The sequence below is a fragment of the Maribacter confluentis genome (assembly GCF_030505015.1).
Lineage (GTDB): Bacteria > Bacteroidota > Bacteroidia > Flavobacteriales > Flavobacteriaceae > Maribacter > Maribacter sedimenticola.
Map to the genome: position 1 here is coordinate 2,076,176 of NZ_JAUKUC010000001.1, position 115,343 is coordinate 2,191,518.

The window sequence follows — 115,343 nt, forward strand, 5'->3', positions numbered from 1 at the left end:
GACAAAGGCTTGTCCATCATCTATGAAAACAAAACAAAAGGTATTTACAAAAGGATTAACGTTAGCCATGATGGTAAAACCCTGCTTGGCGGTATTATGGTAGGCGATGCCGAAGATTACAGTATACTTCATCAAATGTACCTCAATAATATGCCCCTTCCCGATAATGCGGAAGAACTTATCGTAGGCTCTAGGGGAGAGGGCGGTTCTGCATTTGGAAGCGCAATGGATTTGCCCGATACCGCGGTAATCTGTTCCTGTGAGGCAGTGACGAAAGGTGCGGTATGTAGATCGGTACTTGAAGACGGACTTGAATCCGTAAAGGATGTGGCCAAGGCCACAAAAGCGACTACAGGTTGCGGAGGATGCAAACCTATGGTAACCGACCTTATTAAGGAAAGCCTCAAAACCTTGGGCAAAACAGTTAAAGAGCGTATCTGTGAACATTTTAATTATTCTAGACAGGAACTGTATGACCTTATCAAATTAAAAGGCATTACAGATTATGATCGCTTATTGGACGAAGTAGGTAACGGTAACGGTTGTGAGGTCTGTAAACCAGCTGTAGCCTCTATTTTTGCAAGTCTATATAATGAAACGGCCAACAGGCAAGAGTCCATTCAGGATAGCAATGACCGGTTTCTTGCCAATATTCAAAGAAATGGTACGTACTCCGTAGTCCCAAGGGTCGCCGGTGGTGAAATAACCCCTAAACAACTTATGGCTATAGGCCGTATTGCACAAAAATATGACCTGTATACCAAAATTACCGGTGGGCAACGTATAGATATGTTCGGGGCCCAATTGCACGAACTGCCCTTGATCTGGGAAGAACTTATTAAAGAAGGTTTTGAAACCGGACAAGCATACGGCAAATCGTTACGTACCGTAAAAAGCTGTGTGGGCTCTACATGGTGCCGGTACGGTATGGATGAAAGTGTAAGCTTTGCCATTGAGATAGAAAATAGATATAAGGGCATACGCTCCCCACATAAGTTTAAAGGTGGCGTATCTGGATGTATTCGCGAATGTGCCGAGGCACGGGGGAAAGATTTTGGCTTTATAGCCGTTGAAGGGGGGTGGAACGTGTATGTTGGCGGTAATGGTGGTGCAAATCCAAAACATGCCCTACTACTGGCTGAAAAAGTAGACAAGGAAACTGCCATTAAATATGTAGATCGCTTTATTATGTTCTATATAAAAACGGCACAACCCCTACAAAGGACCGCACCATGGTTGGAAAAATTGGAAGGTGGCATTACCTACTTGCAAAATGTAGTCATTAATGATTCCTTAGGTATTGTCAAAGAGTTGGACGATGCCATGCAAGCACTGGTAGATTCTTACGTGTGTGAATGGAAGGAAGCCGTAGAAACTCCTGAAATTAGGGAACGATACACCCATTTTGTCAATTCTGATGATACGGACAATACTATAGAGTTTGTAGCACTTAGAGACCAGAAGATGCCTAAGGAATGGGTGTAAAATAATGCAAGGCTAAAAATATGAAGTACTAAGTATAAAATGCTGGTATTTGGTTAACGTAAAATACAGGTCTAAGGTAAAGTGACCTAAATAACATATAAAATTATGATAGCTCAACTTAATGTTTACGAAACAGTTTCCCCAAATGAAGTAAAGGTTTGGTTCAAAGCTGCTCCTATTTCCAAATTTCCCAAAAATGGAGGCGCATGCATCAAATACAAGGACAAACAGATAGCGGTCTTTAATTTTACCCGTGAAGGTTCTTGGTATGCGTGTCAAAACCTATGTCCCCATAAGGTGGAAATGGTCCTCTCCAGAGGGATGATCGGAGAAGAGCATATGGAACCAAAGGTTGCTTGTCCATTGCACAAGAATACGTTCTCCTTGAAGACCGGAGAGAATTTAAACGGCAGTTTGGACGCTATTGCCACCTACCCGGTAAAAACTGAAAATGGCTTTGTGTATGTTGGCTTTTCTGAATAGCTTTGAGGAAACACAAAATATATGGCGACCACCAATAAATTAGAACTTGCCTTTCAGCTTTTTGACACCGCCAATGAACAAGATCCCAATACAGAAGTTTTTAAAGGCACTACTTACCCAAAAGAAGTACTTTATGGCCAAAGGATGACCAAACGCTTAAATGAATTTAATCCTAACGCATCTGAAGCGTTGCGCCTAACGGCCCGCTGCCAACATATTTGCAGGTGGGAAATTCCAAGAGAATCCTATGAAATGAACCGTGAAGGTTATTTAAGATGGAGGCAAGAGTTAAAAAAATTCCATGCCAATAAAGCGGCAACCCTATTAGATGAAGTGGGGTATGACCAAGAAACCATAGATAAGGTACGGTTTCTTCTGGAAAAAAAGCAACTAAAGAAAAATGAGGAAACCCAATGTTTGGAAGATGTAATATGCCTGGTATTCCTGGAATATTATTTTGAACCGTTCGCCTTAAAACATCCTGAGGACAAAACCATAGATATTCTACAGAAGACATGGCGTAAAATGTCCGCAAAGGGACATGAGGCGGCATTGGCCCTGCCTTTATCATCATATTCCACCAATTTGATTACCAAGGCCTTGAGCGCCTAATACTAAATTTAGTTTTATGGCCAATGCAGGACACGAGATACCATTAGACACTGCTACATTTTTACGCATAAGAAAATGGTACCTCTTAGCTTTTGCCGCAATTGCATTGACAATTATAATCGCCCAAATATTAATTCAGTTGCACCTAAAGGCACAATCAGGGGATTCTGAAGTTATCAATGTTGCCGGTAGACAACGTGCTTTTAGCCAAAAACTGGTCAAGGAGGTCTTGCTATTGGACAGGGCTACAGATATTGATGACAAACGAATGCTGTTGGCCGAAATTGATAAGACCCTAACCGTTTGGAAAACTTCACATTCCGGACTTCATTTAGGTGACAAATCCTTTAATCTACCCTATGAGGACGATGAAAAGGTACAGGAACTTTTTTCCATGCTAGACCCGCACCACACTAAAATGGTAAAGGCCCTGCAAGAAATTCTAGACCGATACGATTTACATGGGGACAATACCCAATTGTTTAAATCCAATGTGGAAATTTTACTGAACAATGAGCGGACTTTTTTGAATTTAATGGATCAAATTGTCAACGAATACGACTATAGAAGCAATGCGCAATTACAGAAATTAAAACAAAAGGAATATTGGTTGCTTGCTTTTTCGCTCTTGATTCTGCTGTTGGAAATCTATTTTATTTTTAGACCGCTGTCCATCCAGATTAAAAAGACCATTGGGCACCTTGTTGGCAGCCAAGAAGAATCCAAAAATCAACTTGCTAAAATTCAAAGTCTATATGATGAAAAGGAGCGTTCGCTAAAGGAATTGCAAGAACTTAATTTTGTTATAGACAATGCGGCCCTGTTTGCAAGTATACGCAAAGATGGCAGCGTAGTGTTCATCAGTAAAAAATTCCTGGCATTGCTTGGCCATACCCGCTCTACCCTCAACAAGCCATTTTCAGAGATTCTTACCATAGATGAAGGCCAACAAGCCTATCTTAAAGAGGTGCTGAAAGTAAACCGAAAAAACATAATCCGTAAGGAAGAGCTACAGGTGCGTACCGTTAACGGATCTACGGTATGGTTAGACATGTCCATTGTACCAATGCACCACTCGTCATTAGAGCAGGACATTTTGATCTTATGTTCGGATATTACGGAACGTAAGGAAAACCAGTTAAAGGTAGCCGAACTGACCAAGCAAAATTTTGAGGAGCGCATACAACAGAAAAAAGCGCAGGCCAGCCAAATTGTAGAAGGGCAGGAAGAGGAACGCAAGCGTATTGCCAAGGATATTCATGATGGTATAGGACAAATGTTGACTGCCCTAAAGTTCAATATTGAATCCATAGACTTGGAAAACAAGGAAAAAACAGGGGAGAAAATCGCATATTTAAAGGCACTAGCATCAGACCTTATTAAAGGGGTTAGAACGGCTACTTTTAACCTTACACCGCCTGAGCTAAGCGATCATGGCATATTTCCGGCCCTTCATAAAATGACTGCCGAATTATCCAAGCTTACGGGTAAGAATATCCTCTTTAAGAACAAGACCGATAGTAATATCCGGTTTGATTCATTGGCAGAGACCAATATTTACAGGGTAACCCAAGAAGCGGTCAACAATGCCATAAAATATGCCGATGCCAATTACATTTTGGTTACCTTGAACTATACCCACCCCGTTCTAAGCGTTGTTATCGATGATGATGGTAACGGCTTTGATGATAGTATCCTTGGCCAATTGCCCAAAAATAACAGTGAAGGGGGTATGGGCCTTTTCTTTATGAAAGAACGTATTGACTATATCAATGGCCGACTCTTTATCAATTCCGAGCCGGGAAAAGGCACAAGGGTCACTATAAACTACAAAACGGAATAATATATTACACATGGAACGCAATGAACTTTACCCGGTTTTCTTAAAAGTATCCAACCTACATATCCTTATCGTAGGCGGTGGTAATGTGGCCTTGGAGAAATTGACTTTTTTGTTAAAATCCAGCCCAAATGCACAAGTGGAAATGGTATCGCCCATGTTCAGGGAAGAAACCATTGCCTTGGCCAATACGTATAGTATTAAAATGCATGTTGTTCCCTACGACCCTTCCTATTTAAAGGGGAAGCATATTGCCATTGCCACAACGGACAATGTGCCTGTAAACGAACAGGTTTATCATGATTGTCGAGAACGGCAAATACTGGTAAACGTAGCGGACAATCCGCCGTTTTGCGATTTTTATATGGGTGGCATCGTAACCAAGGGCAATGTAAAAGTGGCTATTTCCACCAATGGCAAATCTCCGACAACGGCAAAAAGATTGCGCCAATTTTTTGAAGATGTTATCCCGGAAAATATAGACGACCTTGTTAAGAACCTCAATGAATTCAGAAAAACGATCAAAGGTGATTTTGAAGAAAAAGTGGAGACCTTGAACGAGTTTACCAAAGGATTGGTGAATAAGAAAAAGGACTGATTAACAATTAATGTTTATGACACTTTAACGCTTAAGGATTTCTTTAGAATAGCAACTTAGATTTAAACCATGAAAATCCTAATCGTAGAAGACGAAAAAGCCCTGCTGCAATCTATCGCCAGTTATTTGGAGAAAGATGGGAATGTATGTGAGACCGCATCTACCTATGAAGATGCTCTTTATAAAATTGACCTTTACGAATACGACTTGTTAGTTTTAGATATTAATTTGATAAATGGCAGTGGTTTAGACATTCTCCATTTATTAAGGAAAAATAAAAAAGAAACCGCTACCATTATAATTTCTGCGAATAACTCCTTAGATGACAAGTTAAAAGGGCTCGATTTAGGGGCAGATGATTATCTGACCAAGCCTTTTCATTTGGCCGAATTGAACTCAAGAATTAAAGCAGTACTACGAAGAGGAAAATTTGGAGGCACAGAACGGTTAGAGTTTAATGAAATCTTAATTGATACAAGATCACGAACCTCTTATATTAATGATATAGCAATGTCGCTTACTCGTAAAGAATATGATTTACTATTGTTTTTCATCACCAATAAAGGAAGGGTTCTTTCTAAAGAAATTATTGCAGAACATTTATGGGGTGATCATAGTGATATGGTCGATAATTACGACTTTATCTACGTTCATATCAACAACTTACGCAAAAAACTAACCGAAGCTGGTGCAAAATATATTAAAACCACCTATGGTAGTGGTTATAAGTTTATAGATGATTAAGTAATGGCCGAACCGACGAAGAAGATAAAATTACTGCGAAAGACCTCTAAAACATTTCTATGGATCAGTCTTGTTTTAATGGCGTTCAGTACTATCGGACTTTATTTTTATGTTCGAAATCTTTTGCAGTCAGAAGTAGAAGAAGAATTACGCTCTACCGAAGCGCGCATTGAAAGATCAATTTCTGGGAACAATCCCATCTATCAACTACCGCCCATGGTTGAAGTGGAAACCGTTTCTAATCTAGGTGCTGAACATTTGAAGGATACGTTGATTTTTGACCCTTCTCAAAATGAAATAGAAGAGTTTCGTGAGCTAATCACCTTTTCTAAAATTAATGACCAAAATTACCGCATAACCGTACGTGCACTTATTGTAGAATCGGAAGATATTTTAATTGCCGTGGTAATTTCGTATCTCATTGTCATTTTGTTCGTGTTCATTTTCCTTTTCTATTTGAATAAATCAAGAACTGAAAAATTATGGAATCCATTTTTTAAGAATTTGGAACAGATGAAGCTTTTTTCATTGACTTCTGAAACTCCGATATCATTAATGGACAGCGATATTTTAGAATTTTCTGAACTCAATACAGAAATAACTATGTTGACCGATAAAGTTCGCGCAGATTATAAAAACCTGAAACAATTTACAGAAGATGTTTCTCATGAACTTCAAACTCCTTTGGCGATAATCCAGGCTAAAGTAGACACCCTTATAAATGGTGAAGAGCTAAATAATTTACAATTTGAACAATTATCATCCATTCAAAATGATATTCAACGCCTAAAACAATTAAATAAAAAGCTTGGCCTTATTTCCAAAATTGAAAATGACCAATTCACCAATATAAGTCCGTGTAACTTAAACCACATTCTAAAAGATAGAATTGACAATCTATCTGAATTGTATCCGTCAGAAATACTATTTGAAAGTAATGAAGATGTTGTTCTTTTAATGGATGCCCATCTTGCAGAGGTTCTTTGCGACAACTTACTTTCAAATGCCGTAAAATACAGCTTACCTAATACGCCAATAGTGATAATTCTAGAAAAAAATTCACTCTCTGTTCGGAACAAAGGCATACGCACCATTTTAAAACCAAACCAATTGTTTCAACGATTTTACAAAGAGTCAGATGAAGTAAAGTCTACCGGACTAGGGTTGGCCATTGTAAAAAAGATATGTGACTTATATGGCTTTCAACCCTCCTATTGGTATACCAATAACGAACATCATTTTACCATTTCATTACCAAAACAATAGAGTTCTTAAAACTATCTTTAGATTCTGAACCTATAATTGCACTCAAAAGTTAATTTTATGCATAAGACTTTAATCGTTATACTGTTTTTTTCCTCCTTTACCAACTCATTTTCTCAAAGTTCAGTAAATGTTACCGGCCAATTACGTGATGCAAATACTTTAGAAATTTTAGCATTCGCTAATGTTACGGTCCAAAACGCTACCGATAATTCTATGGTAACCGGTGCAATAACCGATGATAATGGACGTTTTGAAATTTTAGGCCTGTCCACAGGAAAATACACCTTACTATTTTCATTTATAGGATATGAAACGGTAGAAAAACCGCTTATCGCTGGCGGATTAAACAGTGTCTTCGACCTAGGACAAATAGCATTACAACCAAGCGCGGAACAATTGAATGAAGTACAGGTGGTTGGGCAAGAAGCTACTACCAATAGCGACCTTAATAAAAAATCATTTAATCTCGATAATACAATTGCCCAAGCAGGTGGTTCTGTACTAGATGCCATGAAAACGATGCCTGGGGTTACGTTTGATCAAGATGGAAAAGTAGTTTTACGTGGTAGTGATAAAGTTGTGGTACTCATTGATGGCAAACAAAGTAGCTTAACGGGTTTTGGCAATCAAAAAGGTTTGGCTAACATTCCAGCGTCCAACATTGAGAAAATTGAAATAATCAACAATCCATCGGCAAAATATGATGCTAATGGTTTTGCCGGAATCGTCAATATTATCTATAAAAAAGAAACTCAAAAGGGATTTAATGGTGATGTAGGCCTTTCTTTTGGACTTGGTGCACTGGGCAAAAGAAGACCAGACACCCCTACTGATTTAGGTAGTTTTTCAGTTAATCCCAAATTAATTCCTAGTCTAAATATTAATTATAGCAAAGGGAAACTCAATTACTTTCTACAGTCAGAATTTATAGTTCAAGAAGCTTTACCCAACAATGAATTTACTACTAGAAATTATGATGATGGTCGCAATATTGTTTCTCAAGTACCAGAGAACAGAAAGCAATTTCGTTCTATCATCAATGGCGGAATTGACTATAACCTAGATGACAACAATAGCTTTACGTTCTCTGGTTTATATGATAGAGAACGTCATATCGATACTTCTCAAGTTGCTTTTATAGATTTGAATTCCAATACTAGAAATCGATTTTATAATTGGCAAGAAGAAGAGGTTACCCGTTACATTAATGCTGCGGTTAATTATCGACATTCATTTGAACAACCCGGTCATACCTTAAGTGCCAATGCTCAATATACCCAAGGCCTAGAAGATGAAACCTATTCATTAAACGATAGTTCGGCCGTTCGTGTGGGGAGAGACAAAACCAATATAAAAGCCATAGAAAATACCACTAGTTTATCTTCAGATTATGTAAAACCGCTGAGTAATGGTAGACTAGAACTTGGCGCAAAACTTCGCATTCGAAGACTACCTGTAGATTATACGATTACCCCAGGTAATGAATCTATTATTTATCCTGGACTTGGCTCCTTTTCCGATTGGGGAGAAAATTTATATGCGGGTTATGTCAATTACCTAATAGAGAAAGAATTCTATGATATTGAAGCGGGCTTAAGAGCGGAACAGACTGATGTTTTTTATGACTTAGACCCAGCGAACACCTACTATCCAAACAATGATAAGTACGGCTATTTCGAGCTTTTCCCTAGTGCTCGTTTTACCTATAAACTAAACGAGCATAATAAAATATCAGCATTTTACAATCGTCGTATCGATAGACCAGGTGAACCAGAATTACGTGTGTTTCCTAAATATGATGATCCAGAATTACTGAAAGTTGGTAACCCTTATTTACGCCCTCAATTTACAGATGCCTTTGAAGTGGCACACAAATATTCATGGAATTCCGGCTCGTTATTTTCAGCTGTGTACCACCGAATTATACAGGATCAATACATGCGTATATTCAGTATCGATGATTCGAACCCTAATTACGATATCGTAAACAAAATCTATCAAAATACAGGCAGGGCCACTAATACGGGATTGGAGTTGTTGGTTAGTCAAGACCTCACCCAAAATTGGAGCCTTTCAAGTACGGTAAACTGGTACTCAAATGCTATTGACCAATATGAAGGCACCGTGCTTTTCCCTTTTGTACGGCCTTTTGCTATTGAAGCCTCTACCGCAAATGCATGGAATGCCAAACTTACTACAGAACTAGGTTTACCCAATGAATTTACTTTTCAATTGACCGGTGTTTATTATTCGGATAAAAACATTCCTCAAGGAAAAGAATTGGCGCGTTCTTCTGTAGATATTGGTGTCAAGAAAAACCTATGGAACAAAAAAGCAGAGCTTACCTTTTCTGCTACCGATATGTTCAACCGTTTTGGTATACGGCAAGAAGTTAAAAATGAAGGATTCAATGCAATCTATCATAATTATTTTGAGACCCAGTTGTTTAGATTAGGCTTTACATATAAAATTTAGTTAAAACCCTATGAAGTCCTTAAACAAAGTTGCCCAGATTACTTTTTTGTTTTGATTTATGAAAATCATTCCACTACGTGGGTTGAAACCTTAGGAGATTTCATTGCGCCAACCTTAGATTTAGGATACACGGTGGGTTTACTTATCACCTTTGTTTTTTTCGGTATGGTATTAGTCATTCAATTGACCCGAAAAAAATACGCGCCGATTTGGTTTTGGCTTATTATTATAGCCACTACGACCTTGGACACCGAAATATCTGACTTTATTGACCGAAGCTTACATCCTGGGTATACCTGGGTAGTATTTTTGTATTTACCAATCTTCTAATATCACTTTATTTGTGGCACAAAAAATATAATAATCTAGAAGTTTACCCCATAGCCGAAAGAAGTAAAGAAACTTATTATTGGATTGCAATATTATTCTCCAATAGCTTTGGGACCGCTTTGGGAGATTACTTAACTGACGTTATTGGCTTAAGTTACTTAAACGGTGCTTTAATTACGGCTGGTATTATTATTCTGGTTATAATGCTGCATTTCTTTACCAAAATCAACCAGATTGTATTGTTCTGGATGGCCTTTATTTTTACACGACCTTTCGGGACAACCTTAGGCGATTTCTTGACCAAACTACTAGAAAAAGGAGGGCTCGATTTAGGAACGCATCAAGCTTCAATTGTTTCTATGCTACTAATGGGTGCCTTTGTTTTTATATCACACAGAAACTTGAAAATAAACCCATCCAAGGTTGAATGAACTTTAAATTCTCTTAAGAATCGTCACCTACATTTAGGGTAAAATTACCCTAATTACAATTTATATGTGGACTCTTCTGTTTCCAAAACGCTTTACACTTTTAAAAGCTTTTGTGTTTCTATTTATTTGTATGTCGTTTTTAGTACGACTTTCCTTTTTTATTTTCGGTTTTTCTGAGGTAGATACCGGAACTGGCACTATAGTTAGAACGTTCGGTACTGGATTATTTTATGATATAGGAACACTTTCTATATTCATTATTCCTTTCTTAATATATCTATTAATTTTTCCGAAGAAATGGTATGGTTCTTTGGTTGATAGAATAATCACTTGGTTTGGATTTTTCTTAGCCGTACTTATCATCTATTTCTCCTTTTTTGGGGAGTTCACTTTTTGGGAGGAATTTCAACGCCGCTTCAATTTTATTGCGGTAGATTATTTAATCTACACCTACGAGGTTGTTAAAAATATTAATGAGTCTTATCCACTTCCTTTACTTTTAGGCTCTTTACTTTCGTTAGTAGCACTTACACTTCTTGTTTTATACAAAAGAAAGTTTTTTCAAAAGACATTTCAAAATGAAACCACCTTTAAACAACGGTTATTAGCTACCCTACCATGGGTTACTATATGCCTAGTATTCAGCTTTTTCATAAACAATGATCAGGCAGAATGGTCTAAGAACAGATATAACAATGAACTATCAAAAGATGGTATTTATTCCTTTTTTGCCGCCTTTCGCAACAATGAACTCCCCTATTCTGAATTCTATTCCACAATACCTGAAAAAGATGCTTTTACTGCTGTTAAAAAGCAATACCTACCTTATGGAGATACCTTCGTTGATGCAACTAAAAATGAGATATACAGAACAATTCATTCGACCGACACTACAGGAACTGTACAAAAACCTAATATAATTTTCATCTGTATAGAAAGTTTAAGCGGTAAATATTTAAGCAGTTTAGGTGGAGATCAGAACATCACTCCGGTTTTAGATGCGCTTGCCAATCAAAGTCTTTTCTTTGCCAATTTGTATGCAACGGGTACACGCACCGTTCGAGGAATGGAGGCCATTACATTATCAATACCGCCTACCCCAGGGCGTAGTATTGTTAAAAGAAAAAATAACACTGGTCTTTTTACTATTGGTGAAGTATTCAAAAAACAGGGCTATGAACGTAATTTCTTTTATGGTGGTGACGGTTATTTTGACAATATGAATACCTTTTTTGGTGGAAATGGATTCAATATTATTGATCGCGGTAGGGGTTTTTTACTAGATGCCAATATCAGTGTAAAACGTACGAACATAGAAGATGAGGAAGTGACATTCGAAAATGCCTGGGGCGTTTGTGATGAAGATATCTATAACAAAGTATTAAAGGAAGCAGATTTGGCCCATCAAAGCAGTAAGCCCTTTTTCAATTTTGTAATGACCACTTCGAATCATAAACCCTTTACCTACCCCGAAGGTAAAATAGATATTCCTTCAGGTACAGGAAGAAATGGTGCAGTAAAATATACGGATTATGCCATTGGAGCGTTTATAAAGGAGGCTAAAACTAAACCTTGGTTTAAAAATACAGTCTTTGTAATCATGAGTGATCATTGTGCTAGTAGTGCAGGTAAATGGGAATTAGATGTGGCAAACTACCGCATACCGGCCTTTATTTATAATTTACCTGAGCAACAGAATGCTAAAATCAATACACTTTGTTCACAGATAGATGTTTTCCCTACTTTATTCTCTACCTTAGGATGGACATATGAAAGTAACCTTTTTGGCATGGATATTTTGAAAATGAAACCAGAAAATGAACGTGCTTTTATAGGAAATTATAGAAAACTAGGCTATTTAAAAGACAGTAAGGTATTGGTGCTTGGTGATGGGGAAACCATTAATTTTTACCAAAGGAATGTATTGGATAATAGTTTAAAACAAACCCCAATGAACGAGTCTTTTAAAAAGATAGCTGTTGCTAATTATCAAGTAGCCGATGAGCTTTACCATAATGGCGGACTACAATTAAAATCGCTAAATCAATGATTCACATTCATTTTATAGTAAATCCGATTGCAGGCCATGGCAATGCTCCATTGACCCATGAAGAACTGCAGTCTTATTTTATAAAAGGTGTACATGATTTGACCATAAAGGTAACCGAATATAAAGCACACGCTACAGCATTAACTAAAGCATCAATTGTAGAAAAGGCCGATATTATTGTCGCCTGCGGTGGTGATGGTACCATCAACGAAGTTGCAACCTGCTTAATAGGTACAGACATCGCTTTGGGTATTGTACCCATGGGTTCTGGTAACGGATTGGCTTCTAATTTAAAGATTCCAAAAAACAGGCGAAAAGCGTTAGAAATTATCAGAAATAGGCATGCCGAACATATAGATGTTGGTAATATAAACGGGCGCTATTTCTTTAGCAATACAGGCGTAGGTTTTGATGCTAGTTTAATCAAAAACTATGAGTCTTCTGAAAAAAGAACGCTTTTAGGGTATATCAGTGCCTGTGCAATTACCTTTAAAAACATTAAAAAAAATACACCACTTTCTATTGGAATAGATGGGGAAGCACCTTTGCTGAATCCGTTTATCATTCTTATTTCCAATTCTAACGAAATGGGCTATAAGCTCAGTCTAACCCCGAAGGCATCACTACAAGACGGATTATTAGATGTGCTCATCGTCAAGAAAATTGGGCGCTTAAAAATGTTATGGTTAGGATTCTTAATTCTGATTAGAAAAGTACATTGGTTAAAAGAATCAAGAAGCTTTCAGACGAAAAAGATTAGCCTAAAATGTGAACAATCAGATTTCTTTGACACCCAGGTTGATGGTGAACATAACCGAATTGACGATAACCACCTTACTATTTCCTTAATGGAAAAATCATTGCGTGTGCTTACAGCAAAATAATTAACGTAATAACACTACAAACAACTCAACTTTAAATTCTCTTAAGAATCGCATTGTATTTTTTTTGAAAATTCAAATACAATACGATATGCTTTCTAATTTCGAGCCTAAAATACTGTTCCTTAGAATTGTTTTTTTATTCACAATTGTAATGGCTCCAGTTGTTTATGGCCAAAATAAAACGGTACAAACTTCAGGAGACGTATTATTATTCGCCATGCCTGCATCTGCACTTACAAGTAGCTTAATCGCCGGTGATTATAATGGTACTTGGCAGTTTACCAAAGGTTTTGCCCTAAACCAAGTGGTAACTATTGGGCTTAAATATGCAACCAATAAAAAAAGACCTTACAACAATGGAAATCGCGCTTTCCCTTCCGGGCATACCTCAACCACATTTCAGAGTGCTGCTTTTATTCAAAAAAGATATGGCTGGAGTTATGGGTTACCGGCATATATTCTCGCAGGCTATACCGGCTATAGTCGTATCAAAGCACAAAAACATGATGGCTGGGATGTCTTGGCAGGTGCCGTTGTAGGTATTGGTAGCGCTTATATTTTTACCACTCCGTACCAACAGGAACATATGCAGTTAACGTTTGCTAATGATAACGATAGTTGCTCGCTTGGTTTTATCTATAAATTTTAAGTTATAATTGCCCATACACCATGTAGGTTTCGATACTTTTGCATCCCATTATTGGGCTTTTAATATGTCAGAACCGCAATCAAGATATTATAAGAAATCGACCAACTATCTGTTGATAGCCGGTATCATCTTTATAGCTGTAAATCTTCGACCAGCATTGGCAAGTGTTGGCCCATTAATTGAAGAAATTCGTGATAGCACCGGCTTATCGAATACCTCTTTAGGTCTACTAACAACACTACCCCTAATTGCTTTCGGTGTTATCTCTAGTCTTACGCCTTTATTTACCAAACGTTTTGGTATTGGCGGTACCTTATTGGGCGCCATGATTTTGCTGACAATAGGTATTGCATTACGCTATGTCTCATCAACACCTGCCCTTTATATAGGCACCTTTTTATTAGGTATAGCCATCGCCTTGGGAAATGTGCTCCTCCCTACTTTAACCAAGCGAAATTTTAGTGAAAACTCTGGCATTATCACCAGTATGTATTCAAGTATTATGTCTTTAGGTGCAGCTATGGCTGCTGGGATAAGCGTTCCATTATCAGATGGTCTTAATTTAGGATGGAGAGGTTCTTTATTGGTTTGGAGTTTGCTATCTCTTATTGCCGTTTTTGTTTGGATGCCACAAGTAGGCAGGTTGCCTAAAAGCGCTGCTACCAGAAATTTTTCTGCAGCCATGCGAAAAATGATTAAATCAAAACTAGCTTGGAAAGTTGCCTTATATATGGGTTTGCAATCTATGGTGTTCTATATCATTTTGGCATGGTTACCTGTACTATTACAAAGTAGGGGATGTGATGCCGCCTTTGCCGGATGGATGTTATCCCTGTCTCAAGCTACCGGAATTATTGGTTCTATAATTATCCCTTATTTAGCTGGAAAACAAAAAAATCAGCGTGGAATTGTACTGATTTTAATACTGCTAGAAATGATAAGCATTGCCGGATTATTATTTCCTCAATTTGGCTTGGTTGCTTTGTGGATTTCTATATTAGGGTTGGTTTTAGGGGGTACTTTCGGGCTAGCGCTATTATTCTTGGTACTGCGATCTCGTGATACGGAAAGCGCCACCGAACTATCTGGAATGGCACAATCAATAGGTTATTTGGTAGCTGCCACCGGACCTTTATTATTTGGTGGAATTTTCGACTTGACAGGAAATTGGGATTATGCCCTTATCTTCCTTTTTATTGTTGCAGCCCTTAAACTTTACATGGGCCTCGGAGCTGGTAAAGCAGAAAAGGTCTGATATAGTTAAACTATAACAAACCTTTTCTATTCATCTTATTCATAAACTTTTCTAAAGTTTAATTATCTATACCGGCATGGTCTTTATCATGACTACAACTATAATGCGCAATTTCCGCAGCATAGGCAGAAGCATCCGCAGCCTCTTGTGCATCACGCATTAAACGCTGTGCCTTTCTTATATGAAATTGTAAGTTGCCCAAATTATTGGCCTTTGCGGCACTCTTGGCATTTTCAAAAGCCTCTGCGGCATAGTCCCGTGCATCTATTGCATGACTTTCCGCATCGATCGTGTAGCTCATTGCCTCGTCCAGACCGCAACTTTCCGAGTCGTACTGTGCGTCAGAAGCCAATATTACGGCTTCATCGGCAGCGGTTACCGCCTGGCCCAATAACAACAAGACCGTTTTACTATGGGTTTTTGCGGTGCCATAACGCGCATCAAATGCTGCTATTTCCGCGGAAGTCTTTAGGGAGTCCGACAATTTACCAAACTGTACCATATACTTCTGTACATCGGAAATCTCACTTTTAAAAACTTCACATTGTGCTTGGGAAAAAAAGGCCATACCCATGAACAGGGCTGTAGCCAAGTAGGTTTTGTTATGCTTCATATTTGGGGAAACTTTATTTTAACTATGCTACTAACTGTTAAATTTCGCAAAAAGTATATTTTTTGGATGTACTGCACTAAAAAGATTCAATACTGCCTTATAATGCTAATTGCTTATTTTAGTGTTTCACAACCAAACACCACGTATATGAATTTGTACCGCAAGAATCCCGGAACAGTAAAATTGGTCCTGTTGCTTTCTCTAAGCCTTATGTTCTTTACGACCTCTTTTCTTTGGGCGCAAAGCAATATGCCCGATGATTCCTATACCATTATTACAGAAGCCTCCAAAGTTGGCCCGGAGAATCCCAGAAGAGGCCTTAGTCTGTTAAGAGGGTTAAAACAACATTTTTATGATAAAGGCAGTTATGAAAATATCGATGATTTCTCTGTTTACTATTCCATTGTGGCTGCAGAGGCTGGAATTCATGCAAACGAAAAAAAATTCTCCACGATATATAGGTTGTTCGGTGAGATAGGCGACCAAGTTAAGCCGTTAATGTCCATGGATGACCAATATGCTGCTTATTATTACTTTTCCAAAGTGATGATCTTAATCTATAAGGCCCAGGAAAACAACACCGTAATAGTAGGAAATGCGAAGTATAGGGGCGAGATAAAAGCGTTGATTGAAGAAGTAAAACGATTTAACTTTAAGGAAAAAATTACCCAAAACTTAGTGACTAGCCACCTAGAACAGTATCTATAACCACCATTTACAGTTAACATCATAGATTCTTTATTGATCATGTACGCACTACACAACCTATGACCCAACATCAAATTACCTCTATTCTTAAAGCCTTTGACCTTACCGGTGATCAGTTTCAGTACACTCCTTTAACCGCGGGACTAATCAATGATACCTTTTTAGTAACGGATGTGGAAAACCGTCAATTCATCCTTCAGAAAATAAATGAAAACGTATTTAAGAACGTTGATGTCCTAATGCGCAATATTGGTCTTGCCCTGCCCCATTTATCTGCTCCGGACTATGCCACGATTACTTTTATAAACAATAATAACGGGGAAAATTATATTAAACATAATGGTGCTTTTTGGCGGATGATGACCTTTATCCCCAATAGTACCACCTATAACACTACTACCCATACCACCATTGCTTTTGAAGCGGGGCGTATCATAGGAAAATTTCACAGCCTATTGGCCCCTGTCCCCAAAAATTTGTTCAAGGACACTTTACCTAAATTCCACAACCTTGACCATAGGGCCAAAGCGTTTAAACAAGCCCTTGATGCCGCTGAACCCGGCAAAGTGGCTATAGCCAAATATGCCATTCAGCAAGCAACTATTTTTTTAAAGGAGCTAAATAATCTCAACGACCAGGAGTTACCTGTGCGTATCTGTCATAACGACACCAAATTGAACAACATTCTTTTTTCAAAAACTTCGGACAAGGCGCTGTGCCTTATTGACCTGGATACCTTAATGAAAGGCTATTTTTATTATGACTTTGGTGATGCTATAAGAACGGTGGTCAATACCGCTCCAGAAGATGAGAAAGAACATGACAACATCGTTTTCAATGAAAATTTGTTCACCGCATTTATAGACGGACTGGCAACCCAACCACATTTGTTGACCAACGCGGAAAAGGAAAGTTTAGCGCTTGGAGCGGTTTTTATGCCCTTTTTACATGGCTTACGCGCATTGACCGATTATCTGAACAACAATATATATTATAAAGTAACCTATGAAAACCAAAATCTGGACCGCTGCCTAAGCTTGTTCAACTTTGCGGAAAAAGCATTACAGCACAAAAACATAATGACCGACTATATTCTTAATAAACTATAATACACGCAGATTACGTTTTGTTTTTATGTCGCTTATCATACCAAACATATCCGCCAAAGGCTAGTAAACTGACCAAAGACCCCCATAGCAAACCCATTTTAAGGTCATCTGTACTTTTGCCGAATATGGCAATGAACAGGGTTAAGGGAGCTATCCCCACCATGGTTGCGCCTATAAATTTCCAATAGCCCATACGCAACAGTCCGCCCACAAAGCTAATGGCGTCATTGGACAAAAACGGATTAAAGCGGGTAATGATAACGGCCCAAAATCCGTAGTCCTCTAAAAAAGATTCCACCTTATCCTCAGATTTTTTGCCAATAATCTTGGTTACGATACTGTCCCCAAAATAATTCCCTATAAAATATCCTACGGATGACGCCGCAAATACCGAAGCAAAAATAATGACACTCCCCCAAATTGGACCGTAGGCCAATATAGATACCACCATGAGCAGAATGGATGGGATTACCAAAAGGAACATTTGCACAATCATGGCCAAAACCAATATAATGGGTCCAAACCAACCAAAGCCGGCAACCCAATTCTTGATCCGTTCCTCATCATCACTGGTTAGTACCCGCCAAGCTTCATCTAAAAATTCCTGTACGGAAGGAACCAAAAAATATGCGGCTATAATTGCCACCAACAGAGCAATGGAACTATAGAGGGGCAACCTGCTCTTTTTGTTAGGGGAATCGTCCGACATCGTTAGGGCAATAATTTTAATTCGGTGATGGTACCTATACCGTCCTTTTTACCTTCGCTCGCAATATAGAGTGTTCCATCCGGATCAAAGGTTATTCCTTCTGGTTGTGGAAATATTCGTTTATCAAATTTATAGGCATGTTGTGCGGTACCCTGCTTGTCCAAAATCAATAATTTAGGCTTGGAGCCTTCCAACACATACATTTCCCCGGTTTGTGGATGTATGGCCATATCAGAAGGCCTAAAGGTTTTGTACAGTTTTTTTTCCCTAAAATTCTTTAACACCTCATCGCCCATATCAATAGTATAAATAGGCTTTGGGTCAAGGGTATTCGTCCTTAAAGAAAAGGCATAAATACTTTTTACCCTATCCGAAGCGGCATCCCTATCCTTTGGAATAATAAGCAACCGGTTGTTTTGGGCATCATACTCTAAACTTTCCATATTATTTTCAATATCAAAACCGGTATCAAAAGAAGTAACGGTTCTATCATGGTCTTGAAAATTCTTAACGATCGTTATGGTTCCGTTACTTTCCAACAAATAGGCATCCTTATCATGTACGGCCAATCCTTCATAATCACCGGCATGGCCAAATTTAATTTCTTGGGTTACCTTTTGCCGTTGAAGATCGTATAGAAAAATAATTCCGTCCTCATCTTGAACAGCGGCTATGGTGTTATCCCTTAACCATGCAATTCCAGAAACTTCACGCAACTCAATTGGCAGTTCCCAACGCCCTGCAATTTCATATGTTACTTTTTTGGCACTATCATACGGTAACCAATCCCTAAAGTTCATAAATAGAAACCCTATACTGATGATCAATGCCGCCACGGTCCAGAATTGTATTCTTGCCATGCTGAAAGTGTTCGTGTTTGTTTTCATTGTTCCCATACTTTTAAAGGGTTATTAACCGGCAATCCAAAAGGAATATGAACCGGATACAAACCTTATATTAGTTGAACAAATTTGCCCAAACCTTTGTTTTTTCGCTCAAAACAATATCATATCCTTCAATTCCTTTTTGAAAGCACTTATAAAAATAAGCTCCAAAACTGGAAAGAAACAGGAATTTGCTTGTGTTTAACAACTTTAGGAGAACCTTAACGCTTAAGGAAAGGTAAGCGTAAACTCATGCCTGTCCGTAAAGGAATAGGTCAACGCAACATCATACTTATCTGCAATGGCCTTGGCAATGGAAAGTCCCAATCCTGTAGAGCGACTATCTGCAGAAGCTTTACGAAAGCGTTCAAAGAGACCGCCGGACTGCAATGCGGAATTCTCCCCATAGTTCTGAATACGGATTTGGTTCTCCACAATCTCAATATGTATGGGTTTTCCACCTTGCCCATGTACAATGGCATTTTTAATAAGATTGGTCATGAGCACCACGGCCAGGTCTGGGTTCATGGCATAGGTCAGTTCTTGATAGGCGTCTACCTTAAGTTCAATGTCTTTATGGGTTGCAAAATCCGTAAAATCCTGCACCATCTTTTTCACCAGATCCGTAAAATCTATTCGTTCCGCATCAACATATTGCTTGTTGTCAATTTTGGAAAGCAGCAATAAGGATTTGTTCAAACGGGTCAACCTTGTCAAATTATCCAAAACACTTCCCACTTCCTGAGATTGTGCTATGCTCATTCCGTTCTTTTCCAACAGGAGCTCCAATTTATTGATTGCAATGGCCAAAGGTGTCTGTAGTTCATGGGCCGCATTTTCTATAAACTCCTTTTGGGCCAAATAACTATCCCTAGATTTTTCGGTAAGTCGCTCCACACTTTTGTTGAGCAGGTTAAACTCATCTATGGTCGTAGGTTCTGCGGTAATAGGGTCGTCTTTTTCAATACGGAAGGTTTTTAACCTGCCGATCAATCTATAAAAAGGCTTCCATATCCTTTTCATCACAATATTGTTCAGTACCAAAATACTAAGGATCAGCGCCAAATACAGTCCAACCAAATAAATAAAAAGGTTTTCTATCTGGTCATCTTCCTCTACCATTGAGGTAATCAACTTTAGTTTATAATAGGAACCATCCTGTTCAAAAACGCTTTCAAGAATACGCACGGGTTCATAATCTTCCTCGTTCTGCATGTACATCAAGGTATCTCTATAGCTGTCCTTGAACTTGGTTTCCTTATGGACTTGCGTCTTTTTAATGGTATAATTATTGACCCCGAATTCCGTATCGTTTAATAACTCTGGGTTATCATTGACCGCCTGTATGATAATTTCCTTTTGATTTTCCAATCCGTCGTCCAGGCTGTCATAGACCTCATCGATCATGGCCACATAGAAAATTACGGCCCAGACCGAAATCAATACGACCAGCAGGATCGCAAAATATTTTGTGGTATGGTTTAACAGTTTCATAGGCGAATCAGCACTTAAAAATAAGCATTACATTGGCGAATGGTAGATATGGTCTGCCGCTAGACGACCTGTAATTTATATCCTACCCCGTATACTGCCTCAATTTCTATCGTTGCCTGTGCATCTGCCAATTTTTTGCGTACGTTTTTTATTTGGGAATAGATAAAGTCAAAACTATCGGCTTGGTCTATATGGTCTCCCCAAACGTGTTCTGCCAGTGCGGTCTTGGTAACCAAACGGGTCTTGTTGGATATCATATAGGTAAGGACATCAAACTCCTTACGGTTAAAAACGACCTCTTTTTCGGCAACAAAAACACTTCTACTTTCCGGGTCTATGCTCACATTGCCGATCTCTATTTGGTTATTGCCCTCAAAATTTCGCCTGCGCACAATGGCCTTTACCCGAGCATGCAGTTCTGCCATATGAAACGGTTTGGGCAGGTAATCGTCCGCCCCTAGGTTCAAGCCTTTTATACGGTCATCCAAAGAATCCTTGGCCGATACAATGATGACCCCATCCTCCTTGCCCAGCGCCTTTAGTTCCTTTAACAGCTCTAACCCATTACCATCTGGCAAGGTAATATCCAATAAAATACAATCATAGTCGTACGCCCCGATCTTGTCATTGGCGGCGGTAAAGTCCGTTGCCGTTTCCACAATATACTGCTCGCGCTCCAACGTTTGGCGCATATTCTCCAGCATTTGAGGTTCGTCCTCAATAATCAGAATCTTCATGGGCTATGGTTTGTTACAACAATATAGCAACAATCTAGAAAGAAATGGGAATAAAGTCCAATAGGAAACCAATGCCTTTGGCCACGAAAAATAGGCATTCCCAATTCCTTCTAGAATTGTACCTTTTATTTGTAGGGAATCTAAAAAATATACAACATGAAAAACAAGCATATACTTACTGGAGCCTTGGCCACATTGGGGATTTTTATTGGCTCTGCACAGGATATTGACACGAATACGGTGCCGGCAAATCTAAAGGATACTTTTGAGCAAAGCTACCCTACGGCCAATGATGTAGAGTGGGAAAAGGAAGGTACTTCCTATAAGGTTGAATTTGAAATCAATGCACAGGACCATGAAATTTGGTATGCCACAGATGGTACAACGACAAAAACGGAGCAAGAACTCACGGAAGCCGATTTACCACAGGCCATACGCACCGCAATTACGAATACCTATGCCGGTTATAAGGTCGATGAGGTAGAAAAGACTACGGAAAATGGTAGCACCACCTATGAAGTGGAATTAAAAAAAGGGTGGATAAATGAAAAGGACGTAGTCTTTAATGCCGATGGAACCGTACTGCGCGAAAAGAATGATTGATGTTTCTTTGATTGGGAAATGTGGAAGAGGCCGGGAACTATGTTTCCGGCTTTTTTAGCACCTATTTTCAATGCCCGATGCTATACAAACTACTTCATAGATTCAGCGATCAATTCATCTAATAGGGAACGTATTTTTGTACTGTTCCAATCTGCCGCACCTGTTTCCTTAACAATGATTTTTCCTTGGGCATCTATGACATAATTGGTGGGCAAACTGTTTTCGTTAAGTACTTCCGGCGCCTGCATTTGCGGAAAATAAATGGGAAGATGGTATTCCTTTCTGGCTACAAAGTCCAATACCTTAGCTGGTTCCTCCTGGGTCAGCAATACAAACGCTACCTTTTCCCCATAATCAGTGTACAATGCCTGAATACCGGGCAATTCCGCAATGCAGGGTGGACACCATGTGGCCCAATAGCTTAAAAAAACCACTTTTCCCTGGCCTATAGCAATGTGTTGGGATGCCCCTTGCATATCCGTAACGGCATAATCAAACGGCGCTATCTTTTGTTGGTCCTCTTGATCCTCAATACTGGGCGACCAAATGGCCACCTTTATTTTGTTGACCGCTACTTGAATAGGCGTTCTGGTCTGGGGAATCAATAACAATACAATGAATACCCCAAATAGAATATCGCTAATTTTAAATTTTCGCTTTTTCATGTAAGGCGTTGGTCGGAATAGGTGTGGATAGTTTACTGAAATTTGTTCGTTTCTTGAACACTTAGGTAAGAATCTTTTGTATACTAGTAGATTTTTATCATAAGCCTATAACTAGCACAATGTTTACATCTTGTGACCTTTAAATGCAACAATAGTGCTATTATTGTTCAAAACCGATTTTATACAGTAGCCTTCCGTGCCTTAAGATAGTTGTTCAACATTAACCCGAACAGGGCTGCCCAAATGATGCGAAAGACCCAAATGTTCAGTTCAAAACCGAAAAATCGTCCAGTGTCGTTCATGGTATAAAAACTATAACCAATTTCCACCAACGCAATTGCCATTCCTATAATAGGTATTATTTTTCTCATCATGTGTTCTTTAATTATGCTATGCAAACTATAGCGCCTACTGCTATTCTGTTTGCTTTTTTAGGATACACATTGTCCATGCCAATGGCAACCCCTTTACTGATCATCAGTATTGTCGTTGGACTTGTTGTACTTGGTAAAAGCTACCTTTTTATCTTCCAGAATCTTATAAAACCGCCGGTGGCTTATCTTAAGGTCCTTGGTGATTTGGGCCACCTTTTTCTTTTTCTTCTTGTACAGTTTGATCTCTTCCGTAACCGCCTTGTTGAAGTAGTGTTTTTCAAGTGCGGCTACTACCTCCAATGCCGTTTTGTTGTTCGTTTCCACATAGTGGTCAATAGCACGCTTTATTTCCTGTAGCCCTTTCATAATTTAAATCTGTAAACAAGTAAGTTACAAAATTATCTATGCATATTTGCTCATAAGCAAGGCATACTTGTCAATGTCTTCCAAGGAATGGTTGCCATAATCGTTGACGACGTTAAACTTTATATTGTTGTTGGCCAAGAATGTAGCTACTCTTTCCAACTCTTCTGGGGAACCTTTAATTTCAATTTTTGCCATGGATAGGTACTCGTGTTTTTACGCTATAAATGTAGTAGTTTTCTTTCAATAATAATGTATGTGGAGCCTACGCCCCATTTTTTGAGCGCCAAAGTTACTGGTTTTTTTGCACTGTCCTAGTCTAATAGTACGGCCGTAAGGTGAATTTTGTCCCTTTAGAAAACACTTATTAGTCTCTAAGCATCTTTTCCTGGAAAACATTACGGCTTTCCGTAACGAATTGTTTAAAAGTAATGGTATTTTTCAAAGGTTAAAAAAGGGGGATGTATTGCTCGTTTCCCTGCTTTTTACAGATGGATTGATTAATTTGGTGGTGAGATTAACCATAAAAATTTGAATGTAAAATAATGCCAGAATGTATTACATGTGGTGAACCCACAAAATTCGACGGAGGACTATGTTACAAATGCTACAAAAAGGAAAATAAAAGTAACGATGTAGCCGAGGAAGAAAAGCCTATTTCCAAAACAAAAAAAATTAAAGCAGACGACTCGAAAAAAATTAAAAAACCAAAAGAAAACCCATGGGTGTCTGGCGTAATTAAAGGCAGAATTGCGGAAACTATTGTTGAACAGCTTTTTCGGTCTTTAGGTTTTCAAGTTTTTAGCTATGGTATGGAAAATTCAATACCTGGAATAACTGATCTTTTAAGAGGGGTAAGAGGAGATGTAGAAAAAAATATTAGACAAATGCCAGATTTTGTCTTCTTTAAAGATAATATGGCACACTTTATTGAAGTAAAATACCGAGCAAATGGAAAATTAAAACTGAGCGATATTGAGAAATATAGCAATTACCCTTTTGAAAATGCATTGTTCGTTTTAATTACAAAAAAGCACATCAAATGTATATCTTATGCTGAATTAAAAAAAGGCAAAGAGATTATTGAGGCAGACCGTAAATATCTCGGCAGTAGAAAAGAGTTTAATACAGACTCTGCTAAAATTATCGAATACTGCAATTACGCAGTAAAATTCTTTGAAAACGTATAATTAGAATATGACCGAACAAAAAGCACAATTAGAACAACAACTCTGGAACATCGCCAACACCCTTCGTGGTAAAATGGATGCCGATGATTTTAGAGACTATATATTAGGTTTCATTTTTTACAAATATCTCAGTAAAAAAATGGCACTCTATGCCAATGAAGTTTTACAACCAGACGGACTCACCTTTCAAGAAATTGAAGGGCATGCCATGGAAGCTGAATACCTTGCTGCCGTAAAAGATGCGGCTTTAGATAAACTAGGTTACTTTTTAGCACCATCTGAATTGTTTAGCGAGCTTGCCCGTAGAGGCAACGCCGGTGGTAAAAGCCAGTTTATTTTAGGGGATCTTGCCAAAGTGCTTAACCATATTGAACAAAGTACCATGGGTACCGAAAGCGAAGACGATTTTGGTAACCTTTTTGAAGATTTAGACCTTACCAGTTCTAAGCTAGGTAAATCCGAAAACGATAAAAACGAGCTCATTGTAAAAGTACTTACGCATTTAGATGAAATAGATTTTGACCTAGAAAATACCGAAAGTGATGTACTGGGCGATGCCTACGAATATCTAATAGGGCAATTTGCCAGTGGTGCCGGTAAAAAGGCAGGTGAATTTTATACGCCACAACAAGTCTCTAGCATATTGGCACAATTGGTTACAGTGGGCAAAGACAAGCTAAAATCTGTGTATGACCCTACGTGTGGCTCTGGTTCTTTATTGCTACGTGTTGCCAAAGCGGTAAAAAACGTAAGTGCTTTTTATGGGCAAGAAATGAACCCTACCACCTACAACCTTTGCCGTATGAACATGATCATGCACGATGTTCATTACAAAAGTTTTGATATTAAGAATGAGGACACCCTAGAACGCCCGCAACATATAGACGAACGTTTTGAGGCTATTATTGCCAACCCGCCCTTTTCTGCCAAATGGAGCGCCAGCCCACTTTTTATGAGCGATGACCGATTTTCTAGCTACGGAAAACTAGCGCCTAGCAGCAAGGCAGATTTTGCCTTTGTACAACACATGGTACACCAGTTAGATGATAACGGTACTATGGCGGTGGTTTTGCCGCATGGGGTTTTGTTTAGAGGTGCCGCAGAAGGTCATATTCGTAAGTACTTGATCAAAGACCGCAATCATTTAGATGCCGTTATTGGCTTACCGGCAAACATATTTTACGGTACCAGTATACCTACCTGTATTTTGGTATTGAAAAAAACACGCACTTCGGCTCCGCTCAGTGACCGAGTGTTGTTTATAGATGCCAGCCAACATTTTGAGAAGGTGAAGACGCAAAATGTATTAAGAGATGTAGACATTGCTAAAATTATTGACACCTATAAAAGGTATACCAGTGGCAATTTTGAAGAAGCCACCACAGAAAAATACAGTTACGTAGCTACCAAAGCAGAAATTGAAGAAAACGACTACAACTTAAATATACCTAGGTATGTAGATACGTTTGAGGAAGAAGAACCGGTAGACTTAGAAGCCGTAAGCAATGAATTGCGAGCGGTTGCTGAGCGTAGCCGAAGCACCGATGCCACTATTAAGCAATTTTGCGATGAACTAGGTATAAACACCCCGTTTTAATGGTTGAACAAGAAACGTCATTGCAAGAAGGTAAGATGAAACAATCTACCCAAACAAAAACGCAACCCCTAATACCAAAACTTCGTTTTAAGGAGTTTGATGGGGATATAAAAGAAACTTTTTTTGGTAAATTATATTCCTTTCACACAACAAATTCACTTTCAAGAGATAAACTAAATTATGAAAATGGAGAAATACGGAATATACACTATGGTGATATACACACCAAGTTTCAATCTCATTTTCATTTAGAAAAAGAGTATGTACCCTTTATAAATTCCAACGTCGATATTTCAAAAATAAAAAATGATTCTTATTCTAAGCTTGGTGATTTAATCATTGCAGATGCATCTGAAGATTACGCCGACATTGGCAAATCAATAGAATTAATAAATTTAAATAACGAAAAATTAGTAGCTGGGCTTCACACCTTTTTAGCAAGACCAGTCACAGACAAAACTGCAATAGGATATATAAGTTATGTATTGAAATCGTGGAAATTGAGAAAACAAATTATGACTATTGCTCAAGGAACGAAAGTACTGAGTTTGTCAACTAATCGCTTTTCACTATTAAAATTAGTTCTCCCTAGCCTCCCTGAACAACATAAAATAGCTTCTTTTTTAAGTGCAGTGGATGAAAAAATACAGCAGCTCACCCAAAAGAAGTCCCTTTTAGAGCAGTACAAAAAAGGGGTAATGCAACAACTGTTTTCTGGGAAATTACGGTTTAAAGATGAAAATGGTGAAAACTTTCCGGATTGGGAGGAGAAACGGTTTTTTGACCTATTTGATGATGTTTTGGATTTCAGAGGTAGAACACCACTAAAAATGGGAATGGAATGGGGTGGTGATATTTTAAGTTTATCAGCTAATAATGTTAAAAATGGTTTTATTGATTTAACTGCTGAAGGTAATTTAGGTTCAGAAGATCTTTATGAGAAATGGATGGGAAAGGTAAATCTTGAAAAAGGAGATATTGTGTTTACAATGGAAGCTCCATTAGGCAAGGCTTTATTAGTTCCTGATAATAAAAAATATATTTTAAGTCAGAGGGTAGTTGCTTTTAAATCTATTAAAAATATTAGTAACGCCTTTTTGATTCAACTTATTTGGAGCAGTAAATTTCAAAACACAATTACGAGATTATCTACCGGCTCTACGGCTAAAGGAATAAATCAGAAGTCACTTAAAAAAGTAAAAGTTGATATTCCATGCATAAAAGAACAACAAAAAATAGCCAATTATTTATCGGTAATAGACACTAAAATAGAAACCGTAAACCAACAGATAGAAAAAACGCAAGAATTTAAAAGAGGGCTGTTGCAGCAGATGTTCGTGTAACCGTCATTGCAAAGAGGCACTAGGCGGCAATCTGCCTGTTGCGTGTTAATAAGAAAGAGATTGCCACGCTACGTTCGCAATGACGAAACAAAAGAGCGCTCACATTTTTAAAAAATACACCTTTAGCGCATACTTTTTTATATTTGCGCACGTTTTAGAGTCATTTTATTGGCGCATGTTTTTAAGTTAAAATCTTATATGCGCACGTAATTTTGAAGTGGCGCATGTTTTTTTGCGCTATCTTAGAGCTTAATCGTATTATTTTTAATACCATGGAAATTAAAATACCAGCTATAAAAACATCTATTTTTCAGGGTAAAACTACACCTGAAAAAGGAAAAATAGTGGGTTACGGTGCTATAATAGAGCGTTTACAGCTACCAATACCGTTTCCAAATACATTCTCTCTTATAACCGAAAAGAGTAAAAAATATAGTGAAGGTGCTTGGAAAATGTATCCCGCCTCATACGCCCCAGAAGAAACCATATACAAACAGCTTGTTTTTGCTATTAAATATGAAGGCATCAACTTGCTATTTTTTAAATCTTTATTCAATACTCTTTCAAAAAAAGATATACAGACCCTATTACACATAGAACCAATGGGGCAATACAGCCGAAAAATATGGTTTCTATACGAGTGGTTGCAACAAGAGGAAATTGAAGTACATGTAGATTTAAAAAAGCGCAAATATATTCCCCTACTAGACGCTAAAATGCAATACGCAGTAGTTGGTAAAAATGCTTCGCGACAAAAAATAATCAACAATCTACCGGGTAACATAGATTATTGTCCGCTAATATTCAAAACAGAAAAATTAAAAAAGCATATAAACGCCAATGTATCCGGTAAAAAAAACACATTTTTAAACACCGTTCATAAAGATGTGTTACAGCGTGCATCATCCTTTTTACTATTAAAAGACTCTAAAGCCTCTTTTTCCATAGAGGGCGAAAACCCGGGTAACAATAGAGCTATGCGTTGGGGCAAGGCTATTGGGCAAGCTGGTCAAAAACCATTAAGCATAGCAGAGTTAAACCGTTTACAGCAACTCATTATAGAAAATAGCAGGTTTATACAAATGGGGCTTAGAAAAGAAGGCGGTTTTGTGGGTGAACATGATAGGGTTACAGGCGAACCCTTGCCAGACCATATTTCTGCAAAGCAAGAAAATCTTAAACAACTTATTGAAGGGTTACTGACCACAAATGCCATTTTGCAAGATGAAACCTATGATGCTGTTTTGGCTGCGGCCACCATTGCATTCGGTTTTGTTTTCATTCACCCCTATGTAGATGGCAACGGGCGTTTGCACCGCTATATAATTCATCATGTATTAGCAAAAAAAGGGTTTGCACAACAAGGGGTGATTTTTCCCGTATCGTCTTCTATCTTGGATCATATTGATGATTATAGAAATGTACTGGAAGCATACTCGCACCCTTTACTAGATTATATAGAATGGAAAGAAACAGAAGACCATAATATTGAGGTAACAAACACTACCATTGACTTTTATAGATACTTTGATGCTACACCGCAAGCGGAATTTTTATACGATTGTGTAGAAGACACCTTAGATAGAGTCATACCAGAAGAGGTAAATTATTTACAAAACTATGATGCCTTTAAACACTATGTAGATAACCATTTTGAAATGCCCGATAAATTGGTTGCCATATTGGTTCGTTTTCTAGAACAGCATAACGGAGTACTATCTAAAAGAGCCCTAAAAAAGGAATTTTCTGAGTTAAAGGATGAAGAAGTAACCGCTATAGAAGCAAATTATAAACGTATCTTTTTGAACACCAAATGACGACACAACCAGAAGCATTGTTAGAGCATAAACTAATTCATTTGATAATTGAAGTATATAAGAAATTGGGTTTATAATTATTCAAAGCCTTTATAATAGTGCGCTTAAAATCAATTTGGTTAAATTTAATTGTTGAGAAAAACATAAATATGTTAATGAATATGTCTATTTGGTACAAAATATGTAGTTTTGCATATACTTTAGAAGAAACTTTTATCGTTAAGTGCTTACAGAGATCAGTACTTAAATATACAGCAATACACCTCCCATGCCTATCGTAGAAGCACACTTGGGAGGTCTTTTCTTTTATAGCTATGAGTAAAAAACCTTATACCAAAACTCCATTAACATTTGCAGACCAACTAGCGCTTCTTAAAAATCGTCAACTAACAATAACTGATGATAAAAAAGCACTTTCATACTTGTCCGAAATAAGTTATTATCGCCTAAGTGCATACTACCTTCCATATCAACAAATAAAAGACACTTTTAATACTGGTACTACTTTTGATCAAATTATAAAAACATATTCTTTTGATCGTGAACTTCGCCTTTTAGTTTTTGATTGCATAGAACGTATAGAAGTTGCGGTGAGAACACAATTCATCTATCATATGGCTACAGCACATGATAATGCACATTGGCAAGATGACAAGGCTCATTTTATAACACCGTATTATAATAGGATAGGAAGATTAGTTGACCCTTTCAATGACTTTCAAAGTATTATTTCAAGGGCAACAAGTGCGCGTAAACCCGAAGTATTTATAAAACATTACACAAACACCTATAATAGCCCTTCTAATCCACCTTCTTGGATGTGTTTTGAATTATTGACAATGGGAGATTTATCACATATTTACCGTGGTTTACGAAATAATGCTGATAAAAAAAGTATAGCAAATTATTTTGAAGTGCACCCTACGGTATTCACATCTTGGTTACATACGTTAACTTATGTTAGAAATATTTGTGCACATCATTCAAGATTATGGAATAAGGACCTAGCCATAGAGCCAGAAAAATTATTAAAACCCGTTGGTCCTTGGTTAGGTACTAGGTACCAAAATAATAAACGGATTTTTTATTTTATTTGCGTGCTTCGCTACTTACTTTTAAGAGCAAACCCTGGTAATAGACTAAAAGAAAAATTAGAATTGTTATTTGCCAAATATCCTGAAGTACCTATACAGTACCTAGGTATCCCTTCTGATGGTAATGGTAATCTTCTTGATTGGAAAAATGAACCGTTATGGAAATAATACTATGACTACACAACCAGAAGCCATTTTAGAACACAACTTGATCAATCAATTAATTGATTTAGAGTACACGCCTGTAAAAATATTAGATGGTAAAGCATTGGTTTCTAATTTAAAAAGTCAGTTAGAAGCTTTCAATAACGATACGTATTCGTCAAAAGAGTTTGATGCCATTCTTAATCATTTGGCAAAAGGCAATGTATTTGAAAAAGCAAAGACGTTACGTGATCGTTTTAGCTTTACTAAGGAAAATGGTGATGTTTGCTATGTTCGCTTCTTCGATTCTGAAAACTGGACAAACAACTTATTCCAAGTCACAAATCAAGTTACATTAGAAGGTTCTTATAAAAACAGGTATGACGTTACCTTATTGGTCAATGGTTTACCTCTTGTTCAAATAGAACTGAAACGCAGAGGTATTGAAATTAAAGAAGCTTTCAATCAAATAAATCGTTATCAATTACATTCATTTTGGAGCAATCATGGCTTGTTTCAATACGTGCAGTTATTCGTAATCAGCAATGGCGGTAACACCAAATATTTGGCAAACAACAAATTACAATCGGTTAAACAGACCTTCTTCTGGTCAGATAACCAAAATAAAAATGTAACCGAGCTTACCGAATTTGCCGCTCAGTTTTTAAACCCAAACCACTTGGGTAAAATGATTGCTAAATATATCGTCATCAACGAAACCCACAAAATAATGATGGTATTACGTCCCTATCAATATTTTGCAACCGAAGCCATTATAAAACAAGTACAGACCTCAACAGATAATGCCTATATATGGCATACCACAGGATCAGGTAAAACATTGACCTCTTTTAAGACAAGCCAAATATTAATGGACTTGCCAGAGGTATACAAAGTAATTTTTGTAGTAGACCGCAAAGATTTAGATTACCAAACTATGAGAGAATTCAATGCCTTTAAAGAAGGTAGCGTAGACTCTACTAACAATACCACTAGTTTAGTAAATCAGTTCTTAGGTAAGTTTAAAGACAAAAAAGGCGTTCGTAAAGATTCTGATTTAATTATCACCACTATTCAAAAACTAAATAATGCCATAACGGGTCATAACAAAACAAAATTAAATGCTCTAAAAAATGAACGGTTTGTATTTATTTTTGATGAGTGTCATCGTAGTCAGTTTGGTGAAACACATGCAAGAATTACAGAATACTTCACCAATAGTCAATTATTTGGTTTTACCGGTACGCCAATTTTTGCAGACAATGCATCTAAAAATGACCTTGGTAAACGCACAACAAAAGACTTGTTTGGTAATTGTCTACACAAATATGTAATAACAGATGCCATAAGAGACCAAAACGTATTAAAATTTGGTATTGAGTACGTAGGCAGGTATAAGAATAAAAGCAAAACTTTTATTGATATTGAAGTTGAGGACATTGATAAAAAAGAGGTGTTAGATTCTGAAAAGCGAATTACCAAAATTGTAGATTACGTAATAGCGCATCATGACCAAAAGACATTTAGTAAAGAGTACTCTGCTTTATTTGCCGTTAGTAGTATTGATAATCTAATTACCTATTATGACCTCTTTCAGAAGAAAAAAGAAGCTGGGGAACATAATTTACGTATTGCAACTATTTTCACTTATGGTGCCAATGAAGCCAATGAAGATGCACAAGATTATCTACCAGGTGATGAATTGGACTTGGCTGCAGAGCCATCTCCTGTTTATACTTCTAGCCATACCAGAGATAAACTAGAAACCTATATTGGCCACTATAACGCCATGTACAACACTAGTTTTACAACCAAGGACCAACAACAATTTGAGAACTATTTTAAGGATATTAGCAAGCGCTTAAAAGAAAGAGAGAAAATTACTTTCAATGATGAAAAAGACCGTTTAGATATTGTTCTCGTGGTCAACATGATGCTTACCGGTTTTGATGCCAAAAAAGTAAATACACTATACGTTGATAAAAATTTAAAACAACATGGATTAATACAAGCGTTTTCCCGAACCAATAGAATATTAGGAGAAGAGAAATCGCAAGGGAACATACTGTGCTTTCGTAACCTTAAAAAAGCGACAGATGATGCCATTACCCTTTTTTCAAACAAAGATGCCATAGAGGTCGTTACTATGCCAGATTACGAGGCTATTGCAGAAAAGTTTGATGAGGCACTAAAGAAATTACGAGAAATAACCCCGACCTACCAAAGTGTAAATGACTTGGTAACAGAAGATGATGAAGCTGCCTTTGTACAGGCATTTAGGCAACTTCTAAGAAACATGAATGTTTTGCAATCGTACACCGATTTTAATTGGGATGATTTCACTATTAGTAAACAAGAATTTGAAGACTATCAAGGTAAATATAGAGACCTCTACGATAAAGTAAAGCGTGATCATCAAAAGCAGAAAACATCTATTCTAGCTGATATTGATTTTGAACTGGAACTTATACATAGTGATCATATCAACGTAGCATACATTATTAAACTTCTTGCCAAATTAAAAAGGGCAACCAAATCTGAAGCTCAAAAACAGAAAAAAGCCATCTTAGATTTATTGGGCGGTGATACCATGCTGCGCAGTAAACGAGAACTTATTGAGAAGTTTATAGAAGAAAACCTGCCTAAAATTGAAGATACGGACAATATACAAGATGAGTTTGAGACCTATTGGCAAGAACAGAAAATACTTGCATTAGCCAAACTATGTAAAGAAGAAAACCTGGACAAGCTTCAATTTAATGCATTAATTAACAGCTATATATACAGCGGAAAAGAACCAATTAGAGATGATGTTTTCAAATGTTTAGATAACAGACCAAGTATTTTAAAAGCACGTGAAATTGGTGAACGCATTCTTTTAAAAATGAAAGAATTTATTGAGGTTTTTGTGAATGGGATGGTGGGGTAAGAACAGTAACAAAATTATTTTATTCATTATCGCCTATATCTTCATTTGTCGTTCTTATCACGTCACTTTTTGTGTCATGAAAAATAGGATGTTCATTTCGTAATAAATCCATAATCACTTGAAATTCATTTGGGTCATTTATTTTTTTTAGTGATGACCATGTTCCATTCTGTGATCTTAGTTGGAGAATTCCATAATTATTATTTAAATCCCAACCTGCTCTATACTGTATGATGTGTATTGCTGCCATTCTTTCAAAATTTAATAGTTTAAAATTTTTAATTCACTTTATCAAACAGACTTAATACTAATTTACTTTTCTCCAAAAAAGAGTTTGACAGAATGAAACCCTGTTCTAGATCTATCATATTTTCCTGTTATAGATGCTGATAATGGGGTAACGTCCCATGACAAACCAGTTGTTTTAGAATTAGTAATATAAAAACCTAATTCAATGGAAGTGGATTTTGGCTTTAATACATTACCAGTGTCATTCATAGATTTTAATGCTTCTGCCGCTTGAACAATAGCATCGCTTAAAGCTTCTGATAAAGAACCTGTAAAACCTTGAAGTTCCTCTGCTTTTGGTTCAAAAATGAATGACATCTTCTTAGTTGCTTTTTTTTCCTTTTTCTTTCCAAATGTAAAAATCAGGATTTTAATACTGCCATCGTTTGTTCTTTTTTGCGTAGTTTCTAAAGTTATCTCGACATTCGTTAAATTGGGTAAATTCGAATCTTCAATAATTGCTTTACTGTTATTTATTGATTTGTTGACCTCTCTAATAACTTCAGTTGGTGTTATTTGCTGTGCGCACACACTTTGTATAATCCCTAATAGTCCTAGTATTAATATTTTATAAAACTTCAACTTTTTCATAATTATATGTTTTTTGATTTCTGCAACACAAAGTAGTTATTATAAGGATAGACAAACATCCCCACTAATGGGTATTTTCACACTAAAACATTGTATATAAGATAATTACAGTGTAATCGACAATCTACATATCAAAGTAATAGCAGTTTTTATATTTCAAAGTTCTTATTAGTAAAACCTTTAAGGAATCGGAAGGAATCGACATAAGCAACCTAAATCACCAACTATCATCTCATGCATACCAAATGTCACCACGACACTTTTCCCCTGAAAACAGTATCTTCGATAGCAATACCTAATGCATTATGCCCAAAAACACTACATCGCAATCTTGGGTTGCTACGTTAATTGAACTGGTGGAAGTCTTTTTTACTAGTTTTCGCCAAAGTAAAAGAGGTAGAACGTGGCACCAACATGTAGTGCCCTATAAAAATGCTTGGGCCGTACGGCGCGAAGGGAACAAACGTATTACCTCCAAGCACAGGCTACAACTCACCGCTATCAACAAAGCCAAGCGATTGGCCCGTAAATACAAGGCAGATGTTATTATCCATAGAGAAGATGGTACCATACGCGACCGTATCAACTATGAGTAATTGGGCATAGAATAAAAGGGAGGTGGGAAGTATTATACAACGCCAAATTTTAAAATTAGTTCTGCTGAGCACAGCCGAAGGACAATGTCTTTATAAAGAGGCCGCTGAAACTCCCTCTGGGTAAAAAATAGATGTGTTTAATAAAATGGCGTTCTGTCCTTATTTTAGGTTGTCCGCTTATTAAAAAACAATGTCCCCTTGTATCAGGTAGTCGGTCAGCAAGGAGCGCATGGCGTTCTGGTCCAAGCCTACCGGTGTTTCGGTACGATAGAGGGTTTTTATGATCTCCTGGTCAAAGGTGTTAAATTGGTCCGCCGGCCCGGAGCACATGACACTGGTTGCCTCGGTATCGCAATATTGGTCCGAGGTATGTCCCAAACCAATTATATGGCCAAACTCATGTTTAAAGAGGCCTTCATCTGGACCACGCATCCATATTCGACCTTTATAAATTTGGTAATTACTATCCGTGTTATAAAGTGCGTAGCCTCCAAAATTTCCATCACTGATCAAGTCGTACATATCGGGCCAAATGGTCACAACAGCGCTAGTTGGACCCATAATCAGATGTACATTGGATTCTTCTGGAGTAGCCACCAGTTCAATTGTAGTGCCATCTGTCATCAATACTCTAAATTCATCCAAATAGTTCTCAACAGTAGCGGCATAATCACTTGGCAAATCTCCTTCAATAAATAATTGTACCGCTCCTTGCCATTTTTCACTGAGGTTGCCACCACTGGCCGTGGGTGATAATTTATACGTTAAATAAATATATTCGTTTACAAAACTTTTTTGAAAATTGGTCAATGGTCCGTCATCCTTGTCCAATATATCTATGGTAACGGTCGCAATTGTCTTATTGCCTTTTATGTCCTTAGCGCTTACATCAAACGATATTGATTGTGTGGTTTCATAATCAAAAATGGGCGTTCTTTTTGTCCAAATCTCACCTGTGTTTGCACTGACGGTCAGTTCAATATCCGATTCCAATGCATATGTAATTTTATCCCCTTCAGGGTCCTGCGCAGTAACGCTTCCAATGGAAGTTAACTCAAAAGGGTTTTCATAAATAGTAAACTGTTGATCTGCCATTATAGGACTAGCATTAACCGGAACAGGCTCTTCAATATCCGTTACTTCATCTTTGGCACAAGAGAACATGAACAAAAGACCCACTACACTAAGAACGTTATACACTTGCTTATTGATTCTCATAAACTGTTTAATTACCATTACTATTTATGCTAACTTTCTAAAACTCATACTTCTTCTCTACCGCATACCTCAACAATTCCCCTGCGCCGCTCAAACCCAATTTGCGGATCATGTTCTTACGGTGGGTGTCTACGGTACTTTTGCCAATAAAGAGTTCGTCCGCAATTTGATGGCTGGTATGGCCTTTGGCAACCAATTGTAAAATTTCGCGCTCACGGGATGAAAGCACACTTTTTGAGCTGTTCCTTTCCGCATCCGGTAAGTGAATCTTTTTATCGTAATAAGTTCTGCCATCGGCAACGGTGCGTATGGCTTCCAATACCACCTCTAAACTACTGTTCTTTAAAATATAGCCTTGCGCCCCGGCCGCCAGCATCTGTTTAACGGCATCATCTTGGTCAAACATCGTAAAGGCCACTACTTTGGTATGGGGCAACTCCTTTAAAATAATTTTGGTGGCCTCTATACCATCTAGTTTAGGCATGCGAATATCACAGAGCACAACCTTGGGCTGCCTTAACCGTACCAACTTCAACAACGCTTCGCCATTATTGGCATGGCCAATAACCGTAATATCATCCTCATATTTTACATAGGATTTAATGCCGTCTATTAGGGCTTGGTGGTCTTCGGCTATAGCTACGGTGATCATATGGGTATATCTATTAAAATGGAAGTGCCCTTACCCAATACACTATCTATGGTGAAATGGCCCTCTAAATGTTCTATACGCTTTTCTATATTGGTCAATCCCATACCGTTTTTGCCCTTTACGGCGTTGGTACGGTCAAAACCTTTGCCATTGTCTTCCACAATGATGTTCAAGGTATCCTCATGTTGGGTCAATTGTATATTTAACCTTGTGGCTTCGGCATGTTTAATGGCATTGGCCACCAATTCCTGTACCGTTCTAAAAAGGCTTAGTTCCAATGAATTTTCAAGTCGGTCACCCATGCCGAAATCCTCCACGGTTACCTGTAACGCATTGGTTTCCGTTATTACCTGGGCCATTTTTTTTATGGCGGGCAATAGACCTTGGTCGCTCATTACACCAGAATTTTTGCTATGGGCCATACCCCTTACTTTTTGATAGGCCTCTTCCAATAAGGTTTCCGCTTGGTGCAATGCCGGATCCTTAAATTTGCCTTTCACGGTATTGAAATGCAGTTTTATCGTTGCCATTAGACTGCCCAAATCATCATGCAGTTCATTGGCCACACGTTGCCGCTCCTTTTCCTGCCCCTCTATCATGGCATCTATACTAACGAGTTCCTGCTGCTTTAAAAGATTGTCTACCCGTTCTTGTTTTAGTTGGGTTTCCTGTTCTGCCAGTTTCCTTTTTTTAGTGGTGTTTTTTTGAACCAGAATGGCAATTCCTGTGCTTAAAACAAGGGCCAATGTGGCCACTATTAGCCAGTTTTGATTGGTTTGCGCTCTTTGTTGTTCTTCAAGTATCTGTTTTTCTTTTTTCTCCGTTTCAAACTTTGTTTGTAAATATGAAACATTGGTTGCGTTTTTTAAAAAATCCAAACTGTCTTTGAGGTTATTCCTTCTTTTTAAATAAAAATTTGCACTGTCTAATTGTGAAAGCTTTTCATAATTATCTGCAATCCAATCATACGCCAATACCCGGTTGTATTCTTTGTTTTTTTTTATAAATGATTTAGTTAAAGGAAGTAGCATCTTATTTGAAAGTCCATAATCTCCTGTTTGATTCATTACAATTGCAAGATTAATACTGGTTGAATAGCTTTGGTCAAAAGCATAGAAAGAGTTATATCTATCATAAATAGATTTTGACTTTAAATGATAAGTCTTTGCACTATCTAGCTCATTTTGATAATAATCATATGCAATACCCAACATTCTATAGTATTTAGCCCGTAACAACTCTAAATTATTCAAAGATTCTAAAGCGCCTTTAAATTCTTTGATATAGGGTTTATTACTTACCGCTGATTTGTACTTGGTTTCTAAAAGTTTGTAATTGGCAACCTCATATTCATCATACAAAACCTCTTTATATAATTCTAAAAAGTTAGGATACTGATCTAAAAGATGTGAGTTTTGAGAAACAATAATGAGTATTCGTTTTAATATTTCGGCACTAATTTCTTTTGAATGAATAGAATATATCAATGCTTTTTGATACATCTCGAAAACAATATCATCTTTACCTAACTCATTATGAAATATTAAATCTCCCTCTGTTAAAAATTTGAGTGCAAGTTGTGTATTATTTGTAAACCCTTGATTTATCTGCTTATTGAAATTAAACGGTATTTCAGATTTCCCAGTTACAAACATATCAAGCTGAATTTGCAATAAAGTTGCTATATCATTTTTCGGTAAATCTGATAAAATAATTTCTGCTCCCTTTACATCATGATTTTTTAATTTCACAAAAAACATCTCTACCTGTTTTTCTGAATTTTCTAAAATAAATATTGACAGTAATGATGATAAAACTATTATCCATTTGGTCATACGTTACTAAAACTATTATTTATTCTTTTACCAATCTAAATTGACAAGGTCTGCCTCCAACTGGTATTAATGGGCTAAAAAAGCTTGTATTACTTTCATCGTCCAACATGGGGTGACTTGCGGCAAGTGTATCTCGTGTATACACATGTCCTTTAACCTCAAAGGAAATTTTATTATCGACAATTTCATCATATTTCCAGACAATGTTTTCGTTGGTTAAATCGACATCATGTTGGTTATTACCATTTGCTCCCATTAAAATTTTAATGATTCTAAAATTATGATATGGCTCTGTTTCAAATTTTACATCCAATATTCCAAAAGAGATAAGGCCAGACATTGGGTAGCTATAGAACTTTACACCATTCACTTTCACACTGTCATTGCTATCATTATATTCAGTACAATCAAATTCTGCATATAACATTATATTAAAACCTAAAGTAGATTCAACATGAATCACTTGGAGATCATCACATAGTGGGTTTACATTTAAGTAGATTTTTCTTTCGGGTTGTAGAGTAGAAGTCTGCTTGTCCATAATTCTTAGTTTTTTGGTTTGGTTAAAATTGAACTAAATTAGGATGGTATAGCATCCCTATAAGTGGGTATTTTGGTCTTCTATGTGTTGTATTGTAATCACAATCCATTGAAAACAGCAATAGAACAAGGCTGTCTAGCAGGGGGGAAGATGAACGACCATTGCTCTAATACACATTAACAATTTAATGTTTTCTGGGGAAATATCACAACAGCATATAAAGTATTCCATTGATTTGCAACCATTTGTGTTACAAAGGGTATTACCCCCCAAAAGAGCCGACTATAAACACAAAAAAAGCCCTATCATTAACTGATAGGGCTTTGTATTATTCGTTTCAACACTTATTCCGCTGCTCCTTCGTAAATGGTGTTAAAGATCAATTTGTACGTACCACGGGGCTGTGCCCTAAACTGGGGCCTGAAGGCAAATAATACTACAGAGCCCTTGCCATATTTTGCCTTTACCATGGCCGGTTTCTTGGCAATATATTTCTTTTCGCCCATGGCCCAACCGCTCATAAGCAGGTCTTTTTCCGCATAATTGGCAATTACCTCAATTTCCGGTGCGGGAGCATCTGCTATTTCTTCGGTACCGCCTTCACCCTTTTTCCTCTGCTTGATAATCTCAAAGGCACGGCTTTTATTGAACGATACCGCAACGGTATCCTGCATACCAAATGCCAAGGGGTGCGAAGTATCAAAACCTGTCTTGATCAGCGATCCCGGTATAAAGAATTGCTTACTGCCGGCGCCTTCCGTAGCATCCTTTAAAGGCAGTCCAAATTGCTCGATCACAAAATTACTGGCCTCATCGAACGCCATAAGGGTACCGCCATTTTTTACATAATTGCTCAGTGCCAAGGAACCTTCAAGACCCAAGCCTCCGGTAAACTTTTCCGGCATGGAGAGTGTCGTATGCCCATGTAACAATGATTTTACACGTTGTGACGGTAATATCAGCACATCATACTTGGATAGGTCCGCCGTTTGTATATCCCGGTCATGTAGGGTGTCCGTCTCAAAGGCATATTCGTCCATTACAAAGCGGGTCCACCCTTCGTCCATATTGGACACCCAAGATTTATACAGTCCCACTTTAGGGGTGTGTATCTTGACCATATCTACCTTAGGTTTTGAGGATAGGGCCGTAAACTCCAACCCGTATGTATTTGCCAATTCATCTGCAGAGGCCGTACCTCCAGAAACAACATAGGAACCTGCCGGATGAGTGGTCTTGCCCAGCTTTAATGCTGCCTTGGTCCTAAATGCCGTTCCTCCTCCTTTTAAAATTTTGTTGGTAGCAATGACCGATGCATTGGAATTGGCGCTCAATAGATATCCAAAATCAGCCCTTTTAGGACCGTCCGGTGCATAATATGGTACCAACCCGTCCACTTTCTCGGTAGCAATATCCATGGCCGTAACAATTCTATCTACAGACACACCCATTTGTAAGGGCAAGGTCCACCCTGCCAAATCATAAGGGGTATCCGGTGGGCCACCGGGATATTGAAAACGGGTAGGGTAATTCTGTTTTTCCAACAGATCCATTAAATAGGGTCTAAATGCCTGTCCGCCATAGATTACATAGGACCCTGCCTCATATTTGGTGCCGTCCACTTCAAAAGGTTTGGTAGCTTTTTCAATCTCTATACCGCCCCGTAACAATACGTTCACCAAATTAACGGACTCAAAAGCATCCCATTGGTCCTTACCGATGACATAGGCATAGGGACCTTCCGTCTTTGCTTTTTCAATGGCCGAAGCTCCCATTTTGTAAATATTATGTAGATAATTGCTCTTGCGGTCCGCAGCCAGGTCCAATGTGGCCCACGTGGCGGTCAACATATAATCTACCGCATCCCTAAAATGCGATTCCCCACCTTTCCATGGGTCGGGATACATGATATCCGTCCCATCAGTAGGTGTACCCCCCGCTACGGTCTTGGGCAATTTCTTTGGGTCATAAAACCGTGGAGTTGGGGTGGTGTGTCCGGTTTCGGTCAAAATACCGATCATGTTATGGTAATAAGGCACGGTACGCCCACCTCCGTTCCAGAACATGGTATAGAAATTATCCGCTATGGCACCTGGCATGTTTTCCAATGAAAAACGCTTGGTCATGGCAGAACCCACCTCACTTACCGCAGCAGTTATGGCCGGGTGGATCTTTGGGTTTACGGGATCTGCATAGGGTGGTAAGGAAATCTTGGTCCACGATGGGGAGGACTGGTGGTGGTTGTATACAATTTGTGGATACCATTCATTGTACAATATCTTGGTTACATTATAGGTTTCCGGCATGGTGTTCATGAACCAATCCCTATTGTTGTCATGACCCATATAATAGTGGTACAAAATGGGTGGACGAGAGGTTTCATAGGCGGTACCAAGATTCTTTTTGTACCAGTCCACCACAATATCCAACCCGTCTGGGTTCATGACCGGCATTAACAATGTAATGACATTTTCCCTGATTTTTTTCATTTCGGTAGACTCCGAAGTGGCCAAGGTATAGGCCAGTTCCGAGGTCATTTGCCCGTGTGCCAACTCGGTAGAATGCATACCACCATCTATCCAGACAATGGCCTTGCCCTCTTCGGACAAACGTAAGGCTTCCTGTTCATCTACCTGTACCCGTGCCAGTTTGGTGCTGATATCCTTCCATTTATCCAACTGTTGGAGATTCTCTTCGCTAGATATAAAAAGAACGTACATTTTTCTGCCCAAAACGGTTGTACCGATCTCTATTTTTTGCACCCTATTGGATGCCGCATCGAGCTGGGATAAATAATCTTCGATCTGAGAATAATCCGCAAGCTTATAATCATCGCCTACGTTAAAACCATATACATCTTTTGGAGCAGGAACATTTTGGGCCATACTCGTAGGTATGCAAGAAATGGCCATTACAAGAGTCAAAAATATAACCTTGTAACTTGAAGTTTTTGAAATCATTTTGAATTGGTTTGTTTGAAATAGAAAATTAAGGAATCCCGAAGAAGAAAGTACATCTTAAGGGACAAGAAAATGTTAAAGGAACTGTTAATTTCGGAGTCCGCAATCATATGGTCTTGATTTTGCTAAATTACCGCATTGTTACTTTCTTAAAAAGAGTATTTTCTTAAAAGGTGTACTCCTGTGGATGGGTGCAAATTATAAAGTACTTATAAAAGCATCATTGTATAAAACACTCCACATCCCCAACTTCTACATACTGTGGATTACTAAAATTATGGTTTGTTACCGTTATACCTTCAATATTTTTGATTACACATTTTTCACCCTTCACTTAAGTAAGGTTAAGCACAATTTATCGAGACCAAAAAATTATAGTTTTTGGTTTTTTCATTTGGCTATGCAAAAAATACTTTTCATAACAGGCGACTCATAATAACATAACATTTTAAACATATTGGGAATTATAAAATTCATGAATTTTATAGCCAAAAATGAGAATTCTATAAATATTTCGATACGTGTTCACATAACTTTAAAAATTGAAGGCCGATTTTTCGAATTAGAAATTTGTCGGTTTTCAATTAAATCAACAATCAAACCTAACTTAAAAATTTTCGTATGAAAAAAATGATTTTTAAAAATCTCTTGTTTTTGAGTTTATTGCTTTGTTTTGGCTTAGCCAGAGCACAAACAGTAAACGGTAACGTTTCGGATGGAACAGGACCATTACCCGGTGCAAATGTTTTAGTGAAAGGCTCAACAAATGGCACACAAACCGACTTTGATGGTAACTATACCTTGAGTGCCGTTGATGAAAATGCAATTTTAGTATTTAGTTATATAGGATTTACAACTGTAGAAATACCCGTTGATGGAAAATCTCAAATTGATGTGGTATTAAGTGAAAATGCTTCTGAATTGGATGAAGTGGTATTAATAGGATATGGTAGCCAAAGAAAATCCGATTTAACGGGTGCCGTAGGTAGCGTAAGTGAAGATGAGCTACAAGAACGTTCGGTGCAATCACTTAACCAAGGACTTGCTGGTAGGGTTGCCGGGGTTCAAGTCAATACTACATCTGGTAGACCAGGTGGTAAGACCAATGTTAGAATTAGGGGCTTTAGTTCAATAAATTCTTCTAACAACCCACTCTATGTTGTTGATGGTGTTCAATTACCACAAGGAAATTTAGATCAGTATAGTTCGGCAATAGATTTTTTAAACCCAAACGACGTAGTATCTATTGAAGTACTTAAAGATGCTTCATCTACTGCAATTTATGGAGCAAGAGGTGCCAATGGTGTTATTCTGGTAACGACCAAAAGAGGTCGTGCAGGTGAGGGCAGAATTTCATATAACGTAGAATACAACGTAAAAGAATTTGGCCCCAATTTAGCCGAAGTTCTAAATGCAAATGAATACCTACAGGTTGAGCAACTTGCTTGGCAAAATAGTGAAAAGTTTGACCCCGAAGGATGGGCAGCAGGTAATTACGCCAACCTAGAACCACGATTGAAAAGACAAGACCCAAACATTGCTCCCCTGTTTGATGGTAATGGTAACCCATTATACAATACCTATTGGCCAAGAGAAGTTCAACAACATAAATTATCGCAAAATCATCAATTAGGGTTTTCTGGCGGTAATGAAAGAACTACTTATGCAATATCCCTAGGTATTAACGACGAGCAGGGACTTCTTAAAAACAGCTATCAAAAAAGATATTCAGGTAGATTTTCAATTGATAATCAAATTAAAAAATGGCTTAAAATTGGCGGGTCTATGAGTTACAACTTTCAAACTGAAAACTTGGCAGATACCAATGATCAAGTTCCACGTAGAATGGTTGAAGATTTTCCTTTTCTTCCTGTTCGTTATCCAGAAGGTCATCCTAGAGAGGGTTTATTTGCAGATAACCGGGACTATCCTTTTGCAGAAGGAACATACAATTCTGTACACCGATTAGATGGTCAAGAATATATTTTGAATACTCAAACAGCTTCTGGAAATGTTTATTCAAATATTAGTTTTACAAAGGACCTTGAGATGAGAACGGTTATTGGGACAAATGTGATCACCCAAGAAAACCCAGAGTTTCGCGATGCTACCTTAGCAGGAAACAGTCAGGCTTTTGCTTCGATAAGTAACAATAAAGAAACCTTCTGGTCAATAGAAAACTATCTAACCTATACTAAAGAAATCAATGAAAATAATTCGTTTACAGGATTATTGGGTATCTCTTGGCAGCAATCGAATTCGCTTTACGTAAATGCAGAATCGAACAACTTCCCTACTGATTATTTTGGGTACAATAATTTACGAGCTGGTTCAGATAACCTGCGAGTAGATTCCAATGCACAACGTGAGGCCTTGAATTCATATTTTGGTCGACTAAATTATAACTTATATGGCAAGTACTTATTTACAGTAACCGGTAGAGCAGATGGGTCTTCAAAATTTGGGGATAACAATAAGTTTTCATTCTTTCCTTCGGCAGCATTGGCATGGAGGGTTTCTGACGAAAACTTTTTAAAGGACAACCAAACTATTTCCAATCTTAAGTTGAGAACAAGTTTCGGGATAACTGGTAACTCTGAAATACCTCCATACTCATCACTTTCTCTTCTCGGTTCTGGCTATCAGACCATATGGGGTGGAAATGTTATTGGAGGAACTGGAATTAACCGATTGGCAAACCCCGATTTGAAATGGGAAAAAACAGCTCAATATGATGTAGGCCTAGAACTTGGTCTTTTCAACAACAGAATTAGTATAGAGACAGATGTCTACTATAGAAAAACTACTGATATGTTACTGGATGCACCTGTTCCCCAATCTAGTGGTTACACCACAATTCGACGTAATGTAGGGTCAATGGAGAATAAAGGTCTTGAAGTTTCTCTCAACACTAAGAATATTGTTACAGAAGACCTTAGCTGGAGTACAAGTTTCAATATTTCAATGAACAGAAACAAAGTACTTTCATTGGCAACACCTTCTGATATTTTTGGTGTAGGAGGACCAGGTATTACCAATGAAACAAACATCATTAGAGTAGGTGAACCGGTAGGGGCTTTCTGGGGCCTTACACGTTTAGGTGTTTGGGGAACAGATGAAGCTGAGGAGGCCGCAAGCTATGTAAGCTATCGTAATAACTTAACGCTTTTACCCGGTGATATCAAATACAAGGATTTTAATGGCGATAAAATTATAAACGATGAGGATAGAACCATAATTGGAAACGGTTATCCTACGGCTTCCGGTAGCCTTATCAACACTGTTAATTATAAAGGGCTAGACTTAACCTTAGACCTTCAATATTCTTGGGGCAACGATGTAATGGACATGAACTTACACTCAAGTGAAGATAGACAGGGTTTAGCCAACAGTTACCGTACCGTATTGAATGCATGGACGCCAGATAATCAAAATACAATGATTGCCCAAGTGAGAGATACACGTGCCGGGTATGTAACAAATGTAGATTCTCATTGGGTCAAAGATGGCTCTTTTCTACGCGGTAGAAACCTAATGTTGGGGTATTCATTTAATGCAAATCTTCTTGAAAAATTGTATTTGAATAAATTAAGGATATATGCTTCTACACAAAATTTCTTTCTCTTGGTAGACGATGAACTTTTAGGTGATCCAGAGGTAACGCCTATTAGAGGCGGTTCAGGTAACAATGTTTTTTCACAGGGTATGAAATGGCATGAATACCCAAGGGCAACAACTTTTGTTTTGGGACTTCAAGTGGGTATATAATCAGTTAAAATAAAAGATAAATATCATGAGAATAAATATAAAAAAACATATAAACAAGATTATTGGTCTTTCAATATTGCTGACAAGTAGTATAGGTTGCTCTGATTTTTTAGACGAACAAGACCCGTCGAATTTAGAACCCGACAGTTTTTATACAACGGCAACCCATGCCGAATCTGCAATTGCGGCTGTATATGCAGATGCAAGGTTTGTTGGTGATGGTGCTGGAATTTTCTCTTCTAATTGGCAATTTTTGATGGCTCCTACCGGTACAACGACTACGGAGACTGCACAAAATTCAGATTTAAACAACCTATATGCATTGTCATACGATGCGAATACGTTACATATTAGAAATTGGTATAGAGGCATTTATAAGGTAATTGCCAATGCCAACCTAGTACTGGACAACGTACCCGATATTGAAATGGAAGAAGCTCAGAAAGCCAGAATACTAGGTGAAGCAAAGTTTCTACGTGCTTGGGCTTATTTTTATGCTGTTAGATTGTGGGGTGATATACCTTTAATTACCCTACCTCAGAATGCCAATTCTGAAGATTTTTTCCCAATACGATCGCCACAATCAGAGGTTTATAATTTAATTGTAACTGATTTATCTGAGGCAGAAAATGCAGGATTACCGTGGACAGATGAAACGGGTAGAGTTTCACAAGCTGCCGTTAAGACATTGTTAGCTAAGGTATATTTGACGATGGCAGGGCAACCATTAAACGAAACTGCACGTTACGCAGATGCTGCATCCAAGGCTAAAGAAGTTATAGATAATGCAGGTCCTATACGTCTATTTGATACCTACGGTGAATTACATGATGAAAGTCAAAATAATATGGGAGAACATATTTTTAGCTTACAGTACAATAATTTAGTCGCTGATAATCCAATGGATAACATGTATCCAAATTTTCAACCTGTAACCTACAGAGGCCCTTCTGGAACAGGAAGTACAATTCCACATATTAGTTTTTATAACTCATATGAAGACAGTGATTTAAGAAAAATGGATCGTGAGGGTTGGTTCTATACAAGTTATTTTACAAATGGTGATGGTGAATTGTTCGACTTAGGAAAACCATATATATTCAAGTATTTTAATAGAACCGCAGACGGAACACAAGGCGTCCCCGGTACGGCTAAGGATAATTTAAACTTAATGATTTTTAGATATGCCGAGGTTCTATTAATTTATGCTGAAGCAAGCAATGAAGTCAATGGGCCAAGTCAAGAAGCTTGGAATGGATTGAACGATATTCGTTCAAGAGCTCAACTTTCAACCCCTGCACTAGCTACGTATAATAAAGACTCGTTTAGAGATGCAATATTGACGGAGCGTTGGCACGAACTTTCGTTTGAAATGAAAACTTGGTTTGATATGGTGCGATTAAGGAAAGTATATAATGTTATTACTGGTGGTTTCGATAATTTCGTAGGACATGTAAACCTAAATTCAAATCAGACGTTACAGGAAAAACATTTACTGTTCCCTTTACCTGAACAAGAAATGATTAATAACCCAAATTTAACACCTCAAAACCCAGGGTATTAATATTTAGAACATGTCCTATAAATAAAATCCAATATTTGTTTAAAGCGGAGCTATGCTCCGCTTTTTTTATAAAAAGTAAAGAAAACTTTCCTCTATGAGATTTCAGCTGTTATTCGTCGAAATTTATTACAATATCAGAAGAAAATAATTTAATTAGAGTTTGTATGTGTTTATCAAAAATATAATCAGTTCTAAAAAATTGGTTTTATTAGGAAAGCAACTATTAAACTAAGATAAGTTTAATAGTTTTTTATGCCCTATCTAAAACTTGATGTTTTTTTATGACTAAAACAAGCAACTTTAGGATTGTAAATTATTGTTTTCATTATATAATTTGAGAGCGTAAACCACTCTATACAAGGTTTTAACAATTTTTTGATCATTAATCTTTATAAAGGCAATTAGATGTAGGAATCTTGTATTGTTGTTTTTTAAAAATCAGGTATGAACAAATGGTCTTAAAACAAATACCTATTATTATATTTTCATTTATTCAGGTGTCTTTGTATGCTCAAAATATAGAAAACATTAATCAATATCTACATAAAATTGAAGAACTTATTGATTTACAAAATTCAAAGGGTCAAGAAAAACTTAGTATTCAAACTTTAATTAATAATAGATTAACGTCATCTGGAGAAAAAAGAATCACAGCTTGCTTCAAATTATATACCTATTACATTTATAAGTCAACAGAAAAAGCAAAACAATTCAATGATGAAGCTTATGAACTTTCTAAAAATATCAATTTTGAAAGCGGTATTTTAAAAGCAACTTCTAACCAAGCATATATCAATTTTATTCAAGGAGAGTTTGATACCACAGAAAAGTTAATATCTAAAATAGAATCGCAGAATCAATTAAAAAATTTTATAGAAATTCTAGCAGATTATGAATCATTAAAATCATATGTTTTTACAGAACGAGGTAATTATGATATGGCGTTAGAAAATGCCCTTAAACTATTAGAGATTGGAGAAAATTCTAATAATGCATATGTTTTAATGAAGGCCTATTCCGCCATTTCACATGTATATCTTAGGTTGGGCAATTACGAAAAGTCACTTAAGAATTGCTTACTGAGTCTTGATTATGTTCTAGAACTCGAAAAAATACAGTATCTATTTCCAAAAATTGATGAAATTGCTAGAATGACCCATAAAATAAACGGCAGTTTAAAGGCCTCAGAAATTTATGATTTCTATTTGCGAATGGAAAAAAAAACACCAGGGCCAGGAGGTTATATTCAAAGCGTAGTTTATATGAATATTGCTGATATTTTAATGGAAGAAAATAAATTTTCAAAAGCGGAGCTTTTTCTAAATAAAGCTCTGGAATTAATTTCTTTTAATAATTACAGATTTAGAAAACCTAGAGTGTTCGTACTAAAAGCCGAACTTGACATGAAAATGCAAGACACAATTACTGCAATTTCAAATTTCAGAAAAGGGTTCCGTGCAGCAAAGGAAATTGACGCATATGATGTCATTAAAAGTGCTAGCAAATCTCTTTCATCTCTTTTAAAAGCTACTGAAGACACTATTCAAGCATCCTATTTCTCAAATATTTACACAACTGTTAGCGATTCTTTATTTTCAATTGAATTAGAACAGCGAATTAAAATATTAGAGGCAACAAGAAAAATCAATGAAATCTCAAAACAAAAAGAATTATTAGTACTCCGCTCTGAGTCTCAGGAAGAACGTTACAAATATACTATTCTAATATTAGCCTTAACTTTTATATCTGGTCTCATTGCTACATTCTCTTATTACAAAATTAAAAAGAAAAATAAATTTTTATTTGACCGCACAAAAGAGCTTGCAGTTGAAAAACTCAATCAAAAGAAATTTGTAATACAACAAAATAATAGCAACCCCAAAATTTTAAAGAATAATAGCAAGGCAAAAGAATGTTACTTAGATGAAGATGTTAAAGATATTATTTTAACAAAGCTAAAAAGGCTTGAAGACGAACTGTTTTTTCTTGATCCAAAATGCCGCTTACATGATTTAGCAGAAGACTTACAGACAAACCAAAAATATTTATCTCAAGTCATAAATCATGAAAAAGAAACCAACTTTAACAACTATATAAACGGGCTCAGAATAACATATTTACTAAATAGGTTCTTAGAAGACGAAGACTTTCGCAATAGTAAACTCAGCTATATTGCTGTAAGTAGTGGATTTAATAATTTAAACACCTTTCATACTGCTTTTAAAAAGCATTTAGGAATTTTACCCTCCAGTTTTATAAAGCAGTTAAACGCAGAAGAAAAATATAATGATAAAGTAACTATCCAGTCAAAATATTCATAATCAATAAAATTAAAACCATGAAAAATTTAGCCTTTGCCATTTTTGCCATTTTATTCGCTTTTCCCCTATTTTCCAACACATCTTGTGAATCATCTACCGAAATAGAAAACAGTTTTATAGGTACATGGGGCTTTGATATTGTAGGTGGTGGCGTTGGCTGGCTTAAAGTGCATGAGCAACAAGGCATTTTAGACGGAGAATTATTATGGATCGGGGGAAGTATACTCCCTGTTGCCGATATCTATTTGGTAGATGAAAATACCTTGATCGTGACCCGTACTTCTGAGCAAAAGCTTAAGGGAACAGATCGTAAGCATATTAAAACTTGGACCCTACGCATTACCAAAATGAACGATACTATTGCAGGTACCATGACGGGTCCAACTTGGGGAGAATCTGGAGAACAAGTCAATTATTTCACAGGAAAACGGATGCCTGCACCAGGTGCTGCCCCCGATTTAAGTTCCGTAAAATACGGTAAACCCATAAAGTTGTTTAATGGAAAGAATATGGCCGGTTGGAAACCTATTGACCCAAAAAGACCTAATGGCTTTAAGGTAGTAAACGGTACCATGCAGAATGTTCCCATACAACCTGAAAATGGCGAGCATATATATTATGGTAACCTACGCACCGAACAAGAATTCGGTGATTTTAACCTAAAGCTCGAGGTAAATGTACCTAAGGGAAATAACAGCGGCGTATACCTAAGGGGGTTATATGAAATACAAGTGGTAGACTCTTATGGTTTGGAGCTTGATAGCCACAATATGGGTGCCGTCTATAGCCGCGTTACCCCAAGTGAAAATGCAGAAAAGCCCGGAGGTGAATGGCAAACGTTGGATATCACCTTGGTAAACCGCCATATCACAGTTATTTTAAACGGGAAAAAAATTGTTGATAATGCCCCTGCGGAAGGTCCAACCGGTGGTGCGATCAGTTCTGATGTTTTTTCGCCAGGCCCAATTTATTTACAGGGCGACCATGGCAATGTTACTTATAGAAATATTGTGTTGACTCCCGTACTATAATCCCAATTTCAGTATACTTTTAGTCGTTCAAAAAACTAACATCGTATACCTGTTATGAGCATTTAACAGATAAGTGCCTTTCAATCAGTAATTTTAATACAACCGAATTTTCTAAAACCAACCAATGAAACTAATACGCGTACACAGGAACCAGTTTTTATTTGGAACCACCTTAGCCCTCACATTACTTTTTCTAGCATGTAAAAGTGAAACAAAACCATCTGTAAAAACCGTTAGCAACGAAACCAACTTAAAAGCCCCTGACGGATTTTCAGTGCATGAAATTGGAAAAGATTTAGGTGCTGTACGGCATTTAACTGTTTCTAAAAACGGAGACATCTATGCCAATAGGTCCGTTTTAAAAGATGATAAAGCAATTGTTTTATTGAAGGATACGGATAAAGACGGTACCATAGATGAACAACAGTACTTTGCAGATGTGCCTGGCACCGGTATTCTTGTAAAAGATAATTACCTCTATGCTTCTTCAAATTCTGCGGTATTTCGCTATCGATTAAACGATAATCAAGAAGTTACTGATCCAGAAAACCCTGAGAAAATAGTAGACGGATTAATAGATATGGGTGCAGACAATGCCAAGCCCTTTGCTATTGACAATAATGACAACCTATACGTAACTATTGGCTCTTGGAACGATGCCTGTAGAGATAACGATGCGAGTGGAGGAATGATGCCGTGTGCCATTTTAGATTCTGCTGGCGGAATCTGGAAGTTTAAGGCTGATGAACTGAATCAGTCCTTTGCAGATGGATCGCGCTACGTAACTGGAATTAAAAATGCGGTCGGTATAACATGGAATTTTAAAACAAACTCATTATTTGCAACCGATCATGGGCGAGGCGGATTACATAATTTTTACCCAGAGCTCTATACCCAAAAACAAGATGGGGAACTTCCGGCGGAAACTTTGTACGAAATAAAGGAAGGGGATAATGCCGGATGGCCTTCCACCTACTTTGACCCAATAAAAAACAAACGCGTACTGGCACCGGAATATGGCGGGGACGGTGATAAAGAGGGAGAAATTGACGCAATTGAACCCTTAATGGCCTTTCCAGCTCACCTAGGCCCCAATGATTTGCTGTTCTATACTGGGAATATGTTCCCGGAAAAATACAGAAACGGCGCCTTTATAGCCTTCCACAACCAATCTCCAGAGCTTAAAATTGGTTTTTTGGTGGCTTTTGTGCCTTTTAAAGACGGTAAACCCAGTGGAAAATGGGAAATATTCTTGGATAATTTTGCAGGATATGACCTAAAAAATCCTGAGGGAGGAACCTTGCTACATAGGCCTTGTGGACTGGCTCAAGGACCAGATGGCGCCCTTTATGTCTGTGACGATTTTGGCGGTAGCATATTTAAAATCACTTATTAAGTATCAACTAAAAAACGAAATCATGAATCAATTTATGAACAAAACGCTAGTATGGATCGTATTGGCAATGGTCCCCAGTTTGGTGGTTGGCCAAGATGCATCCATCGCCAGTACGTTTATATCCACCTTGACCCATTCTCAAAAAGAACAAACCGTATATCATTTCAAGGCCGAAGATCGGGATGATTGGCATTTTTTACCGTGGAGTTCCTATAAACGCCAGGGCATCCCCCTAAAGGAACTGAATAAGGCACAGAAGGATTTGGTGCATCAGCTTTTACAATCTTCGCTTAGCGATACCGGCTATCAACAGACAACGGAAATTATTGCGTTGGAGCATGTATTGGCCGCAAGTTCCGGTGACCCTGTTTATAGGGACCCCGAGCAGTACTATATTGCCATTTATGGAGATCCGGCCCAAGAAGATGTTTGGATGTGGAGTTTTGAAGGCCACCATGTAGCGCTACAATTCACTACCGTTGGTGATACCGTTTCCTATACCCCAAGGTTTTTTGGTTCAAACCCTGGTAGGATTATGGAAGGTGATCGCAAAGGTTTTAGTCCATTGATCAATGAAGAGGATATGGGCCTGCAACTGATACATATGCTTACCGATGAACAACAAAAGGTAGCTATTGTCAGCGACAGGACCTATAATGATATTATTAGCTTTAACGCCCCTGTGGCCAAAAAACCGGATTTAGAAGGTATGTTGGTCCAAGACATGACAGAGAAACAGAAAAAATTATTGATGGATATTATTTACGAATATGCCTCTACCATACCTGCAGATCAGGCCATGCAACGTATGGGCAGTATCCGCAAAGAGGAGCTTGAAAGCCTACGGTTTGCATGGGCCGGTGGCACCGAACTTGGTAAGGCCCATTATTACCGTATTCAGGGAAATACCTTTATGATCGAGTTTGATAATAGTCAAAACAATGCCAACCACATACATACCGTGTGGCGCGATTTTGATGGTGATTTTGGTAGGGATATCCTAAAGGAACATTATAAGAGCCATACGCATTAAACCTCTACTACATTTTAAAAACCCCTTAAATTTATAGGGTTGATGGTATATAAAAGCCTGGATGTAAAACAAAAAAACCCTTCAATTGCTTGAAGGGCTGTCCTCGAAGGAAGTGGTCCCACCTGGGCTCGAACCAGGGACCCCCTGATTATGAGTCAGGTGCTCTAACCAGCTGAGCTATAGGACCCGCGAAATGCGGATGCAATATTACTACTTATTTTTAACTGTCACAAACAAAATAAGCGTTACTCTTTAATTTCTTGGCACAACTCTACCAGCACCCCATTGGCACTCTTGGGATGAACAAAGGCTACCCATTTATTATCCGCACCTTTTTTGGGCTTCTCGTTCAACAATGTAAATCCTTCGTACTTTAATCGTTCCATCTCCGCTTTAATATCATCTACCTCAAAAGCAACATGATGTATACCCTCGCCCTTCTTTTCCAAAAATTTGGCAATTGGTCCGGTAGGATCCGTTGCTGCCAAAAGCTCGATCTTATTAGGTCCGTTTTGAAAGAAAGAGGTCATTACCCCTTCACTGGCAACTTCTTCCTGTTTATAGGGTCCAACGCCCAATAATTTCTCAAAAAGTGCATTGGAATCCTGCAAGTTGTGCACTGCAATTCCCAAATGTTCTATCTTTTTCATGTCTAAATTGCTTCAGAGTGCATTCTATAGGGCTTAAGATACATTTTTCTATGTACTTTTGCAGTATGGAGACGCAAAGACAACGTAAAATAGCTGGGGTCATTCAAAAGGATATTGTCGATATTCTACAGAAGGCCGCCATAGATGGGGGACTACGAAATACGCTTATTTCGGTTTCCAAGGTTTCCGTTACGACAGATTTGTCCATCGCAAAAATTTACCTGAGCATTTTTCCCAATGATAAGGCCGGTGAACTTATGGAAGGCATAAAATCTAACCAGCCTTTAATTAAGCACGAACTATCACAGCGTACCCGAAATCAATTACGCAGGGTTCCAGAACTATTGTTCTACCTTGATGATTCTTTGGACTATATAGAAAATATTGAAAAATCGTTGAAACGCGAGGAAAACCCTATTGAAAACAGGGATTTATTGCCCAAGCGAAAAAAGTCCTGATCGTTTGAATTTTCCCTTATATATCGCCAAACGATATGTGCGTTCCAAAAGTTCACAGAACGCGGTCAACATTATTAATTTTATTACTTTTTTGGTAATCGTTATCGGTTCTGCCGCACTGTTCATTGTACTGTCCGCATTTGCCGGATTAAAAACTTTTAGCCTTTCGTTTACCGAATCCTTTGATCCACAACTAAAAGCCTTACCAATAACGGGAAAGACATTTTCATTGACCCCGGAACAGGAACAAAAATTGCTGGCAATAGATGGCCTGGCACACTATTCCAAAGAACTGGAGGAAAAAGTTTCCTTGGAACATAAAGGGAAGAACCATATTGCGTACATAAAAGGAATAGACAGTAATTATACCAAAGTAACGGGCGTAGATAGTACCTTGTACATTGGTGACTGGACAATTAACGACACCCAAGTGGTATCTGGGTTGGGTATCGCCAATATCCTGGGGGTAACCATAAACCAGTTTAGAAGCCCATTACAGGTTTATGCCTTTAAACCGGGTAAGGGCTCTATTTCTCAACAACGCATTTCATCGCTCTATAACCAACTGCCAATGGTAATTGGTGGGATATATGCGGTGGAGGCAGATCTGGACAATAAATATGTTTTTGCCGATTTACGCCTTACACAGGCCTTATTGGAGAAAGATTCGCTACAGGTATCTGGGGTAAATTTTAAAATGGACGAGGGTATTGACCCCAATACCGTGCGCCCTGCGTTACGTGCCGTTTTAGGCCCTAATGTGGTGTTGAAGGATAGGCAGGAACTTAATAGTACGCTGTATAAAATGCTGAATACCGAAAATGTTGCCACCTACCTTATTTTCACCCTTGTACTGATCATTGCCCTGTTCAATGTAGTGGGTGCCATTATCATGATGATCTTGGACAAACAACAGAATTCTAAAACATTATACAGTCTAGGAACAACGATAAAGGAATTGCGACACATTTATTTTGTCCAGGGAATATTGGTAACCGGTTTTGGAGGTTTGATCGGAGTTTTAATCGGAGTGCTCCTAATATGGTCCCAACTAACCTTTAGCTGGCTTATGATTACACCTTCTCTTGCCTACCCGGTTAAATTTGAGTTTATCAATATCGTCATTGTACTGACTACAATAGTGGTATTGGGCATCATTGCATCCAAGGTGGCGAGTAGTCGCATCAACAAAAAACTAATTGAAAGCTAGGAAAGGGTAAATTCGTGGTCTCCAAATTTTTCCAATACCTCATCAAAGGCCTCAAATACCGAAGCAGAATCGTCACTAGTGACCATTTTCATACGATACTCCTTAAAATTGGGAATTCCTTTGAAATAATTGGTATAATGCCTTCTGGTCTCGAACACACCCAATGTCTCTCCTTTCCAATCAATGGACATCTGTAAATGACGGCGCGCGGCATCTACACGTTCTTCCATGGTTGGCGGGGCCAAATGTGTGCCCGTTTCAAAAAAGTGCTTAATTTCCCTAAATATCCAAGGATATCCAATACTAGCGCGACCGATCATAGCGCCGTCCAGACCAAATTCATCACGCATTTTCATTGCCGCTTCCGGAGAATCCACATCACCATTGCCAAAAACGGGAATATGCATTCTTGGGTTGTTCTTCACCTCTCTAATGGGGTTCCAATCCGCATTGCCCTTATACATCTGCGCACGGGTTCTACCATGTATTGAAATTGCCGCACAACCTACATCTTGTAATCGTTCTGCAACCTCAACGATTTTTATAGAATCATCGTCCCAGCCCAAACGTGTCTTCACAGTAATGGGTAAATTGCTGTGCTCTACCATGGCCTTGGTCAAGGATACCATTAAATCAATATCCTTTAGAATACCTGCACCTGCGCCCCTACTTACTACTTTTTTTACAGGACAACCAAAATTAATGTCTATAATGTCCGGGTTGGATTTTTCAACAATTTCTACGGACTGTAGCATACTCTCCAGATTGGCACCAAAAATTTGAATACCTACCGGACGTTCCTTTTCATAAATATCAAGCTTCATAACGCTCTTTGCCGCATCACGTATCAACCCTTCTGACGATATGAACTCCGTATATACGACATCTGCTCCCTGCTCCTTGCAAAGGGCACGAAACGGGGGGTCGCTTACATCTTCCATAGGAGCTAAAAGCAACGGGAACTCTGGTAATTGTATGTCTCCAATCTTTGGCACGGTACCTTATATTTTAAGGATGCAAAGTTATATAAAATTACGAGATGCACCTTAGAAAGGATTTGACCACTACCCTAATTGCCAGAACCCTACTTGAGCAGCATGCACGCTCAATTTAAAAGAAAGCGTGTAAATTAGTACTCCTAATTACTCATAACCGAGCGTACAACTATTAGAATCCATTTTTATTGGACAATACTCCTATGAATAATTCCTTGCTTGTTGTCCCTATCCCTTTTGAGCCTACCGTTTTTGGCGTTACGTTGAACATGCATTTGATTTTGGAATATTTGGCCTTTTTTATCGCCTTTAGGTATTATATCATCTTACGCAAAAAAAAGGGGGATGCCATTTCTTCGGAAAACAGGCTTTCCATAATAATCGGTGCTGTGTTTGGGGCCTTGCTCCTATCAAGACTGGTAGCCTTTTTAGAAAACCCCAACTTACATTTTGAGCAAGGTCTACTTTTTAACCTGAACAACAAAACCATTATGGGCGGCCTTTTTGGTGGATTGTTGGGGGTAGAACTGGCTAAAAAAATAATTGGAGAAGAACGTTCTTCTGGGGACCTTTTTACCTTGCCTATACTTCTTGGAATTATCATAGGTCGGTTAGGATGTTTTCTGGCCGGTGTAAAAGAGTTTACCTATGGTAAAGAAACTTCTTTTTTTATGGGGATGGATTTGGGTGACGGGGTTACAAGGCACCCTATAGCATTGTATGAAATTCTTTTTTTGTCCGTCCTTCTGATAGTCATCAAAAGACTACAAAAAAACAACGCATTACCTACTAACGGCGACTATTTTAAACTATTTATGGTTAGCTATTTTGTATTTCGTTTTGCCGTGGAATTCTTAAAACCCAACCAGTTTTATATCCTTGGCCTAAGCAGCATTCAAATATTATGTTTAATTTGTTTCCTGTACTACCACAAGTTCATTGTTCAAGGAATTGCTTATGCCCGAAAAAAGTTACACGTATTATGATTTTACTATAAGCCTATGCCCAGAATGTCTTAGAAGGGTAGATGCCAAAATCGTTTTTGAAAACGAGAAGGTATATATGCTTAAACACTGCAAAGAACACGGCAGGTCCAAAGTTTTGATTGCTGATGATATTGAATATTATAAGAACATAAGAAACTATAACAAAGCTTCTGAATACCCAAAAACGTTTAATACCCAAACCCACTTTGGTTGTCCGTATGACTGCGGGCTCTGCCCTGACCATGAACAGCATTCGTGCCTAACGGTCGTTGAACTTACAGATCGTTGTAATTTAACCTGCCCTACGTGTTATGCAGGTTCGTCTCCCACCTATGGCCGTCACAGGACCGTAGAGGAGGTAAAACAAATGCTTGACGTTATCGTGAAAAATGAAGGCGAACCGGATGTAGTTCAATTAAGCGGTGGCGAACCTACAATGCACCCCCATTTCTTTGAAATCATGGACTATGCAAAAACATTGCCCATTCGTCATTTAATGTTGAACACCAACGGAATAAAGATTGCCAAGGATTTTGAATTTGCCAAACGGTTGGCAACCTATACCCCTGACTTTGAGATTTACCTTCAGTTCGATTCCTTGAACGATACTATTTTACAAACCTTGAGGGGTGCAGATTTGGCGAATATAAGGTTACAGGCCCTGGAACATTTAAACCGGTTAAACCTTTCCACTACCTTGGTGGTTACCCTGCAGAAAGGCCTTAACGACCATGAAATGGGCAGCACCATAGACTTCGCCTTAAAACAACAATGTGTTCGGGGGGTCACTTTTCAACCCACACAGATTGCAGGTAGGTTAGAAAATTTTGAAGTGGATGAAAATAGGATAACCCTAACCGAGGTTCGAAGAAAAATTTTAGAACAGTCCCCTTTATTTAGTGCAGACGATCTTATTCCGGTACCCTGTAATCCAGATGCCTTGGTCATGGCCTATGCTTTAAAGCTGGGAAATGAGGTTAGTCCGCTAACACGTTATATTAATCCAGATGATTTGTTGAACGAAGGAAAAAACACCATTATATATGAACAGGACGAACAATTGCACGGAAAAATGATCGAACTGTTCAGTACCGGCAATTCCGTAGAAACAGCATCTGAAAACCTGAAAAGCATTATGTGCTGCCTGCCTGAAATCGATGCCCCAGAACTGGGATATGACAACCTGTTCAGAATTATCATCATGCAATTTATAGATGCCCATAACTTTGACGTTAGGGCCATTAAAAAGTCATGCGTGCACATTGTAAACAAAGATTACAAAATCATTCCTTTTGAAACCATGAACCTATTTTACAGGGATGAAAAGGTGGCGCGTTTAAAAGAACTACAAACAGAAGTGTTATGATATTGGATGTTGGTAACCTTGATGGCATCTTTATACTGATCTTCTTGATCATGTTTGGTCCTGCCCTATTATTCATACTCATTGGAAGTATATTATTTGCCAAAAAGAAGAAAAAGGCCGGCAAGGTTTTTATGATCTTAGCAGGGGTCTATCTGTTGATCAGTATTGGATACTGTGGTATATTGATGTCCTCCTAGATCTTTATAATCGTTTTCCCTCATCAGTATTCTTGCGCTTGTAATTATCACGAATCTTGGTATTGCCAAATTTATATCTAAAACCAAATACAAATAGCCTGTTTTCCCACCTGGTACTGATACTGTTTCGTTGGTCAAGATAATTTCTGGTTGAATTATAATTACCGTTGTTAAATATATCCTCCAAAGCCAGAGATAAACTGGCCGCCTTGTTCCATAATGTCTTTCTAAAGGCAAGCCCCAATTTACTAAAGGACTCAAATTTGGCGTTACCACTAATACGAGGCGTAAAATGGGTAAACGTTAAATCTGCATACAATGATTTATCACTCAACAAGGTAAAACTGTTCGTTGCACGGGTATGGGTGGTCCATATATCATTTTCAACGATGAGACCCGTTCCCGGATCTCTAAAACTATCCTTGTCATAGTAATGACTAATGAGGAAGAACAAGTTCCAATAAGAAGTCAGGTTTTTGGAAATACTGGCATCCAGGCCATAATAATAATTGGTTTCCAGATTAATGTATTGGGTACGTAATATATTGGCGGTATTATCCTGAAACACTTGTTGGGATTGCTCATTTGATTTTTTACTGGCAAACAACACTAGCTTATAGGTTTTGTCATACACATAATCTAACTGGAGATAATCACTATATGCTGGTTTAAGTTCTGGGTTGCCCTCTTCAATGGAATTGGCCGAATAATAAAATTGAAAGGGGTTTATATCCCCATATCTTGGTCTGGTAATGCGTCTAAATGATTTTAGGTAAAAGGCATTTTTATCTATTGTGTATGACACGGACAATGAAGGGAAAACGTTAAAGTATGACCTTGTAGTTGTATTGACCCCAGTATTCAACTCACCTTTAGAATCTGTATATTCCCCTCTAAGACCTACGTTCATTTTCCAATTTTCCCAGTTGTTATTTAGGCTTATATAACCGGCATAAATCTGTTCGTCGTAATTGAAAACCCCAAACTCCGTTGGCTGTACACCCTCTACTGCAGTATCAAACCCTATTTGTTCAATACCTGCTTCAGAATTTATGGTAGCCAGCCTTAAACCTGTCTCTAAAGTTGTGTGGTCGTTAAAAGGGTACGTTAGATCTGTCTGCAAACTGTATAGGTTAATGATCTGGTCAGATGACACTTCTAAGGTGTTTTCTGAAGTATAGACTGATGCGCCCTGAACAATGTCATTCGTTATAACCTGCTCCCTTTTATTATCATAGTGCGTAAAGTGTGCATTGGTGGATAGTGTGGCTCCTTTATCGTTTATTTTATGTACCCAATCTATATAATTAGCATTATTGAACATATCATTGTCCAATGTATTCAATCCTTGCAATTGCGCGGTCAACTCCCCATTAAGGTTCTCAATAGCGGTCTGGGAAGAAAAACGCCTTGCCCTATTGGGGGTAAAGCTACCATTTGAAGTAACGCTAAGGGTGTTTTTTTCATCCAGCTGAATATCTAAAAATATATTAAGGTTATGTTTCTTTTCTTTAGTGACCGATTTTTGCTCAGCGGTCCATTGTTCACTTTCCTGCCCATCTTCAAAAAAATTGGTGATATCCGTATATCGAGCCCAATTGCGGTTATGACTAAAACTATAATTCGTAGAAAAATCTATTTTTCTGCCCTTAAAGAAATGGTCCATACCTATTGTATGTTTTGGCAGGACTCCTTGGGTGTACCTATTAAAAACGGCACCGTTATATCCTGAGACCAAATTCTTTTTCATTTTAATATCAAGCACCAATCCGCCTTCTGCACTGTACTTGGCGGGTGGACTCGTAATTACCTCTATGGATTCTACGTTACTTGCAGAATTGCCCGTCAGTAGATTAATAATATCCTCTTCCGGCAAATTGATCCTTTTGCCATTGATCATGATGTTTACTTTGGAACTACCGTTAATATACAGTTTGTTGTTCATGACCATTACACCGGGAGTACGTTTTAAAACGTCCCAAATATCTCCCTCTGCCAAAGCGGTGTTTTCAATATTAAAAATATGCCGGTCGGCCAAATGTTCAATCTTAGGTTTTTGATGGGTTACCACTACCTCATCCAACAATTGGGCATTGTTCAACCTCAGCGTAAGCATTTTCATGTCTTTGGTCAATTTAAACACAGGGCTTTCAACCGTATTTTCTATGTAACTGGCCGCTATGCTATACTCGCCTTCGGTTACAGATTTAAACATGTAAAACCCCTTATCATCGGTTACGGTACCCTTAATGAAATCACCAGTATTGGTCAATAGAATAATATTGGCCAAGACAACCGGTTGCTCCTCGGAATCCATGACCAAACCGGTAATCGTAAAATCTTGCGAAAAGGCTAGGGATGTTGTAAAAAGTAGTAATAGTGTGGTAATTAAATCCCTCCTCATTTACGTTGGTTCTTACCACTAAAATAGGAAAGTAAATCGGAAATGTCTGACAGAAATGTTAAAAAATTAACAGGAAAAATTACTAAATTCTTAAAATCGAATCTATACTCAATTATCCAGGCGATCACGCTCTATTTTATCGATATCCCTTTGATTATCCTCTAAACGGAAATTACCAAAATTATAGGTGAACCCAAATTTAACATACTGGGTTTCCGGGGTAGACAGAAACCTATTATCCTGGTTGAGGTAAGTGGAAGTAAAATAGGTATTGTACTTGTTTAAAAGATCATTGGCGCTTAGACTTAAAACCATTCTATTTTTGTTAAAGGATTTTCTAAGTCCCAAGGTCAAATTCATTAATTCATCTTGAATATAGGACCCTTGCAAATAGCCCGATAAGTACACAAAGCCCAATTCTCCCTTAAAGGTGCCGTCCTTGGACAGCGTTAGGTAATTGGTCAGGTCTACATAAGCTCCTTGATAATCAAGAGCGAACGAATTTTCATTGCTCTGTACGGCCAAGAATGTTTCGTCCTCATGAAAGAGAGATATGTAACTGTACAAGTACCAATTGTTGCTGATAGACTTTCCATAAGTGAAGTCAATGCCGTAAGAGGTGCTTTTCAACACATTCTGGGTTACGTCCCTTACCACCAAATTGGTATTGTCCTGAAAGGTCAATGTTGAAATGTACCTACCATTATCCCGGTAATAAAAATCAAAAAAGTATTCTTGTTGTAAGGTATAGTTAAGATTAAAATTATGGCTAAAATTTGGGGTCAGGTTAGGATTGCCCTCCTCAAAAGTACGTTCGTTGATATATGTTCTGAACGGGTTTAAATCATCATATCTTGGCCGTTTCAATTTCCTGGAATAGTCCAATGAAATACTATGGTCATCATTTATGGTATGTAACACGAAAATGGAAGGGAAAAACTCCAGGTATTCCAGATCATTAATTGTGGTAACACTTGCAGATACGCCCGTACTTTTAGTTTGCTCTGCACGTAACCCGGATTTAATACTCCATTTCTCCCAATCCTTGGACAGACTAACATAGGCGGAATACACATTTTCATCATACGTGTAATCATCAGACAGATTGGCTATGAACTGGGAGCCATTATTCTGTAAAAAATAATCAAGGGTACTTTTTGAATCTATAAACGATCCCTTGACCCCGGTTTCAAATGAAATACTGCCAAAATAATTGCTATAATCCAATTGTGCGGTTTTTATATCTATTTGCTGGTCCGCAATCGTAAAAAAATTATACTCGCGCACAAACGACCCGTCAGGTAAAAAATAGTCTGAACCCACATCCTGACCACGGTTAAAATAAAAATACGTGTAATGGGCATTTGCGTTTAAACTGCCCTGGTCTTTAAAGGTGTGCTTAAAGGTTAAATCACCCGAAAGGTTAGTTTTTTTCTCGTCCAAATAACTGTTTGTTGTAAATGTGGAATCTATAATACCGGCACCGTTCCTTATTATGGTTTCTTGAAAGTACTCGGCATCCCGCTTGGGCTGTAATTGGGTATTGGTCGTAAGGCTTAAGACATTTCTGTCATCTATCTCATAATCAATGTTCAGTGCGGCAATATGTGCCTGGGTACGTATTATTTGGTCAAAATCAGTGTCCCAAATGGAAAAAACACCTCTCTCATCCTTAAAATTAATGGTATTCAACAAACCCTTATATTCCTTTTTTGGTACATAATTATAATTAGCGTTCACATTCAGTTTATTGGTCTTATAAAAGTGCGATGTGCCAAAATTATACTTTGGAAATACTCCTTGGGTATACCCTGCACTAACATTACCTTTATACCCCAAGGAAACATTTTTACTGGTAATGATGTTCAGCACTGAGCCCCCTTCCGCATCATAACTTGCAGGCGGATTATGAATGACCTCTACCGATTTTATATGCGCCCCTTGATAATTTTCCAAGAGACTACGTACTTCTTCTGATGATAGTTGTACTTTTCTATTGTTAATATATACAGTAGTGGCTTGGTTACGAACCTTTAATTCATCATTGTTCACGATTACACCTGGAGTTTGGCGCAATATATCCCAAGAACTGTTTTGGGACAACGCCGTATTTTCCACGTTAAAAACTATACGGTCTACCTTACGTTCAACGGCTGGTCTATTGCCCACCACCGTAACTTCATTTAACTCTTCTGCACGCTGGGGTATAAGGATAGCACCTATTCTGGTGTCCATAAAAATTTCCAATGCCAAATATTCTGAAGTTTGACCTATATAAGAGGCCTGTAAAAAGTAAAGTCCTTCATTGATATTGTCCATTATGAAAGCTCCATCTTCATCTGCAGATGTTCCCTTGACCATAGTAGAGTCAGAAACTTGTAAAAGAAATACTGAAGCAAAAGGAATGGGTTCTTGGTTTTGATCCTTGATACTACCCTTTAATTCATAAGCTTGTGCAAGAATACTTTGGGTTATACCCATTACAAACAATAAGGTGGTCAATAGTATTTTCAATGCTAACTTGGGGTTATATATCAAATCTAATTAAAAAATTGATGTTTTCAATTACAAATTCTGTAATCCAAAAAGAAACTTAAATACATTAAATAGACCAATACGGCAAAGTTTAGCGCTTTAATTTAGATTATATTTGCAGTCGCTCAATATTAACAGCGATCATACCGTTGTTGTTTTGGCCTTTTTATTATCGTAATCGCTATGAAAAACATTAGAAATTTCTGCATAATTGCCCATATTGACCATGGTAAAAGCACCTTGGCCGATCGTCTTTTGGAGTTTACAGGTTCTGTTACGGACCGTGAAAAGAAAGAGCAATTATTGGATAGTATGGATCTTGAAAGGGAACGTGGTATTACCATTAAGAGCCATGCCATACAAATGGACTATATCTATAAAGGAGAACAATACGTACTGAACCTGATAGATACCCCGGGACATGTGGATTTTTCCTATGAAGTATCCCGCTCCATTGCTGCCTGTGAAGGGGCTTTATTGGTGGTAGATGCGGCACAGAGTATACAAGCACAGACCATTTCTAACCTATATTTGGCGTTGGAGAACGACCTGGAGATCATACCGGTTTTGAACAAGGTAGATTTACCTAGTGCCAACCCAGAGGAAGTTACGGACGATATCGTTGACCTTTTAGGTTGTAAGGCAGAGGAGGTCATACCTGCCAGCGCAAAGACCGGTATAGGTATAGAGGAAATTTTGAGCGCTATTATTGAACGTATTCCCGCACCAAAAGGTAACCCTGACGAAGCACTACAAGCGTTGGTGTTCGATAGTGTTTACAATCCGTTCAGGGGAGTGGAAACATACTTTAGGGTAGTAAACGGTTCTATTAAAAAAGGGCAAAAGATAAAATTCGTAGCTACGGATAAAAGCTACTTTGCCGATGAGGTAGGTACCCTAAAATTAACACAACACCCTAAAAAAGAAATTAAAGCTGGTGACGTAGGTTATTTGATTACCGGTATCAAGGATGCCAGGGAGGTAAAGGTGGGTGATACGATTACGGATTCCGCCAATCCTACAAAAAACCCCATTGGTGGTTTTGAAGATGTAAAACCTATGGTATTTGCAGGTATATACCCAGTGGATACCGAAGATTTTGAAGAATTGAGGTCCTCCATGGAAAAACTACAGCTGAACGATGCCTCTTTGGTATTTACTGCAGAAAGTAGTGCTGCCCTCGGTTTTGGATTTCGTTGCGGATTCTTGGGAATGCTGCACATGGAAATTATACAGGAGCGCTTGGAACGTGAATTTGATATGACCGTTATTACAACGGTACCCAACGTAAGTTATCATGCGTTTACCCGCAAAGACCCTACAGTGCCTTTGATCGTAAACAACCCCAGCGACCTGCCAGACCCTTCTACCATTGATCGTGTAGAGGAGCCTTATATAAAGGCAACCATAATAACAAAGTCTGATTTTGTGGGCAACGTCATGTCCCTTTGTATTGAAAAGCGTGGGCAAATTACCAATCAGACCTATTTGACCACAGAACGGGTGGAACTTAATTTTGATATGCCCTTGGCCGAAATTGTTTTTGATTTCTATGATCGTCTAAAAACGGTTTCCAAAGGATACGCCTCATTTGATTATACCCCTATAGGTATGCGCCAATCTAAATTGGTACGTGTGGATATCCTGTTGAATGCCCAGACCGTGGATGCCCTCTCAGCGCTGATTCATTTCGATAGTGCTACCACTATTGGTAAAAAAATGTGTGAAAAGTTGAAAGAATTGATACCAAGACAGCAATTTGATATTCCTATACAGGCGGCAATTGGGTCTAAAATCATTTCCAGGGAAACCATTAAGGCCCTTCGTAAGGATGTTACCGCCAAATGTTATGGTGGTGATATTTCACGTAAGAGAAAGCTTTTGGAAAAACAGAAAAAAGGTAAAAAACGTATGCGCCAAGTGGGTAATGTAGAAATTCCACAAGAAGCGTTTATGGCCGTCTTAAAACTTAACGATTAAGGCTTTTCTTTGTTATCGTCCTTTTTTTCCGAATCATCTGTAGGGAACATTTTGCCTAAATAGGCCAATTTGTATCCTTTTTGAATATCGGTAAAATCCTTGCTGAAGGCTGTAATAATCTGTATATCTCCCTCTAAATCCTTTAGGAACAATGGAATAATGTCGTTATCCGCTTTGGTAATCTCGATCAAGCCTTCATAGTGTTCCGTATCATGAAGCTCTATCTCATGAATGGCTGGAAATTTTCTGGCCGCCTCGGCAAGTTTTATAAAATCATCTGTATGGGAGAACAATCCTTCCTTAGGGTTTTTCTCGGGATCGTTCATTTCATCTGCATCTACCAGTCTAAAAGAACCATTTTCCCCAAAAGCATCCTGAAATTTATTGATGGCATATTTGTTAATGTCTGAATTTCCAGTCAATGCCATTAAATATCCAATATCGTTCAGTTCAATATTGTCCGTCAAATTATCGGAATATACGTTCGCAGAAAAGGCTTCTAGACCGAGCTTGCTGGCCTTGTCAATATTTGTCTGGTTATTGTCGATCAACACTACATGCCTATCGTTCTTGTGTAAATATTCCCCAATTAACCTTGATGCCTTAGAAGCTCCTAATATCAAAATCCCTTCTGATTTGTTTAAGAACACTCCGACCATCTTGGCAAAGATACGGGCAGTGGTTGCATTTAAAAGCACCGTTCCCAAAACAATCATAAATACCAGAGGGGTAATATACTCGGCACCGGGCTCTCCTCTGGACAAAAGTTTGGAACCGAACAAAGATGCAATACCTGCTGCAACGATACCACGCGGTCCTACCCAACTAATGAACATTTTTTCATTGAACTTTAAGTTAGAGCCTGTGGAACTTAAAAATACACCTAGCGGCCTAATAATCAATACAATACTAAGAAACAAAGCAATGGTCTTCCATGTAAATATTAATTGAAGGTCCGTAATATTTATATTGGCTGATAGTAATATAAAAAGTATGGAAATCAACAGGATGCTCAACGATTCCTTAAAATAAAGCAATTCCTTTATATTGGGCAGTTCCGTATTGCCCATAACCATACCCATGACCACAACGGCCAATAAACCGGATTCATGGGCAAATAAATCTGACATGACAAATACCCCAAGGACAACGGATAGGGTGGCAACGTTTAACAGGTAATGAGGAATAGCATTCTTCTTGATTAAAAAAGTCAACGCATGTGCAAAAGTGAAACCAAACGTAAAACCGAACAACAGGATTTTACCAAATTCTATTAACGCCGTCATAGTATAGGCCTGCCCTTCGCCAACACTTATGAATTCATACACCAGTACCGCGGCCAAAGCGCCTATTGGGTCTATAAGAATACCTTCCCATTTTAATATAGCGGATACATCCTTTTTAAGGGGTATATTCCTTAATATGGGAGTAATTACCGTTGGGCCGGTCACGATAATCAAGGCGGAGAACAAAAAACATAATTGCCATGAAAGGCCAAAAAGAAAATAGGCGGCCAATGCTGCACCAAAAAAAGTTGTTACACTACCCAGTGTTATCAATTTCGTAATTACGGGACCTATGCTTCTAATTTCTGAGCGCTTTAAGGTGAGTCCTCCCTCAAATAATATTATACTTATGGCCAAAGAGACAAAATAATATAGACTTTCTCCAGGAAACAATCCTTTTTCACCATTCCAAATAGGTGCTATGATTTTTGACCCATCTTCCGTATATAGTGTAGATAAAGGCCCTACCAGAAGACCTATAAGAATGAGCGGTAAAATTGCAGGAAGCTTTAAACGCCATGCCACCCATTGTGCAAGTATTCCCAAAATAATGATTCCTGCCAGTTCCAGCATATTCTGTATTTTGGTTAAAAATAACAATTTAACGGTATTAAACACCATAAAGTCTTATCCTAAACCTAGCATTTTTGACGCTTTGAAAAATTGGAGCAATTTTCGTTGCTATTTTAATAGAATCACAGGACATTAAATGATATCCCTCCTTACTTACAAAGCTTTATAATTCACTTTCAATCGGGTTTTTCTCTTAACCTTCAGTTAAGGCCATTTTTTCGAAAACCGAGCGTATTGCAAATTTTCTTACAGAATGTATGTGTAACCAAGAATAGTAGCGTAACCAAGGTGTACCGCACTTGATAATTAAAATTCCCCATATCAAGATTAGAATGTTAACCATAGAAGATAAAGAAGCCAGAAACCGTATTTACTAGGCAATACCCGTGCTTACAGCCGCAATATTTAATTTTCAATATAAAGATAATTATAAGGTATAATCAGCTAATTTTCTGTGGTTTATAATACAATTATTCTACTTAACAATATATTTTGAACGTTAATAAATCCTAAAAAACACCTGCCTCCTATTTAACATTATAATACGCTTTGTCTTACAAATTTCGTAGAAATTACCTGTAGTTAAAAATCATTTTTTAACTTTACTTATGTTCTCCATTACATAATAAAAATTAATATTTATGAATTAATATGTTGGCAGAATCCAAACTATATTTCAATACATTCTTAAATGTTTGAAAAAAAACACTTTTCCATATTTAAAAAACCCCTTTTAGTTGGGTTTTTGGTATTTCTGCTTTCCTTCATTATTATTCAAGCATTTATATATCAAAGGGTTCAGTTAGAACTAAAAAAAGAGCAGCAGAGGGTTCATAATAGGGCGTTGAAATTAAAGGACGACCTTTATCTTGCCATGGGACAAAGTTATTTGACCACCCAAACGCTGTCCTACATCGTTGAAAATTATGGAATACCCAAAAACTTTGATAGTATTTCCAAACTATTGCTCAACAACAATGCCTATGTAGATGCGCTGGAATTGGTTAATGGCGAGGGTACCATAACCCATATTTATCCTTTAGCGGGAAATGAAATTTTAGGGTTCAATATCTTTAAGGATTCCGTAGCCAAAAAAGGGGCCCTGTACAGTAAGGAAAAGAATGACCACTTTACCATTGGACCAATTAGATTAAAACAAGGCGGAGTTGGTTTTGTATCTAGAAAACCGTTATATAAAGGAAATGATTTTGCAGGTTTTGCCGCAGCTATTATACGTTTATCCACTATAGTTGAACTAGTGGAGTCCGCTTCAGAAGACCAAACCGCTTTTTCATACCAACTAGCAAAAATAAACGAAGACCAAACCGAAGAGGTCTTTTATTCTTCTAAAATTATTGCTCTGGACAATGCAGTTAATGTACCTATAACTACCCAACAGGGAGAATGGAAGTTATATGTAATATCTACCAATCCCCATTCCTTTGCTGTTTTTTGGGCCTGGGCAATACTCGGTTTCGTCTTTTCTTTTATCTGTGGAGCTTTTGTTTGGTCTATTACCCGTCAACCTATAAAACTGAACCAAATGGTCCAAGAAAAGGTACTCTTGCTAAAAGAAAACCAGCACAAATATGAAACCTTGGTGGAGCAAGCTTCAGACGGTATTATTGTATCTAACAAAGCGGGAGAAATTTTGGATATCAATGAAACTGGTACCACAATGTTCGGGTATACCAAAAAAGAAATATTAGAAAAAAACTTTAATGATCTGGTATCCCCAGAAGACTTGGCCAAACTACCGCTACGCTATCATAAAATAACAAAGGAAAAGCCCTTTGTATCCGAGCGGAACATGATCCGTAAAGATGGCAGTACCTTTTCTGGCGAAATAAGTTCCAAGGTTTTACCGGACAACACCGTACAAGGCATAGTAAGGGACGTTACGGAAAGGAAAAACCTGGAAAAGATTGCGCAGAACAACCTTAAAATTTTTAGCAAGGCGTTTAACAATAGTACCATTGGTATGACCATTAGGGACGAAAACAAACTTTTTGTAGACGCCAATACGTGCTTTTTAATGTTAACGGGGTATAGCCTAGAGGAAATCAAAGGGAAATCTATATCTGAACTGGGATTGGTCAACACCAGACACTTGAACAGAGAAAATACTGCTACCCATTCCTTGACCAGTGCGGATAAAATCGACAAAATGGAGGTCGACATCATAGATAAATCAGGCAAAACTTTGCATGTACTGGCTTCTGTAGAACCTTTTGAGTTCGAAGGCAGGAACTTATGTCTTTCTACCTTTATAGATCGGACAGAAACTAAAAAAGCACATATAAACCTGCGTCAAAGGGAAAAGGAGTATAGACAATTGACCGAGCGAATATCCGATGCCTTTGTTTCTTTTGATAGGGAATGGAAGTTTAAGAGCATCAATGCAAAAGCGGCAAAAATTGTAGGTATGAATGTCGAAAAAATGATCGGCAAAAATCTGTGGATTACGTATCCTGAATTTAAAGATTCTGACGCTTATGCCGTCTTTACAAGTGCCATGGAAACTCAAGAATACACCCATTTTGTACAATATCATGCCATGCATGATAGTTGGATCGAAAATCATTTGTATCCATCAGAAGATGGACTATCCATATATTTTAGGGATATCACCAAAAAGAAACAAGCAGAACTTGAAAAACAGCAATTAATAGCCTTGGTTGAGAATAGTCCCGGTTTTATTGGATTGGCAACCTTAGAAGGGAAATCTATCTATGTGAACAAGGCTGGTAAACAATTAGTGAGTATTGCCCCCGATGATGATCTTTCCAAAATAAATATTTTAGATTATTTTCCTATAGAATATAGGGATATTGTTGCTTCCAGTCATTTACCCTCTGTTCTTGAAAACGGTATTTGGACCGGTGAGATTGCTTTTAGAAATTTTAAAACCAATGAACCTATACCCTTAGAACTATCCAGTTTTTTAATCCATGATAGCGCCAATAATCCTATAGCAATAGGCTGTATTGCATTTGATCTTACAGAGCATAAAAAAGCACAAATTGAAATACTTGACCTTAAAAGTAAAATGGACACGGCAATACGTATTGCCAAAATAGGGTATTGGGATTGGAACCTTGATACCGGGATCATTGATTGGTCGCCAAGGATGTATGAGATTTATGACGTTACCCCCGGGACCTTAATTACGGCAGATATGGTTGAAAAACTAGTTCACCCAGATGACCTTGACCTCCATAAAAATATCTTGGAGCAGTTAAGCCCAAAAAATGAAGGTAGTTCTTTTACCTACAAAACCATAAATGCTGCCGGAAAAATTAAATATGTGCTGGTAGAGATGGAAGTGGAGGAGGATGAAAACAACAACCCCATACGATATAGGGGAACAGTAATAGATATCACAAAACAGAAAGAATCAGATAATAAGATAATTGACCTACAGGCAAAAATGAACGCCGCCATTAGAATAGGAAAATTTGGGTACTGGAATTGGAATATGGACTGTGATATTGTAGAATGGTCTAAAGAAATGTACAGCATTCATCATATTGAACCCAACACCCCTATGACCGTTGATATGATCAAAGACGTCATATATGAGGATGATAGGTACATTCTAGAAAATAGGTTAAATGTAAAAATGGGTGAAAAAACAGATTCACCAAGTGTTTATAGGGTATTGTTGGAAGATAAAAGGTTTAAGTACGTTTTGGCCTTTTCTGAATTAATTTATGATACAAATGGAAACCCAATACGGTACCATGGTACTGCTATGGACATAACAAATAGTGTCTTGGCTGAAAGAGCATTAAAGGAAAGCCAAGAGAAGTTTGAAAAGGCCTTTCAGACAAACCTAATGGGTATGCTCATCATAGATTCCAACAAAAGGGTTCTAGAGGTAAATTCAACAGTGCTTACACTCTTTAACCTTAATAAAAATGACCTTTTAGGTAAAACTATATTGGAGAGCAGAGCTGTTGTTATGAACGATTATGACGATAATAAAAGAGCAAAATTATGGTCAAAGTTTACAGAAGAGGGTAGATTAAAGAACTATGAGTTTAAAGTAAGCTTGGCCAAAGGTCAACGAATAACCTTGCTTGTCTCCATAGAACCACTTTTTTATAACCACAAGGAAAATTATCTCGTTACACTAATAGACGATACCAAACGTAAAGATGCAGAAGACGCATTGGCCCTGCAAAACGTACAACTAAAGAAAACGAATTCTGAACTGGATAGTTTCGTGTACAGTGCCTCTCATGAACTAAGGGCTCCATTAACTTCCGTTTTAGGGCTTATTGACCTTAGCATGTCCGAAAATATTGATCAAGATTTGATGATCAATCTTCAAATGATGGAAAAATCAATTAAAAGATTGGACGACTTCATAAGGGATATCATTGAATACTCAAGAAACAAACACTTACAGATCAGCAAGGAACCTATATCTTTCCAGCAATTAATTGAAAGTGCCATAGATACTTTTTGGTACCTTGAAAACACGAAAAACATAAAAATTAACGTTAGTGTTAAAGATGAAATCCCATTTGTGTCGGATACAAAGAGAATTTCAATCTTATTGAACAATTTTATTTCTAATGCCATTAAATACCATGACCTATCCAAAAAGCATCCTATGATATGGATAGATATCACCACCTCTAAAAAAGAAGCGGTGATCGTGATCAAGGATAATGGCCTAGGAATGGAAGAAGCACAAATAGAACGTATTTTTGATATGTTCTATAGAATATCATCCCAAATCATGGGTACGGGTATAGGCTTATTTATCGTTAAGGAAATTATGACGAAACTAAACGGTACGATCAATGTTACATCATCCTTGGGAGAAGGATCAACTTTTACTTTAAAATTACCAAATGAATCAAGAACAAACTAATAAAGCACTTTCGGTATTGTTAATTGATGACTCCGATGTCGACAACTTCATCAATAAGGCGATCATTTCAAAAGAAAAATGTGTGGACTCTATAATAATCAAATCTTCTGGAATGGATGCCCTAGCTTATTTGAACAGTGTTGCCGATAATCCAGATACGCATCCGGATGTTATATTTTTAGATATTAGAATGCCTAGAATGAACGGCTTTGAATTCTTGGACGAGTATATAAAACTGCCCGAAGAATTAAAAAAACATCCACAAATATTTATTTTAAGCTCATCATTGGATCCCGTAGATAGTGAAAACGCGGAAAAATATGATTTTATAAAAGGCCATCTATCCAAACCATTGGCACATCATAACCTTACCGAACTTTTACTAAAAGAGGCATAGCAAACATTTTGGACTTATAAACCCGGCCATTTCAATGTCAAATTTAATTTTGGCCCGAATACATAAATGATAATATATTCTTAATAATCCTATCATTTCATGTGCTTTTATTATTTTGCCCTTTATGAAAATTTATCCTGTAGAAACCGGCAACTTTAAATTGGACGGAGGGGCCATGTTCGGAGTTGTTCCCAAGACTATTTGGCAGAAAACAAATCCTGCCGATGCCAATAACCTAATCGATATTGCTGCCCGAAGCCTTTTGATAGAAAATAGCGACCAACTGATTTTGGTAGATACAGGTATGGGAAACAAGCAGTCCGATAAATTTTTTAGCTACTATAACCGTTGGGGAGATTTTACCCTGGACAAGTCATTTAACAACCTTGGTTTTCACAGAGATGATATTACGGATGTCTTTTTGACCCACTTGCATTTTGACCATTGTGGAGGAGCCATACAATGGAACAAAGATAGAACAGGTTATGAGCCCGCCTTTAAAAACGCAAGGTTTTGGTCCAATGAAAAGCATTGGAACTGGGCAACACAGCCAAACCCTAGGGAAAAAGCTTCTTTTTTAACGGAAAACCTTATGCCTTTGCAAGAAAGTGGTCAATTACATTTTATAAAAGAAACGGAAACCGCTTTTTCATCTAATAACTCGTTGGGTTTTGATATTCGCTTTGTCAATGGGCATACGGAAAAACAAATGTTGCCACAATTTACGTATAAGGAAAAAACCTTGGTCTTCATGGCTGATCTTATACCTACCGTAGGACATATTCCATTGCCCTATGTAATGGGTTATGACACCAGGCCGCTATTAACAATGCAAGAAAAAGAACGTTTTTTAAACGAAGCTGCGGATAATCATTATTACCTTTTCTTTGAACACGATGCCCACAACCAACTATGTACTTTAAAACATACCGATAAAGGTATTCGCCTAGACCAGCTTTTTACCTATAATGAAGTATTTGGTCAAAATTAACTGTAAATCTTAAAACTAATTCAATACCCATATATGACAAATACATATTTAAAACCCCTGATAATTACTTCCTTGGTTGCCTTATTAACAAGTTGTGGCAGTACCAGCCCTGCTTCCAGTGGCGGATTAATTCTTACCCCTGTTGAAAACATTGATGCTACACCCTTAAAAATTTCTGATCTAACCGATGATGAAAAGAAAAATTGGGGACACTTAGACCTTGTAGCCGATACCATACCGGGTATGAGCGTCAACAAGGCTTACGATGAAATCATTAAAAGTAGAAAAGGTACCAAGACAATTGTTGCGGTGCTTGATTCTGGAATTGATTTAAACCATGAGGATTTAGATGGTGTTTTATGGACCAATACCAAAGAAAAAGCAGGAAATAATATTGATGATGACGGTAATGGTTACATAGATGATATTCATGGATATAATTTTCTAGGCGAATCTTACAATGAACAATTGGAGTATGTGCGTATGCTCCGCTTAAATATTGGAGACGCCGCAACCTTGTCCAAGGCAAAAACAGAATTGGATAAAAAATATAACGAAGCCCTACAGGGCAAGCAACAATATGAGCAAATCCATCAGGCCGTAAAAAATGCGGATGCTGAGGTCAGGGCATATTTAAAAAAAGATGTCTATACCAAGGAAGACCTTGCGGGTATTGAAGCAAACAGCGAATCAATGCAAAGAAATTTGGCTATCCTAAACCAAATGTTCAGTATTAAGGATTCCATACCAGAGGTATTAAAGGAATTGCAAAATGGTATAAAGCATTATACGGAACAACTTAATTATAATTTAAACAAAGATTTTGACGGTAGAGCCGTCGTTGGTGATGATGCTTATGATATTACAGATACAGATTATGGCAACGGCAACCCACAAAATAGGGTAGATGACGAGAGCCATGGAACGCATGTTGCTGGTATAATCGCTGCAGAACGAAACAACGGCATTGGTGTCAACGGTGTGGCCAACAATGTGGCTATTATGAGTATTAGGGCGGTTCCCAATGGGGATGAATATGATAAGGATATTGCACGTGGAATACGCTATGCGGTAGACAACGGTGCCAGAATCATTAACGGTAGTTTTGGTAAATCATTTTCGCCCAAGGCAGAATGGGTATATGAGGCTATAAAATATGCGGCGAAATACAATGTGCTTTTCGTACATGCGGCAGGTAATGATGGTACTAATTTAGATGATCCAAACAATGGAAATTATCCTAATGACCAAATAAACAACGGTCCAGAAATTGCGGATAACGTATTGACAGTTGGTGCCCTAAATCCAAAATACGGTTCCGAGCTCGTAGCCTCATACTCTAATTATGGCGCTATCAATGTAGATGTTTTTGCTCCGGGCACTGATATCTATTCAACCTATCCCAACAATTCATACGAGTTTTCACCAGGTACCTCAATGGCAGCTCCGGCAGTGGCAGGTATAGCAGCCCTTGTTATATCTCAATATCCGTCATTGACAGCGGCACAGGTAAAACAAATTATATTAGAGTCTGGCCTTCCTATAAAATCAAAAGTAATTTTAGGTGGGGACAATAGTAAAAATGCTTCCCTTAAGGAAATATCAACTTCTGGAAAAATTGCCAATGCCTATAATGCATTGGTAATGGCAGGACAAGTTGCTTCTGGAAAGCTTAAATTATAATACGAATACAACGTTATGATAAAATTACTTTTTACCTTTTTGACCGTTTTTGGTTTCGCTTTTGCAACAGCTCAAAACAAGACCGACTATTGGCAGCAACATGTAGATTATACTATGGATGTCAATATGGACGTAGATACCTTTCAATATACCGGAACCCAAAAATTGGTCTACACCAATAATTCTCCAGATGAATTGAACCGGGTATATTTTCATTTGTATTTCAACGCCTTTCAACCCGGTAGTGAAATGGATATAAGATTACAGACCATTCCAGATCCAGATAGTAGAATGATTACCGAGGAAAAGGTTAGTAGAATATCTACACTTACAGATTCCGAAATAGGATATCTTCATGCCACTTCTTTGACCCAAGATGGCAAACAATTGAACTATTCAGAAGAAGGTACCATATTGGTCGTTAACCTTGCTACTCCTATTGAGCCGGGGAAACAAACTACCTTTAATATGGAATTTAAAGGCCAGGTGCCTTTACAGATCAGAAGGTCAGGTAGAAACAGTGAAGAAAACATTGCCCTATCCATGAGCCAATGGTATCCAAAACTTGCGGAATTCGATTTTGAGGGGTGGCACGCGGACCCATATATTGCAAGGGAATTTCATGGTGTCTGGGGAGATTATGACGTTAAATTGACTTTAGATAAAAATTACACCGTTGGCGGTACCGGTTATCTTCAAAATGCAGATGAGATCGGCCATGGTTATGAATCTCCGGGCACAAAAATAAAAAAGCAAAAAGGGAAAACACTTACTTGGCATTTTAAAGCCCCAATGGTACATGATTTTATGTGGGCTGCCGATCCAGAATATATACATGATGTGCAACAAGTACCTAATGGGCCAACATTACATTTTTTATATAAGGACGATCCAAAATTATTGGAAAACTGGAAAAAACTTCAACCCAAAACGGTTGAGGCTATGGAGTTTTTTAGTAAAAACATAGGTGAGTACCCGTATGACCAATATTCCGTGATTCAAGGCGGTGACGGCGGTATGGAATATGCCATGTCCACATTAATAACCGGTGACCGTAAATTTGGTAGTCTTGTAGGCGTTATGGCACATGAATTGGCCCATTCCTGGTTTCAGCACATTCTTGCCACTAATGAGGCCAAACATGAATGGATGGATGAAGGCTTTACCTCTTTTATCTCTAAACTTTGTATGGGTGAGATAATGGGCCTTGACAAGGAAAATCCTTTTGAGGGCACGTACAAAGGATACAGGAACTTAGCGCTTTCAGGTAAGGAACAACCCCAAAGTACTTATGCTGATCGCTATGCACTTAATTTTGCCTATGGTATTTCTGCTTATAGTAAAGGTTCCATATTTCTGTCCCAATTGGGTTATATCATTGGTCAGGATAAATTAATGGAAACCATTCGTAAATATTATACCGATTTTAAATTTAAACATCCGGTCCCAAATGATTTTAAAAGAGTTGCAGAAAAAATATCCAACATAGAACTGGATTGGTATTTAACAGATTGGACCCAGACAACGAATACTATAGATTATAATATCAAAAATGTAGCGGACAAGGAAAAAAGTACCCAAATTACTTTAGAGAGAATTGGACTTATGCCAATGCCTTTAGATATTCTAGTGGTATATGAGGATAATACGAAAGAAACATTCTATGCTCCTTTAAGAATGATGCGCGGGGAAAAAGACAATCCTTATTCCGGTATTGAACGAACAGTTCTGGAAGATTGGCCTTGGGCATATCCCACTTATACCTTTGCTATTGAGAAACCTATGTCGTCCATAAAAGCCATTGTTATAGATCCTTCTCAGCTCATGGCAGATATTGACCTTGAAAACAACGTTTGGCAAGCAGAATAATAAGCATAGATAATGAACGCCCCTGAATTTAGGGGCGATTCTTTGATTTTAATTTATATAAATGGACCAAACTTTCGGTAAAAAGGAAAAGCTTAAAAGTAAAGTGCTTATCACCAAACTGTTTGATGAGGGCAAGGGTATTTCCAGTTTTCCGTTAAAGTTGATTTATTTGCCCGTTACCAACCACTCCGTTTCCTTTAAAACTGGCGTTACCGTTTCTAAACGAAACTTTAAAAGTGCGGTAGATAGAAATAGGATTAAGCGTTTGCTTAGAGAGGCCTATAGGCGTAATAAAGCGCTGGTTTTTAACAATACGGATGGCAACTATGCGTTTCTATTTTTATACCTTGGTAAGGAAATGCCATCCTTTGAGCAATTAGATCATAAAATGAAGCTCGTTTTAAATAAGTTTAAGCTACAGATCAATGAAAAAAATACTCAGTAAAAAAATACTTGTTCCCATTATTGCTGTTGCCTTTCTTTTTATAGGTAGTAGTTATAAAAGTGATTTTTTTGAAATAGCTAAGCAAATAGAAATTTTTACCACACTGTTCAAAGAATTGAACATGAACTATGTAGATGAGACCAACCCTGCAGAATTAATGGATACCGCCATCAAAAATATGCTGGAAGAGTTGGACCCCTATACCAAATTCCTAAATGAACAGGATGTTGAAACGTATCGAATAAACAATGCGGGGGAATATTCCGGTATTGGTGCCTTGGTACGTACCTACAAGGATAAATTGTTGATCATAGAGCCACATGAAGGTTATCCTGCTGATAAAGCCGGTTTAAAGGCCGGTGACGAGATAATACAGATCGGAGATATCAAAGTGGCGGATTTTGAAGATAACGCAAGTGAGCTTTTAAAAGGGGCTAACGGGTCTTCTATTGACGTTACATATAAAAGACAAGGAGCTTTAAAAACGACCACCATTACACGAGAAGGAATAGAAGTAGATGCCGTTCCCTTCTTTAAACTTATCAATGATGAGACCGGTTATATTGTCCTATCAAAATTTAATGCAAAAGCAAGTGAACAGACCAAGGCCGCTTTGTTGGATTTAAAGGAAAAAGGGGCAAAAAAAATTATTTTGGACCTAAGGGACAATCCAGGCGGTTTGCTTTCAGAAGCTATAAACGTAACCAATTTATTTGTTCCTAAAGGGGAACTGGTCGTGACCACAAAATCCAAGGTCAAAAAATTCAACAGGGAGTACCATACCAAAAACCAACCTGTTGACGAAAACATACCATTGGTGGTTTTGGTAAACGGCAGTAGTGCATCTGCAAGCGAAATTGTATCTGGAAGTCTCCAAGATTTGGATAGGGCCGTGGTTATGGGTGCACGTAGTTTTGGAAAAGGTTTGGTACAGCGCCCGTTGAAATTAACATACGGCACACAACTTAAGGTTACCATTTCTAGATATTATACCGCATCCGGTCGTTGCATACAGGCTCTTGATTACTGGAATAGGGATGAAGGAGGAAACGCCGTAAGAAATACCCAATTCAATGATTTCTTTACCAGAAACGGTAGAAAGGTACAAGACGGTGGTGGTATATTACCCGATATTGAAATAGCTACGGTCAAAACCAATGACCTTACCTTGGCCCTGCTTCAAAACAATGTCATCTTTGACTATGCCACTGATTTTCATTATAAAAACGATTTTGATCAGGTTACCGATTTTAAATTTACCGATGCTGATTTCAATGCGTTCAAGAATTATGTTAAACAAAGTAATTTCTCATTTGAGACCAAAGCCGAAATAACCATTAAAAAGGCACTCTCCGGTAATGAAAACGATTTTTTAGGTACTGATGTCAAGGATAGTTACAAGACACTACTGGCCAATATTGAAAAGGGGAAAATCAACGCATTGGATAAATACCAAAGCGAAATTCAAAAAAACCTGGAAGACGAAATCGTTAAGCGCTATTTTTATAGGGATGGATTATATCAATATTACCTTAAAAACGATGATGCCATATTGGCCGCTACGGAATTATTGCAAAATACGGGCAAATACAATAATGTACTAAAGTAATTTTGTATAGTTTTTAATAGCTACAGGATTTCATATCGGGAATCACATAGTAGTCTTTAAAATTTTTTGCCTTAGGATCCATACATCCTTTTAAATTCTTTATTTTAATATTTTTAAAATCTATAGGTTGACCTTCACTTTGCAATGCGATCAAACCTTCTTTTAATGTTTTACCATCTTGTTTTAGACTAGGATTAAACCCTTTTACCACACCACCACCTATTTGGGGTTTGGTATATTGCAATACCGTTTTTCCATTAATGATATGTGTAATTAACGAATCATGCAGCACGATCAATTCTGCTGTAACCCATTGATCCCCATAGTACGTATCAGAGGTAGAGTTTATACAGTGCCTAGGGTCTATTTTACCTTCATACACCACATCTGTACCCGGAGAACACATATTACCTGTAGGACGCTCTTTGCCCTCTTCTATACCCGCCAAAAACTGCATTTCTACGGAAATTGGCCAGTCTTGCTCCTTTAGCATTGTTCTTGGGTCTTGGGAGTGGAACATAATGCCACTGTTTAAAAGGGTATAGTCCGGAGCACCTGGGTGTAATTCTCCCACAAATCTATATTGCATTGTTAAATGAAAATCTGAAAAAGGTCTGTCATAATATAAATGTGAAAAACGATCGTTAAACTCCCCTTCATATTGATCGTAACGCACTTTTATCATTCCATCTTCTGCACGAAAAGTATCCCCATAATTATCCCCTACCTCGTAGTGGTGAATTTTTGTGGTCCATCCTTTTAAATTTTCTCCATTAAACATGTTTTCCCAATCATCTTGGGTTTGTTGAGATTTTATAACTCCACAGCCAATTAATAACAATAACGCTGTAATAATTAAGCTGGTCCTTAAAATTTGTTTTTTCATCTTTAAATATCTTACATCTATTGGTAACGTACACCATTCTGATAAATTAAATGAAAACCTTGAATAGGTTACATCTAAATAACATTTATGTCTGTATATAATAATCTTAATTGCTCACTAAAAGTACTGGATTTTAATGGAAAAAATTAACGTTCATATTTTATAGCTACTTTTAATATGGACAAACTAAAACATCTAGCCATCAACCTTACAAATTATGCAAAACAAAATAGTAGTACTAACCTGTTTCTTATGCTGTCTTTTTAACCAAGCTCAAGAAACGAAAAAAGATACACCTCCAAAACCAATACCCGAAGCCAAATCTTTTGTTACAACGCACAAAGGAAATTTTGGAGGGGAAACCCTTGAGTACACCGCTACCGCAAAAGAGACTTTTCTAACAAATAAAGATGGAGATTCCATAGCCACATTTTGGTCTGTTGCCTACACCAAAACCAATATGGGAGATGTTACTAAAAGACCTGTAACTTTTGTTTTTAATGGCGGCCCGGGTTCTGCTTCAATGTGGTTACATATGGGGTTTTTTGGGCCTAAAATTGTCCAAGTAGATTCTGATGCAAAAAATGATGATGGGGCCGCACCGTATAATTTAATCCATAATGAACATGGGTTATTGGATATTACGGATTTGGTTTTTATTGACCCCGTAGGAACCGGCTATAGTAGATTGGTTGGAAAAGGGGAAGGCAAAGATTTCTACGGACTTAAAGAGGATGTAGATTCTTTCGCTCAATTTATCCGAAAATGGGTTACTGAAAACAAACGTTGGTTTTCACCTAAATATTTAGCAGGTGAAAGTTATGGAACAACCAGGGCCGCTGCTTTAGGAAAAGCCTTAGAGGGATCCGGTCAGAATATGGCGCTGAACGGAATGATCTTAATCTCACAGGCTTTAGATTATGCCGGCTCTACATCAGTACCCAATAACATTACTTCATTTATCACCTATTTACCCAGTATGGCTGCTACGGCATGGTTCCACAAAAAAGCCGGTCAAGACAAATCATTGCAAAGTTTCATTAACGAAAGTCGTGAATACACTTATAACTCCTATATTTCTGCATTACATAAAGGCAATTTACTTTCTAATGAAGAAAAAAACGCCATCGCTGAAAAACTGGCCTATTTTACGGGGTTGAACAAAACCTACATTCTTCGCTCCAACCTTAGAATTCTTATGGGCCGTTTTCAAAAACAATTATTATTGGATAAAGGTTTGGCAATTGGTCGTCTTGACGGTCGTTTTATGGGCAATGAGGAAGATAAAGTTTCTGAAAAACCTCATTTGGGTGATGCTGCCAGTTATCAAATTAGCGCTGCGTATACCGCTAGTATCAATCATTATTTTGCATCAGAATTAAACATAGAAATGACTAGACCGTACATTACTTCGGGTGGGGGTTCCAATTGGAGGTGGAGAACTGTTCCAGACAGCCAATATTGGGAACCTATGCCTGTTAATACGGCACCGGATTTAGGGGAAACCATGCGCAGAAACACGGCTATGAAAGTTCTGGTAGCAAGTGGGTATTATGATTTAATTACTCCTTTTTTTGATGCTGAATACACTTTTGCCAGAAATGGAATAGTTGGTGAACGTGTACAAATGACCTATTATGAAGCCGGACATATGATGTACACTCACCAGCCTGACTTGATTCAATTAAGTAAAGATATTCGCGAATTTATAACCACAAATTAGAAACAATATACTATGAAGGTTCATTCCTATAATCAATTATTTGTTGTTCTTACCGTTTGCATGCTATTGGGTTGCAACAAAGAGGCCGATAAAAAAACTGATCATAAATATACCACATGGTCATCTTATTTAGGAGATCCTGGTAGAAGCCATTTTACTACCCTTGACCAAATAACACCTAACAATGTTTCACAATTAGAAATAGCTTGGCGATATAACGCTCCAGACTGGGGACAAATGCAAATGAATCCTTTAGTTGCTGATAGTATAGTATATGGGGTAACCGCGGCATTGCGGGTTGTTGCCCTACATGCAGAAAACGGGGAAGAAATATGGCAATTTGGAGACTCTCTCCAAGTTTGGCATTCTACCAGTAGAGGGGTTTCTTATTGGCAAAAAGGCGATGACAAAAGAATTCTTTGTACGCGAGGTGCTGATCTTTATGCCCTTAATGCACTCACTGGAACACCAATACCATCTTTTGGTACTAACGGAAAAATAGATATGCGGACTGGAATGCCAGAAACAGCTAAAGAAAAGTTTGTTATTTCTAATACCCCCGGTACTGTTTTCAAAGATATAATTGTAATGCCATTAAGAATATCTGAAGGTTCTGATGCAGCCCCGGGCGATGTTATGGCATTTAATGTAATTACCGGTGAGCAAGAATGGGTTTTTCATACCATACCCCACCCAGGGGAATTTGGTTATGAAACTTGGGACGATCCCAATGCTTATAAAAACCCTATGGTTGGTGCCGCCAATAATTGGGCTGGTATGGCCCTAGATGAAGAGGAAGAAATTATTTATGTACCCACAGGTTCTGCTGCTCCTGATTTTTATGGGGGTGATAGATTGGGCAGTAATCTCTTTGCTAATTCATTAGTAGCATTAAATGTAAATACGGGTGAATACCTTTGGCACTATCAATTTACACATCATGATATTTGGGACCGAGATCTCCCGGCCCCACCAAATTTATTAATCGTGGAACAAAAGGGACAAAAAATAAAAGCCATAGCACAAGTAACCAAACAGGGATATGTTTTTGTCTTTAATAGATTAACAGGTGAGCCCTTATTCGATATTGAGGAAATTACGGTTACGCCATCCACATTAAAAGGTGAAGTTGCCTGGCCAACACAACCTATACCAACATTGCCTAAACCTTTTGCACGACAATCTAGCGAGCTAACCCAAGAGGATATTAGTCCTTATGCAGAAAATAGAGAGGAACTTTTAGCATTTTTTAAGTCTGCACAAAAAGAAATATATAGCCCACCCAATCTTCAACCTACTTTATTACTGCCAGGATATGACGGGGCGGCAGAATGGGGCGGCGCTGGAGTTGATCCAGAAGATGGTATTTTATATGTAAACTCTAATGAAATGGCATGGAATTTAACGATGACGGTAAATGAAACAAAAACCAATACCATGCCTTTGGGTGAACGCATTTATAGTAGTAAGTGTGCTACATGTCACCAGATAGATAGAAAAGGTTTGGTTGCTAGTGGTTTTCCTTCTTTAGTTGATATTCATCTTAAGAAAAGTAAAGATGAAATATTGACTATAATTACTCAAGGAAAGGGGATGATGACCGGTTTTCCAACTTTATCAGATTCAGAAAAAGATGCCTTGATCCTATTTCTATTCAATGAAGAGCAAACTTCTTCCAATAATGCAAAAAAGGAAATAACCAACACTACAGAAGAAAACCCTTATCTGCATGGTGGCTACCACAAGTTTTTAGATAGTAATGGTCTACCAGGTATTTCGCCACCATGGGGAACGCTTAACGCTATAGATTTAAATTCAGGTGAATTTTTATGGTCCATACCCTTTGGTGAAACAGTATCACTGAAAGAAAAAGGTTACCCTACTACAGGTACTGAAAACTATGGCGGACCCATAATTACCCAAAACGGACTATTACTTATTGCAGCTACAAAAGACGGTTACTTTAGGGCTTATAATAAATTAACGGGGAAATTGCTATGGGAATATGAACTTCCGGCAGCTTCTTTTGCTACGCCAAGTACGTATGAATACAAGGGCAAACAATATATTGTTCTGGCATGTGGCGGTGAAAAATTAGGAACAGAAAAGGGAAATCAGATTATTGCATTTGCCTTGCCTAACCCTTAATCTCTGCAGCTTTTGTTAATTCAATAACATTTTTATCCTTTTCTTTAAGTAGCCTTTTGGTACGTAAATAACGATTAACATTGTATTCGTCATAGTTAGGAGAATTCTTGTCCACACTACTAATTCTTACCATATCCGATGAATGTATAAATTGGTTGTCCCCGATCCACATTCCTACATGAACTACTTTTTCTGCAGTTGAATCTGTTGCCTTTTTTCCAAAAAACAATAAATCACCTTTTCTTAATGCATCAAAATTTGATAAAGAATCTATGGGACTTCCCGTATGTACTTGTTGAGATGCATCCCTAGGAATAACCATTCCGTTTAAATAATATACCGTTTTGGTAAAACCACTGCAATCTACTCCTTTAGTAGATGTACCTCCCCATAAATAAGGGACCCCCATTAGTGTTTTGGAAGTTTCTACCAGGGCTTCTTCCCCTACATTTAAATTTTGTAACCAAACATTATATTCCTCGGCTTCGGACATAGGTACAAAAGCCGTTCTGCCATCAGGAAATTGAACTTTGTAATTCCCCGAATCCATTTCCAATAATCTAAGTAAACTACCGGCAACCAAATCAGATATCCGGTTTGTTCCGTTAACCGTATCTATAGCATGTGCATAAGTGTTGGTAACTATGATCTTATTACTATTGGTCCATTGGTTTAAATCAGCTTCATTCATTAGAACGATACCACCGGCATCTACCCAGGCCAAATACTGGTCTGGTGTCTGTACCAAATACCAACTTCCTTCTTTTTTTAAAACCTTTACCGTTGTACCCATAATTGCTTGGGTGGCAAGCTCTGCTGAATGTTTGGGACTACTCCTTAAATTAGCTGCAGAAATATTGACCACGGCATGGTTGTAACCCTCTAAATCTATAGAAGGCAAACGTATTACCTCATCCTTAAAATCTATTCCTTTGGATTGGAGGATAGACCTTAAAGAATCTATTGCCTGTGGTTGGTTGCTCTCCCCTTTTAAAACTATCGTTTGTGAACCATCCAAAACATCAATATCAAAAAGAGCGGTTCTTTTATCAGGTGCCACATATTTTTTAAGAACAGCAATCTCCTGTTCAATCATTTCCTTTTCATTACCTGTATTACAGGACATTTGTACAGTAATCAAAATCAGTATAAATGCTTTAAGAAATTGTATTTTCTTCATACCCATTATATTTTGGTAGTATTTCCCTCGTGAATTTATGTAATTTTATCGCAAATGAAGAAACTTAAGGTTATAGAACTTTTTGCCGGTGTAGGCGGTTTTAGATTAGGACTGGAAGCGACCGGTAAATTTGAGGTAGTGTGGAGCAATCAATGGGAACCGAGTACCAAGACACAGCATGCGTCCTTGGTCTATGAAGCTAGATTCGGTAAAAAAAATCATAGTAATACAGATATATCAGAGGTACCAACACATAAAATTCCAGATGCGGATATTTTGGTAGGCGGTTTTCCTTGTCAGGATTATTCCGTTGCGACCACATTACAGAATTCCAAAGGTCTAATAGGTAAAAAAGGTGTGTTATGGTGGAGCATCCATAAAATATTATCGGAGAAAAAGAATCCCCCAAAATATCTTTTTCTTGAAAATGTAGATCGTTTATTAAAATCGCCATCTACACAACGTGGAAGAGATTTTGCCATAATGCTAAAAAGTCTGGATGATCTAGGTTACGCCGTGGAATGGAGAGTTATCAACGCTGCAGATTATGGAATGCCCCAAAGGCGAAGGCGTATTTTCTTTTTAGGATATCATAAATCTACATTGCGTTATAAAACGCTCAAAAAAGCGAGCGCATGGGATTGGATATTTAAATCTAGTACCATTGTAAATGCTTTTCCTATTACAAGTACTACCTCTAAAATAGATTCCTTTGAAATTACGGATGACCTTGTTTCACTTTCAGAAAATTTTAATACAGGAGAAAAATTATCGCCCTTTAAAAATACTGGTTACTTTGTAAACGGAACAGTTTATACGACAAAGACAACTCCTACCTATGAAGGTAAACGAACAGTATTGGGCGATGTTCTAGATGAAGAACCCGTAGCGGAAGAATTCTATATACCTAAAAATGATTATGCAAAATGGGAATACCTGAAAGGTGCAAAAAAAGAAGTGCGTACCGCCAAATCTGGTTTTATATATAACTATAGCGAAGGTAGTATGGTTTTTCCCGATGCATTGTCCAATGCATCACGCACAATAATTACGGGTGAAGGAGGTAAAAGTCCGTCTAGATTTAAACATGTAATACAGACCAATAATGGTTTGCGTAGATTAACTCCAAAAGAAATTGAGCGTTTAAACATGTTTCCTGAAAACCATACTGCACTAGATGGTATATCCAATACCAAACGTGTGTTTTTCATGGGAAATGCCTTGGTAGTTGGTGTGGTCGAAAAAATTGGAGAATCACTTATAGAAAAAATTCATTTATCGTGAAAAGTACTTTTACATCTGATTTGAACAAAGAAAGAAAACTTTCAGTTCTATTGGATGTGTACTATACTAAATATTTGACCCAATACAACACTAAACGTATAGTTGATTATAAACAACAATTGGCCGGTATAGATGTTATCTTTACCCATAAAAAAACCAAGGCTGTCTATTATATAGATGAAAAAGCCCAGTTAGATTACGTTAATGATGACCTGCCTACATTTGCTTTTGAATTGTCTTATTTCAAAAATAATTACCATAAAGAAGGATGGCTTTTTGATACAAGAAAAAAGACGGATTTTTATGCCTTGGTCACTGCAATATATGAGGATGAACCTTCTATTTACACAACATGTAAAATAACATTGGTAAATCGTAAAAAACTTTGCTCCTTACTAGAAGCACGGAAAATTACCAAGACTTCTTTAGCATCCTATTTTAAAAATAGCAACGTAACTCAGGGTAAACTAATAATTAATGAACTTGACCACCGTACGGAAGGTTACCTTTATTTTTCTACGAACACCAAAGTTGAAAAACCAATAAACCTTATTCTAAGATTAGACTTTCTTATTGAAAATGGTTTGGCAAAACGATTGGTGTAAGCCTTTAATATATCTTAACATATTGTTAATCAGTATTTAAAATTTGTAATTCTCCTAAATTATGATATCTTATAAGGTATGGTAAAAGTAGAAAAGTCAGAAAACACGGAATTTTTAGAGAAATCTATACAACATTTAGAAGCCACAGGTTTTGAAAATATCAAGGCAGATATAGAGGGCTATGAAACTCCTAAATCATATTCGAGAAAAGGAAAAGATGATAATATTACACCTGATATCGTAGCTGTTAAAAATGGTAGAAAATATTATTTTGATATTAGTCTAAAATCGCACAGTACAAGATTATTAAAATCTAAATGGCTTTTTTTGGATACATTAAGTAGAATGAATTCCAATAGATTCAGAATAATAACTACCAGGGGGCATTACAAGTTTACGGATACAATGCTTGAAGATATTAACCTAAGTAATAAAACACCCATTAAAATTTAATAATAAAATTTATATCAACTAAAATGCCGCAATGTTGCGGTATTTTTTTTTTAATTCATAATCATTTTAATATGAGGTATACCATCTTCTAAATATTCCTCACCTACCTTTTTAAATCCTAAAGAAGAATAGAATTTTATCAGATAGGTCTGCGCAGATAATTGAATGGTATCTATATTAAAATGTTCCTGTACCCCCTTTATAGAACTTTCCATTATTTCCTTTCCATAACCAAAACGTCTATATCGTTTATCTACAGCTACCCTGCCAATACTAGCTTCCTTAAAATAATCTCCAGGTCCAAATATTCTAGTATAGGCCACTATAATGTTGTCCCGAATACCAATAACATGAAGTGCTTTTTTATCTTTATCATCCAAATCTTGATATACACAGTTTTGTTCCACTACAAATATCTCACTCCTTAATTTCAAAAGTTCATAAAGTTCAGATGTGTTCAGTTCATTGAACTTTTTAATGTGGATATGAAGCATATATAGGACTACTAACGGGTTGTGTTTATATCTTTAGATATTAACTATTTATATTTCAGTTATTTATATAATAACAAACAAGGTTATGAACATAATAATTTCTATACCGGTATCTTTTCAACCCTACGTTCATGTCTACCCCCACTAAAAGAAGTAGATAAAAAAGTCCTCACCATTTCCAAAGCTTGGGGCAAGGAAATATAGCGGGCCGGTAAACTTAATATATTGGCATCGTTATGTTCCCTGGCCAATTGGGTAATCTCTTTGTTCCAACATAGGGCAGCTCTTACATTTTGCTGTTTATTTGCTGTCATACAGGCCCCATTGCCGCTTCCACAAATAATGATTCCCATATCTACATTACCTTTTTCCACATCATAGGCTACAGGATGTGCATGATCAGGGTAATCCACACTGTCCGTACCGTCCGTACCGTGGTTAATAACTTCAATCTGCATTGATTTCAATAAACCAATTATAGCTAATTTGTATTCCGTTCCCGCGTGGTCATTACCAATAGCTACTTTCATAAGCGTATTCATTATAGGTTAATAAGTTCATAGATAATATCCTCGGGGGAAAGATAAAACCTTGCTAAAGGTACGATAATCAGCTATTGACAACAAAATTTAAGTACTACACAACATTTATTGCTAACTTAAATTTAATCGTTGTTAATTACTTCGTTATAAGCAAGATTAGTACATGCATAAATTGTTTAAAAAAAAATGCTCAAAAACTTGCATTTAAGATTTGATAGCTGCTTACACTTTAATTATAAATAAGACGAAATAAATTTTTAGAAAGTGTTAGTGGATTTTCACCAAAAATAAGCTTCACGTTAACATAAAATTTACATTTAGTTATTAAAAAATTCATGTTAATAGTAGTTATAAACGTTTACTCATAACTTCCCAAAATTCTGATTTCCAATTATATTTAAAATGGATAGCATGTCAACAACTTTTGGTATGTCATAAAATCAAGAAAATTATAGATAAGTTATACCAGTTATGAACAAGCTATAATAACCATTTATATTTAATTTAATTTAAAAGAAAAACTGTCTATTATATTATAATTGTTGATAACAGTAAAGTTCTTTATCCTTTCAATAAGAGTTGGTTTATTGGTAGTGGATTATAATTCGTAATTTTCCAACAAATAAAAAGATGAATGTCGAAAAGAAATAAGAAGGCGAAGAACCATAGGACCAATGAAATTACCAAAGGTATTTTTACTGTTCTTGAAAATGAACCGAACAAAAGCTTTAATTACAAGCAAATAGCTGCAAAGATAAATGTTACCGATGCCCAAGATAGAAATACCCTTATAAAAAGATTAACCCAATTAAAGGAAAAAAAGCGTATTCAAGAGGTTGATCGTGGGCAATATAAAGTATTGGAAAATTCAAAAAGTGTACATGAAGGTACCGTAGATGTTACCGGAAAGGGTAATGCATATATTATTGTAGAAGGTATGGACGATGATATTTTCATACCTGCTCATAAATTAAACAAAGCCTTTCATAAGGATAAGGTTGAAGTATATATCTATCCTAAAAAGAAAAGTAAAAAACTTGAAGGAGAGGTTGTTAAGATTTTAGAACGTTTTAAAACAACCTTTGTTGGTATAGTGGATATGCAAAAGACCTTTGCTTTTGTAAGACCTTCTGATTTTAGAATGTATACGGATATATTTGTATCCAAAGATAAATTGGGTGGTGCCAGTGATGGTGAGAAAGTATTAGTTGAAATTACGGATTGGCCAGATGATGTAGATTCACCTTTTGGTAAGGTAACGGAAGTTTTAGGTGTACCTGGAGAACATGATACTGAAATTCATTCCATACTTGCAGAATATGGTCTTCCCTATTCTTTTCCTCCAGAAGTTCAGCATTTTGCAAATCAACTGGATACTTCCATTAAAAGAGAGGAAATTTTAAAACGTAAGGATTTAAGGGATGTTTTGACATTTACGATTGATCCCAAGGATGCCAAGGATTTTGATGATGCCCTTTCCTTTAAAAAATTGGAAAATGGTAATTTTGAAATAGGAATACATATAGCAGATGTGTCCCATTATCTTGAAAAAGATACCATACTGGATGAAGAAGCATATAATAGGGCTACCTCTGTATATTTAGTAGACCGTGTTGTTCCTATGTTACCTGAAGTATTATCCAATAATGCGTGCTCGCTGCGGCCAAATGAAGAAAAGTATACTTTTTCGGCAATTTTTGAATTGGATGATAAGGCTGTTTTAAGAAATCAGTGGTTTGGTAGAACGGTAATCAATTCCAATGAACGTTTTGCTTATGAAGAGGCACAGTATATAATAGAAAATGGAAATGGTGCCATTCCAAAAGAGGTTTCTATAAGGGAAAATGGTGCCTACAAAGTTTCTGATGAGGTTGTAGAGGCTACATTGACCATGAACCGTTTAGCTAAAATAATGCGTGAAAAACGTATGGATAAAGGGGCTCTGTCTTTTGATAAGGTAGAAGTTCGTTTTAATCTAGACGAAAATAGCAATCCGGTAGGGGTATATTTCAAGGAATCTAAAGATGCCAACAAACTAATAGAAGAGTTTATGCTCTTGGCCAATAGAAAAGTGGCAGAATTTATAGGTAAGCAAAAACCTAAAAAGACTTTTGTATATAGGGTTCATGATGATCCGGATCCGGATAAATTAATGGCTCTAAACGGTATTGTATCTAAATTTGGTCATAAACTGGATTTTAAGGATAAAAAATCCATTAGTTCTTCATTAAATCAACTTTTACAGGATGTAAAGGGTAAAAAGGAACAAAATATGGTAGATACCTTGACTATACGTAGTATGAGCAAAGCTATATATACCATAGATAATATTGGTCATTATGGTTTGGCTTTTGATTATTATACCCATTTTACTTCACCAATACGTAGGTATCCAGATGTTATGGTGCATAGATTGTTACAACATTATCTAGATGGTGGTAAATCTGTTAAGGATGAGGAATATCAAAAGAAATGTAAACATTCTTCAGATATGGAATACTTAGCTTCTAGTGCAGAGCGAGATTCTATAAAGTACATGCAGATCAAATTTATGCAAGATCATAAGGATGAAGAATTTAGGGGCGTCATCAGTGGTGTTACCGAATGGGGTATCTATGTGGAAATCATTGCAAATAAATGTGAGGGCATGATAAGAATCAGGGACATAAAAGGAGATTATTTTATCTTTGATGAAAAGCAATATGCCATTATTGGAGAAAGAACTAAAAGAAAATATCAATTAGGTGATGAAGTTACTGTAATGGTAAAAAGTACCGATTTAATTAAAAGGCACCTTGATTTTGCTTTGATTCCCGATGAACAGAAATAATTTGGAACGAATTTTGGTATAAGGTCGCTGAATAAGGGAATTTTTTTTACAAATCCCTATTAAACAAGTTTATACGTAAAGAATGAAACAAATAGCAATTATAGTGTTTCTCTTTGGTTGTATTTTGGTAAATGGCCAGGATAATAAAGTAACCCAGAATCTTGATGCTTTTAAAGAAATTAAGGGTTTTGACGGGTTATCTATCAATCTGATAAAATCAAATGAAAACAAAGCGGTTATTACTGGTGAGAATACATCAAGTGTGGCTATTGTTAATAATAATGGTGTTCTAAAGATTAGAATGCAAATAGGTAAAATTTTTAGTGGTTATAAAACGTTCATAGATGTTTATTATTCCAACCCTTTGGTAGTAATAGATGTTAATGAGGATGCTAGAATTATTACTGAAGATATCATACAGCAAGATGTTCTTGAACTCAAGGCCCAAGAGGGCGGTGAACTTATTGTTCAGGCAGAGGTAGAACAAATGTTGATAAAGTCCGTTTCTGGTGGTATTATAAAAACATCAGGAAATGCCAATCTACAAGATGTGCAAATAAATACAGGTGGTGTTTATGAAGGAAAAAATTTTGAAACCAATTTTTCTACCATTAATGTAAATGCAGGTTCTAGAGCAGAAATTAATGCAAGGGACTATGTTAAGGCTACCGTTAAGGCCGGTGGTGAGGTACTTGTATTTGGCAATCCTAAGAAATTGGAGGAAAAAACCGTTTTTGGTGGAACTATAAAAAGAATGTAAACTTACATGTTAGAAGATATCCAGGCTGCAATTCCTTTAGGCTTTTTTCTAAGCTTTATGGTAGGCCCTGTTTTCTTTGTTTTATTACAGACTAGTGCGGTAAAAGGATTTAGGGCTGCAATAACCTTTGATTTAGGTGTTCTTTTGGCCGATGTTTTATTTATAATACTTGCTTACTTTAGTAGTTTTCAGCTTCTTGAAAATTTAAGTAACCAACCGGGTCTATACGTTTTTGGCGGTGTTATTTTATTGATATATGGTGTATTTACTTTTTTTAAAGTGGGTAATATTACCTTACCGGATGAGTCTAAACGTATTAGAAAATCTGATTTTCTCGGATTGTTTATTAAAGGTTTTCTTTTAAATTTTATCAATATAGGTGTTCTGGTATTTTGGCTAGGTATCATCATAATAGTTGGACCTAGTTTGGATAACCAACCTAATAGGTTCATAACTTTTTTTGCTACCGTATTGTTGTCTTATTTTGTAACGGATATTTTTAAAATATTACTTGCCAAGCAGTTAAAGAGAAAACTTACGGTAAATCGTATTAAATGGATAAAGAAGATAATTGGGATTATATTGATAATATGTGGTATAGTTTTGATTGTAAAAGGATTTTTACCTAAAAACCAATTTGATATAGAAAAGAGGTTGGAAAATCTGGAATATAGTATAGTAGAATAAAAAAAGCCGGTAGAATTACCGGCTTTCTTAACTATTTTGGAAGATTACTTCTTGTATTTGTCGTTTAATATTTTAACAATTTCATCGGTTAAATCATTAGCTTCCGTACCATAAAGAACACTTCCACCATCTCCGCCACCTAATATATAGGAATAACCATTGGCTTTACCATAAGCCTTTATTTCTTTTTTTACGGAAGATACAATACTGTCCATTTCAGTTTGTCCTTCTATTTGAAGTTGTTGATCTTGTTGCTGTAATTGTTGACCTATCATTTGGCCTTTTTGCTGCATTGCTGCATATTCTTCTTGGGCCTTGCTTTGAGACATAGATTGTGCCTTAGTTTGAAAGGCTTGTGCTTCCATTTGGAAAGCCTGTGAAATACTATCTCTTCTTTTAGCAAGTACATCTGCCCTTTCTTTAAATTTAGCTTCAACATCGATTTTTTGTTGATACTCGTCCATCAATTTAACATTATCGACATATCCTATTTTTTCTTGCTGGCAAGATGCCAATAATACAAATGCCAATAATACAATTACGTTTTTCATTTTTTTCATTTTTAGATGTTGCAAAAGTAGTAAAGCTTTTTATATTGGTAATTGTATATTAAATAGATATCTACTAGAAATTTAGTAATTATTGATATTAGTTATTATAAATTATTTTAATATAAGTAATACTGATAATATTTTACGTTATATAATGTATTTTAATGGGTTTTTTATAATTAGCTATATAAATACCTACTTTATTAATAAATATTTGTTTAAATAGCTTTAAAATGGATTTTATCCTCTTTGTAGGGTATAAATTAACGAAGAATACTGTCCAGTGCGTCTAGCTTCTAAATTTGATTGCCATCCTCTGTACATAGCATTAAAATAATTAGTTTTTCCATTTTTATATTTTTCGGATAAAATGGATACGTAATAGGAGTCAAAATACATTGGGGTGATTTTTTTAATGTTCAACCCTTTTTTCTTAAAAAGTATTTTTATGGAGTTTTTGGAAAAATGCCATAGATGTCTGGGAACATCAAAAGCGGCCCAATGATGTTTGTAATACTTTGCATCATAGGATTTATAATTTGGTACAGCTATGATTAAGGTACCTCCTACTTCAAGCAAATTATCTAGCTTTTCTATCTGTTCCTCTAAATTAGGAAGATGTTCTAGTACATGCCATAAGGTAATAAGGTTGTATTTTTTATCACCTAAATGTTCTATGGATTTAAAAATTTCTAAGTCTTTACTTTGAGCTTTTTGTCTAGCAATAGGATTAATTTCAATTCCGGTCGTTGTCCAGTTTTTTCTTTTGGCTTCATTTAGAAAATCTCCTGTTCCTGTACCAATATCCAATAACGTTTTTGATTCATTTTGGTATTGTGAGATGAATTTAATTTTTTTATTTAGTGTATATTTCTTTACAATAAAATAGATTTTATCTAAAAATTGTTTTGATTCATCTTTATGTGAAATGTAAGATTCTTCTTTATAATATTTTGAAATATCTTTAGGTTGAGGCGTTGTTATAAGCATATCTAAAGAGGGTTCGTATTCTAATATAAACGATTCTTTACTTATAGAATAGTCCTTCGTTTTAATATAAACCTTTTTTTCGGACATAAAATTGCTGTTGTTTATTTTCATATTTTAATCAATGTTCCACGTGGAACAATTTCCCCTACCGGCCTAAGAAAACCAAAAGTACGCTGATGTCACTTGGAGTAACTCCACTAATTCTTGATGCTTGCGAAATTGTTACCGGTTTAATTTTCGATAATTTTTCGCGCGCTTCAAAGGATAATGATTTTAATTTGGTGTAGTCAAAATTATCTGGAATTTTAACTGCTTCCAGTCTATGCAATTTATCAGCATTGACTTTTTCCTTTGCTATATATCCAGAATATTTTATTTGTATTTCTGCTTGTTCCAGTACCTCGTTATCTAAATTATGAGTGGTAATGTAGTCAGATACTATGGGTAATGTTTTCATATGGTCCATAGTAACATTTGGTCTGGAAAAAGGTTTGTACATTTTATCGGATTGTTTCACAGGTGCTGAATCTACTTCTTTTAAAATGGGATTAATATCCTTTGGCAGTACGCTGGTTTCCTTAAAGAAATTTACTAAGGCTTCGGATTTGGTAAGTTTTTCTTCCATTCGTTTCATCCTATCTTCATCAGCTAATCCAATTGCATAACTTAATGGGGTAAGACGTAAGTCTGCATTGTCCTGTCTTAATAATGTTCTATATTCTGCTCTAGATGTAAACATTCTATATGGCTCTTCAGTCCCTTTTGTAATTAGGTCATCGATCAAAACTCCAATGTAGGCCTCATCTCTTTTTAATATTAATGGGGATTGTTCATTATTTTTTAGATGTGCATTTATACCGGCCATTAATCCTTGGGATGCAGCTTCCTCATATCCTGTTGTTCCGTTTATCTGTCCTGCGAAATAAAGATTTTCTACCAATTTAGTTTCTAACGTATGTCTTAGTTGAGTTGGTGGAAAATAATCATATTCAATAGCATAACCAGGTCTAAAAAATTTCACATTTTCAAAACCTACCACAGAACGCAATGCTTTAAATTGTACGTCTTCCGGGAGTGAAGTTGAAAATCCATTTACATAAACTTCTACCGTTTTCCATCCTTCGGGTTCAACAAACATTTGATGGCTATCCTTATCTGCAAATCGGTTTATTTTATCTTCTATGGAAGGACAATATCTAGGTCCTAAACTTTTTATTCTACCATTGAACATTGGGGAGCGGTCAAATCCTTCCCGTAACAAATCATGTACCAAAGCACTTGTATGTGTCATGTGGCAATCTCTTTGGTGTTGTAGTACTTGTGTATTTGTGTACGAAAATTTTTCTGGTTGCGCATCACCTGGTTGAACAGACATTTTTGAATAATCTAACGACCTGCCATCTACTCGTGGTGGTGTACCAGTTTTCATCCTACCACTTTCAAATCCTAATTCTACCAATTGCTCTGTTATACCTGTAGCGGCTTTTTCTCCAGCCCTACCTCCACCAAATTGCTTTTCACCAATATGTATTAATCCGTTTAAAAAGGTACCGTTCGTTAAAATAACAGATTTAGATTTTATTTCAATACCTAAAGAGGTTTTGACTCCGGCTATCTTACCGTTTTCAACTAATAGTCCGGATACCATTTCTTGATAAAAATCAACATTTGGTGTCCCTTCTAGCATTAGTCTCCACTCTTCTGCAAATAACATTCTATCATTTTGGGTTCTTGGACTCCACATTGCCGGACCCTTGGATTTGTTGAGCATTTTAAATTGTATGGCAGATTTATCGGAAACAATTCCGCTATATCCACCTAATGCGTCAATTTCCCTAACAATTTGACCTTTTGCAATACCACCCATAGCGGGATTACAGGACATTTGTCCAATATTTTGCAAATTCATGGTGACCAAAAGAGTTTTTGACCCCATGTTGGCGGCTGCGGCCGCAGCTTCTGCGCCGGCATGACCACCTCCTACTACGATTACATCATATTTTTCTCCAAACATATCTTTATTGTTCCACGTGGAACAGCTTTATTTTTTCATCTTCTTTAAAACGCATCTCTGTTATTGCCGAATGTGTTTTATCTGAATAACCCATTAAGTGTAAAACACCATGTACCATTACACGCTTTAATTCATTATCAAAAGTAACATTAAACTCGTTCGCATTATCCTTTATACGATCTATGGAAATATATAGGTCGCCAAATAAGGTTTTTCCTTCCACATAATCAAACGTAATTATATCCGTAAGGTAATCGTGCTGAAGGTAGTCTTGATTAATTTTTAAAAGATAATCATCATCACAAAAAATATAGTTCAGCTCTCCTATTGAAAATCCTTCGCTAATACAAACGTTAGACAACCAATTAGAAAATAATTCTTCTGTGTTTAAATGAAAATCAGTTAGATAATTGAAGTTTATCATGGGCTTTGAAGTACTCTTTTACCTTTGTTCTAAAATTTTGGCGCAAAGGTAAGCTTTGCCTATTTAAAATTTCTACTTCATTGCGATAATTATCTAATAATGAGGGTTTAGTAGTAATAGGATTCGTGAAGTTTTTTAGGTTTGTATTACTTTCCCGTTCAGATTTTTTTCCTTGTTTTAACGCAGCATTTTCTAACTTAAGTAACTCATATTGAATGTTATTTGCTTTGTTGATAGTGCGTTGTGTAATTCCGTTTTCTAATAAATCATTCTCAAAATCTTCCATTTGGCGTACTAATTTTTCTCCTAATTTCTGGTCACCACCGTTAATCATGTTTTTAAGTTGATCTTCTAAAGCTTGCCTTATTTTTTGCTGACTTTGATAGATTTCAAAAAGTTCTTTCATCTCTTCCTCGCTCATTTGATCTTGACCGTTTCCAGAAGTGGAATTTCCATTACCATTTTGACCATTTTGTCCCCCCTGGCCATTTTGTCCCCCTTGTCCATCTTTGCCTTTTCCTTGTTTACCATTTTTTCCGGATCCTTCTTCACCTTTATCACCCTGTTCCCCTCCTTGTCCATCTTTACCTTTTTCTCCGGATTTTCCTTTGTTCCCTTCACCGCTCTTTCCATTTTTACCCTCTCCTTCAGCTCCTTTTTGACCATTCATTTTCTGACCAATATTTTCTTGACCTTCTATAATATCCGGTAGTTGAAATTCATTTTCACTATTTCCGGTCCCTTTTCCCATTTGCATGTTTTGCTGCATATTGTCCATTACTTCTGCAAGAAAATCTGCTAGACTGTTTGCGGCTGTAAGAACATATTTTTGATGTGAAATACCTTGGTAAACCTGACCATCTGCCAATGTTTGTAGAGATTTGTCAATATTATAATATACTTCTGTAATCTGTTCATTTACAAATTCAGATAATTCTGCCTGTCTTAAGGAAAGCGCAAAAAGACTATCGTCTACATGTTCAAATAGTCCTTTTAATTCATTTTGGTCCTTTACGGTTTTAGAGTATTGATTGGCATCATAATCTTTTTGGGCACTTAACCGATCATAAAGGTTTTCTTGCTTAAAAGAAAAAATAATTAAATTATCCAATATCTGACGTAACATTTCCGCATCTTCAGATAAGGAAGAACCACCCCCACCACCTGCAGATGAAGACGACAAATCTTCACTCATTTCTTTCATTTTATCTGATGCGGATTTTTGTTTTTCCGCTGCTGGATTTTTCTCAGATTGGTTTATATCTTGTTCTTTTTGTAGTTCTTTTAAAGCATCATCTAGGTCTTTTTGAACACCATCTTTTTTGCTTTTTTCAATTTTTAAATCAATTGGTTTTTTTAATGCCTCATTGTCCTTTTCCAAATCATCTAACTCTGCTTCGATGACATCAAATTTTTTGTTCAATTTATCTTGTGATTCAGCCTTGTTTTTGTCATTTCCTTCCGTGGATAGTTTTTCCTGTTCTTTGGCCAATTCCTCAAGGTCTTTAGCTAATTGCGCTGCTTTTTCGGTTACATAATACCTCTTTGTCAGTTCTAATAATTGTTCCAGACTGCGCTCACTGTTTTGTTGATTTTTAGCTAGTTCCTCCAACTTCTTTTTTAACTCCTCCTTGTTGATTTTATCAGCTATCTTATTTAGTTCCTCCAATAATTTTTCGTTCTTTTTTGCTTCTAGTTCTTGCCGTTCCAAACGTTCTTGTAACAATTGGTTTAATTTGTCATCTTGGTTACTTTTTTTAAGATTTTCCTTTAACTCTTTGCTGAACTTTTGCATTTGTTGTTCTTGTCTTTCTTGCTTTTTCAGAAAATCCTTTATTTCGTTTTGATCACTAAAATTGAGACTGTTTTTTTCTTTTTGATTTTGGTTGAGTTCTTCCAAAGATTCTTTTTGCTCTTTTGCGCGTTGTAAGGTTTTATCCAAGTCCTTGATCAGTGTTTGTTGTGATTCCAAATCCTTATTTCTTAATTCATCATCATCTAATAAAGTTTGTTGAAAAACCTGTGTTTTAGCAGATTTACCTGCATGTATGGCATCATTGTCCGTAACTTGAAAATAGTAACTATAATCTTTACCCGCATCAAGGTTTAAACCGGAGGGAAACGTATAATAAAATTGCTCAAAATTGTTTTTGGGTCTACTCAATTCCAGTGTTTGTGATTCTTTTTCATTTGCAGTTTCGTAGTAGACCAAAGTAATATTGTCCAATCCATAATCATCTGATGCATTTCCTGTAAAATAGGACACGTTCAGGTTTAAGGAGTCAAGGATTTGGGTTACCTCTATTGTAGGATAACCATCTTTTATAACGGTTAGTGCATAGGACAACTCTTCATAATCACTTACATTTTTATTACTGGTAGTTAATTGATATTTTAGATTGTTATAAATTCTTTTATTGATATTAAATAGTTCTTCATTATTTTGTAAGACTAATGATGTATCACTAGTAATCAAATTAATCTTCTCGGTATTTTTTGCGTTAATTTTCCACGAAACCTCGGTGCCTTCTGGAATTACAGCGTTTCCCGTTCCTTTTATTGTTTCATTTTTTTTACCTAAGTATGTAGGGTAGTTCAACTGCAAGCTAAAATCCAATATATACGGTGTGTCCAAAGAAGTTAAATTGTAGGTAGCCGATGTAACATTGTTCGCCGTAAAATGAAACGATGTGTTTTTTAAGGGAGGTTTAAAGGTATGCGTGTAAAATCCGTTTTCATATGGTAACAAAACCTCTTTCCCTTCAATATTTATAAATACATTTTCTGGTTTAATAGATCCTTTGGTCGTCACATGAACAGTTAATGAGCGGTCCTCCAATACATTTAGATTTTTGTTCATTAGTTCAAAATGAAATGGAGCAGGCTTTTCAAATGCTAACTGATAATTCACTACCCTATCATAAGTACCAAAAAATGAATTCCAATTTCCGGATATGTAGACTACTGCTAAAATACAAAGCGGTATAATGGCATATTTACTATAACCAAAAGCTTCTTTATAGTCTATAGCATTTGAAAAGGGAACCGGGTTCAATTGTTTGGAGCGTTGGGCAATGCTGGCTAATAATAATTCTGATTGTTGTTTGTCATCGGCAAGTTCTATCAAATTGGTTAGTTTATCGCCAACTTCAGGAAAGTGCTTTCCAATAAGAACCGCAGCATCTTTTGGTCCTATTCCTTTTTTAATTCGAAAAAGGTAAAATATGGGGGTTAAGATATATTTGAACAGTAAAAATGATTCTACAAACAAAAAAATACCGAACAGAATAAACCTTCCTGTGGTATTGAGCCAAAAGAAATATTCTATACTTATAATGAGTATAAAAAACAGTAATCCAAAGGCAATGAACAGCAACGAACCTTTGAGTAGAATTTTTGAATAATGTTTTTTTATAAACTGGTTTAGCTTATCTAATATGTATTTATAATCTTGCAATGGTTCTTTTTTATACCAAGATAACGGTTATACCCTATGTTTGTTGGGAATAAATTGTTAAAACCCATGAGACAAACAGTTTTGAATATTTATTTTAGGTTTTGTCCAAAATTGGGAATATGATTTTGTTTAGCAAATAAAATACATGGGGTTATGTATCTTTGCACCCTTAATATCAAATTATGTCTTCTAAAATTCGCGTTCGTTTTGCTCCCAGCCCTACTGGCCCCTTACACATAGGTGGTGTTCGTACGGCCTTGTTCAATTACCTTTTTGCCAAAAAACATGGAGGCACATTTATTTTGCGAATAGAGGATACGGACCAGAATAGATATGTAGAAGGTGCGGAACAATATATTATCGATGCCCTTAATTGGTGTGGTATTCCTTTTGATGAAGGAATAGGAAAAGACGGAGGTTTTGGACCTTATAGACAAAGTGAACGTAAATCACTTTATAAGGAATACGCACAAAAACTGATAGATAACGGTAAGGCATACTATGCTTTTGATACGGCCGAAAAATTGGATTTCCACAGAAAGGACCATGAACAAAAAGGAAAAACTTTTATCTATAATTGGCATAACCGTTTAAAACTGGACAACTCCCTTTCATTAATGCCAGAGGAGGTTCAGCAGCGTTTGAATAATGGAGAGGATTATGTTATTCGATTTTTAACGCCACCCGATGAAAAATTACATTTAAAGGACATTATTCGTGGTGATATTGAAATTGATACGAATATTCTTGATGATAAAGTTTTGTTTAAAAGTGATGGAATGCCAACCTATCATCTGGCCAACATTGTGGACGACCATTTAATGGAAATAAGCCATGTTATACGTGGTGAAGAATGGTTGCCATCCTTGGCCTTGCACCAACAACTATATGATGCATTTGGGTGGCAAGCTCCTAATTTTGCGCACCTACCTTTAATTATGAAACCGGTTGGCAAAGGCAAATTGAGTAAAAGGGATGGTGAAAAAATGGGTTTCCCTGTCTTTCCATTATCATGGCAAGAGTCAGAAGGGTATAAGGAAGCCGGGTATTTTCCAGAAGCCGTAATTAATTTCTTGGCTTTATTAGGTTGGAATCCAGGAACGGAACAAGAGATTTTTACTTTATCGGAACTGGTGGAAACATTTAGTTTAGAACGCGTTAACAAAAGTGGTGCTCGTTTTGACCCAGAAAAAACCAAATGGTATAATCAACATTATTTACAAAAGAGTAATAATGAGGATTTGGCTAAACTGTATTTTCCTACAGTGGATAAATATGCGGATGACGCCAACAGAAAAGAATTGGGCTATATCACCAAAGTAATTTCCTTAATCAAGGAAAGGGCCGTATTTGTATCGGATTTTTGGGAGCTGAGCGATTACTTCTTTATTGCACCATCTACCTACAATGAAAAGGCCGTAAAGAAACAATGGAAAGAAGATACCGCCGACATCATGAATCAATTGATTCCGGTTCTCGAACCCATTTCCAATTTTAATTCGGAAAATACGGAACAGTTGGTGAAGGATTGGATCACGGAAACCGAGCTTTCTTTTGGTAAGGTTATGCCCCCCTTACGCCTTTTTTTAGTGGGCGACATGAAGGGCCCCCATATTTTTGACATTATGGAACTACTAGGAAAACAAGAAAGTATTTCTAGAATTCAAAAAGCGTTAAGTAAATTGGGTTAATCCGTTCTTAAGAACCATCTGGTATAGTGGTTATAAATGTTCGGTAATTTTTTCCAAAACATCCATCGCCAAACGTGTTTTGTTTTCCGGAACAAAAAGATGATCATGATAGAAGGCCGCAACAACGTTACAGCTAATATTATTTTTGGTCAAAGCCCCAGCTATCGCGGCGGTTAAGCCTATAGCCTCTAATGAGGAATGTACGTTTAAAGTTATCCAAGAAGATACAAAGGCATATTCCAATTCGAGTTCTTCTGCTTTTTCTTTAGAAATGATATGGGTTACCCCTTCAAACTCCTTAAATTCAAATATAATATGGGATCGGTCTACATCAAGAGGTGCTTTAGTAGTGATGAAAACATAGGTTCCAGGATTTAATTTTGGATGTAAACCTTTTAATAAGGAATTTAAATCTTTTTCTCCGGCCATACGAACGCTTTTAAGAGGGTGTTTAAAGAATTTGCCCGCCCTAACGCTTAAGGAAAATAAAATCGCCCAAAACGATATGTACGGGTCAAATAAGCCTTAAAAAGGCTATAGATAAATCATATGGGTTTGCACATCATTTCCCTTTTTAAGAATAAGTAGCATGGCCTTATATGATAAAATTATTTTTTAAACTTCCGGGTACTCAAAGTCTTTCGGCAATCTATAAAAATTAATAATAAGAATGATAACTTAATTATCCGTCTTATTTATCCATCGGTTCGCTGCCCAAGATTGCTGTTCTTGTGCAGTTAAAAAGGTCCAAGCCACTATTCTACTTTGTTTGTTTCCTTGTCCCATTGGTATTGTACGGTGTTCAACAGCCCCAATTTCCTCTAAACGGTTATAAAATGTTCTAAGATTGGATTGCTTTGACACCAATGTAGTGAACCAAGCACATTGTTTTGCAAAGTATTTGCTTTCATTGATCATATTAAGAATAAACTTCCTTTCTCCGCCGTCCGTCCACAGCTCACCACCTTGACCTCCAAAATTTAGTTCGGGTTTTTTTATTCGCTTCTTTTTAAGATTGCTTAATTTTCGTAATGTGCCAGCTTCTGCCTCTTTTTGGTTTGCATGAAAAGGGGGATTACAGATGGAAAAATCAATTTTCTCATCTGCATCCACTACCTCTTTAAAAATTTGCCCGGGATGAGTTTGGATCCTAAGTTCTACCTTATCTTGTAAAGTTGGATTTTTCGTGACGATAAGCACCGCCGAATCTATCTTCTTTTGGTCAATATCCGTTCCAACAAACGACCATCCGTAAACGGCATTTCCAATTATTGGATATATACAATTGGCCCCAACTCCTATGTCCAGGCCTTTTATGTGTTTACCTACAGGAATGACCCCTTTGCTTATGGAAGCCAATAAATCGGCTAAATGATGTATATAATCGGCCCTACCGGGAATGGGCGGACAAAGAAAACCATTTGGTATATCCCAATATTCTATTCCATAATGAACTTTGACTAATGCCGTGTTCAGTGCTTTTACTGCCGTAGAATTAAAAAAATCTATAGACTGCTTTCCGTATTTATTTTTTATTATAAATTCCTTGAGGTTTGGGGACGAATCACAAAGTGCCTTTAGGTCATACCTACCCTTGTGTTTATTTCGCGGGTGTAATACAGGTGGTTTCTCCTCGTTCTTTTTAGTGGATTTTTGCATAGGTATAAGGCTGCGTAATTACATACAAAGCCAATGTTTTAAGATAATTAATTGTTTCGGCGCATTCGTTTGGGGCCGTACCATAACCAAAATCCTGTGATTGTAAAAATCAATAAAGCAACACCCATAATAGATGTATACAGTACTTTCAAGGGGTTGTTACTAGTTCCTAGATATTGGTCCAGTATAGATCCATCATGGATTCTTTCAATAAAATCAGAATAACGTTTTTCCGTATGTAAGAGTTTACCTGTAGTGCCATCTAGTTGAAGGCCCCAAATATGATCGGTATACGTGAATTTGACCATTCCCTTGTCTTTTCTAATATCTATTCTATCAATTTCCGTAGATAAATTATGCGATACATTGTCCATTAAATAGGTGTTTGCTAAAACCTGAAGACTATCAAGTGGCAACCAATCTGCTAAATCTGTTGATGTTCCTTGGTAAGATTTTGAAAGTATTAGCCCACCGCTATGTTTTTTCCAACCCAATAAAAGACCGGTAACCGATATAAAAAAGAAAAAAATAAAAAGTGCCGCCCCTGTAGCCCTATGGATCTTTCTAAACCTACGTAACCATTTGGCCTGCTTTTGCCTCTTTTTTACTGCCATTCAATTTTTCAACTTAAATTGGTGTCTACGCCTTGTAGCGCAAGATAGCTAGTTTTGTAAAAGGACACTATATAAGGTATTGTTAAAAGATGGATGCCAGATAAAATGAATCATATTGGAATTAAAGTAAGGATTGTATTGAGATAAAAAATATTGCATAGTTTTTATCTATTGAAATACTAAACTTCATAAATAAAATATTGATAAATTTACTTTCGATAGATATGGACAACTTTAAAAATCAATTATATCATGAGTAGTACTAATGGAAAAGGCGAAGCCTGGGACACGAATGAATCATCTGCTGCCGATTGCCCGTTTTTGAACGGCCAATTGAACCAAGCTGCAGGTGGCGGCACCAGCAATAGAGACTGGTGGCCAAATATGCTGAATTTAAACATCCTAAGACTGCATTCTAAAAAGGCAGATCCAATGGATGATGACTTTAATTATGCTGAAGAGTTTAAGACATTAGATCTTGCAGAGGTTAAAAAGGACATTGCAGATTTAATGACCAAGAGTCAAGATTGGTGGCCTGCGGATTATGGCCATTATGGACCATTCTTTATCCGTATGGCCTGGCATAGTGCTGGTACTTACCGTATTGCAGATGGTAGGGGCGGCGCTAGTTCTGGAAATCAACGATTTGCACCATTGAACAGTTGGCCGGACAATGCTAATTTAGATAAGGCAAGACTTTTGTTATGGCCTATTAAACAGAAATATGGTAGAAAATTATCTTGGGCGGATCTTATGATATTGACCGGAAATGTGGCTCATGAAAGTATGGGATTACCAATGTTCGGTTTTGCGGGAGGACGTGAGGATATCTGGCAGCCGGAAGAAGATATTTACTGGGGCTCTGAAACGGAATGGTTAGGAAATAAATCTCGATACGACGAGGGCGGAAACGAATTGGAAAATCCGCTTGGTGCTGCACATATGGGTTTAATTTATGTTAATCCAGAAGGGCACAATGCAAACCCTGATCCTTTGGAGGCAGCGCACTATATAAGACAAACGTTCAAAAGAATGGCAATGAACGATTATGAGACCGTTGCCTTGATTGCAGGAGGGCACTCTTTTGGTAAAACACATGGTGCTGCCAGTCCGGACGACTATATTGAGGTTGAACCAGCAGCTGCAGATATAACCGCCCAAGGCTTAGGATGGAAAAACAACTATAATTCTGGTGTAGGTGCAGATACAATTACAAGTGGATTAGAAGGTGCATGGACACAAACACCCACTAAATGGAGCCATAAGTATTTTGAAAACTTATTTGGATTTGAATGGGAACTTACTAAAAGTCCTGCAGGGGCTTGGCAGTTTAAGCCTGTTGGTGATGCCGGCGCAGGAACGGTGCCAGATGCCCATATTGAAGGGAAAACACACCAGCCGTTTATGTTGGTCACAGATATGTCCCTAAGAATGGATCCGGAATATGAAAAAATATCCAGACACTTTTTGGAAAATCCAAAAGAATTTGAAGATGCGTATGCTCGTGCTTGGTTTAAGTTGACCCACCGTGATATGGGACCTAAGGAAAGGTATTTAGGACCTGAAGTGCCACAAGAGGAACTATTATGGCAAGACCCAGTGCCATCTGTTGATTTTGAATTGATAAATGATAGCGATATCGCAGAATTGAAAAAAAGTATTTTATCTTCTGGACTTTCAACTTCAGAATTGGTAGCTACTGCTTGGGCATCCGCTTCTACTTACAGGGATTCTGATAAACGTGGAGGGGCCAATGGAGGTAGAATCCGTTTGGCACCGCAAAAGGATTGGAAAGTTAATAATCCCGCGCAATTGACAAAAGTTGTTCAGACCTTGGAGAGAATACAAAAAGAATTCAACGATAAGCAGTCTGGCAATAAAAAAGTATCATTTGCCGATTTAGTTGTTTTGGCAGGAACCGCAGCAGTTGAAAATGCCGCCCGTTTGGCAGGTTTTGAAACAGAAGTGGCTTTCGCTCCGGGCCGTACCGATGCGACACAGGAAATGACCGACGTAGAAGCTTTTGAAGCGCTAGAGCCAATTGCCGACGGATTCAGAAACTTTACGAAACAAAAATATTCTGTTAATGCCGAAGAACTTTTGGTGGATAGAGCCAACTTACTAACATTGACCGCTCCAGAGATGACCGTTCTTGTTGGTGGACTGCGTGTGTTGGGAACTAATTATGACGGTTCTAACCATGGTGTGTTTACTAATAATCCAGGTGTATTGACCAATGATTTCTTTGTTAATTTATTGGATATGGGCACTACATGGAAAGCCACTACAGAGGATGACACGATATTTGAAGGAAGTGACCGCAAGACCGGTAACGTAAAATGGACCGCCACAAGGGCAGATCTTATTTTCGGTTCAAATTCTGAATTACGTGCTCTGGCAGAGGTTTATGGAACAGAAGATGCAAAACAAAAATTTGTACGAGATTTCACAAGAACTTGGACCAAGATTATGAACTTGGATCGTTTTGATATTTAATACAATAAACTTAACCCCGTAGGAAAAGGCAGCTGTTACAGCTGCCTTTTCTGTTTATACTAAGCGGTATTAAATATTTCTTTGACCAAATGTCAACAAATTATTATCTGGATCTAAAAGGGAAAACTCCTTTTGTCCCCAAGGTCTTATCCCTAGTTTTCCATTGGGATGTATTGATACTCGCCGCTCTAATAGCAAACGGTATATTTCGTCTATTGCATTGGTTCTGATATAGATTTGGCCATAATTATCTTTAGGATTTAAATCTTTAAATAGAAAAAAATGTAATTCGGCCGCATCTTTCTTAAGCATGAGATAATCAGGATATTCTTGGGTGCCTATTTCTTCAAAACCAAGAGATTTTATATAGTATGATTTGGTCATTGTCTTATTTCGCATGGGCAACTTTGGATGAACCGTTATTAACATAAGTACAGGTATTGTGAGTGATAGAAGATACTTTAAATATAGTTTAATGTGGTTAAGCTTGATGTTTTAATATAACCGGTAAATTAAGATGTCAAGTATATAACTTAAAGAAATACTGGGATGTAACAAATACGGACATTTAGCTACTTATATTAAGAAGGGTTTCTGTATCTTCCAGTATTAACTATAAAATTAATAATTATGGGCTCATTTATTTGGATTCCGATAGCGTTTCTTGTCATTTTCACCGTGCTATCCGGTGTATTTATTGTAAAACAGCAGACAGCGGTATTAATTGAGACATTTGGTAGGTTTACCAGTGTCCGTCATTCCGGAATCCAGTTTAAGATTCCATTCGTACAAAGGATAGCGGCAAGAATAGGTCTAAAAATTCAGCAGCTTGATGTGATTATAGAAACAAAAACCTTGGACGATGTTTTTGTGAAACTTAAGGTTTCCGTGCAGTATGTGGTTATCAGGGAAAAGGTATACGATGCATTTTATAAGCTTGAATATCCACATGAACAAATTACTTCCTATGTATTTGATGTAGTTAGGGCCGAGGTTCCTAAAATGAAGTTGGATGATGTTTTTGTACGCAAAGATGATATCGCCATAGCGGTAAAATCAGAATTACAGGATGCCATGCTAGATTATGGTTATGACATTATAAAAACCTTGGTGACGGATATTGACCCAGATGCGCAGGTTAAAGAAGCAATGAACCGCATAAACGCTTCTGAACGTCAAAAAACAGCAGCGCAATTTGAAGGGGATGCCGCACGTATCTTAATTGTAGAAAAAGCAAAGGCAGAAGCGGAAAGCAAGCGGTTACAAGGGCAAGGTATAGCCGATCAAAGAAGGGAAATAGCAAGGGGACTTGAAGAATCCGTAGAAGTATTGAACAAAGTGGGCATAAACTCACAGGAAGCCTCCGCTCTGATCGTGGTAACACAACATTATGACACGCTACAGAGTATTGGGGAAGAAACAAATACGAACCTGATTTTATTGCCCAATTCCCCACAAGCGGGAAGTGATATGCTGAACAATATGGTGGCAAGTTTTACCGCAAGTAATATGATAGGGGAAAGCATGAAAAAAACGAACAAGCCAAAGCCTAAGGAATAAGGATTAGTATTATACCCGTACAATAGAAAGACTCAAAGAGTTTATTAATCGTACAAGTACGTATATAGAAAGAGGCCATTAAACATTATGCTTAATGGCCTCTTGCATTTCATTCTATTATAGTGCAAACGTTTTAATATCTACCTATTTTTTATCCTGTATTTTAGCCCATGAATCCCTAAGCCCTACTGTTCTATTAAAAACCAATAGGTTGTCGTTACTATCTGGGTCAACACAGAAATAACCTAAACGTTGAAACTGAAAACGGTCGCCTATAGCAGCATTTTTTAGAGCTGGTTCTACATAACCTGTAATAATGCTCAAGGAATCTGGATTAATAAATTCCAAAAAATCCTTATCCTTGTGGGTATCCGGACTTTCATCGGTAAATAAACGGTCATATAACCTTACTTCGGTCTTAATTGCATGTGCTATTGACACCCAGTGCAAAGTACCCTTTACCCTTCTCAAACTTTCTTCGGTACCACTTCCACTTTTACTTTTAGGGTCGTAAGTACATTGTACCTCTACAATATTCCCGTCGGTATCTTTAGTACAGCTCTCCGCCTTAATAATATATCCGTTTTTTAGTCGAACTTCTCCTCCCAACTTTAAACGGAAGAATTTTTTATTAGCCTCTTCTTTAAAATCGTCCTGCTCAATATATAATTCCCTAGAAAATGGTACTTGCCTTGATCCGGCATGCTCGTCTTCTGGTGAGTTTTCGGCCTCTAACCATTCCGTTTGTCCTTCAGGATAATTGGTAATTACCAATTTTAATGGATTTAAAACCCCCATTACCCTATGGGTGGTCTTATTTAAATGTTCCCTTATTGTAAATTCCAACAAGGAAACGTCAATAAGATTGTCTCTTTTGGCGATTCCGATAGTGTCCACAAAGTTGCGAATGGATTCAGGAGTATAACCTCTTCTGCGCAATCCAGAAATCGTCGGCATTCTTGGATCGTCCCATCCGTTTACAAAACCTTGCTCTACCAATTGTAACAATTTTCGTTTGCTAACAACCGTATGACTGAGGTTTCTACGCGCAAATTCACGCTGTTTTGGACGTATCTTACCGGGTTCATATACCTGGTCTAAAAACCAATTGTATAATTCACGGTGCATTGCAAACTCTAGCGTACAAAAAGAATGGGACACTTGCTCAATATAATCGCTTTCGCCATGTGTCCAATCATACATTGGGTAAATACACCAATCGGTATTTGTCCTATGGTGCGCCTTATGTAAGACCCGGTACATGATAGGGTCCCTCATTAACATATTTGATGAGGACATATCTATTTTAGCTCTAAGTACATGAGTGCCCTCACTAAATTCACCACGTTTCATTTGATCAAAAAGGGCTAAATTTTCTTCAATGGACCGATTCCTATTTGGACTATTGGTGCCAGGTTCTGTTGGTGTACCTTTTTGGGCGGCCATTTCTTCAGATGATTGATCATCTACATAAGCTTTTCCTTCCTTGATTAAAATAATGGCCCAATCATATAATTGTTGAAAATAATCAGAAGCATACCGTTCGGTATCCCATGTGAAGCCCAGCCATTCCACATCTTTTTTAATGGCATCAACAAACTCTTGTTCTTCTTTTGCCGGATTGGTATCGTCAAACCTCAGATTTACAGGTGCATTATACCGTAAACCTAAACCAAAATTTAAGCAAATGGAACTTGCATGACCAATGTGCAAATATCCATTTGGTTCTGGGGGAAATCTAAAACGTAGATCCTCTCTTCCATAGCCATTTGCGAGGTCTTCCTCTACTATTTGTTCAATAAAATTCAAAGACTTTGATGTCTCGTTCATGTCGTTTAATTTCAGTCTACAAAAGTAGCAAAATTGACTTAACTTAAAGGTTTAAATATAACTGACCTTATTTTAAATGACTTTCACAACAGAAATGTTCCTTCCGACAACATAAAATTCCATTTCGTCGGTAATATTGACATATTTGACTATGAATTGTTGGTGAAGTAAATAATTTATTAACCGACTTTTCAACCGTAGTGGCCCCCAAAACTACAAATACTTATGAAAAACTTGACCAGAAATTACATGTTTAGCGCATTGCTAATGCTGTTTGGAGCTCTTCAACTATCAGCACAGGCAATAGTGATCAATGCACCGGAACCTGCGGATAACCCAAATTTATCCGGTAATTCCTCATGGACATCCGTTTGTGCGGGAAATGGAGGATTTAATGATTATTATGTGAATATCACATGGGCCGGTACCGCAAATGCCGCCAACCAATTTATATTGGAGCTTTCAGATGCTTCAGGTAATTTTGGGTCTGCAACCGAATTGCTTGTCATAACCGACAAAAATTCAGTTAAAAACTTTGACGTCAATTTTGCAATCCCTACCGATACTAGAGGACAAGGATACAAATTACGGGTAAGAAGTACTGATCCGGTTAAGGTTGGTTCAGAATCAGAAGCGTTCAATATGTACTATATGGATGTAACCAGTAGTCTTAACATTAGTGAGATAGGCGATGGTATTCCTCCTGGAAGTGTTTGCAGTACGGGACCCATAACATTACAAGTTGATAATATTCCCAATCCTGAAACCTATCAGTATATTTGGTATCGTAGTGGTACCGAAATTAGTGGTGAAAAAGGACATACCTTATTCGTTACGCAATCCGGTATGTACAATGTCTATGTTGATTATGGCCCTTCTTGTACAGGTTCTGGTAATACAGATTCTAACATTGTTGACGTTAGTATTGGGGCATCTGGTAACGGAATTGCTATAAATACACCAACAAAAACTTCATTATGTAGTACAGATATAGAAACCCTAAGTATTAATACTACCGACCCCTCTTGGAATTATCAATGGTATAAAAATGGTACGGCCATTACCGGTGCAATTGCATCTACCTATTCCGTAAACGCGGCAAATAATGGGTTTGAGGGAGATTATGTCGTTGAAATTTCCGGAACTGGTATTTGTAACGAACAATCGGCACCTATTACCATTTCCAATGCAGATGCATTCACCGTGACCATACAAAACGATACGGATCTGGTACTATTACCTTCACAAACACATACTTTAACGGTTGCTACAACGGCAAATACTCCAAACTTTAAATGGTTTAAGGACGGCGTTGAACTTAATGGCCAAACTTCCGATAACTTAACGATAACACAAGCAGGGTCGTATTATGCTGAAGTTACCCAAACAGGTGGTTCTTGTGCGGTCACTAGCAAGAATTCTGAGATGGTAAACGTGGTAAGTCCAGAATCATTTAGCATAACAATTACTTATAACGATTCCTATAATGCATGTGAATCTACTTCCGTTAATTTGGGTGTGGAGCGTATCAACGCAATTGCGGAGGATGGCTCTACTACAGATGTAACCTCAGTATTAATAGATGCATTTACTTACCAATGGGAAAAAGATAATGTAAATATTAACGGAGCAAATGGACAGACAGTTAATATTGGCTCTAATAGTGAGAACGGAGTCTATGGACTTTCGGCAAGTATTGAAACGTTCAATGCTACATCCAATTCCTTGACAGTACAACTATTGACCAACGAAACCTTGTCCATAGCTAGTTCGGGAACAGTATTTTGTGCTATGGGTGAAGCCATTACGTTATCTACGGACACTGATTTGAGTGAAGGGAATTTCAACTGGCAATTAAACGGCGCTAGCATAAATACGAGCGACACTTCATTGAGCGTGACTGAAACTGGCATATATCAACTGGTGTTAGATCGCGATGGATGTTCCTTGGTCTCCAATGAAATAACAATCTCACCAATGGACGAGAACTTGATTACCATTGATGAAGGTTCTGATATTGTGCTAACGGAAGGATCAACAAAAACAATAACCGCTAGCGGAGGTACAAGTTATAGGTGGTTGAACACCAACAATGAAGAATTAAGTGCATCCAATAGCTTGTCACTTACGGAGCCGGGCAGTTATACCTTAATTGCTAGCATAGATAATTGCGACGTTGTAAAACAAGTGGAGGTGTCCTTATTAGATACATTTAAGGTTCCTAACGTAATTACCGTAAATGGAGATGGTATCAACGATCAATGGATAATTCCTAATTCCTACTCTAACAAACCGGATATCAATGTTATCATATATAACGAACAAGGCCAAGAAGTAATTAATGAATTTGGCTATAAAAATAATTGGCCGCAGTCAGCCACTGCGTTCACCAAACAAAATATGGTGTTTTATTATAAGATAAGAAATGCCAGTGATGTCCTTAAACAAGGAACAATCACAGTAATACGTTAAGCCCACCATGCTAAAGAAAAGTGTTTTATACCTATTGTTATTTTTGTTCGCCGCTGTAAAAATGGTTGCTCAGGAAGATAGTCCATTTGTGGCCTACGATGTACCTGCACAGAACTTATTGAAGTATAACAGGTTTTTGATCAACCCAACGTTTTCTACGGTTAGGGAAGATAAATCCTATATTAACCTGTTGCACAGAAATCAATCCGTTCAGTTTGATGACAATAACCAAAACTACTTTTTAAGCTACAGTGGTCGTATTAGTGATCGAACTGGTTTAGGATTGAGCCTATATTCCCAAAGAATGGGAACCTTAAGTAACTTTGGTGTCTTGGCAAACTATGCCTATGGTATTAAACTTAACGATAAAAGCAACTTTACTTTTGGAGCCAATGTTTCTTACTATAATAGCGGTTTTGACCAAGGTAGGGCTTCCACGGTAGAAGAAGATCCATTCTTGGCCGGTTTACAAGATCAAAATCTTATTTCTTTTCAACCTGGTTTCAACTTGTCCTATGGTAAATTTGATATAGGAATGTTTGCTGAAAATCTGTTTGACTATAATATCAAGACCAGTGAGTCCTTAACAGCGTTTAAAGACAAAACCTTTTCGGGCCATTTACAATATACCCATCAGTTTCAAAATCAATCAGGTATTTTGGAAGAAGGTAGGTTGTTGCCTTTGGCACGTGTTAGAAAGATAGGGGAAGAAGATGTTACATTAGGCGGTAGTTTAATATTGGATTTACCAAAATTAGGGTGGATTCAAGGTGGCTATGATAGTTTTTATGGCGCAGCGGCAGGTATAGGTTTTAATTTAAACCGAAGGGTATCTTTAGGATATACCATGGAAAAAGGGCTGTCCAATAATTTTGATAATTTTGGATTGACCCATGAGATTTCCTTTGCCTATTCCTTTACCCCCAACCTTACCGAGGACAGGGTTATGTTAGAGGACGATTTTGAAGATGAACTGGTAAATAATGACCTGGAGCCCGAGAATCTTGCCACCAATGAAGAGGTAGCTATACTAAAACAAAAATTGGCAGAAAATGATGCCATTATAGAGGAATTGATGTTTCGTCAAGATTCAATTGAAAATGCAAGACAAAGCGACCTAGAGCGTCGTTTTGAAATGGTCATGCGTATGGTAAGAAACGAAACCAATGGCAATAGACCGGACTTGGAGAAAAAGGCAAAGGACCTATTTATGAATAAAACGGACAATACCAATATAGCCTCTGTTGATAAACCTATTTCTCCTCAAGAGGATAGAGTTGCTTTTGCGGAAAGTCCTAAGGATAATGTTCAGAAACCGGCTTCTAAGCAAGAAAAAGAGGCTACTACCACCGGTATGGAATCTGCGCTTTCTCAAAATGAAGCATCACCAAAAGTACTTAAACCTGTAAAGGAAATTAGTTCCCAGACCAACGAGGTAAACAAGTTGCAACATACACAACCTAAAGATGCCGTAGCGATCAACAATCGTACTACGACAACCGGCACTCGCCAAGAAACCGTTCAGGACAAGGTAAAGAGCAGAAGGTTCAAGGACCTGCCCAATGTTAAGGATGGCTATTATGTAGTTGCCAATGTATATAAAGGGGGCAAGTATATGGATAAGTTTTTGGGTTCTTTAAACGAACAAGGTATAGATGCGGATGTTATCGATAATCCCAACAACGGCCTTAAATATGTTTACCTACAACGATTTGAAACTTTTGAGGAGGCCATGGCGGCCCATGATTCCAATTTAAACGGAAGGTATGACGGTAAGATGTGGATAATGAACGTAGATAATAGATATACAAACGATGCTTATGTTAGTAACGTTAAAAAGATTCAGCAAAAATCCTCAAAGTATGATGATACTATTCTTTCAAAGAATGTAGTTGTGAAAGATAACGTTGCGGCAAATGATATCAAATCCAAATCTTATGTTATTGAAGGTGCAGGGTCTGGCTATTATCTAATTGCAAATGTCTTTGCAAACCCTAACAATGCAAAACGTTTTGTACAACTCTTAAATTCCTTTGGTCTTAGTGCCAGCTATTTCATCAATCCTGAGAATAATTATAGATATGTCTATTTAAAAAAGCATGATTCATGGACCAATGCTTTAATCTCATACTATTCTAAACTCAATGATGCGTATAATGAAAGGATGTGGATTATGCGTGTAAACGAGGAACAAATGGCATAATC

90 protein-coding genes and 1 tRNA gene (1 of these 91 cut by a window edge) are annotated in these 115,343 nt (G+C 37.3%); 55 read left to right on the forward strand and 36 right to left on the reverse strand.

The annotated features are described in order from the left end of the window. The 13 genes from nirB to Q2T41_RS09250 all read left to right on the forward strand — a co-directional run. Window positions 1–1,485, forward strand: partial view of a nitrite reductase large subunit NirB gene (gene nirB, locus Q2T41_RS09190; protein WP_304435828.1) — the 3' portion only. 1,032 nt of this gene lie to the left of the window's left edge; 1,485 of the gene's 2,517 nt are visible here — the last part of the coding sequence; its start codon lies off the left edge, out of view; its stop codon occupies window positions 1,483–1,485. A gap of 105 nt (window positions 1,486–1,590) precedes the next feature. After that, window positions 1,591–1,968: a nitrite reductase small subunit NirD gene (nirD, locus tag Q2T41_RS09195; RefSeq protein ID WP_304435829.1), complete on the forward strand. Its 378-nt coding sequence runs from the start codon at window positions 1,591–1,593 to the stop codon at window positions 1,966–1,968. A gap of 21 nt (window positions 1,969–1,989) precedes the next feature. Then, entirely contained in the window at window positions 1,990–2,580 is a 591-nt protein-coding gene (locus Q2T41_RS09200) for a DUF4202 domain-containing protein (RefSeq protein WP_304435830.1), read from the forward strand. A 16-nt stretch (window positions 2,581–2,596) separates the two neighbouring features. After that, on the forward strand, window positions 2,597–4,423 hold the full coding sequence (locus tag Q2T41_RS09205) for a sensor histidine kinase (protein ID WP_304435831.1): 1,827 nt from the start codon (window positions 2,597–2,599) through the stop codon (window positions 4,421–4,423). Window positions 4,424–4,433: 10 nt separating this feature from the next. Further along, window positions 4,434–5,018, forward strand: coding sequence for a precorrin-2 dehydrogenase/sirohydrochlorin ferrochelatase family protein (locus Q2T41_RS09210; RefSeq protein ID WP_304435832.1), 585 nt, complete (start codon window positions 4,434–4,436; stop codon window positions 5,016–5,018). A gap of 69 nt (window positions 5,019–5,087) precedes the next feature. Next, window positions 5,088–5,762: a response regulator transcription factor gene (locus Q2T41_RS09215; RefSeq protein WP_304435833.1), complete on the forward strand. Its 675-nt coding sequence runs from the start codon at window positions 5,088–5,090 to the stop codon at window positions 5,760–5,762. A gap of 3 nt (window positions 5,763–5,765) precedes the next feature. Beyond that, entirely contained in the window at window positions 5,766–7,028 is a 1,263-nt protein-coding gene (locus tag Q2T41_RS09220) for a sensor histidine kinase (protein WP_304435834.1), read from the forward strand. A gap of 57 nt (window positions 7,029–7,085) precedes the next feature. Further along, on the forward strand, window positions 7,086–9,503 hold the full coding sequence (locus Q2T41_RS09225; protein WP_304435835.1) for a TonB-dependent receptor: 2,418 nt from the start codon (window positions 7,086–7,088) through the stop codon (window positions 9,501–9,503). A gap of 341 nt (window positions 9,504–9,844) precedes the next feature. Further along, window positions 9,845–10,264 (forward strand): COG4705 family protein, encoded by a 420-nt coding sequence (locus tag Q2T41_RS09230; RefSeq protein ID WP_304435836.1) that lies wholly within the window; start codon window positions 9,845–9,847, stop codon window positions 10,262–10,264. Between the two features lie 130 nt (window positions 10,265–10,394). Beyond that, entirely contained in the window at window positions 10,395–12,314 is a 1,920-nt protein-coding gene (locus Q2T41_RS09235) for an LTA synthase family protein (RefSeq protein ID WP_367186848.1), read from the forward strand. Next, window positions 12,311–13,198, forward strand: coding sequence for a diacylglycerol/lipid kinase family protein (locus tag Q2T41_RS09240; RefSeq protein ID WP_304435838.1), 888 nt, complete (start codon window positions 12,311–12,313; stop codon window positions 13,196–13,198). Before Q2T41_RS09235 ends, Q2T41_RS09240 begins: the two co-directional genes overlap by 4 nt. An 88-nt stretch (window positions 13,199–13,286) precedes the next feature. Beyond that, window positions 13,287–13,847: a phosphatase PAP2 family protein gene (locus tag Q2T41_RS09245; RefSeq protein WP_304435839.1), complete on the forward strand. Its 561-nt coding sequence runs from the start codon at window positions 13,287–13,289 to the stop codon at window positions 13,845–13,847. Between the two features lie 64 nt (window positions 13,848–13,911). Further along, complete coding sequence (locus Q2T41_RS09250; protein WP_304435840.1) at window positions 13,912–15,102, forward strand: CynX/NimT family MFS transporter; 1,191 nt, start codon at window positions 13,912–13,914, stop codon at window positions 15,100–15,102. 58 nt (window positions 15,103–15,160) lie between these two features. Here Q2T41_RS09250 and Q2T41_RS09255 read toward each other — a convergent pair whose 3' ends face one another. Beyond that, on the reverse strand, window positions 15,161–15,715 hold the full coding sequence (locus Q2T41_RS09255) for a hypothetical protein (protein WP_304435841.1): 555 nt from the start codon (window positions 15,713–15,715) through the stop codon (window positions 15,161–15,163). A 147-nt stretch (window positions 15,716–15,862) separates the two neighbouring features. Between Q2T41_RS09255 and Q2T41_RS09260 the strand changes: the two genes are divergently transcribed. Together Q2T41_RS09260 and Q2T41_RS09265 are read left to right on the forward strand one after the other, a co-directional pair. Further along, the gene (locus Q2T41_RS09260; RefSeq protein WP_304435842.1) at window positions 15,863–16,423 is read left to right on the forward strand and encodes a hypothetical protein; all 561 of its coding nucleotides are present in this window, start codon (window positions 15,863–15,865) and stop codon (window positions 16,421–16,423) included. A 59-nt stretch (window positions 16,424–16,482) separates the two neighbouring features. Then, window positions 16,483–17,532 (forward strand): phosphotransferase enzyme family protein, encoded by a 1,050-nt coding sequence (locus Q2T41_RS09265; RefSeq protein ID WP_304435843.1) that lies wholly within the window; start codon window positions 16,483–16,485, stop codon window positions 17,530–17,532. 10 nt (window positions 17,533–17,542) lie between these two features. Here the strand turns inward: Q2T41_RS09265 and Q2T41_RS09270 are convergent, their stop codons facing one another. From Q2T41_RS09270 to Q2T41_RS09285, 4 genes are all read right to left on the reverse strand, one after another. Beyond that, entirely contained in the window at window positions 17,543–18,241 is a 699-nt protein-coding gene (locus Q2T41_RS09270) for a TVP38/TMEM64 family protein (RefSeq protein ID WP_304435845.1), read from the reverse strand. Window positions 18,242–18,243: 2 nt separating this feature from the next. Continuing rightward, window positions 18,244–19,137 carry an SdiA-regulated domain-containing protein gene (locus Q2T41_RS09275; protein WP_304435846.1) on the reverse strand — a complete coding sequence of 298 codons (894 nt, stop codon included), beginning with the start codon at window positions 19,135–19,137 and terminating at the stop codon, window positions 18,244–18,246. Between the two features lie 216 nt (window positions 19,138–19,353). Continuing rightward, complete coding sequence (locus Q2T41_RS09280; protein ID WP_304435847.1) at window positions 19,354–20,619, reverse strand: sensor histidine kinase; 1,266 nt, start codon at window positions 20,617–20,619, stop codon at window positions 19,354–19,356. Between the two features lie 59 nt (window positions 20,620–20,678). Beyond that, the gene (locus Q2T41_RS09285) at window positions 20,679–21,356 is read right to left on the reverse strand and encodes a response regulator transcription factor (RefSeq protein ID WP_304435848.1); all 678 of its coding nucleotides are present in this window, start codon (window positions 21,354–21,356) and stop codon (window positions 20,679–20,681) included. A 156-nt stretch (window positions 21,357–21,512) separates the two neighbouring features. Between Q2T41_RS09285 and Q2T41_RS09290 the strand changes: the two genes are divergently transcribed. Continuing rightward, entirely contained in the window at window positions 21,513–21,959 is a 447-nt protein-coding gene (locus Q2T41_RS09290; RefSeq protein ID WP_304435849.1) for a PepSY-like domain-containing protein, read from the forward strand. An 89-nt stretch (window positions 21,960–22,048) separates the two neighbouring features. Here Q2T41_RS09290 and Q2T41_RS09295 read toward each other — a convergent pair whose 3' ends face one another. The 4 genes from Q2T41_RS09295 to Q2T41_RS09310 all read right to left on the reverse strand — a co-directional run bounded on the left by Q2T41_RS09295 (window position 22,049) and on the right by Q2T41_RS09310 (window position 23,559). After that, window positions 22,049–22,624: a TlpA family protein disulfide reductase gene (locus Q2T41_RS09295; RefSeq protein ID WP_304435850.1), complete on the reverse strand. Its 576-nt coding sequence runs from the start codon at window positions 22,622–22,624 to the stop codon at window positions 22,049–22,051. Between the two features lie 179 nt (window positions 22,625–22,803). Further along, window positions 22,804–22,995 (reverse strand): hypothetical protein, encoded by a 192-nt coding sequence (locus Q2T41_RS09300; protein WP_304435851.1) that lies wholly within the window; start codon window positions 22,993–22,995, stop codon window positions 22,804–22,806. A 96-nt stretch (window positions 22,996–23,091) separates the two neighbouring features. After that, on the reverse strand, window positions 23,092–23,364 hold the full coding sequence (locus Q2T41_RS09305) for a hypothetical protein (RefSeq protein ID WP_304435852.1): 273 nt from the start codon (window positions 23,362–23,364) through the stop codon (window positions 23,092–23,094). A 36-nt stretch (window positions 23,365–23,400) separates the two neighbouring features. Next, window positions 23,401–23,559, reverse strand: coding sequence for a hypothetical protein (locus Q2T41_RS09310; protein WP_179213197.1), 159 nt, complete (start codon window positions 23,557–23,559; stop codon window positions 23,401–23,403). A gap of 347 nt (window positions 23,560–23,906) precedes the next feature. On the opposite strand from Q2T41_RS09310, the gene Q2T41_RS09315 reads away from it, so the two are divergent. From Q2T41_RS09315 to Q2T41_RS09340, 6 genes are all read left to right on the forward strand, one after another. Next, on the forward strand, window positions 23,907–24,551 hold the full coding sequence (locus Q2T41_RS09315; RefSeq protein ID WP_304435853.1) for a hypothetical protein: 645 nt from the start codon (window positions 23,907–23,909) through the stop codon (window positions 24,549–24,551). A 7-nt stretch (window positions 24,552–24,558) separates the two neighbouring features. Further along, window positions 24,559–26,148 carry a type I restriction-modification system subunit M gene (locus Q2T41_RS09320; RefSeq protein WP_304435854.1) on the forward strand — a complete coding sequence of 530 codons (1,590 nt, stop codon included), beginning with the start codon at window positions 24,559–24,561 and terminating at the stop codon, window positions 26,146–26,148. After that, on the forward strand, window positions 26,148–27,491 hold the full coding sequence (locus tag Q2T41_RS09325; RefSeq protein WP_304435855.1) for a restriction endonuclease subunit S: 1,344 nt from the start codon (window positions 26,148–26,150) through the stop codon (window positions 27,489–27,491). Before Q2T41_RS09320 ends, Q2T41_RS09325 begins: the two co-directional genes overlap by 1 nt. A gap of 272 nt (window positions 27,492–27,763) precedes the next feature. Further along, window positions 27,764–29,308 (forward strand): Fic family protein, encoded by a 1,545-nt coding sequence (locus tag Q2T41_RS09330; RefSeq protein WP_304435856.1) that lies wholly within the window; start codon window positions 27,764–27,766, stop codon window positions 29,306–29,308. Window positions 29,309–29,730: 422 nt separating this feature from the next. After that, window positions 29,731–30,570, forward strand: coding sequence for an Abi family protein (locus Q2T41_RS09335; protein ID WP_304435857.1), 840 nt, complete (start codon window positions 29,731–29,733; stop codon window positions 30,568–30,570). A gap of 4 nt (window positions 30,571–30,574) precedes the next feature. Beyond that, window positions 30,575–33,475, forward strand: coding sequence for a type I restriction endonuclease subunit R (locus tag Q2T41_RS09340; RefSeq protein WP_304437426.1), 2,901 nt, complete (start codon window positions 30,575–30,577; stop codon window positions 33,473–33,475). Window positions 33,476–33,494: 19 nt separating this feature from the next. Here the strand turns inward: Q2T41_RS09340 and Q2T41_RS09345 are convergent, their stop codons facing one another. Next, the gene (locus tag Q2T41_RS09345) at window positions 33,495–33,725 is read right to left on the reverse strand and encodes a hypothetical protein (RefSeq protein ID WP_210708634.1); all 231 of its coding nucleotides are present in this window, start codon (window positions 33,723–33,725) and stop codon (window positions 33,495–33,497) included. Window positions 33,726–33,787: 62 nt separating this feature from the next. Further along, window positions 33,788–34,354 (reverse strand): hypothetical protein, encoded by a 567-nt coding sequence (locus tag Q2T41_RS09350; protein ID WP_304435858.1) that lies wholly within the window; start codon window positions 34,352–34,354, stop codon window positions 33,788–33,790. A gap of 305 nt (window positions 34,355–34,659) precedes the next feature. Between Q2T41_RS09350 and Q2T41_RS09355 the strand changes: the two genes are divergently transcribed. Beyond that, window positions 34,660–34,950, forward strand: a complete 291-nt coding sequence (locus tag Q2T41_RS09355; RefSeq protein ID WP_089261184.1) for a DUF2188 domain-containing protein — start codon at window positions 34,660–34,662, stop codon at window positions 34,948–34,950. 180 nt (window positions 34,951–35,130) lie between these two features. Here Q2T41_RS09355 and Q2T41_RS09360 read toward each other — a convergent pair whose 3' ends face one another. The 5 genes from Q2T41_RS09360 to Q2T41_RS09380 all read right to left on the reverse strand — a co-directional run bounded on the left by Q2T41_RS09360 (window position 35,131) and on the right by Q2T41_RS09380 (window position 42,156). Beyond that, window positions 35,131–36,168, reverse strand: coding sequence for an Ig-like domain-containing protein (locus tag Q2T41_RS09360; RefSeq protein WP_304435859.1), 1,038 nt, complete (start codon window positions 36,166–36,168; stop codon window positions 35,131–35,133). A gap of 37 nt (window positions 36,169–36,205) precedes the next feature. After that, the gene (locus tag Q2T41_RS09365; protein WP_304435860.1) at window positions 36,206–36,820 is read right to left on the reverse strand and encodes a response regulator; all 615 of its coding nucleotides are present in this window, start codon (window positions 36,818–36,820) and stop codon (window positions 36,206–36,208) included. Continuing rightward, window positions 36,817–38,571, reverse strand: coding sequence for a sensor histidine kinase (locus tag Q2T41_RS09370; protein WP_304435861.1), 1,755 nt, complete (start codon window positions 38,569–38,571; stop codon window positions 36,817–36,819). Before Q2T41_RS09370 ends, Q2T41_RS09365 begins: the two co-directional genes overlap by 4 nt. A 103-nt stretch (window positions 38,572–38,674) precedes the next feature. Then, window positions 38,675–39,118, reverse strand: a complete 444-nt coding sequence (locus tag Q2T41_RS09375) for a hypothetical protein (protein ID WP_304435862.1) — start codon at window positions 39,116–39,118, stop codon at window positions 38,675–38,677. Window positions 39,119–39,540: 422 nt separating this feature from the next. Further along, a complete protein-coding gene (locus Q2T41_RS09380; RefSeq protein WP_304435863.1) occupies window positions 39,541–42,156 on the reverse strand; it encodes a M14 family metallopeptidase in 2,616 nt (871 codons plus the stop codon). A gap of 621 nt (window positions 42,157–42,777) precedes the next feature. Between Q2T41_RS09380 and Q2T41_RS09385 the strand changes: the two genes are divergently transcribed. From Q2T41_RS09385 to Q2T41_RS09410, 6 genes are all read left to right on the forward strand, one after another. Beyond that, window positions 42,778–45,924, forward strand: coding sequence for a SusC/RagA family TonB-linked outer membrane protein (locus Q2T41_RS09385; protein ID WP_304435864.1), 3,147 nt, complete (start codon window positions 42,778–42,780; stop codon window positions 45,922–45,924). Window positions 45,925–45,949: 25 nt separating this feature from the next. Beyond that, window positions 45,950–47,488, forward strand: coding sequence for a RagB/SusD family nutrient uptake outer membrane protein (locus tag Q2T41_RS09390; RefSeq protein WP_304435865.1), 1,539 nt, complete (start codon window positions 45,950–45,952; stop codon window positions 47,486–47,488). A gap of 452 nt (window positions 47,489–47,940) precedes the next feature. Further along, window positions 47,941–49,809: a helix-turn-helix domain-containing protein gene (locus tag Q2T41_RS09395; RefSeq protein WP_304435866.1), complete on the forward strand. Its 1,869-nt coding sequence runs from the start codon at window positions 47,941–47,943 to the stop codon at window positions 49,807–49,809. A gap of 17 nt (window positions 49,810–49,826) precedes the next feature. Further along, entirely contained in the window at window positions 49,827–50,840 is a 1,014-nt protein-coding gene (locus tag Q2T41_RS09400; RefSeq protein WP_304435867.1) for a 3-keto-disaccharide hydrolase, read from the forward strand. A 124-nt stretch (window positions 50,841–50,964) separates the two neighbouring features. Next, the gene (locus Q2T41_RS09405) at window positions 50,965–52,236 is read left to right on the forward strand and encodes a PQQ-dependent sugar dehydrogenase (protein WP_304435868.1); all 1,272 of its coding nucleotides are present in this window, start codon (window positions 50,965–50,967) and stop codon (window positions 52,234–52,236) included. A 22-nt stretch (window positions 52,237–52,258) separates the two neighbouring features. Further along, window positions 52,259–53,269, forward strand: coding sequence for a DUF3500 domain-containing protein (locus Q2T41_RS09410; RefSeq protein ID WP_304435869.1), 1,011 nt, complete (start codon window positions 52,259–52,261; stop codon window positions 53,267–53,269). A gap of 113 nt (window positions 53,270–53,382) precedes the next feature. On the opposite strand, the gene Q2T41_RS09415 is transcribed toward Q2T41_RS09410, so the two are convergent. Further along, a tRNA-Ile gene (locus Q2T41_RS09415) sits at window positions 53,383–53,456 on the reverse strand. Between the two features lie 58 nt (window positions 53,457–53,514). After that, window positions 53,515–53,919 carry a methylmalonyl-CoA epimerase gene (gene mce, locus Q2T41_RS09420; protein WP_304435870.1) on the reverse strand — a complete coding sequence of 135 codons (405 nt, stop codon included), beginning with the start codon at window positions 53,917–53,919 and terminating at the stop codon, window positions 53,515–53,517. A 65-nt stretch (window positions 53,920–53,984) separates the two neighbouring features. Between mce and rbfA the strand changes: the two genes are divergently transcribed. Both rbfA and Q2T41_RS09430 read left to right on the forward strand, forming a co-directional pair. Next, a complete protein-coding gene (gene rbfA / locus Q2T41_RS09425) occupies window positions 53,985–54,377 on the forward strand; it encodes a 30S ribosome-binding factor RbfA (protein ID WP_089261193.1) in 393 nt (130 codons plus the stop codon). A gap of 4 nt (window positions 54,378–54,381) precedes the next feature. Then, window positions 54,382–55,587: an ABC transporter permease gene (locus Q2T41_RS09430; RefSeq protein ID WP_304435871.1), complete on the forward strand. Its 1,206-nt coding sequence runs from the start codon at window positions 54,382–54,384 to the stop codon at window positions 55,585–55,587. Here Q2T41_RS09430 and dusB read toward each other — a convergent pair. Then, window positions 55,584–56,582 (reverse strand): tRNA dihydrouridine synthase DusB, encoded by a 999-nt coding sequence (gene dusB / locus Q2T41_RS09435; protein WP_089261195.1) that lies wholly within the window; start codon window positions 56,580–56,582, stop codon window positions 55,584–55,586. The two genes, Q2T41_RS09430 and dusB, sit on opposite strands and share 4 nt — an antisense overlap. 203 nt (window positions 56,583–56,785) lie before the next feature. Here dusB and Q2T41_RS09440 point away from each other — a divergent pair, with 203 nt between their 5' ends. The 3 genes from Q2T41_RS09440 to Q2T41_RS09450 are packed head-to-tail and all read left to right on the forward strand — an operon-like array spanning window position 56,786 to window position 59,131. Continuing rightward, entirely contained in the window at window positions 56,786–57,568 is a 783-nt protein-coding gene (locus Q2T41_RS09440; RefSeq protein ID WP_304435872.1) for a prolipoprotein diacylglyceryl transferase, read from the forward strand. After that, window positions 57,540–58,934 (forward strand): radical SAM protein, encoded by a 1,395-nt coding sequence (locus Q2T41_RS09445; RefSeq protein ID WP_304437427.1) that lies wholly within the window; start codon window positions 57,540–57,542, stop codon window positions 58,932–58,934. Before Q2T41_RS09440 ends, Q2T41_RS09445 begins: the two co-directional genes overlap by 29 nt. Next, on the forward strand, window positions 58,931–59,131 hold the full coding sequence (locus Q2T41_RS09450; RefSeq protein ID WP_304435873.1) for a hypothetical protein: 201 nt from the start codon (window positions 58,931–58,933) through the stop codon (window positions 59,129–59,131). The genes Q2T41_RS09445 and Q2T41_RS09450 overlap by 4 nt, the downstream gene beginning before the upstream one ends. 4 nt (window positions 59,132–59,135) lie before the next feature. Here the strand turns inward: Q2T41_RS09450 and Q2T41_RS09455 are convergent, their stop codons facing one another. Both Q2T41_RS09455 and Q2T41_RS09460 read right to left on the reverse strand, forming a co-directional pair. Next, window positions 59,136–61,535: a TonB-dependent receptor domain-containing protein gene (locus Q2T41_RS09455; RefSeq protein WP_304435874.1), complete on the reverse strand. Its 2,400-nt coding sequence runs from the start codon at window positions 61,533–61,535 to the stop codon at window positions 59,136–59,138. A 108-nt stretch (window positions 61,536–61,643) separates the two neighbouring features. Continuing rightward, entirely contained in the window at window positions 61,644–64,049 is a 2,406-nt protein-coding gene (locus tag Q2T41_RS09460) for an outer membrane beta-barrel protein (protein ID WP_304435875.1), read from the reverse strand. Window positions 64,050–64,253: 204 nt separating this feature from the next. Here Q2T41_RS09460 and lepA point away from each other — a divergent pair, with 204 nt between their 5' ends. Then, window positions 64,254–66,050 carry a translation elongation factor 4 gene (gene lepA, locus Q2T41_RS09465; protein ID WP_089261200.1) on the forward strand — a complete coding sequence of 599 codons (1,797 nt, stop codon included), beginning with the start codon at window positions 64,254–64,256 and terminating at the stop codon, window positions 66,048–66,050. Here the strand turns inward: lepA and Q2T41_RS09470 are convergent. Beyond that, entirely contained in the window at window positions 66,047–67,909 is a 1,863-nt protein-coding gene (locus Q2T41_RS09470; protein WP_304435876.1) for a cation:proton antiporter, read from the reverse strand. The genes lepA and Q2T41_RS09470 overlap by 4 nt on opposite strands. Before the next feature lie 745 nt (window positions 67,910–68,654). Between Q2T41_RS09470 and Q2T41_RS09475 the strand changes: the two genes are divergently transcribed. The 7 genes from Q2T41_RS09475 to Q2T41_RS09505 all read left to right on the forward strand — a co-directional run bounded on the left by Q2T41_RS09475 (window position 68,655) and on the right by Q2T41_RS09505 (window position 79,788). Continuing rightward, window positions 68,655–72,794, forward strand: a complete 4,140-nt coding sequence (locus Q2T41_RS09475) for a PAS domain S-box protein (RefSeq protein ID WP_304435877.1) — start codon at window positions 68,655–68,657, stop codon at window positions 72,792–72,794. Continuing rightward, a complete protein-coding gene (locus Q2T41_RS09480; protein WP_089261202.1) occupies window positions 72,775–73,191 on the forward strand; it encodes a response regulator in 417 nt (138 codons plus the stop codon). The genes Q2T41_RS09475 and Q2T41_RS09480 overlap by 20 nt, the downstream gene beginning before the upstream one ends. A 124-nt stretch (window positions 73,192–73,315) precedes the next feature. Further along, entirely contained in the window at window positions 73,316–74,182 is an 867-nt protein-coding gene (locus Q2T41_RS09485; RefSeq protein ID WP_304435878.1) for an MBL fold metallo-hydrolase, read from the forward strand. Between the two features lie 33 nt (window positions 74,183–74,215). Continuing rightward, on the forward strand, window positions 74,216–75,865 hold the full coding sequence (locus Q2T41_RS09490; RefSeq protein WP_304435879.1) for a S8 family peptidase: 1,650 nt from the start codon (window positions 74,216–74,218) through the stop codon (window positions 75,863–75,865). A gap of 15 nt (window positions 75,866–75,880) precedes the next feature. After that, a complete protein-coding gene (locus tag Q2T41_RS09495) occupies window positions 75,881–77,734 on the forward strand; it encodes a M1 family metallopeptidase (protein ID WP_304435880.1) in 1,854 nt (617 codons plus the stop codon). A gap of 61 nt (window positions 77,735–77,795) precedes the next feature. Beyond that, a complete protein-coding gene (gene rnpA, locus Q2T41_RS09500) occupies window positions 77,796–78,179 on the forward strand; it encodes a ribonuclease P protein component (protein WP_304435881.1) in 384 nt (127 codons plus the stop codon). After that, window positions 78,160–79,788 (forward strand): S41 family peptidase, encoded by a 1,629-nt coding sequence (locus Q2T41_RS09505; protein WP_304435882.1) that lies wholly within the window; start codon window positions 78,160–78,162, stop codon window positions 79,786–79,788. The genes rnpA and Q2T41_RS09505 overlap by 20 nt, the downstream gene beginning before the upstream one ends. Window positions 79,789–79,801: 13 nt before the next feature. Here the strand turns inward: Q2T41_RS09505 and Q2T41_RS09510 are convergent, their stop codons facing one another. Next, window positions 79,802–80,674: a 3-keto-disaccharide hydrolase gene (locus Q2T41_RS09510; protein WP_304435883.1), complete on the reverse strand. Its 873-nt coding sequence runs from the start codon at window positions 80,672–80,674 to the stop codon at window positions 79,802–79,804. Between the two features lie 217 nt (window positions 80,675–80,891). Between Q2T41_RS09510 and Q2T41_RS09515 the strand changes: the two genes are divergently transcribed. Together Q2T41_RS09515 and Q2T41_RS09520 are read left to right on the forward strand one after the other, a co-directional pair. Beyond that, complete coding sequence (locus Q2T41_RS09515) at window positions 80,892–82,397, forward strand: S10 family peptidase (protein ID WP_304435884.1); 1,506 nt, start codon at window positions 80,892–80,894, stop codon at window positions 82,395–82,397. Window positions 82,398–82,409: 12 nt separating this feature from the next. After that, window positions 82,410–84,545, forward strand: coding sequence for a pyrroloquinoline quinone-dependent dehydrogenase (locus Q2T41_RS09520; RefSeq protein ID WP_304435885.1), 2,136 nt, complete (start codon window positions 82,410–82,412; stop codon window positions 84,543–84,545). Here the strand turns inward: Q2T41_RS09520 and Q2T41_RS09525 are convergent. Next, complete coding sequence (locus tag Q2T41_RS09525; protein ID WP_304435886.1) at window positions 84,535–85,725, reverse strand: C40 family peptidase; 1,191 nt, start codon at window positions 85,723–85,725, stop codon at window positions 84,535–84,537. The genes Q2T41_RS09520 and Q2T41_RS09525 overlap by 11 nt on opposite strands. A 54-nt stretch (window positions 85,726–85,779) precedes the next feature. Here Q2T41_RS09525 and dcm point away from each other — a divergent pair, with 54 nt between their 5' ends. The 3 genes from dcm to Q2T41_RS09540 all read left to right on the forward strand — a co-directional run bounded on the left by dcm (window position 85,780) and on the right by Q2T41_RS09540 (window position 88,067). Then, entirely contained in the window at window positions 85,780–87,009 is a 1,230-nt protein-coding gene (gene dcm / locus Q2T41_RS09530) for a DNA (cytosine-5-)-methyltransferase (protein ID WP_304435887.1), read from the forward strand. Continuing rightward, the gene (locus Q2T41_RS09535; protein WP_304435888.1) at window positions 87,006–87,614 is read left to right on the forward strand and encodes a hypothetical protein; all 609 of its coding nucleotides are present in this window, start codon (window positions 87,006–87,008) and stop codon (window positions 87,612–87,614) included. The genes dcm and Q2T41_RS09535 overlap by 4 nt, the downstream gene beginning before the upstream one ends. Window positions 87,615–87,692: 78 nt before the next feature. Beyond that, entirely contained in the window at window positions 87,693–88,067 is a 375-nt protein-coding gene (locus Q2T41_RS09540; protein ID WP_089261212.1) for a hypothetical protein, read from the forward strand. A gap of 50 nt (window positions 88,068–88,117) precedes the next feature. On the opposite strand, the gene Q2T41_RS09545 is transcribed toward Q2T41_RS09540, so the two are convergent. Together Q2T41_RS09545 and Q2T41_RS09550 are read right to left on the reverse strand one after the other, a co-directional pair. After that, on the reverse strand, window positions 88,118–88,561 hold the full coding sequence (locus Q2T41_RS09545) for a GNAT family N-acetyltransferase (RefSeq protein ID WP_089261213.1): 444 nt from the start codon (window positions 88,559–88,561) through the stop codon (window positions 88,118–88,120). Between the two features lie 101 nt (window positions 88,562–88,662). Further along, the gene (locus Q2T41_RS09550; RefSeq protein WP_304435889.1) at window positions 88,663–89,091 is read right to left on the reverse strand and encodes an RpiB/LacA/LacB family sugar-phosphate isomerase; all 429 of its coding nucleotides are present in this window, start codon (window positions 89,089–89,091) and stop codon (window positions 88,663–88,665) included. Window positions 89,092–89,737: 646 nt separating this feature from the next. On the opposite strand from Q2T41_RS09550, the gene rnr reads away from it, so the two are divergent. The 3 genes from rnr (at window position 89,738) to Q2T41_RS09565 (ending at window position 93,380) form a co-directional block, all read left to right on the forward strand. After that, window positions 89,738–91,933, forward strand: coding sequence for a ribonuclease R (gene rnr, locus Q2T41_RS09555; RefSeq protein WP_304435890.1), 2,196 nt, complete (start codon window positions 89,738–89,740; stop codon window positions 91,931–91,933). An 82-nt stretch (window positions 91,934–92,015) separates the two neighbouring features. Next, complete coding sequence (locus Q2T41_RS09560) at window positions 92,016–92,693, forward strand: head GIN domain-containing protein (protein WP_089261215.1); 678 nt, start codon at window positions 92,016–92,018, stop codon at window positions 92,691–92,693. Between the two features lie 6 nt (window positions 92,694–92,699). Beyond that, the gene (locus tag Q2T41_RS09565; RefSeq protein ID WP_144803647.1) at window positions 92,700–93,380 is read left to right on the forward strand and encodes a LysE family translocator; all 681 of its coding nucleotides are present in this window, start codon (window positions 92,700–92,702) and stop codon (window positions 93,378–93,380) included. Between the two features lie 44 nt (window positions 93,381–93,424). Here the strand turns inward: Q2T41_RS09565 and Q2T41_RS09570 are convergent, their stop codons facing one another. The 5 genes from Q2T41_RS09570 to Q2T41_RS09590 all read right to left on the reverse strand — a co-directional run bounded on the left by Q2T41_RS09570 (window position 93,425) and on the right by Q2T41_RS09590 (window position 100,816). Continuing rightward, the gene (locus Q2T41_RS09570) at window positions 93,425–93,931 is read right to left on the reverse strand and encodes an OmpH/Skp family outer membrane protein (protein ID WP_304435891.1); all 507 of its coding nucleotides are present in this window, start codon (window positions 93,929–93,931) and stop codon (window positions 93,425–93,427) included. 240 nt (window positions 93,932–94,171) lie between these two features. After that, the gene (locus Q2T41_RS09575; RefSeq protein WP_304435892.1) at window positions 94,172–95,032 is read right to left on the reverse strand and encodes a class I SAM-dependent methyltransferase; all 861 of its coding nucleotides are present in this window, start codon (window positions 95,030–95,032) and stop codon (window positions 94,172–94,174) included. 34 nt (window positions 95,033–95,066) lie between these two features. Then, window positions 95,067–96,935, reverse strand: a complete 1,869-nt coding sequence (gene mnmG / locus Q2T41_RS09580; RefSeq protein WP_304435893.1) for a tRNA uridine-5-carboxymethylaminomethyl(34) synthesis enzyme MnmG — start codon at window positions 96,933–96,935, stop codon at window positions 95,067–95,069. A gap of 4 nt (window positions 96,936–96,939) precedes the next feature. Then, window positions 96,940–97,359, reverse strand: coding sequence for an rRNA maturation RNase YbeY (ybeY, locus tag Q2T41_RS09585; RefSeq protein WP_304435894.1), 420 nt, complete (start codon window positions 97,357–97,359; stop codon window positions 96,940–96,942). Continuing rightward, window positions 97,334–100,816, reverse strand: a complete 3,483-nt coding sequence (locus tag Q2T41_RS09590; protein WP_304435895.1) for a DUF4175 family protein — start codon at window positions 100,814–100,816, stop codon at window positions 97,334–97,336. Before Q2T41_RS09590 ends, ybeY begins: the two co-directional genes overlap by 26 nt. Window positions 100,817–100,998: 182 nt before the next feature. Here Q2T41_RS09590 and gltX point away from each other — a divergent pair, with 182 nt between their 5' ends. Next, a complete protein-coding gene (gltX, locus tag Q2T41_RS09595) occupies window positions 100,999–102,507 on the forward strand; it encodes a glutamate--tRNA ligase (RefSeq protein WP_304435896.1) in 1,509 nt (502 codons plus the stop codon). A 30-nt stretch (window positions 102,508–102,537) separates the two neighbouring features. Here gltX and Q2T41_RS09600 read toward each other — a convergent pair whose 3' ends face one another. From Q2T41_RS09600 to Q2T41_RS09610, 3 genes are all read right to left on the reverse strand, one after another. After that, window positions 102,538–102,936 (reverse strand): ACT domain-containing protein, encoded by a 399-nt coding sequence (locus Q2T41_RS09600; protein WP_304435897.1) that lies wholly within the window; start codon window positions 102,934–102,936, stop codon window positions 102,538–102,540. A gap of 249 nt (window positions 102,937–103,185) precedes the next feature. Next, the gene (rlmF, locus tag Q2T41_RS09605) at window positions 103,186–104,166 is read right to left on the reverse strand and encodes a 23S rRNA (adenine(1618)-N(6))-methyltransferase RlmF (protein WP_304435898.1); all 981 of its coding nucleotides are present in this window, start codon (window positions 104,164–104,166) and stop codon (window positions 103,186–103,188) included. A gap of 47 nt (window positions 104,167–104,213) precedes the next feature. Continuing rightward, a complete protein-coding gene (locus Q2T41_RS09610) occupies window positions 104,214–104,780 on the reverse strand; it encodes a PepSY domain-containing protein (RefSeq protein ID WP_304435899.1) in 567 nt (188 codons plus the stop codon). A 252-nt stretch (window positions 104,781–105,032) separates the two neighbouring features. On the opposite strand from Q2T41_RS09610, the gene katG reads away from it, so the two are divergent. Further along, window positions 105,033–107,276, forward strand: a complete 2,244-nt coding sequence (gene katG, locus Q2T41_RS09615; protein ID WP_304435900.1) for a catalase/peroxidase HPI — start codon at window positions 105,033–105,035, stop codon at window positions 107,274–107,276. A gap of 69 nt (window positions 107,277–107,345) precedes the next feature. Here the strand turns inward: katG and Q2T41_RS09620 are convergent, their stop codons facing one another. Next, window positions 107,346–107,705: a bleomycin resistance protein gene (locus tag Q2T41_RS09620; RefSeq protein WP_304435901.1), complete on the reverse strand. Its 360-nt coding sequence runs from the start codon at window positions 107,703–107,705 to the stop codon at window positions 107,346–107,348. Window positions 107,706–107,906: 201 nt separating this feature from the next. Here Q2T41_RS09620 and Q2T41_RS09625 point away from each other — a divergent pair, with 201 nt between their 5' ends. Further along, the gene (locus tag Q2T41_RS09625; RefSeq protein WP_089261226.1) at window positions 107,907–108,836 is read left to right on the forward strand and encodes an SPFH domain-containing protein; all 930 of its coding nucleotides are present in this window, start codon (window positions 107,907–107,909) and stop codon (window positions 108,834–108,836) included. Between the two features lie 144 nt (window positions 108,837–108,980). Here Q2T41_RS09625 and Q2T41_RS09630 read toward each other — a convergent pair whose 3' ends face one another. Further along, window positions 108,981–110,666: a glutamine--tRNA ligase/YqeY domain fusion protein gene (locus tag Q2T41_RS09630; RefSeq protein ID WP_304435902.1), complete on the reverse strand. Its 1,686-nt coding sequence runs from the start codon at window positions 110,664–110,666 to the stop codon at window positions 108,981–108,983. A 225-nt stretch (window positions 110,667–110,891) separates the two neighbouring features. On the opposite strand from Q2T41_RS09630, the gene Q2T41_RS09635 reads away from it, so the two are divergent. Together Q2T41_RS09635 and Q2T41_RS09640 are read left to right on the forward strand one after the other, a co-directional pair. Continuing rightward, the gene (locus Q2T41_RS09635) at window positions 110,892–113,138 is read left to right on the forward strand and encodes a T9SS type B sorting domain-containing protein (protein ID WP_304435903.1); all 2,247 of its coding nucleotides are present in this window, start codon (window positions 110,892–110,894) and stop codon (window positions 113,136–113,138) included. A gap of 7 nt (window positions 113,139–113,145) precedes the next feature. Further along, window positions 113,146–115,341 carry a PorP/SprF family type IX secretion system membrane protein gene (locus Q2T41_RS09640; RefSeq protein WP_304435904.1) on the forward strand — a complete coding sequence of 732 codons (2,196 nt, stop codon included), beginning with the start codon at window positions 113,146–113,148 and terminating at the stop codon, window positions 115,339–115,341. Window positions 115,342–115,343 lie beyond the last annotated feature (2 nt).

Coding starts and splice junctions, on each gene's coding strand:
- nirD (WP_304435829.1), top strand. CDS start 1,591: ATGATAGCTCAACTTAATGTTTACGAAACAGTTTCCCCAAATGAAGTA.
- Q2T41_RS09200 (WP_304435830.1), top strand. CDS start 1,990: ATGGCGACCACCAATAAATTAGAACTTGCCTTTCAGCTTTTTGACACC.
- Q2T41_RS09205 (WP_304435831.1), top strand. CDS start 2,597: ATGGCCAATGCAGGACACGAGATACCATTAGACACTGCTACATTTTTA.
- Q2T41_RS09210 (WP_304435832.1), top strand. CDS start 4,434: ATGGAACGCAATGAACTTTACCCGGTTTTCTTAAAAGTATCCAACCTA.
- Q2T41_RS09215 (WP_304435833.1), top strand. CDS start 5,088: ATGAAAATCCTAATCGTAGAAGACGAAAAAGCCCTGCTGCAATCTATC.
- Q2T41_RS09220 (WP_304435834.1), top strand. CDS start 5,766: ATGGCCGAACCGACGAAGAAGATAAAATTACTGCGAAAGACCTCTAAA.
- Q2T41_RS09225 (WP_304435835.1), top strand. CDS start 7,086: ATGCATAAGACTTTAATCGTTATACTGTTTTTTTCCTCCTTTACCAAC.
- Q2T41_RS09235 (WP_367186848.1), top strand. CDS start 10,395: ATGTCGTTTTTAGTACGACTTTCCTTTTTTATTTTCGGTTTTTCTGAG.
- Q2T41_RS09240 (WP_304435838.1), top strand. CDS start 12,311: ATGATTCACATTCATTTTATAGTAAATCCGATTGCAGGCCATGGCAAT.
- Q2T41_RS09245 (WP_304435839.1), top strand. CDS start 13,287: ATGCTTTCTAATTTCGAGCCTAAAATACTGTTCCTTAGAATTGTTTTT.
- Q2T41_RS09250 (WP_304435840.1), top strand. CDS start 13,912: ATGTCAGAACCGCAATCAAGATATTATAAGAAATCGACCAACTATCTG.
- Q2T41_RS09255 (WP_304435841.1), bottom strand. CDS start 15,715: ATGAAGCATAACAAAACCTACTTGGCTACAGCCCTGTTCATGGGTATG.
- Q2T41_RS09260 (WP_304435842.1), top strand. CDS start 15,863: ATGAATTTGTACCGCAAGAATCCCGGAACAGTAAAATTGGTCCTGTTG.
- Q2T41_RS09265 (WP_304435843.1), top strand. CDS start 16,483: ATGACCCAACATCAAATTACCTCTATTCTTAAAGCCTTTGACCTTACC.
- Q2T41_RS09270 (WP_304435845.1), bottom strand. CDS start 18,241: ATGTCGGACGATTCCCCTAACAAAAAGAGCAGGTTGCCCCTCTATAGT.
- Q2T41_RS09275 (WP_304435846.1), bottom strand. CDS start 19,137: ATGGGAACAATGAAAACAAACACGAACACTTTCAGCATGGCAAGAATA.
- Q2T41_RS09280 (WP_304435847.1), bottom strand. CDS start 20,619: ATGAAACTGTTAAACCATACCACAAAATATTTTGCGATCCTGCTGGTC.
- Q2T41_RS09285 (WP_304435848.1), bottom strand. CDS start 21,356: ATGAAGATTCTGATTATTGAGGACGAACCTCAAATGCTGGAGAATATG.
- Q2T41_RS09290 (WP_304435849.1), top strand. CDS start 21,513: ATGAAAAACAAGCATATACTTACTGGAGCCTTGGCCACATTGGGGATT.
- Q2T41_RS09295 (WP_304435850.1), bottom strand. CDS start 22,624: ATGAAAAAGCGAAAATTTAAAATTAGCGATATTCTATTTGGGGTATTC.
- Q2T41_RS09300 (WP_304435851.1), bottom strand. CDS start 22,995: ATGAGAAAAATAATACCTATTATAGGAATGGCAATTGCGTTGGTGGAA.
- Q2T41_RS09305 (WP_304435852.1), bottom strand. CDS start 23,364: ATGAAAGGGCTACAGGAAATAAAGCGTGCTATTGACCACTATGTGGAA.
- Q2T41_RS09310 (WP_179213197.1), bottom strand. CDS start 23,559: ATGGCAAAAATTGAAATTAAAGGTTCCCCAGAAGAGTTGGAAAGAGTA.
- Q2T41_RS09315 (WP_304435853.1), top strand. CDS start 23,907: ATGCCAGAATGTATTACATGTGGTGAACCCACAAAATTCGACGGAGGA.
- Q2T41_RS09320 (WP_304435854.1), top strand. CDS start 24,559: ATGACCGAACAAAAAGCACAATTAGAACAACAACTCTGGAACATCGCC.
- Q2T41_RS09325 (WP_304435855.1), top strand. CDS start 26,148: ATGGTTGAACAAGAAACGTCATTGCAAGAAGGTAAGATGAAACAATCT.
- Q2T41_RS09330 (WP_304435856.1), top strand. CDS start 27,764: ATGGAAATTAAAATACCAGCTATAAAAACATCTATTTTTCAGGGTAAA.
- Q2T41_RS09340 (WP_304437426.1), top strand. CDS start 30,575: ATGACTACACAACCAGAAGCCATTTTAGAACACAACTTGATCAATCAA.
- Q2T41_RS09345 (WP_210708634.1), bottom strand. CDS start 33,725: ATGGCAGCAATACACATCATACAGTATAGAGCAGGTTGGGATTTAAAT.
- Q2T41_RS09350 (WP_304435858.1), bottom strand. CDS start 34,354: ATGAAAAAGTTGAAGTTTTATAAAATATTAATACTAGGACTATTAGGG.
- Q2T41_RS09355 (WP_089261184.1), top strand. CDS start 34,660: ATGCCCAAAAACACTACATCGCAATCTTGGGTTGCTACGTTAATTGAA.
- Q2T41_RS09360 (WP_304435859.1), bottom strand. CDS start 36,168: ATGAGAATCAATAAGCAAGTGTATAACGTTCTTAGTGTAGTGGGTCTT.
- Q2T41_RS09365 (WP_304435860.1), bottom strand. CDS start 36,820: ATGATCACCGTAGCTATAGCCGAAGACCACCAAGCCCTAATAGACGGC.
- Q2T41_RS09380 (WP_304435863.1), bottom strand. CDS start 42,156: ATGATTTCAAAAACTTCAAGTTACAAGGTTATATTTTTGACTCTTGTA.
- Q2T41_RS09385 (WP_304435864.1), top strand. CDS start 42,778: ATGAAAAAAATGATTTTTAAAAATCTCTTGTTTTTGAGTTTATTGCTT.
- Q2T41_RS09390 (WP_304435865.1), top strand. CDS start 45,950: ATGAGAATAAATATAAAAAAACATATAAACAAGATTATTGGTCTTTCA.
- Q2T41_RS09395 (WP_304435866.1), top strand. CDS start 47,941: ATGGTCTTAAAACAAATACCTATTATTATATTTTCATTTATTCAGGTG.
- Q2T41_RS09400 (WP_304435867.1), top strand. CDS start 49,827: ATGAAAAATTTAGCCTTTGCCATTTTTGCCATTTTATTCGCTTTTCCC.
- Q2T41_RS09405 (WP_304435868.1), top strand. CDS start 50,965: ATGAAACTAATACGCGTACACAGGAACCAGTTTTTATTTGGAACCACC.
- Q2T41_RS09410 (WP_304435869.1), top strand. CDS start 52,259: ATGAATCAATTTATGAACAAAACGCTAGTATGGATCGTATTGGCAATG.
- mce (WP_304435870.1), bottom strand. CDS start 53,919: ATGAAAAAGATAGAACATTTGGGAATTGCAGTGCACAACTTGCAGGAT.
- rbfA (WP_089261193.1), top strand. CDS start 53,985: ATGGAGACGCAAAGACAACGTAAAATAGCTGGGGTCATTCAAAAGGAT.
- Q2T41_RS09440 (WP_304435872.1), top strand. CDS start 56,786: ATGAATAATTCCTTGCTTGTTGTCCCTATCCCTTTTGAGCCTACCGTT.
- Q2T41_RS09445 (WP_304437427.1), top strand. CDS start 57,540: ATGCCCGAAAAAAGTTACACGTATTATGATTTTACTATAAGCCTATGC.
- Q2T41_RS09450 (WP_304435873.1), top strand. CDS start 58,931: ATGATATTGGATGTTGGTAACCTTGATGGCATCTTTATACTGATCTTC.
- Q2T41_RS09455 (WP_304435874.1), bottom strand. CDS start 61,535: ATGAGGAGGGATTTAATTACCACACTATTACTACTTTTTACAACATCC.
- lepA (WP_089261200.1), top strand. CDS start 64,254: ATGAAAAACATTAGAAATTTCTGCATAATTGCCCATATTGACCATGGT.
- Q2T41_RS09470 (WP_304435876.1), bottom strand. CDS start 67,909: ATGCTGGAACTGGCAGGAATCATTATTTTGGGAATACTTGCACAATGG.
- Q2T41_RS09480 (WP_089261202.1), top strand. CDS start 72,775: ATGAATCAAGAACAAACTAATAAAGCACTTTCGGTATTGTTAATTGAT.
- Q2T41_RS09485 (WP_304435878.1), top strand. CDS start 73,316: ATGAAAATTTATCCTGTAGAAACCGGCAACTTTAAATTGGACGGAGGG.
- Q2T41_RS09490 (WP_304435879.1), top strand. CDS start 74,216: ATGACAAATACATATTTAAAACCCCTGATAATTACTTCCTTGGTTGCC.
- Q2T41_RS09495 (WP_304435880.1), top strand. CDS start 75,881: ATGATAAAATTACTTTTTACCTTTTTGACCGTTTTTGGTTTCGCTTTT.
- rnpA (WP_304435881.1), top strand. CDS start 77,796: ATGGACCAAACTTTCGGTAAAAAGGAAAAGCTTAAAAGTAAAGTGCTT.
- Q2T41_RS09505 (WP_304435882.1), top strand. CDS start 78,160: ATGAAAAAAATACTCAGTAAAAAAATACTTGTTCCCATTATTGCTGTT.
- Q2T41_RS09510 (WP_304435883.1), bottom strand. CDS start 80,674: ATGAAAAAACAAATTTTAAGGACCAGCTTAATTATTACAGCGTTATTG.
- Q2T41_RS09515 (WP_304435884.1), top strand. CDS start 80,892: ATGCAAAACAAAATAGTAGTACTAACCTGTTTCTTATGCTGTCTTTTT.
- Q2T41_RS09520 (WP_304435885.1), top strand. CDS start 82,410: ATGAAGGTTCATTCCTATAATCAATTATTTGTTGTTCTTACCGTTTGC.
- Q2T41_RS09525 (WP_304435886.1), bottom strand. CDS start 85,725: ATGAAGAAAATACAATTTCTTAAAGCATTTATACTGATTTTGATTACT.
- dcm (WP_304435887.1), top strand. CDS start 85,780: ATGAAGAAACTTAAGGTTATAGAACTTTTTGCCGGTGTAGGCGGTTTT.
- Q2T41_RS09540 (WP_089261212.1), top strand. CDS start 87,693: ATGGTAAAAGTAGAAAAGTCAGAAAACACGGAATTTTTAGAGAAATCT.
- Q2T41_RS09545 (WP_089261213.1), bottom strand. CDS start 88,561: ATGCTTCATATCCACATTAAAAAGTTCAATGAACTGAACACATCTGAA.
- Q2T41_RS09550 (WP_304435889.1), bottom strand. CDS start 89,091: ATGAAAGTAGCTATTGGTAATGACCACGCGGGAACGGAATACAAATTA.
- rnr (WP_304435890.1), top strand. CDS start 89,738: ATGTCGAAAAGAAATAAGAAGGCGAAGAACCATAGGACCAATGAAATT.
- Q2T41_RS09560 (WP_089261215.1), top strand. CDS start 92,016: ATGAAACAAATAGCAATTATAGTGTTTCTCTTTGGTTGTATTTTGGTA.
- Q2T41_RS09565 (WP_144803647.1), top strand. CDS start 92,700: ATGTTAGAAGATATCCAGGCTGCAATTCCTTTAGGCTTTTTTCTAAGC.
- Q2T41_RS09570 (WP_304435891.1), bottom strand. CDS start 93,931: ATGAAAAACGTAATTGTATTATTGGCATTTGTATTATTGGCATCTTGC.
- Q2T41_RS09575 (WP_304435892.1), bottom strand. CDS start 95,032: ATGAAAATAAACAACAGCAATTTTATGTCCGAAAAAAAGGTTTATATT.
- mnmG (WP_304435893.1), bottom strand. CDS start 96,935: ATGTTTGGAGAAAAATATGATGTAATCGTAGTAGGAGGTGGTCATGCC.
- ybeY (WP_304435894.1), bottom strand. CDS start 97,359: ATGATAAACTTCAATTATCTAACTGATTTTCATTTAAACACAGAAGAA.
- gltX (WP_304435896.1), top strand. CDS start 100,999: ATGTCTTCTAAAATTCGCGTTCGTTTTGCTCCCAGCCCTACTGGCCCC.
- Q2T41_RS09600 (WP_304435897.1), bottom strand. CDS start 102,936: ATGGCCGGAGAAAAAGATTTAAATTCCTTATTAAAAGGTTTACATCCA.
- rlmF (WP_304435898.1), bottom strand. CDS start 104,166: ATGCAAAAATCCACTAAAAAGAACGAGGAGAAACCACCTGTATTACAC.
- Q2T41_RS09610 (WP_304435899.1), bottom strand. CDS start 104,780: ATGGCAGTAAAAAAGAGGCAAAAGCAGGCCAAATGGTTACGTAGGTTT.
- katG (WP_304435900.1), top strand. CDS start 105,033: ATGAGTAGTACTAATGGAAAAGGCGAAGCCTGGGACACGAATGAATCA.
- Q2T41_RS09620 (WP_304435901.1), bottom strand. CDS start 107,705: ATGTTAATAACGGTTCATCCAAAGTTGCCCATGCGAAATAAGACAATG.
- Q2T41_RS09625 (WP_089261226.1), top strand. CDS start 107,907: ATGGGCTCATTTATTTGGATTCCGATAGCGTTTCTTGTCATTTTCACC.
- Q2T41_RS09630 (WP_304435902.1), bottom strand. CDS start 110,666: ATGAACGAGACATCAAAGTCTTTGAATTTTATTGAACAAATAGTAGAG.
- Q2T41_RS09635 (WP_304435903.1), top strand. CDS start 110,892: ATGAAAAACTTGACCAGAAATTACATGTTTAGCGCATTGCTAATGCTG.
- Q2T41_RS09640 (WP_304435904.1), top strand. CDS start 113,146: ATGCTAAAGAAAAGTGTTTTATACCTATTGTTATTTTTGTTCGCCGCT.